A 112726-nucleotide genomic window follows, 5' to 3' on the forward strand; every position below is an offset into this window, starting at 1 on the left:
CGTCGACCGGGGCGGCACCCTCAAATTCCACGGTGGCCTTGTTGGTGGCCAGATTTACCTGGGCCGATTGCACACCGGGGACTTTGCCAATAATCTTTTCAACCCGACTGACGCAGGAAGCACATGTCATGCCTTCCACATCTAAAGTCAGGCGTGAGCCCTTGTTTGAAGCGCTGCTTGTCATCGAAATCACCCTTCAATGGATCGTCAATGAAGCCACTTTAGGGCTTGACCCGATGGGAAGGTCAACAGCTGATAAAAAAAACGCCTCCGAAGAGGCGTTTCAAGGGGGAACTACGACTAATTAGGGATCAATCAGCAGCTTAGTAAGCAACAAAGGTGCCGTTGTTGTTGTTCCAGTCTTTGGCTTCTGCTGCAACCTGATCACGGCTCAGCTTGGAGCTGGTATCGATACGTGGGTAGTCGCCCATGGAACCCGTGCTAATGTAGCCTTGCTCTTGAGCAGCAGCCAGTTCTTGAACGACTTGCTGACGGCTCAAAGGAGCGTCGGTCGATTCAATTGCTGGGTAGCCCAGGTTTTCGCCGGTAGCGACATTGTTGGTAGCTGCCATGGCAGTGCCGCTCAAAGCGGTGGCACCAAGAATCAGGCTGGCGATAGTTGCGCGTGCAATGTTTTTCATTCTTTACTCCAAATCTACGGTGTGTTTTTCAGTGGTTCGCTGTTGTGTTTAGCGAATCGTTAGATGGAGTATGAGCCTTTCTAAACTTGGTAAAAACCCTTAATATTGCAAACGTATTTCCATTCATGGAACAATTCAAATGAGTACCATTATTGCCGGTCCCCTGCTCAACGACATCGCGATCTTCGTGGAAGTGGCTCGTGCCCGCCACTTTAGCCGTGCTGCCCAAGCCCTGGGAATGCCGGTTTCCACCGTGTCACGCCGTATCCGTGAACTGGAAAAAGAAGTGGGTGTGGCCTTGCTCAAACGCAGCACGCGCAATGTAGATGTGACCGACGCGGGACAAGTGTATTTTGAGCGTTGCCTGGCTGTCGTCGAACAGGCTCGTCTGGCTCATGAGCAATTGCTGGATGTGGCTCAGACCCCCAAAGGACGTTTGCGGGTTTCCATGCCTGCCAGTTTCAGCATTGTGCTGATGCCCGCCATTATCCGGGGCTTTAATCAACAGTACCCGGATATTGAGCTGGAGTTTGACCTGACCATACGGCCTATTGATTTGCAGGCCGACAACTACGATTGCGTCATCCGTGTGGGTGCCCAGCCTGACTCCAGCGCAGTGGCCACCATGTTAGGACAGATTCGCCTGGGGCTGTATGCCACCCGCAACTATCTGGACCGCAAAGGGCGACCCAAGCATCCTTCTGAACTGGCAGGTCATACTTGTATTTGTGCCCGCCCCGCCAGCTCGGATCGAGTCTGGTCCTTGCGTGGTCCGAATCAGGAGCGCTATGACGCGATTGTGGAGGGTTCCATTACCGTCAATAACGCCATCATGATGCGCAAACTGGCCGTGCATGACTTGGGTATTACCTTCTCTTCCTTGCTGGAACGAAAATTGGATCCGGATTGCGCATACCTGGAGCGTGTCTTGCCGGATTGGGAGTTTGCCCCCTTTCCTATTCTGGCTTTGCTCCCCTCGCGTCTGATGCCGCAAAAGACGCGCGTGTTCCTTAATTATCTGCGTAGCGAGCTGGATAGATTGATGTCTCAGCCCGAACTGGATGTGGCCGCAGCCGGTCAAGCTTATCCGTAAGAAAATAAGCAGTATGCTTATGAATCGGTGTTGCCCAAAGCCTATCTATGCTATTTATAAACGTTTGGTCCTGTGGAGCCAATGCCATGACGGGGGGGGGAAGCGCATGAAAGCAGCACTGCAAAGCTTGCTGGCTGGAATGGTGATGAGTTTGGCCTTGGGGAGTGGCAGCGTGTGGTCACAAACAGTATTGCTGGAAGCGGTAGAGCAAGGCGATAGCGCCAAAGTGCGCGAGATTCTTTCAGAAAAGCGGGCGCGCGCCAGCGTCAGTGTCAGCGACGATCAAGGGCAAAGCCCCTTGTTACGTGCAACCTGGTTAAACCATATTGATATTGCCCGGCAGTTGATACGTGCCGGTGCGGATGTAAATCAGGCCGACTCCATTCACGACAGCCCTTACTTGGTCGCGGGTGCACAAGGTCGTCTGGAAATCCTGCGCATGACTCTGGAGAACGGAGCCGATCTGCGTAGCGTGAACCGTTATGGTGGTACGGCGCTGATTCCAGCGGCTGAGCACGGTTATGTCGATGTTGTGCGCCTTTTACTGGCGGCGGGGGTCGACCCTAACCATGTGAATTACTTGGGCTGGACTGCCTTGCATGAGGCGATTGTGCTCTCTGATGGCGGGCCGGACCACCAGGAAGTGCTGCGTTTGCTGATCAAGGCCGGAGCGGATGTGAACCTGCCGGATCGTCAGGGAGTGCGTCCCTTGAGCCTGGCTCGCCAGCGCAGCCAGACAGAGATGGCCGAGATTCTGGAACAGGCTGGCGCGAATCCTTAAACGTCGCCGACTCGGCGGCTGCATTTTTCTTCCAATCACAACAATAACGATTTTATGTCTTCTACTCAGACTGCCCCGTCGTCGACGGGGGTTCAAGCCAGCCCAGCTTTGTGGCTGGCTTTCGTCATTCTGGTCGGCTTGAACCTGCGCCCTTTTCTGACCTCCAGCGGCACCTTGGCACGACAGGTGGCCCAAGGGTTGAATATGCCCTTGAGCAGCCTGGCCTGGCTGACTTTGCTGCCCATGATGGTGATGGGACTGGGCGCTTTCTGCATGCCCTCCTTGCGGCGCGTCCTGGCACTGCGCCATGTCTTGACTACATCCTTGCTCTTGCTGTGCCTGGGCTGTGTGCTGCGCTGGTTTGTGCCTAATGGGGCCAGCCTGATTGCAACAGCGCTGATCTGTGGTTTGGGCGTGTCCTTGCTGCAAGCGGGGATGCCCGGTTTGATCAAGGAACAGTTTCCGCGCCATATCGCTCAGGTCACCGGGGTGTACTCCGCGACCTTGATGGGCGGGGGTGCTTTGGGTGCACAGATTACGCCGTGGGTCAGCTCCTTGACGGACAGCTGGCGTATCGCGCTGGCTTTCTGGGCCTTGCCGATCAGCGTGGCCTTGTGGATTGCCTGGAAAGTGGTGCCGCGTGAAGCTCCGGGCGCGAATTTGTCTCCCCCGTCCTTGTCCTTGCTGGCTCGCCCTCGCACCTGGACCTTGATTGTGTGTTTTGGCCTGATCAATGGCGGCTATGCCTCTTTGGTGACCTGGCTGGCGACGTTCTATCAAGACCGGGGCTGGACGGCTGAAGCCAGCGGTAGCCTGGTGGCGGTCCTGTCGGTGGCACAAGCCATTGCCGCCTTTGGCTTGCCTACCTTGGCGGCCAAGAATAAAGATCGCCGCATGTGGGTATGGCTGGCGCTGGCGTGTCAGTTCGTGGGCTTCCTGGCCTTTGCCTATATTCCCGATATGGCCCCCTATCTGTGGGCGATTATTATCGGCATCGGCTTGGGCGGCTGCTTTTCCTTGCTGCTGTTAGTGGCTCTGGATCACTTTCCGGATGCAGCCCGTGCCGGGACCTTGAGTGCCTTGATGCAAGGCGGTGGCTTTCCGATTGCCGCCCTCTTTCCCATGATCAGCGTGCAGTTGCGTGAAATGAGTAATGGCTTTCAGGCAGGCTGGATGTTGCATGCGGCAATGGCGGTATTGGTGGCCATCATGGCCTGGAGCTTTCAGCCTGCGCGATACGCCCAAAAGATGAGTGGGGACGACAGCCTTTAAGTCAATCCGATAATGGCGAAAAGCCTGGTTATGGATGCACCCAGTTTTTTATTGTTTTGAGATTTTGAAGTCTGGCCATTGACCGCAGCTGCTGCGCTTGTCTTTTTCCATCAATACGATGATCGCAGGATTGCGTGGACAACCGCAATCCTGTTCAGCCAATAAAAACGGCCATCCCTGGATGACCGTTTCCCACCGTGTAAACACCCTGCTTACTCTTTTGGCGCACCCGCCATGATCCAAGCCACCACCGCCTTGATGTCGGCATCAGAAATGGCTGCATTCGCAGGCATGGGCAGCGGTCCATAGACGCCCTTGCTGCCTTGACGGATATGTTGGGCGATGATTTCAGCGTTGGCTGGATCGTCCTTGCGCATGTTGGCTATGTCCTTATAGGCGGGGCCGACCACTTTTCTGTCTACGGTATGACAGGACAAACAAGCATTTCTGGTCAGCACATCCTTGACCGAGTCAAAGCTGGCCTCGGCCGCCTGGGCGCTGAAACCGGCACTGAACAAGGCCGTACAGACCAGTAGCTGCTTCAAGCTCATGAGGGATATCTCCTAAGAAAAACGGGCTCAAGGAATGGTGGGACGACCGGATGTGGCGCTTGTTTTTTTTCCACACATAAACGGGGTGATGTGGCATCCATACCGAGATCATACGGTTATGATAGAACAGTCTTTAGCAAATAGCGGTGGGTCTTGATACTGATCAAGCTGGTCTGCGCGCTTATTCTGTAATGTCCTAGTAGAAGTTATTGCTTCATACTTAAACAGTTCACACACTACAAGAGGTCTTCATGCTTAATGTTCTCGTTCCTGTCGATGGGTCTGATGCTTCCACTCGTGCTTTGAAAACCGCCGTGGACATCCTAACGGGCAAACCAGAAGCCACTTTGCACGTGCTGGCTGTTCCTACTCCGATCGTGTCGGGTAACGTCAAACGCTTTTTCTCGGAAGATGTGCTGCAGGCTTACTACCAGGACGAAGGCAGCAATGCGCTCCTGCCCGCTCGTTCCGTACTCGCCGGTTCTCCCCTGAAAATCAAGGAAAGCATTATTGCCGGTAATGCCGCCCAAACGATTAAAGAATATGTAGAGAAAAACCAGATCGATCACATTGTGATGGGTACGCGCGGCTTGAGCGCCCTGCCCGGCCTGGTGCTGGGTTCGGTCACGACCAAGGTGCTGAGCCTGGTGAATGTGCCAGTAACCTTGATCAAGTAATTGAGCTGACTGCTCAGTCTGTACAGGCCGTCCTTGTGACGGCCTTTTTTAAGGGCTCAAGGCTTGGGCTGAATGCGCAGTAGCTGGCCGTCGCTTTCGTCGGTCAGCACATAGACATCGCCATCCGGCCCGACACGCACATCCCGGATACGCTGCTTCAAGTCTTGCAGCAAGCGCTCTTCACCGACGATGTGGCCGTCCTCTTCATCAAATTCCAGACGAATCAAAGCTTGTTCTTTCAAGGCACCTACAAACAGGCTGTGCTGCCAGTCCGGGACGCGTTCGTTGTTATAGAAAGCCATGCCGCTGATGGCGGGCGAGACTGACCAGTAGTGGAAAGGCTCGGTCAGCCCCTCAAGCGGTGTGGGGCTGGCGTTGGGAATGGGTTTGCCGTCATAGCCTTGCCCTTCGGTACGCAAGGGCCAGCCATAGTTGGCGCCGGCTTGAATCCGGTTCAGTTCATCGCCGCCTTGCGGGCCATGTTCAGCCACCCACAACTCGTTTGTCCAAGGGTTCCAGGCCATGCCTTGCGGGTTGCGGTGGCCATAGCTCCAGATTTCTGCTCTGGCACCACGTTGACTGCGGAAAGGATTGTCGCGCGGCACAATGCCATCCGGGCGAATACGCACGACTTTACCTTGCAGGTGATCCAGCTGCTGAGCCGTGGCCGGCTGATTGTTCTCGCCCAGGGCGATATACAGGTCTCGTCCCCCGGGATCAAAAGCCATACGCACACCATAGTGCTGTCCGGTGGACAAGGCCGGTTCCTGACGGAAAATCGGGCGGAAGGCGTCGATGCGTTTCAAGTCCGACGACAGCACGCCATAACCGACGGTGGTGGCCGAGTTCTGTTTGTCGCGGCGCTCGGCATAAGCCAGATAAATACGACGGCTACGGAAAAAATCCGGGGCCAGAGCGACATCCAGCAAGCCCCCCTGGGACTGCGCATGGACTTTAGGTACACCGGCAATCGGTTCGGACAAGCCGTTTTCCTGAGTCCAAACACGCAGGCGGCCTGGGCGCTCGGTAATCAGAATGCCGGCATTATTTGGCAAAAAAGCCATGGCCCAAGGGTGTTCCAGCCCACTGACCAGGGGCTCAACCGAGACAGCCGGTCCGCTGATGGCAGGAACAGGTTCAGATTGTGCCTGGGCCGATACTGTGGCCGTGGCTACGGCCAGACCCAGCACGGTGGCTGCAAATGCAGAGGACAAACTGAAGGTTTTCTTTATACGCATAAGGCAGTGAAAGGCAGATAGGTGGGATGGAACACTCCCCTACTCTTTCATAGGGACAAATGGCTACGCTGTTTACGTAGTCGCCCCGTTGAAGGGGCGAATACGCTCAAGCACAAGCGAGGCTGAATTTAGCCTGGGTGGGTCATATCCAGTGGCACAATCCACTGATCGTACTGCTCGTTAGTCAGATAGCCGGATTTCAGGGCGGACTCACGCAGGGTCAGGCCTTCCTTGTGGGCTGTCTTGGCAATGTAGGCGGCCTTGTCGTAGCCGATGTGACGGTTCAGGGCGGTGACCAGCATCAGGTTCTGGTCCAGATTGTGCTGGATCTTTTCCATGACAGGCTCCAGACCTTGAGCACAATGCTCGTCAAAAGCCAGGCATGCGTCGCTGATCAGGGCAATGCTTTCCAGCACATTGTGCACCATCACAGGTTTGTAGACGTTCAACTGGAAATTGCCCTGGCTGCCGGCAAAGCCCACCGCCGCGTCGTTACCGTAGACTTGCACGGCCACCATGGTCAGCGCTTCGCACTGAGTAGGGTTGACCTTGCCGGGCATGATGGAGGAGCCGGGCTCGTTCTCGGGGATTTGCAGCTCGCCAATCCCGCAGCGGGGGCCGCTGGCCAGCCAGCGCACGTCGTTGGCCATTTTCATCAAGGCACCGGCCAAGGTGCGCAAGGAAGCAGACAGGTTCACCAGCGCGTCGTGAGCCGACAGTGCGAAGAACTTGTTTTCAGCCGCCTGGAATGGCAAGCCTGTGATCTTGGCAATATGGGCTGCTGTGCGTTCGCCAAACTGAGGGTGGGCGTTCAGACCCGTACCCACGGCGGTGCCGCCAATCGCCAGTTGGTAAATACCGTCCAGAGCCTTGTCCACGGTTTGCAGGCCGAAATCAATCTGCGCCACCCAGGCACCAATTTCCTGGCCCAGCGTGATGGGCGTGGCATCTTGCAAGTGGGTACGGCCGGTTTTTACAATGCTGTTGAATTGTCTGGCTTTGGCGGCCAGAGTGTCGCGCAGTTGGCCTACGTCTTTGCGCAGGCGGCGCTGACATTCCAGACCCACGGCAATGTACATGGCGGTAGGAAAGGTATCGTTGGAGGATTGGCCGCGGTTCACGTGGTCATTCGGGTGGACGGGCTTTTTGCTGCCCTTCTCGCCACCAGCCAGCTCAATGGCGCGGTTGGAGATCACCTCGTTCACGTTCATATTGCTTTGCGTACCAGAACCGGTCTGGAACACAACCAAGGGGAACTCGGTATCCCACTGGCCTGCAATCACTTCATCAGCCGCTTTGACAATCAGCTGGGCCAGTTCGTCGGGCAATTCGCCCAGTTCCTGGTTGGCCAAGGCTGTGGATTTTTTCAGGATGCCCAGCGACTCGATCATGCTGCGGCCCCACTGGAAGCGGTCTCGGCCAATCGGGAAGTTCTGGATCGAGCGCTGTGTCTGTGCGCCCCAATAGTGGTCAGCGGGAACCTCAATGGTTCCCATGGAATCCTGTTCAATACGTGTCGTACTCATCATGGCTCCTGTAAGAATTCGGAAGACAGTTCAGTTTGAAAATGGGGTGTTCACGGCTGGCGCATAAAGCGCGCAGCCCACACACAGGCAATATCAAGCATGCGGTTGGAAAACCCCCATTCGTTGTCAAACCAGACCAGCATATTGACCAGCCCATCCCCATTGGTTCGGGTTTGCGAGCCGTCCACGACTGCAGAGTGTGGATTGTGATTGAAGTCGATCGAGGCATGGGCCTGATCGGAATAGTCCAGAATACCAGGCCATTGCTGCGCCGCTTTCTGGAACAACTGGTTGATTTCATCCCGGCTGGTGTCGCGTTCCAGGTTGACCATCAGATCAATGGCCGACACGTTCAAGATAGGGACGCGTATGGATTTGGCCTGAACTTTGCCTTTTAATTGCGGTAACAGCCGCTCTACGCCAGTTGCCAGCCCAGTAGAGACTGGAATCATGGATTGCAAGGCGGAACGGGTGCGGGCCAGATCGCTGCTGTGGTAGCCATCGATCATGGGCTGGTCGTTCATCACCGAGTGCAGCGTGCTTAAAAAGGCGTGACGTATGCCGAAAGTCTTATCCAGTTCCGCCAGAACCGGGATGATGGCATTGGTGGTGCAGGAGGCGTTGGAGACAATCCGTTCGTCGCCTTGCAACTGTTCATGGTTAATACCCAGCACAGCGGTGAAATCCACGTCCTGGGCACTATTGCCGGGATTGGATAGCAGCACACGCGGGCAACCGGCGTCCAGAAATTGCTGCAGCTGGGCTCGACTGCCAAAGGCGCCACTGCATTCGATCAGCATGTCCAGATCCAGCGCCGCCCAGTCTATGGATTTGGGGTCGGTTTCATGCAGCACCCGGATGGCCTTATCCCCCACAATCAGCTCGTGTTCGTTGTGCTCTACCTGGGCCGGAAATACGCCATGGGTCGAATCAAAGCGCGTCAGATACGCCATGGTGGCTATGGTGGCGGGCTCGTTAATGACCACGACATCAAATTCCTGGCGTCGTGGGGATTCGTAAATGGCGCGCAGCAGGCAACGGCCTATGCGGCCATAGCCATTGATCGCGATGCGGATGGGACGAGGTAGCGGCATGGTCAGGGAACAATCAGAAAGTAATGGAGAAACCGCCGTCTACAACCACGATATGGCCATTGACATAGGAAGCAGCCGGAGAGGCCAGGAACACAGCGGCAGCGCGGATTTCGTCCGGCTTGGCCCAGCGTCCCAAGGGGTTGCGGCCAACCACTAAAGGACCTTTGACGGGGTCTTGAGCCAGGGCGGCATTGGTTTCCGTGGCAAAGGTACCGGGGGCGATGCCATTGCTGGTAATGCCCTGCCCGCCAAATTCTACGGCCAGTGCTCGTACCATGCCGGCCAGACCCTGCTTGGCAACCGGGTAAATAGCGTCGCCTGGGCGAGCCAGCGGGCCTGCAATGGAGGTCAAGGTCACAATACGGCCGTGCCGGGTCTGAGCCTTGAGCATGGCTTGGGCCGCGTACTTGGACAGTTTCAGCGTGGCCAGCAGGTCTACATTCAGCAAATGTTCCACATCGTCCCAATCGGCATCCTGCAAGCGGCTGCGTAGTCGCACGCCCACATTGTTCACCAGAATATCGGGAGTGCCGACGCGCTGGCACAGGGCTTGATAGGAGTCTGGCAAGGAGTCCAGATCGGCCAGATCATGTTCCCAGGTATCAACCTGGGCACCGCCAGCTGCAAGCTCGTTGGCAAGAGGCAGGAGTTTACTGGCCTTACGACCATGCAAAATCACATGGGCGCCATGGGCGGCGTAGGCACGGGCGATTTCCAGGCCCAGACCGGCGGACGAGCCGGTCACCAGCGCACAGCGACCAGCGAGGGAGAAATTGGCTTGGTAGGAGCTTAAATCAGTCATTATTTACAGCGTATGGCGTGCTTGGCCGCGGTGGAAAGCAACAATGTTTTCGATCAACTGGTTTGCCAGGGCCTGCATGGCCTCCTGACTGGCCCAGCCTATATGCGGCGTCAAAATGTAATTGGGTAAGTCTAACAAGCGCATCAGGATATGGTCAGCGGGTGGCGGCTCGGGCGTGCAAACATCAATGCCTGCACCACCCAGCCAGCCCTGCCGCAAGGCGTGCTCGAGTGCCTGATTGTCGATCAGCCCGCCACGGGCGGTATTGATCAGCAAGGGGCGGCGTGGGGCCATACGCTCGAACTCGGCCATGCCCAGCATGTTTTGTGTTTCAGCAGTCAGGGGGCAATGCAGGGAGAGGACGTCGGCTTGCTCCAGCACTTGCTCAAAGGGCAAGCGGTCATCCGCATTGCTGACGATGGTCTGGCCACGGCGTTGAGCAAAGATGACTTTCATGCCCAGGGCTCGCCCCATGGTGGCGACGGCCTGCCCCAGAGATCCAGAGCCAATCAGCCCTAAGGTGGAGCCTGCCAGATCACGGATGGGATAGTCGAAATAACAGAACTGCTGGGCTTCTTGCCAGCGGCCTTCCTTGACGGACTGGCGGTAGGCGCAGATATTGCGGCGCAAGGCAAAGATCAGGGCAAAAACGTGCTCCGGAACACTGCGCACGGCGTAGTCGCGGACATTGCTGACCACAATGCCGCGTTCACGGGCGGCATCCAGATCAATATTGTCGCTACCCGTGGCGGCCAATGCGATCATTTTCAAGTTGGGCGCGGCCTGCAAATGCTCGCGGCGGAGTGCCACTTTATTGCTGATGACAATGTCGGCATCGGCAATACGTTCGGCCACTTGATCGGGAGCGGTACGTCCGTAAACTTGCAGTTCATGCTTAAAGGGAACCTGCGGCAGCTCTACGCTGTCTGACAGTGTTTCCCTATCCAGAAAAACGATACGAGTCAAAGAAGTCATGCCTGTCCTTGTCCTTGAGCTGCCCCTGGCATTCTGGCCCTATTTTCAGAGGGTTCTTGCCTTTGCTTGGGACCATCATCCGATATAGTAATGGGATTGATACAGGCTTGTCCCTGGTCTCACCCTCATAACCCTGTTTTATAGGTTATTGCTTATGCTCTTGTCCCTCTTGCTCTCTTTGGGCGCCCACGCCCTGATACCGGATAACGTCGCGAGCACCACTCCCCCACTGTACGACATTCGGGACTTCTTTCAGAATCCCAAGCGTAGCGGTTTCCGGATTTCGGATCAGGGGCGCATGATCGGCTTTATGGAGCCCGTCAAGATCGACGGTCACCCCGCCCGTCAGAATATCTTTGTGCAAGAGTTAAAAGGCAGTGAGCCTGTGGGCGAGGCTCGCCGCGTCACCGCCGAACATCAGCGCGATATTGCCGAGTACTTCTGGAAAGGCGATGAAACCGTTATTTATGCCAAGGACGTCAATGGCGATGAGAACTATCACGTTCTGGCGGTGAACGTGCTGACTGGCAAAGTCACGGACCTGACGCCGCTGGAAGGCGTACGTGCCGGGGTGCAGGACGATTTGCCGGACGACCCGGAGCATATTCTGGTGTCGCACAACGGCCGTAATCCGGAAGTATTCGACGTCTACAAGGTCAATGTCCTGACCGGTGAAAGCACATTGGCGGCCGAGAACCCCGGTGATGTGCTGGGCTGGAGCACAGACCACCAAGGTCGGGTGCGCATGGCGATTTCGATCTCGGGCGTGGATTCCGAACTGCGTTATCGCGACAGCGATTCCGAGCCGTTCCGCAGCATTTTGCAAACGGACTTCCGCACGGAAGTCAGCCCTCTCTTTTTTCATGCCGACAATCAGCGCTTCTACGCCTTGAGCAACCGTGGTCGTGACACCTTGGCCTTGGTCTTGATTGACCCTGCCAAGCCGGATGAAGAAGAAAAAATCTACGAATTACCCGATCACGATCTGATGGGAGCTGGCTATTCTCGCCTGCGTCAGGTGCTGACTTCAGTGGATTATTACACCGACAAACCCGGTCAGCATTTCTTTGACGAGCACAGCGAGAAAATTCACGCCGCCATCGCCCGCCAATTGCCGGGCTACGAGATCAGCATTCAGTCCATCACACGCGATGAAAAGAAAATGATTGTGGCCAGCTACAGCGATCGCAATCCAGGCTCACGCTACCTTTACGATGTGGACAGCAATAGCTTGCACAAACTGGCTGTAATCAATAGTGCCTTGCCGGAAAGCGATATGGCGGTCATGCACCCTATCGAATTTACGGCACGTGACGGCATAAAGATTCACGGCTACCTGAGCCTGCCTTTGGGTGTCCCCAGCCGTAATCTGCCTGTGGTCATCAACCCGCACGGCGGCCCGTGGGCGCGCGATTACTGGGGCTTTAACCCCGAGGTGCAGTTCCTGGCCAACCGTGGCTACGCCGTCTTGCAAATCAACTTCCGTAGTTCGACCGGTTATGGACGCAAGTTCTGGGAAGCGGGTTTCAAGCAATGGGGCCTGAGCATGCAGGATGACATTACCGATGGCGTTCAGTGGCTGATCGATCAAAAAATTGCTGACCCCAAGCGCATCGCCATTTACGGCGCCAGCTACGGTGGATACGCGACCTTGGCCGGTATCGTGAAAACCCCGGACTTGTACGCTGCGGCGGTGGACTATGTGGGTGTATCCAACTTGTTGACCTTCATGAATACCATCCCGCCGTACTGGAAGCCTTTGCTGGTGAAAATGCACGCCATGGTAGGTGATCCGGAAAAGGATAAAGAGCTGCTGGAGGCCAACTCCCCCGTTTTGCACGCCGACAAGATCCGTACTCCCTTATTTATCGCCCAGGGCGCACACGACCCACGGGTGAACAAGGCAGAAAGTGATCAGATGGTTGCCGCTTTGAAAGCGCGTGGTGTGGATGTGGAGTACATGGTCAAGGATAACGAAGGCCACGGCTTCCATAACGACGAGAACAAGTTCGAGTTTTACGAACGTATGGAGCGTTTCCTGGCTCGCCACCTGCAGCCTCGATGATTTTGGAGTGGCGCGACAAGCTCGCGCCATTTGTTTATCGCACTTTTGGAAAGAGAGCTTATGAAACTGTATTACATGACTGGTGCTTGTCCTTTGGTGACCCGCATTGCATTGGAGTGGATAGGCAAGCCGTTTGAATCCCAGCGCGTCAGCCGTGACGAACTGCAGCAAGAAGAATTCCTGAAACTGAACCCCAACGGCGCTGTGCCTGTTCTGGTCGATGGTGATCTGGTTCTGACACAAAGCATCGCCATTCTGGAATACCTGAACGAGAAGAACCCGCAAGCCAATTTGATTGGCAGCACCATCGAACAACGCTTTGAAGCCCGCCGTTGGCTGGCCTTCCTCAACGCCGAAATCCACCGCAACGTGGGTGTGGTGTTCGGTACGCATCGCTACGCGGATCAGGAAGCAACTCAGGCCGAGGTCAAGGCCAAGACCGCTGCCTTGCTGACCAAGCAACTGGGCGTGATCGACAAGCACCTGGAAGGTAAAGAAACCTTGTCGGGCTCCTTGTCCGTGGCTGATGCTTACCTGTACGTGGTACTACGCTGGGCTGCTCTGATGAAGCTGGACCTGTCGGGCATGAAGAACCTGAACGCCTTCTTTGCTCGTATGGAGCAGAACGAAGGTGTGAAGGCGGCACTGCGCGGCGAAGGCTTGTTGAAGGATTAAGTCGTTTCGCAGCTAGCGATATCAGGTTTCAGGGGATGCTGTCGTGTTCTGCTCCCCTGAAGCGTACGGCAAGCATATCGATAGCTTTTAGTTCTGGTGCGGATGGCCTTGTGTTGACTTGTCACCCGAAAAAAAACCTGAATCCAGCAAAAGCTGCGATTCAGGTTTTTTTTCAAGCACGTAAATTAAAGCGGTGCTTTAAATCGATGACGCTCTACCGCTTTGAGGCTGCATTCGCTGGCTGTCTAAGCCCCCAGATAAGCCTTCCGAATATCCGGATTCGCCAGTAGATTGGCCCCGGTATCCTGCATCACCACCTTTCCGGTTTCCAGCACATATCCACGGTCTGCGACTTGCAGGGCCTTGTTGGCGTTCTGCTCTACCAGAAACACCGTCACGCCTTCATCTCGAATGGTACGGATGATGTCAAAGATCTGGGCGATGATCAGCGGGGCCAGGCCCAAGGTAGGTTCGTCCAGCAGCAGCAAGGACGGTTTGCTCATCAGTGCGCGACCGATGGCCAGCATTTGCTGCTCACCACCTGACATGGTTCCTGCTCGTTGTGCAGCGCGTTCTTTCAGGCGGGGGAACAGTTTGTAGACGTGTTCCTCTCCTTCGTCGATCTCGCTGCGGTTCAGAAAGAAACCGCCCATCTTCAGGTTTTCCGACACGGTCAGGTCTGGAAAGACGCGACGGCCTTCAGGAGAGATGGCGATGCCTTTGCGCATGATGCGGTGCGTATCGGCGTGGGTGATGTCCTCGCCCATGAAGCTGATGCTGCCCGAGCTGGCTCGGGGCGAGCCGCAAACGGTCATGAGCAAGGTGGTTTTGCCAGCGCCGTTCGCGCCAATCAGGGTGACGATCTCGCCCTGATTCACGTCCACGCTAACTTGATCCAGCGCCTGAATAGCGCCGTAATGGGTAGATACGGAGTCCAGCTTCAGCACTTATTCTTCCCCCAGATAGGCTTTGATGACGCGCGGATCATTGCGCACTTCTTCAGGCAGGCCAGTGGCAATGGGTTTGCCATATTCCATAACCAGGATCCGGTCTGATACGCCCATAACCAGGCTCATATCGTGCTCGATCAGCAGGACGGCCACGCCAAATTCGCGGCGCAGTTGGTCGATCAGGGCTTGCAGATCGCGTTTTTCTTGGGGGTTCAGGCCCGCCGCAGGTTCGTCCAGCATCAGCAAGCGCGGCTGGGTGATCATGCAACGTGCAATTTCCAGGCGGCGCTGGTGGCCGTAGGCCAGGTTGCCCGCTTCACGGTTGGCCATATCGGTCAGGCCCATGAAGTCCAGCCATGTCACCGCACGCTCTTTAGCTTCCTTTTCGGATTGCTTGTAGCGTGACAGGTTCAGCAGACCGGACAAAAAGCCGGCCTTGAGCTGGCTGTGCTGGGCAACCAGCAGGTTCTCCAGCACCGTCAGCTTCTTGAACAGACGTACGTTCTGGAAGGTACGTACCAGGCCTTTTTGTGCCACTTTGTGGCTGGACAGGCCGTGGATGGGTTGGTCTTCCAGGGTGACAGAACCGGAAGTGGGCTTGTAAAAGCCGCCTACGCAGTTAAATACCGTCGTTTTCCCGGCGCCGTTGGGGCCGATGATGGCAAACACTTCGTCTTTAGCCACATCGAAGCTGACGGAGTCCACCGCCAGCAAGCCACCAAAACGCATCGACAGATCGGATACTCGGAGTAATGGGCTCATGCACGCAACTCCACATGAGGACGTTGCACAGGCAGCAGGCCCTGTGGACGCCAAACCATCATGGCCACCATGACCAGACCAAAAATCAACATCCGATACTCCGCGAACTCTCGGGCCAATTCAGGGACCACTGTCAGCACAATAGCAGCCAGAATGACGCCGATTTGTGAACCCATACCACCCAGCACCACGATGGCCAGGATCAAGGCGGATTCAATAAAGGTGAAGGACTCCGGGTTGACCAGACCCTGACGGGCGGCAAAGAAAGCACCACCAAAACCGGCAAACATGGCGCCCATGGTAAAGGCGGACAGTTTAATGGAAGTGGGGTTCAGGCCCAGCGAACGGCAAGCAATCTCGTCTTCGCGCAGGGCTTCCCAGGCACGGCCAATAGGCATGCGCACCACACGGCTGGAAACCAGCAAGGTGATCAGGGCCAGCGCCAGGGCCATCAAGTACAGATACACCACCACGTCCTGGTTGCTGAAGGTCCAGCCCATCAGGTCGTGGAAGGTGGTCTGCCCTTCCGGTGCACGGCGTGCCATGGGGAAACCGAATACGGTTGGCTTGGGGATACCGGAGATGCCATCCGGGCCGCCGGTCAGGTCATACATATTGATGAGCAAGAGGCGAATGATTTCACCAAAACCCAGGGTGACGATAGCCAGATAGTCGCCGCGTAAGCGCAGCACGGGGAAACCTAGCAGGAAGCCGAACAGGGCTGCCATACCACCCGCTAATGGCAGTGCTTCCCAGAAGCCCCAGCCCGCATAGTGATAGAGCAAGGCGTAGGTGTAGGCACCCACGGCATAAAAGCCCACGAAACCCAGGTCCAGCAGGCCGGCAAAGCCCACCACGATATTCAGCCCCAGGCCCAGCATGATGTAGATCAGCACCAAGGTGGCAATATCCACCTGAGCACGACCACCAAAAAAGGGCCAGACCACGGCACAAGCGATCACGATGTACAGCAGGATCTTCTTGTGCTGCATGCTCAGTTTGGGCAGCGTCCAGCGGCTTTCACGTATCTTGGTGCGATTGACGTTAGGACGGATCAGCTGGACCACAAAGACCAGTGCCATACCGATCAGAATGATCTGCCAATCGCTTTCCAGATGGGTGTTCATCCCGGCGCGCACAATTTGCAGGCCAAAGACGGGAGCCACAATAATGCCTGCCAAGACAGCGGCGATAAATGCATTGCTAAAGCGGTTCATCATCAGACTTTCTCCACCTCGGGTTTACCCAGCAGGCCCGTTGGGCGGAACAGCAGGATAAAGACCAACAGTAAAAAGGCCACGATGTCCTTGTACTGCGACGAAATAAAGGCAGCGGCAAAGGTTTCTGCCAGACCCAGCAGGACACCGCCCAGCATGGCGCCCGGGATGCTGCCAATACCGCCCAGCACGGCTGCCGTAAAGGCCTTGATACCGGCAATAAAGCCGATGAAGGGGTTCAGCTTGCCAATGGCGGTGGCAATCAGCACGCCGCCCACGGCAGCCAGCATGGCGCCGATGACAAAGGTAAAGGAGATGATTTTATTGGTGTCGATACCCAGCAGGTTGGCCATGCGCAAGTCTTGTGAACATGCACGCGAGGCGCGACCCAGACGCGAGTACTTGATGTAGAGGCTGAGCATGATCATCAGCACCACGGTCACGACAATGATCATGACGCGTGAGTAAGGCGCCGTGACGGTAAAGCCGTCTGCGCCCAGGCTGAACTGAAAGGAGCCGGACAGCAATGTGGGCACTGCCATATCGCGTGCGCCCTGGCCCAGGGCAACCCAGTTCTGCAAGAAAATGGACATACCAATGGCCGAGATCAGCGGGACCAGCCGAGGGCTGCCACGCAGCGGCGCATAGGCAACTTTTTCAATCGCATAGCCGTAAACCGCGGTTACCAGGATGGCAACCAGCAACATGATAAGAATGATCAGCCAGATAGGCAGACCCGAGCCTACGCCAATCGCAGTCAGGGTTACCAGCCCGACATAGGCACCGATCATGTAGATCTCGCCGTGGGCAAAGTTAATCATTCCGATAATGCCATAGACCATTGTGTAGCCGATGGCGATCAGTGCATAAATAGCGCCCAAGGATAATCCATTGAACAGCTGCTGCACGATCTGAGGGAGTAAATCAGACATGCTTGTTTTTTTCCGTTGAGTCCGTCGTTTTGTTCTAAGGCTTTGTGGGCATCCAAAAGCAATGCCCCCGTTCTTCGTAAAGAGCGGGGGCACATAATCCAGTCTTATTTCTCAACTAGATCAAAGTTACCTTCTTTATCCCACTTGAAAACGGCAAATTCGAAATGCTTCAAATCACCCTTGGCGTCGTATTCTACCTTGCCAATGGCGGTATTGAACGCATTAGCGTGCATGTAGTCGGCTCCCTTGGCCGAATCTTCGCCTACCGCATTGATCGTGTCAGCAATAATTTGTACCGCCGCGTAGGCCGGGAAGGTAAAGGCCCCGTTAGGATTGCGCTTGTATTTGCTGAAGTTCTCCATCACGTCCTTGTTGGCCGGCATCTTGGTGAAGTCGGTTGGCAAGGTCACCAGCAAACCTTCCACTGCCGGACCGGCAATGGCGACCAGGTCGCGGTTGGCAACGCCTTCCGGACCCATGAAGGTGTTGGTCATGCCTTGTTCACGCGCCTGACGCAGCAGCAGGCCCAGCTCGGCATGGTAACCACCGAAATAAATCAGATCGGGGTTCACGCCCTTGAGCTTGGTGATTACGGCCGAGTAATCGCTGTCACCGACGTTAATGCCCTCGTACATGACAATGTTCATGTTCTTTTTCTTGAGCGCGTCACGCACTTGCGTGGCAACACCGGAGCCGTAAGTCTGCTTGTCGTGCAGGACGGCAATGCTCTTGGGCTTGAGGACGTCAGCAATGTAGTCGGCCGCAAAGGGGCCTTGCTGGTCGTCACGACCAATGGTGCGGAAAAAGTAATGGGGCTTGATAGTGTCGGTGACCAGAGGCGAGGTCGCACCGGGAGTAATCGCCACAATGCCTTCCTGCTCGTAAATGTTCACGGCAGGCACCGTGGTTCCCGAGCACGCGTGGGCCACGGCGAATTTCGCGCCGGAGTTGACCACACGGTTGGCTGCAGGCACCGCCTGTTTGGGTTCGCACGCATCGTCAATCAGGACGGCTTCCAGCTTTTTGCCTTTGACACCCCCTGCTGCGTTAATCGCGTCAATTGCGGTCAATGCACCGGCCTGGATTTGGTCACCATATTGGGTGGAGGGACCAGTCATGGGTTGAGGGATACCAATTTTGATGGTGTCCGCCGCATAGGCGGTGCCCATGGCCAGTACGGTGGCCAAGGCGGTCAGAGCGGGGGTAAAGCGTCGAGTAAGGGTCATAGCAGCTGTCTCCCGAGGCCGGGGGTTCCCGGCATTGCTTTTTAGAAAGTGCTTATTCTGGGGTCTGGATAGGCATTGTTATGCTCCAGGGGAACCCATTTTGGGGTAGCTGCCTAAAACTTGTCACTTCGTATAAGCCCTAGCGCCCTGCTTATTTATTTTGAAAATAACGAGGCATTGTTAACAGGGTGTTTCCAAAACACGCTCGCATACTAAAAGCCTTGTTTATAAAAGAAAAGAGGAGCTCTCTTGAGAACTCCCCTGCTTTTTGTTTTACTGCTTTTTTATTGCGCTATATCAATTTTTGACGATGCTATAGGGAGTAATCCGGGGATCAGGAAAACTCTTGGGCCAGCTCTCCGGCACGCACTTTGGCAGCATTGACTGCTTTTTGGACCAGTGGTGTAAAGCCGCCTTCGTTAAAGACATTCAGGGCGGCTGCCGTAGTCCCCCCTTTGGAGGTGACGCGCTCGCGCAAGACCGAAGGTTCTTCTGGCGACAAGGTGGCCAACTGGGTGGCGCCGTGCAGCGTTGCCAGGGACAGCTGGCGGGCCTGTTCTGGCGACAAACCTTGCTCGATACCGGCTTTGATCAAAGCTTCGATAAACAAAAACACGTAAGCTGGACCACTGCCTGAAACCGCCGTGACGGCATCAATGGCGGCATCATTTTCAACCCAGACCACTTCCCCCACGGATTTCAACAATTGCTGCGCAATGGCTTTATCGCTTTCATCTACCTGTTCCAGGGCCATCAGGCCGGTAATGCCACAACCAATAAAGGCCGGGGTATTGGGCATACAGCGGATTACACGCTGGTACGGCTGGCCGGGTTCGCCCAGCCATTGGGCCAGAGCGGTTGCCGGAATGCCAGCGGCCACGCTGATCACCAGGGTGTCCTCTTGCAGATAGGGTTTGCAGGCCAGTACGGTTTCTTTCATGACCTGGGGCTTGACGGCAAAAACCCAAATACGCTGCTTGGACAAGGCCGGGCCGGGTTCATACGCGGTTTGTACACCTTGCTGGGCCCACGACTCCAGGGCGGGCGGGTAAATATCAATCGCCAAAACGTCCGAGCCGCCGCAGCGTTTCCCAATTAAACCAGCCGCCAAGGCACTGGCCATATTGCCCGCGCCGATAAACGCCAGCTTAAAAGAGGTATCGTGTGGATTCATCATCGCTCCCATTAAAAATCTGTCCTCTGACACGTTTTCTTAGCGTTTGAGGGTAATTAGTCATTGCTTATATAACGCTGTCATGGATACATTCACGAGAGCGTCATAAACAAGTCATAAGCTTGAGTTTTAAAACCTGCTACACCTTAGCGGCACCTTTTATACAGGAGAAAGCCTGATGCGAACAAAACTATTTGCTCTGTCTCTAGCCGGTCTGATTGCTTCTATCGGCACTGCGCAAGCGGCCACAGAAATTCAGTTCTGGCATTCAATGGAAGGAGCCTTGGGCGAACGGGTTAATGCATTAGTCAAAGACTTTAACGCATCTCAGTCGGACTACCAGGTTAAAGCCTCGTATAAAGGCAACTATGGCGAGTCCATGAACGCCGGTGTCGCCGCTTTCCGTGCCGGTAATGCCCCTGATATTTTGCAAGTATTCGAGGTGGGTACTGCCACCATGATGGCCGCCAAGGGCGCCATTCAGCCAGTTCAGGAAATGTCGGAGAAAGCGGGCAAACCTATCAACCCGGATGACTTTCTGGGTGCGGTTGCCGGTTACTACTCCTCCAACGAAGGCAAGCTGATTTCCATGCCTTTTAACAGCTCCACCCCGGTGCTGTACTACAACAAGGACGCCTTCAAGAAAGCTGGCCTGGATGCCGAGAAGCCACCCAAGACCTGGCAGGAGCTGCACGAAGCCGCCAAGAAACTGCGTGAGTCCGGCCAAGAGTGTGGCTATACCTCTTCCTGGCCCTCCTGGATTCTGCTGGAGAACTTTGCCGCCTGGCACAACATCCCCTTTGCCAGCGAGAACAACGGTTTTGGCGGCCCCAGCGCTCGGCTGCAGCTGGATAACCCACTGTTCCTGAAGCACATGACTTTCCTGGCAAATATGTCCAAGGATGGTTCCTTCTCCTACGGCGGTCGTGGTGATACGGCCAACGCCCTGTTTACCAGCGGCAAGTGCGGCATGTTTACCGGCTCCAGCGGTAACCGCGCCAACATCATCAAAACCGGCGAATTTGAATTTGGCACCAGCAGCCTGCCCTATTACAGCGATGTACAGGGCGCGCCTCAGAACTCCATTATTGGTGGTGCTTCCCTGTGGGTCTTTGCCAAGAAATCGGATGATGTCTACAAGGGCGTGACCGAATTCTTCCACTTTATCTCCAGCCCTGAGCAAGCGGCGGCCTGGCACCAGGACACCGGCTATGTGCCTGTGACCAAAGCAGGCTTTGAAAAGACCAAGGACTCCGATTTCTACGCCAAGAACGTGGGCGCAGACGTTGCCGTCAAACAGCTGGACGCCAGCACCACCGAGAACTCGCGTGGTATTCGCCTGGGTTCCTTGCCGCAGATTCGTGACATCGAAGACGGTGTGATGGAACAGATTTTTGCTGGCAAAGTCACCCCTGAAGAAGGTTTGAAAGCCATGCAAAGTCGTGGCAACGAACTGCTGGAGCGCTTTGAAAAGAGCGTGAAGTAAGCCCTGCCCGCCTTGCGCGGGTGGTTTACAATCGAGCGTATGAGTGTGCGGACGGCGTCTTGTCTTGGCCTCAGGCCGGTAAACTGTCACCATCTTGTCCAAGCCGCTCATACGCTTTTCGTTTCATTAGAAGTCTGTCCACCCTGATGGTGGCGCTCCCTTCCCATTGCGCGCAAACCTATGGAAAAACGTGTCGTCTTTCGTCATAAGACACTGCCCTATTTGCTACTTGCTCCGCAGCTAGCCATTACTCTGATCTTCTTTTTTCTGCCTGCCGGTCAAGCGCTGTGGCAGGCTTTTCATTTGGAAGACCCCTTTGGCCTGTCTTCGCAGTTTGTAGGCCTGGATAACTTTGCCGAACTGTTCAGTAGTGCGGAATATATGGCCTCGTTCAAGACGACGGCGGTATTTTCGCTTGCCGTGTCGGTGTTGGGGCTGGTCGTAGCTTTGGTGCTGGCCGTGATGGCGAATAGAGTGATACGGGGCGCCCTGCTGTATCGCAGCTTGCTGATCTGGCCTTATGCCGTGGCAACGGCGGTGGCCGGGGTGTTGTGGTTGTTCCTGTTCTCCCCCTCTGTAGGGATTGTGGCCGTGTTCCTGCTGGAGCATGGCATTCAGTGGAATCCACGCTTGAATGGCAATGACGCCATGTTGCTGGTGGTAATTGCTTCGGTCTGGAAGCAGATCTCCTACAACTTTCTGTTTTTCCTGGCTGGCCTGCAAGCCATCCCGCGCTCCCTGATTGAAGCGGCCGCCATGGATGGTGCCGGTCCCATGCGCCGTTTCTGGGGCATTGTGTTTCCTTTGCTGGCCCCGACGACTTTCTTCCTGCTGGTCGTGAACATTATTTATGCCTTCTTTGACACCTTCGCCATTATTGACGTGGTCAGTCAGGGCGGGCCGGGTGAAGCCACCTCGATTCTGGTTTACCGGGTCTACAACACGGGTTTCCGTGGCCTGGATATTGGTTCTTCGGCAGCCCAGTCTGTGGTGCTGATGGTGGTGGTTGTGGCGCTGACGGTGATTCAGTTCCGCTATATTGATCGCAAAGTGACGTACAGCTGATGCGCAGCAAGGAACATAGTCATGGTTGAACGACGCCCTATTCTTGATTTTTTCACGCATCTGACCCTGATCCTGGGTGTGATCGTGATTGCTCTGCCCCTGTACATCACGTTTGTGGCTTCCACCCAGACCAGCGCGGAAGTGGCCCGTGCGCCCATGTCGCTCTGGCCGGGCTCGCACATGGTAGAGAACTACATCACCGCTTTGCAGGGGACGGCCACCAACTCCCCACCAGTGGGACGCATGTTGCTGGTCAGCATGGTGATGGCGCTGGGCATCGCGGTTGGCAAGATCATTATTTCCATGCTCTCGGCCTTTGCCGTGGTGTATTTCCGCTTCCCGTTCCGCATGCTGTGTTTCTGGATGATTTTCGTCACCCTGATGCTGCCGGTGGAAGTGCGCATTATGCCCACGTACAAGGTCGTGGCGGACCTGCAGTTGCTGGACAGCTATGGGGGCCTGATCCTGCCCTTGATCGCTTCAGCAACCGCGACCTTCCTGTTTCGCCAGTTCTTTCTGACGGTGCCCGATGAATTGATCGAGGCCGCCCGTATTGATGGTGCCGGCCCGATGCGGTTTTTTAAAGATGTTCTGCTGCCCTTGTCCAAGACCAGCATTGCCGCTTTGTTTGTGATTCAGTTTATCTACGGCTGGAACCAGTATTTGTGGCCGCTGATCATTACCACCAAAGAGGATATGTACCCGATCGTGGTTGGTATCCGGCGCATGATTTCCGGTGGTGATAGCGTGACCGAGTGGAACGTGGTGATGGCAACGGCCCTTTTGGCCATGATCCCGCCTGCCCTGGTGGTGATGCTGATGCAAAAGTGGTTCGTCAAAGGTCTCATCGACTCTGAAAAGTAATTCTCTACAGGCTTTATTGAATGGCTAGCTTACGATTTGAAGGCGTCAAGAAAACCTACCCGAACGGGACGGTCGTTATTCACGGCATTGATGTGGACGTGAAGGATGGCGAGTTCGTGGTAATTGTGGGCCCTTCTGGATGCGGTAAATCGACCCTGATGCGTATGGTGGCGGGGCTGGAGTCTGTCACGGCAGGTCAGGTACTGATTGATGGCAAGGTCGTCAATGATCTGGAACCGGCTGAACGTGACATTGCCATGGTGTTCCAGAACTACGCGCTCTACCCTCATATGTCGGTCTTTGACAATATGGCGTATGGCTTGAAAATCCGTAAGTTTTCCAAGGATGAAATCAAGCAAAGGGTCAATGCCGCCGCTGCGATCTTGGAATTGGGTGCCCTGCTGGAACGTCGTCCAGGGCAACTGTCAGGGGGCCAGCGTCAGCGTGTTGCGATGGGCCGTGCGATTGTGCGTGAACCCAAGGTGTTCCTGTTTGACGAGCCCCTGTCCAATCTGGATGCCAAGCTGCGAGTGCAGATGCGTCTGGAAATTCAGAAACTGCATCGTCGCCTGAAAACCACCAGCCTGTATGTGACTCACGATCAAATTGAAGCCATGACCTTGGCCGAGCGCATGATTGTGATGAATCAGGGCATGCCTGAGCAAATAGGGACACCTGCCGAGGTATTCGAAAAGCCTGCTTCCGTTTTTGTGGCCACTTTCATTGGCTCACCGCCCATGAACTTGTTGCCAGTAGAGGTGGATGCACAAGGTCAGATCACGCAAGACAATGGTCAGCCTGTGCAGTTTGGCCCGGAAATGGTGCCCGCTGCGGTGCGTGGCCGCAAGGTGTTCCTGGGCATACGACCAGAACACATCCAGCTGCATGTGCCCGGTGTGACTACGCAGGTGGAAATGGTGGAAATTCTGGGTTCCGAGCAGTTGCTGCATCTGGGTTGTGGCGACTATCGCATCATCGTGCGCTGCCCGATTGAGCAGACTCGCGAATATCCAATTCAAATTGGCGAGGCTATCCAGATTGGCTACATGCCACCCCACCCTTTGCATTGGTTCGACCGCGATACGGGTTTGCGTATCGAGGCCTGAGCAGCCTGCCTGAAGCAAGGTGCTCCAAGGCGATACATAATAAAAAACCGGCCCGAAGGCCGGTTTTTTTACGAGCAAGAATCAGGGATTACTTGCCGTAGACGGTCTTGGAACCGTCAGCGTGCCAGCTGAAGACGTCAAATTTGAAGTCGTTCAGGTCGCCCTGCTTGTTCCAGCTGATTTGACCGATAGGCGTTTTCACGCTGTTGGCGTGCAGGTAGTCGGCCACTTTGACTGGATCGTCCTCGCCAGCGCCCTTGATGCCTTCGGCAATCGCAATAGTTGCGGCGTAAGCGGACAGCTGGAACGCACCGCTAGGATCGCGCTTCTTGTCCTTGAAAGCCTGGACGATGGCCTGGTTGTCCGGATCTTGCGAGAAGTCCGCAGGCAAGGTCAGCAACATGCCTTCAACGGCTTTGCCGGCAATGGCGTTAATGTCGGGGTTACCCACGCCTTCCGGTCCCATGAAGTGGACTTTTACGCCTTGCTCGGCGGCTTGACGCAGCAGCAAGCCCATTTCAGGGTGGTAGCCACCAAAGTACACGAAGTCCACGCCGGTGGATTTCAGCTTGGTGATGACGGCGGAGTAATCGCTGTCCCCCGCGTTAATGCCTTCAAACAGGGCAACTTCGGTACCGGCTTTTTGCAGTTCGGAACGAACCGAAGCGGCAATACCTTGGCCGTAGGACTGTTTGTCGTGCAGGACGGCAACTTTAGTGGGCTTGATCTGTTCCAGGATGAACTTGGCAGCGGCTGGACCTTGCTGATCGTCGCGACCAATGGTGCGCAGGATCATTTCGTAGCCTTTGCCGTCGGTAACAGCAGGTGCTGTTGCCGATGGAGTCACCATCAACACGCCTTCGTTGTTGTAGATATCGGTGGCCGCGATGGTAGCGCCCGAACAAACGTGACCGACAACATAGTGGATCTTGTCATTCACGATACGGTTGGCTGCGACGGGACCTTGCTTGGGTTCGCAGGCATCGTCAACAGTGACCAGTTCGAGCTGTTTGCCCAGAACGCCACCGGCAGCGTTGATCTGTTCGATGGCCGTATCGACGCCTTGTTTGACCATGTCACCGTATTGGGTAACCGAGCCTGTGAAAGGACCGGCCAGTGCAATACGGATGTTGTCAGCGTGAGCAGCACCGGACAAGAGCAGACCCGTTGCCAGGCTCATGGCCGCTGCAACAGGAGTGAAACGAATTTTCATAGAAAACACCTCCGTGAATATGCAGGAAAGCATACACCGATAACAGGGCTTTATGCCTGCCTGACGCCTGAATTCAGGGTTTTCTATAGGGGGAATAGGAAAGGCCACCGTTTGGTGGCCTTTTTTTATCGCTATTTGAGGGCGATAAGATGGAAATTACTGCAGCAGGCTACGCAGCATCCATGCATTTTTCTCGTGCACGTCCAGACGCTGGGTCAACAAGTCAGCGGTAGGCTGGTCGTCGGCCGAGTCGGCACGGTCAAAAGCGGTGCGTGCCGTACGAGCCAGCGCTTCGTTACCTTTGACCAGCAGTTCGATCATGGTGGTAGCATCCGGCACGGAAGCGGGCTGGGTGATGGAGGACAGCTTCTGGAATTCGGCATAGGTACCAGGGGCGTAGTGACCCAGGGCGCGGATACGCTCGGCGATGTCATCCAGGGCTTGCCACAGTTCGGTGTACTGCGTCATGAACAGCTCATGCAGAGTCTTGAACATAGGGCCGGTGACGTTCCAGTGGAAGTTGTGCGTCATCAGGTACACGGTGTAGGAGTCGGCCAGTACCTTGGACAACTCTTTAACTACAGCAGCACGGTCTGCCGTCGAAATACCGATATCAATTTTCAGAGCGCTGCTGGCGGCGCTGGCAGGAGCAGCGGGTTTGGCGGCGGCAACCGGCTTGGCCGCGGCAGGCTTGCGAGCAGCGGCTGGTTTGGCAACTGGCTTGGCCGCAGGTTTAGCAGCCGCCTTGGCGGGAGCTTTGGCTGCGGTGGCAGGCTTTTTGGCGACGGCCTTTTTAGCGGTCACTTTTTTGGCGGGGGCCTTGGCGGCTGCCGGTTTTGGTTCAGCCTTTACATCGGCTGCAACTGCGACCTTGGTATCAGTGTTCGGGGCTTCTTCGGCCTTGCTGACCTTGGCGGTTTTACTGACTGCTTTCACGGCTTTTGCCATAGTGGACTCCTGTTGAACAGAGGGCTAAATAGGTACTGAAGCAGAATAACACGCAGTAGGTGTGCGATTTACGCTAGTTCAGGATACGGGAAATTGCTGTTGTATTCGACTTTTAAGTAGTTGACCCCAGCCAAGCCACTTTCCATGATCCCACGGGTCAAGGCGTCAATGGCCGACGTACGTGGAAAACTTTTGCGCCAGACCAAGGCAATGCGACGATCTGGAATGGGTTTTTTGAAGGGGACATAGGCCAGCAGTTCGTTGGCCTGGCCGGGGGCTGTCAGAGAGCTGGCAGGCAGGACAGTCAGACCGATGCCGGTGGCCACCATATGACGGATGGTTTCCAGTGAAGAGCCTTCAAAGGTGCGCTGTATGCCTTCACTGGACGCTGAAAAGCGCGATAGCTCCGGGCAAACATCCAGCACCTGGTCGCGGAAACAATGGCCGGCACCCAGCAGCAGCATGGTCTGATCTTTCAGCTGTTCGGGATCAATTTCCTTGCGCTTGGCCCAGGCGTGTTCATGGGGCATGGCCACCACAAAAGGCTCGTCGTACAGCTCGCGGATAACCAAGCCTGTTTCAGGCAAAGGCAGGGCCACAATGGCGCAATCAATCTCACCTTGGCGCAGCAATTCCAGCAGACGCACGGTAAAGTTTTCTTGCAATAAAAGTGGCATTTGCGGGGTCAGCTCAATCTGCTTGGGAACGAGCTTGGGCAGCAGGTACGGCGCCACGGTGTAAATAATGCCAACGCGCAAAGGGCCTGCCAAAGGATCGTGGCCCTGGCGGGCAATCTCGCGCAGGTTGGCACCCTCTTCCAGGACTTTCTGTGCCTGGGTGACAATGCGCAGCCCGATGGGAGTAATAGCCACTTCGGGCCCGCCACGCTCGAAGATGACCACGCCTAATTCGTCTTCCAACTTCTTGATGGCCACCGACAGCGTCGGTTGGCTCACAAAGCAGGCTTCGGCAGCACGTCCAAAATGACGCTCGCGTGCTACGGCAACGATGTATTTCAGCTCGGTCAATGTCATGACAATTCCTTGTGCAAAACAGCATTAAGACCTTGGGTTAACTACGGAGTAATTCTTCCCGGCCCTTCATCCAGCGCTGTAAATGGTGGTGAGCGTGGTCTGGATAATCACGGCGAAAGGTGCTGGCCAATGTTTGGGCCTGCTCGATCAAATCTTCATCGGACTCCAGGCTGGCAAAACGCAAGCCTGCCTGCCCGGATTGGCGCATGCCCATGAACTCGCCCGGGCCGCGTTGTTCCAGGTCGCGGCGGGCAATTTCAAAGCCATCGGTGGTTTCATACATGGCGCGCAAGCGCAGGCGGGCAATGGCCGACAGCGGTGCCTGATACAGCAAGACGCAGACGGACTGAATCTGCCCCCGCCCTACCCGGCCGCGCAACTGGTGCAGCTGGGCCAGGCCGAAGCGCTCGGCGTGTTCAATAATCATTAAAGAAGCGTTGGGCACGTCTACACCGACTTCAATGACAGTGGTCGCCACCAGCACGTCCAGATTGCCGCTACGGAACGCTTCCATGACCTCGGCTTTCTCCGAGGAAGACAAGCGGCCATGAATCAGCCCTACCCGCAAGGGGGCCAAGGCTTGCTCCAGAGCAGCATGGGTATCCACGGCGGTTTGCAATTGCAGGGCTTCACTTTCCTCGACCAAGGGGCAGACCCAATAGGCTTGTCTACCTTGGGCAACTTCAGCCCGGACGCGCGCCATGATTTCATCACGGCGATTATCGGCGGCCAGCTTTGTAATGATGGGACTGCGACCTGGGGGCAACTCGTCAATCGCGGAGACATCCAGATCCGCGAAAAAAGCCATGGCCAAGGTACGAGGGATAGGTGTGGCACTCATATTGAGCTGATGCGGCAAATAAGCCTGACCTTTCTTGTCTTGCGCATCCCCTTTACGGTTCAGCTCCAGACGCTGGCCAACACCAAAGCGGTGTTGCTCATCCAGAATCACCAAGCCCAATTGCTGGAACTGCACATTGTCCTGAATCAGGGCCTGGGTGCCGATGGCCAGTCTGGCCTGTCCGGAGCTGATGGCTTCATAAGCCAAACGTTTGGCCTTGACGCCCAAACTGCCGCTTAACCAGGCCAGCTCGACGCCCAACGGCTCCAGCCAGGCGCGCATCTTCAGATAGTGCTGCTCGGCCAGAATTTCGGTGGGTGCCATCAGAGCCACCTGAAAACCGCTGGCAATGGCTTGCACGGCAGCAATGGCCGACACAATGGTTTTACCGCTGCCTACATCTCCCTGCAACAGCCGGTGCATGGGATACGAGCGCTTCATGTCCGCGCTGATTTCCTTGACGCAGCGTTTCTGAGCGGCCGTTAACTTGAAGGGCAACGAAGCCAGCAAGGCTTTAGCCAGACCACTATTGCCTTCACGCATAGGCTTGGCACGTTGAGCCTGACGCGCAGCACGAGCCTGCGCCAGGGACAACTGCTGCGCCAGCAATTCATCAAACTTGATGCGGCTCCAGGCCGGATGGCCGTGTTCGAACAAATCGTCGTAGCTGAGCTCGGGCGGTGGGTAATGCAAAAGCCGGATAGCCTCGTTAAAGGGCATCAGGCCATATTCGCTACGAACTTCTTCAGGCAGGGTGTCGCGCAGGTCCGCATTATTGAGCGCATCGGCAATGGCTTTGCGCAGCTGTACCTGGCTCAAGCCATCTGTCGTGGGGTAAACAGGGGTCAAGGCGCGGGCCAGGGGTTGGCCGGCTTTGGTGACTTTGGGGTGCACCATTTCCAGGCCATGAAAGCCCTGGCGCACTTCGCCGCGTACTCGCAGTGGCAAATCCCCTTGCAGTTGCTTGAGCTGGCTGGGGTAAAAGTGCAGCCAGCGCAAGGCCAGCTCGCCACTTTCGTCGGCAATACGGGCATGGAGCTGCGCACGGGGACGAGCCTGAACATCCGTACTAAGAATACGACCTTCAATTTGCGCCATCTTGCCAGGGTAGAGATGGGCGATGGGCTCGACCTGAGTCTCGTCCTCGTAGCGCAAAGGAAGATGGACCACGAAGTCGGCAGGCTCTCGTAGGCCGAGCTTTTCAAACTTCTGGTCCAGACTGAGCGCCTTGCGTGGCGCAGCCCGTTTGGCCTGAGGCGCAGGCCGACCTGCGGTCATGGCAATACGTCTTTAGAAATTGAGGATAGCCTCGACCTCGAACTGAGCGCCTTTGGGCAAGCTGGCCACACCGATGGTGGAGCGTGCGGGGAAAGGCTGGGGAATCAGTTCGGCCATGATGGCGTTGGCGCTGGCAAATCGGGACAGATCTGTCAAAAACAAAGTCAGTTTGACGATGTCGCTCAGGCTAGCGCCAGCTTCTTTGACCACAGCTTCCAGGTTGGCAAATGCCTGACGTACCTGACCTTCAAAATTTTCAGATACCAGTTCGCCTGTGGCAGGCTCCAGACCGATTTGGCCAGACAGAAATACTGTCTTGCCACCCGAAGCAATAATGGCCTGAGAGTATGGGCCTACGGCAGCCGGAGCGGCATCGGTGAAGACAACTTGCTTAGTCATAAGAAACCTCTGATGAGTGTTGTACTATCAGAGTTTAAGCGCCTATAGCTAAAATTAACAGATCTTGGCGTGATTATTTTTCCACGAAGGCGCGTTCAATCACGTAGTCACCGGGTTGACCTACACCGGGCGACACTTCAAAACCGCGTTTATCGAGCATGGCGCCGATATCGGTCAGCATGGCGGGGCTGCCGCACAACATGGCGCGATCCTGAGCGGGATCCAGTTGAGGAATGCCCAGGTCTTCGCACAGCTTGCCGGTCTCGATCAGGTCGGTAATGCGGCCGGTATTGCGGAACTCTTCGCGGGTGACAGTGGGGTAATACAGCAGTTTTTCGCGTACCACTTCACCAAAGTATTCGTTCTGCGGCAATTCATTCTGGATGAAATCCGAGTACGCCAGTTCGCTGACAAAACGCACGCCGTGAACCAGTACCACCTTTTCAAAACGCTCGTAGGTGTCTGGGTCCTTGATGATGCTCATGAAAGGAGCCAGACCGGTGCCGGTGCCAAACAGGAACAGATTGCGGCCTGCGCGCAGGTCGTCAATTACCAGCGTACCAACGGGTTTGCGGCTGACCAGAATGGTGTCGCCTTCTTTCAGGTGTTGCAGGCGCGAGGTCAATGGACCGTCCTGTACCTTGATGCTGAGAAATTCCAGATTTTCTTCGTAGTTGGCGCTGGCGATACTGTAAGCGCGCATCAGCGGCTTGCCATCGACTTCCAGACCGATCATTACAAAGTGCCCATTATGAAAACGCAGGGCGGCGTCGCGGGTGGTGGTAAATGAGAACAGGGTATCGTTCCAGTGGTGGACGCTGAGCACTTGTTCGGTATTGAAAGCTGCCATGTTAGTTGTCGTATAGAGGGGCAACATTGCCCGGATCAGTAAGCAAATATTTGTCCATTGTACCGAGTTCCCCAGGTAAATCCATGCTGATTCACCAATACGATTTGATCGCAATCAGGACTTACCATTAAGTTCCATGAGTCGCCATTCTCCTGCTTTGGCACAGATAGTACGACGATTTCCAGCCTGGAAACGGGCCCACATTCAAATAGCTCTTGCCTAGTTCCTGCATACGTTTGATAATCATTCACATTTTCTGGCTTACAGCCGATTTTTACGCTATTTACGCCTGTTTTGGAGTGTTGATAATGCGCTTTACTCTTCGTAGCCGTGCCCTGACCCAAGCTTTGCTTCTGTCCGCTATGGGCACTATGTCGATGGCGGCTTTTGCCTCTGGCGAAGTCAACCTCTACACCACTCGCGAACCTGGCCTGATTACTCCCCTGCTGGAAACCTTCAGCAAAGACACAGGCGTGAAGGTCAATACCGTGTTTGTGAAAGATGGCCTGATCGAGCGCGTGAAAACCGAAGGCGACAAGTCCCCTGCCGACATTCTGATGACGGTGGACATCGGTAATCTGCTGGATCTGGTGGAAGCCGGAATTACTCAGCCCGTTGAGTCCGCCACTCTGGACGGCGCCATTCCCGCCAATTTGCGCGGTGCCGACAAACAGTGGTACTCCCTGTCCTTGCGCGATCGCGTGGCCTATGTGGCTAAAGACGTGGATGTAAAGAGCATTCACTACGAAGATTTCGCCGATCCTAAATGGAAAGGCAAGGTGTGTATTCGCTCCGGCCAGCACCCCTATAACACAGCCTTGGTGGCTGCCATGATTGCGCATAATGGTGCAGAAGCGACGGAACAATGGCTGCGTGGCGTGAAAGACAACCTGGGCCGCAAGGCTGCCGGTGGTGACCGTGACGTAGCGCGCGACATTCTGGGCGGCATTTGTGATGTGGGTATTGCCAACGCCTACTACGTGGGCCGCATGAAAAACGCCGAGCCTGGTAGCGATGCCTACAAATGGGGCGAAGCCATCAATGTGGTGCGTCCAACCTTTGCTGATACCAAGGGCGGTGGCACACATGTGAATATTTCCGGTGCCGCTGTGGCCAAGCACGCTCCTAATAAGGACAACGCTGTCAAACTGCTGGAGTACCTGGTTTCCGAGAAAGCCCAGAGCCTGTATGCCAAGGCCAACTACGAATACCCCGTGCGCGCCGGTGTTGAGCTGGACCCCGTGGTGGCCAGCTTCGGCCCCATGACGATTGATCCGTTGCCATTGACTGAAATCGCCAAACATCGCAAACAAGCCAGCGAGCTGGTAGATAAAGTTGGCTTCGACAACTAAAATCGCCCTACTCTTTTTCTACGACCGCCAGCTTTGAGAAATCAGAGCGGCGGTCGTCGCGCATTTAAGCGCCTGTAATACCTAGCCTTTCATAATGCCCTTTTTTCGTCGTCTGCCCTTTTGGTCCCTGGCTGCCGCTGTGATTGCCCTGATCGTGGCAGCGCCTGTGATTACCCTGCTGACCCACGCCTTAGGCGGCTCGACTGAGCACTGGTCGCATTTGTTCCAGTTCGTTCTGCCTCAAGCCATGAGCAATACCTTGCTGCTGCTCCTGGGGGTCGGCGTGGTGGTGAGCTGTCTGGGAGTGGGGTCAGCCTGGCTGATTACCGCCTACGAGTTTCCCGGACGACGGGTCTTGCAATGGGCTTTGTTGCTGCCGCTGGCAGTGCCGACCTATATCGTAGCCTTTGCGTATCTGGATTTGCTGCATCCGATTGGCCCGATTCAGTCTGCCATTCGCTACGTCTTGGGCTATAGCAGCCCGCGTGAATTCCGTTTGCCAGATCTGCGCTCCTTGGGTGGCGCAATTTTTCTGCTGGGTTCGGTGCTCTACCCCTATGTATACCTGAGCACGCGCGCCATGTTTGCTACACAATCGGCCAGCTTGCTGGAGGCTGCCCGCATTATGGGTGAATCGGGCCGCAGCGTATTTTTTCGGGTCGTGTTGCCCATGGCCCGCCCCGCGATTGCAGTGGGTGTCAGCCTGGCTTTGCTGGAAACGCTGAACGATATTGGTGCTTCCGAGTTTCTGGGCGTGCAGACCCTGACGGTGTCTATTTACACCACCTGGGTAACGCGCTCGGATTTGGCGGGTGCCGCGCAAATTGCTGTTTCCATGCTCTGTCTGGTGGCGGCGTTGATCAGCATCGAGCGTTATGGTCGCCGCCGCCAAGCCTATTCCAGTAATCAGCGTTCCGAACCCATTCGACCTACCCGGTTGAAAGGCTCCGCTGCCTGTATCGCCATTGCTTTGGGTGTAGCGCCCGTGCTGGTGGGCTTTGTGGCCCCCTCCCTGTATTTGTTGAATGAGACCATCAAGCATGTGAGCTTGGCGGGCGGTGTGTCGGCGCAATTGCTGAGCAGCGCCTGGAACACCTTGTATATCGCAGCGCTGGCCACTATCGCGACCCTATCTTGTGGCTTGGTCGTCGCCTGGGCTGCTCGGGCAGTACGTTCGGGACGCAAACCGCGTCTGGCCCGTTTTCTGGCAGGTGTCAGCAGTCTGGGATACGCCATTCCGGGAACCGTACTGGCGATTGGGCTGTTGACGCCCCTCGTCATGTTTGACTCTTTCTACAATCAAGTCATGTCCTGGTTTGGTGTTTCGGCGACGGGTTTGTTGTTGATGGGTTCAACGCTGGCTTTGGTTTTGGCTTATACCCTACGCTTTCTGGCGATCTCGGTTGGCGGTATTGAAGCCGGGCTGGCTCGAATCCCGGCATCGCTGGAGCAGGCTTCCCGTTTATTGGGTGAAACCCCGGCGGGGACGCTGAAACGTGTGCACTTGCCCTTGCTGCGCCCCGCCATGGGCGCGGCTGCTTTGCTGATTTTTGTTGATGCCATGAAGGAGCTGCCTGCGACCTTGTTGCTGCGTCCGATGAATTTCGAGACCTTGGCAACCTGGCTGTATGCGGAAGCGGCTCGTGGGACTTATGAGGAAGGCGCGGTTGCCGCCTTGGCCATTGTGCTGGCCGGTTTGATCCCCGTTATTTTATTGGCACGTACTCAATTGATGGCCTCTGGCCCACGCGCATCATGAACGATTTTCTGGATTTGCAGGCGATTACCCTGTCCTACGAAACGTCTGAAGGTTTTCGGCCGGTTGTTGACCAGCTCAGCCTGCATTTGCCCCAAGGGGAAATCGGCTGTCTGCTGGGGGCCTCGGGCTGTGGCAAGACCACGGTCTTGCGGGCCATTGCCGGTTTCGAGCCTTTGCGTGCCGGACATATTCTGTTGAATGGCCGTGTCTTGTCGGCTGTGTCTCAGCAAGTGCCGCCGGAAGACCGCCATGTGGGCATGATGTTCCAGGATTACGCCCTCTTTCCTCACCTGACGGTAGAAAAAAACGTGGCCTTTGGTCTGCGCAAATGGGATAAAGCCCAGCGTCAGGCCCGAGTACTGGAAATGCTGGAACTGGTCGATCTGGCCCGTTTGGCGCAGCGCTATCCGCATGAATTGTCGGGTGGCCAGCAGCAGCGCGTGGCTTTGGCACGCGCCTTGGCTCCCAAACCCTCTCTGCTGTTGCTGGATGAACCGTTTTCCAATCTGGATGTGGATACCCGCGAGCGCTTGGCGTTTGAGGTGCGCGACATTCTGAAAAGCGCAGGCATTACCGCGATTCTGGTCACCCACAATCAGGCTGAAGCCTTTGCGATTGCCGATCGTATTGGTGTGATGCAGGCTGGCAAGATCATCCAGTGGGATACGCCTTACAGCCTGCATCATCGTCCTGTGAATGACTTTGTGGCGGACTTCATCCGCCGCGAAGCCATCATGGCGCAACGGGCCCAGGCCTTTTTGCGTGGCGAGCCTGCGTAGTTGCAAGTACGGCAGATCTAGCGTGCGCCATGCTGTCCTCTACGCGCTGATCAAGGACGGCTTGATCAGCATCCAGACTGCCATCGCCACCATCATCAGGTTTTCAGTCAGAGAGACAAAGCCCAAGGGCACCTTGCTGTCACCACCTACGCAGGCACATTTCAGTTCGCGCTTGTCGATATAGACCGCCTTGAACACTGACCAGGCACCGATGCTGCCAATAAATAAGGCGATGGGCACAGACAGCCACATCAGGGCACCGGCCAGCATCAACACGCCGGCCACTGCTTCTCCAAAGGGGTACAGATAGGCGTAGCGCACCCATCGTTGGGCAAGCAAGTCGTAGTTCAGGAACATGGTGGTAAAGCCGTCCACATCTTTGAGCTTCTGCACGGCCAGCAAACACATGGCAATGGCAATAAACCATTCCAGCGCCTGGAGCAGGACAATCTGTCCGAATGCCGCCCAGGAAACGGCTAGCGCCATCAAGCCAGCCATCACAAACAAGGCGATCACGGGCGTGTAGCTGACGGCATCCTTGTCCTTGACCTTCCCACCGAAATACTCGACCAGTTCGTCATAGCCCCCTATCCGTTTTCCATTGATAAAGGTCTGGGGGGTTGTGCTGACTTGATGCTTGGCCTTGAAAGCGTCAATCTCTTCGCGATTCCTGAGCCAGTGATCGTCCAGCTCGTAGCCTTTGCGTTTGAGCAGTGCGCGTGCTTTAAGCCCGAAGGGACAGATATGTTCTGCCGTCACCATGCGGTAAAGCTCGGCGTGTTTGGCGGTGTGTGTAGCCATATGCGACTCCTTTGACGTGATGCTGTTTGTCGGAAGCCCTCCCCTGACGCTCATGCAAGCGTTTATCTGACACCCTAAACCAGGTGTCAGGAAGTGTGAGTAAGCAGGTGTAGTGATTTAGTAGTGTTAGTGATCGATTGTTTTTGCCTGATCGTAAGGTCTCAGGGGCTGGGGGGTAGCGCATCGCATGAAAATGGGCAGAACAAGGGCAACAAACGCTGTCAGGAGCAACAAGACATGAAGGTCTGGCACGGATACATCCAGAGAGCGGAGCAGTAGGGAGGGAATAGCCAGAGCAATAAAGCTGCCGATGTGGTTGCCTGTGGTTTGCAAAGCCATGAAGCGGCCCCGCTGAGCTTGAGTGGGGTAGCTTGTACTGCGGGCGCTGGCGCAGACTAGACGAGTGTAGCTGCCCGTCATGAACAGAATCATGAATACGTGAGCTGTTCCCCACCCCAGGGCCAGCATGATCAAGGACAAGAGCAAGATCAACGTACCCAGATCAGAGATACGGGTCTCGCCCCATTTTTTGATGCCCGTAGCGGATAGGCGGGAGGCGATCAAGGCGGCGACACCGCCCAACATGAAGATCACAGGCATTTGCTGTGCTTGAGTGTCGTAGCGTAGCGCCAAAACGGGGATCAGGACCGGGATCAGTAATAGTGAGCCTGCCTGCGCAATAGCCGGCAGGCTTAGCCAGCGCCAGGCCTCTTTACCTAGAGCCAGTGGTGAGGGTTGCGCTGCAACGCAAGGGTTGGAAGGCAGATAGCGATGAGCAATTGCGACGGCAAGCAGGCAGAGCACGGCCAGAGTCATCAAGGCGATACGCCAGCCCAGTTCTACGGCGATGAACAAGGTGACGGGCATTCCGGCGATACTGACCAAGGCAAAGGCGCTGACCACAATGGCAATCGCGTCGGTACGCTGCTCGGCATTCATGCCATGCAGCAGTAAAGTCGTTGCGGCGCTCATCAAAAAACCACCTAGCAAACCAGCTCCCAGACGCAGCAAGATAAATAGCCCGAATTCGGAGCTGATGGCCCCCAAAGCGTTTAATACGGCCAAGAGAATCAGTGCCAGAAGCAGTAAAGGCTTTAGCGCCGCGCAGTGCATCCAGCGTGCAGCCAGGACGCCCGATAAAGCGGCGCCGCCCATATAGGCGGAAGCGGCATAACCGGCGTAGGTGGCAGGAACATCAAAGTCCACTGCCATCCAGACAAACAAAGGTGTCAAGGCCATGAATTCCAGAGCATGAACAAACTGGATAAAAGACACGGCACGGGCACGCAGTCGGGGACGAAACACTTCAGAATCAGACATGATGATACGCATAAAGAAAGAGGCCTCTAGCCTAATTCTTCGCTGTTTTGATATGTAGTCTCTATAATTCGAATATTAAATTATCAAAACCGGGATAATTCCATGACTCCCCAGCTGAATTTGAATGCCTTGCGAGTTTTTATCCAGGTAGCCGAAAGTGGCAGTTTTACGGCTGCAGCTCAGGTGCTGGATTTGCCGACCTCCAATGTCAGCCGTTATGTGGCGCAACTGGAGCGGCAGATTGGTCAGCGCTTGCTGGAGCGCAGTTCCCGGCAGCTGCGTTTGACCAGTGTGGGCCAGGGCTTGTTTGATACCGTTCAGCCCTGGTGGGGAGCCTTAAAGCAGGCTGAACAGGATTTGCTGGATCAACGCACCCGTTTGTCGGGACGCTTGCGGATTTGTATTCCATCCGAGGTGGGGCCGTTTCTATTGGCGGGTGTCCTGGCAGATTTTGCGGCCCAGCATCCGGATCTGGAACTGCATTGTCAAACCAACCTGGAAGGCCCTGGTGTGCTGGCGCAGGATTTTGACCTGGCCTTATTGATGTGTCGGGGTGCTTTGCCAGACAGCAGCCTGGTGGTGCAGGAATTGTATTCTTTTGATTGCCAGGTCGTGGCGGCACCTGCCTTGATCGAGCAATGCGGTATGCCCAGCAGCCTGGAAGAGTTGGAACAGTTGCCCTGCATTACGACCGATACGGCTTTGGATGGCCAGGCCTGGCAGTTTGTCTTGCCCGATGGTCGCTTTCAAATTTTGAACGTCCCCAGCCGCTTTCGTGTGAATAGCGGTTTGCTGGCGGGAGCTGGCGCCGTCAAAGGGCTGGGTTTTGCGATTCTGGTGCGGCAGGGATGTGAGAAAGAGATCGCCCAAGGGCGTCTGATTGCCGTTCCCCTGCCCTTGCCGCCTGCCCCTTTGCGTCTGGTACTGGCGTATACGCATCGACGACACTTGTCGAACTCGGCACGTGCCTTGATTGAGTATCTGAAGGCCCAAGCTGATATCGGCACCTTGCCTGGATTAAACACCCATTAACTTGGGGGCCTTGTAGGGTTTGAGCTTGGGTCGTCGTTGCAGCAACCGACGCTATATCAAGCAATGACGGCTGCTTTGAGCATATCAATATGAGGAATGCCGTCCTCGTCGTAGATCTCGCCCACAGGCTCAAAACCTAAAGAGCCGTAGAACTTCTGCAAATGCGCCTGTGCGCCAATGCGTATGCCTGCGCCAGGATAGTGGGCTTCCGTAAAGCGGATCGCTTCAGCCACTAGCGCGTAGCCGATTTTCAGGCTACGGAACTTGGTCAGGGTCAGGACACGGCCAATGGAGGGCTCATCATATTTCAGGCCCGGTTCGACAACGCGAGCATAAGCAGCCAGCTCGCCGTCCTTGAGCACGGACAAATGCCAGGAATCCAGGTCCAGGCCGTCCACGTCCTGGTAGGCACACTCCTGCTCCACCACAAACACCGCCTCGCGAGCCTGGATGATTGAGTACATTTCCCGCGTGGACAGATCGTCCAACCGTTTCCATTGAAAAACCAGGTCCATCTTTACTTCCATGACGATAAGGTTTGGGTGACTGCGTATGGTAATCGTCCAAGGGCAGAATAAAAAGAGCGGCCCGAAAGCCGCTCTTTTTGATCGTACTGGCCAAAACCAGTGCCTTCGATCTTACAGGCTGTAGTACATGTCGAATTCGACCGGGTGCGGAACCATACGCAGACGGGTGATTTCGGCTTGTTTCAGCTCGATGAAGGCGTCCAGCATTTCATTGCTGAACACACCGCCACGGGTCAGGAATTCGCGATCTTTGTCCAGGGACTCGATCGCCTGTTCCAGCGACACGCAAACGGTTGGGATTTTTGCATCTTCTTCGGGTGGCAGATCGTACAAGTTCTTGTCGGCTGCATCGCCGGGGTGAATCTTGTTCTGCACACCGTCCAGACCGGCCATCATCAGGGCCGAGAAGGCCAGGTATGGGTTGGCCATTGGATCGGGGAAGCGGGCTTCCACACGACGCGCCTTGGGGTTGCTGACGTAAGGAATGCGGATCGAGGCCGAGCGGTTACGGGCGGAGTACGCCAGTTTCACTGGGGCTTCAAAGTGCGGAACCAGACGCTTGTAGGAGTTGGTCGTGGGGTTGGTGATGGCGTTCAGGGCACGGGCGTGCTTGATGATGCCGCCAATGTAGAACAGCGCGAACTCGGACAGACCGGCGTACTCGTTACCGGCAAACAGGTTCTGGCCGTCTTTCCAGATGGACTGGTGCACGTGCATGCCGGAACCGTTGTCGCCGACCACGGGCTTGGGCATGAAAGTTGCCGTTTTGCCATAAACGTGAGCCACGTTATGGATGGTGTACTTCATGATCTGGTTCCAGTCCGCACGCTCGACCAGAGTCGAGAAGCGCGTACCGATTTCCAGCTGGCCGGGAGCGGCCACTTCGTGGTGGTGGATTTCAACAGGAACGCCCTGCTGTTCCAGCAGCAAACACATTTCAGCGCGCAGATCGGCAAAGGAGTCTGTAGGCGAAACAGGAACGTAGCCGCCTTTGACGCCAGGACGGTGACCCAGGTTATTGCCATTGAGTTCCAGACCACGCGACCAGGGAGCTTCTTCAGAGCGAATCTTCACGAAGCTGCCCGACATGTCGTCGTTCCAGGTAATACCGTCGAACACGAAGAATTCCGGCTCGGGACCAAAGTATGCGGTATCGCCCAAACCGCTGGAGCGCAGGTAGGCTTCAGCACGCTTGGCCAGCGAACGTGGGTCGCGGTCGTAACCTTTCAGATCGGAAGGCTCGACCACATCGCAGGTCAGAATCAGGGTGGGCTCTTCACGGAACGGGTCCATACGGGCGGTTTTGGCGTCCGGGATGAGCAACATGTCCGAGGCTTCGATTCCTTTCCAGCCAGGCAAGGAAGAGCCGTCAAAGGCGACACCAGACTCAAAGCGATCCTCGTCCACCGCGTGTGCGGGGGTGGTCAAGTGGTGCTCACGGCCCAGGGTATCGGTAAAGCGGAAATCGACAAACGTGATTTCGCGTTCGGCGATGATCTTCAGAACATCTTCGGGGGAGGACATGGTTACTCCAGCGTCAATGACGTTAACAAAAAGTGAGGAGGAGTGGCGCGGATCATTGTGTAACCCACTACGGCAGGTCTTAATTACGTTTATCGGGATTGCCGCTGAATCTGATCCAAACAGCGCAATACCGATAAAGTAGTTATGGCATAGGACTTACCAGAAATTAATTGTAGAGCAATTGTGCAGATGCACAATAAAAAATGTCTTAAATAAACAATTAAATGTCAGGAACCTTCATCAGGAAGGAATGCTTCCTGTAAATCATTTAAGAATCGCCAGCCTAAATCGGTGGTTCGAATACGAACCGGATCGGAAGCCAGCAAACCTTTCTCGATATTGCGCTTGATCACGGGCAGGATGTGCGCAAGGGGCACACCCGTGCGTTCCTGGAAGTACTGGGCTGGTACGCCCTCTTTCAGGCGCAACACGTTCAGCATGAACTCAAAGGGCAAGTCTTTGGGTGTGACACGGGCATTGTGCGCATAGTGGCTGCCGTCGCGCTTGATGGCGTTCTGCATCCATTGCGCCGGGCTGCGGGTGGTAGCAGTACGGATAATGCGGTCGTGAAAGGACAGCTTGCCGTGGGCTCCCGGGCCTATTCCGATATAGTCGCCAAATTCCCAGTAATTCAGATTGTGGCGGCTATGGCCACCGCGCTTGCTGTACGCCGAGATCTCGTACTGGTTCCAGCCACGGCTGGCGGTCAGCTCGATCAGGCGGTCCTGCATGGCGGCGCTGTCGTCGTCATTGGGCAAGACCGGCGGGTATTTCGCGAAAACGGTATTGGGTTCCAAGGTCAAATGGTAGAGCGACAAGTGCTCGGTCTCATAAGACATGGCCTGCAAAATGTCCTGCTCGGATTGCGCTGGGGTCTGGCCCGGCAAGGCGTACATGACATCCAGATTCACGCGATCCACGGCTTTCATGGCAGCTTCAATGGCCTGTCGTGCTTGCTGGCTGTCGTGAATGCGGCCCAGCGCTTTCAGGGCCTCATCGTTAAAGCTCTGAATGCCCAACGAAATCCGGTTCACGCCACTGTGTGCAAAATCCATGAAGCGCGAGGCTTCGGAGGCTCCAGGATTGGCTTCCAGCGTAATTTCTGCGTCGGGCAGCAAGTTCAGGTGGGAGCGCAGCAAGGCCAGCATGCGGTCCAGCGCCTGGGCTGACAACAGACTGGGCGTGCCACCACCGATAAATACGGAAATTACCTGCCTGCCCCAGACCAGCGGCAGGGTTTGTTCCAGATCGGCCTGCAAAGCGTCCAGATACTCGTTTTCGGGCAGTTCAGCGGGTGCTTCGTGTGAGTTGAAGTCACAGTATGGACATTTGCGCACGCACCAGGGCACGTGCACGTAGACGGACAAGGGCGGCAGGCTGGGCAGCAAGGTGGCCGGGCCGGAGCCAGGCCGGATGCGTACCTCGGGAGAGAAAACAGTCATGGTGTTACTCGGCGGCCAGACGGGCCAACAAGGCTTGCATGGCTTGCGCCCGGTGGCTGTATTTGTTCTTCACTTCAGGAGAGAGCTGCGCCGCAGTTTGCTTGAGCTCTGGCAGATAAAAGTGAGGATCATAGCCAAAGCCGTGCTCGCCAGCGGGTTGATCCTGAATTTCCCCTTCCCAGACGCCTTCAATCACGATGGGCCGTGGGTCCTGGGCGTGGCGCACATACACCAGAACAGCCACATAACAGGCGCGACGGTCGCTTTGTCCTTGCAGACGCTGGACCAGCAAGGCGTTATTGGCTGCATCGGACTTTTCACCGCCCAGTTCGCGAGCGGCAAAACGGGCGGAATATACGCCGGGGGCTTCGTCCAGGGCGCGCACACAGAGGCCGGAGTCATCGGCCAAGGCGGGCAAGCCGCTTAATTGGCTGGCATGACGGGCCTTGGCCAGTGCATTCTCGATAAAAGTGGCAAAGGGTTCCTCGGCCTCGGGAATGTTCAATTGGCCTTGAGGAACCATGCTGATACCGGCCTGAGCCAGGATGGCGGAAAACTCCTTGAGCTTGCCGGCATTGTTGGAGGCCAGGACGACACGCTTGGATTCAGTGTTCATAAGTCGCAGCAGGCGGCAAAGCGCCCTGTTCAGTAAAAATGGCAAGGCGCCGTGCCAGGCAGTGTGTGCTGCATGGGACGGCGTCCCAATAGCGGTTTGTCCCGCTGCCTGGCGGTGTCGCGCAGGGAGCAGGACAGACCCGTTTCATCGCGATCAGCCCTGCAAGGCTTGTTTCTGGGCTTGCATCAGCTCGGCAATGCCCTGCTCGGCCAGATCCAGCAAGCGATTCAAGGTGGGGCGTGCAAAAGTCTGGCCTTCGGCGGTGCCCTGCACTTCCACCAGATTACCGCTGCCTGTCATGACGATATTCATGTCCACGCCGCAGGCGGAGTCTTCTAGGTAGTCCAGGTCCAGGACGGGGTTGGATTCGAACACGCCGACCGAGACGGCCGCCAGTTGATCCAGAATGGGCGAGGCTTGCAGCTTGCCCTGCTCTTGCAGGCTGCGTACGGCCAGGCTGGCTGCGACCCAGGCCCCAGTGATGCTGGCGCAGCGGGTGCCGCCGTCGGCTTGCAGAACGTCACAGTCAATGTGAATGGTGCGCTCGCCCAGGGCTTTCAGATCAAAGACAGCGCGCAGGCTGCGGCCGATCAGACGCTGGATTTCCTGGGTACGGCCATTTTGCTTGCCACGGGCCGCTTCACGGTCCGAGCGCGTGTGCGTGGAGCGAGGCAGCATGCCGTATTCCGCCGTTACCCAGCCCTGTTCCTTGCCTTTCAGAAAGGGAGGGACTTTGTCGAGCACGCTGGCATTGCACAGAACATGGGTTTCACCCAGACGGATCAGTACCGAGCCTTCGGCGTGACGGGTAAAGGCGGTCACCAGTTCGATAGGACGGCATTGTGCAGCAGATCGACCCGAGGGACGTGCAATCGTAGCGTTTTCAGACAAGGCTAGGCTCCGGACAAAATTCAAAACGCCTATTGTACGCCTTGCGGGACGGGCCGTAGCGCAACACCCATGTCCATCCACTTATCGGCCTGGCAGGTGAAAAGCAGGATCTGATGGCGCTGGGCGGCGTCGTGAATAATGCGCTTCATGGCCCCCAGGCGATCGTTGTCGCTGTGGACCAGCACGTCATCCAGAATCAGCAAGGTGGGACGGCCTGCCTGCTGCAGCAAATCTGCATAGGCCAGACGGGCAATCAGGCCGATTTGCTCGCGTGCACCAAAGCTCAAGCCGTCAATGTCGTCGGCCAGCCCTTGTCCGCTATCGCGTTGCAGCCAGCGTGGGGCCAGGTACTCGTCCAGTTCCACCCGGGCCTTGCCCAAAAGCAGACGCAGATAGTGGTTGATGTGCTTTTGCAAAGGCTCGTGCAATTGCTGGGTCAAGGCGTTGCGCTGCTCCCTTAGCACAGACAGCAACAGGCGCAAGGCCGCGACACGGCGCTCGTAGGTGGCGCAACGGCGCTGGCAATCGTGCAGACGTAGCGAGGTCTGGTCGATTTGCTCTTCCAGGCCTTGCGCTCCGTGGGTTTCCAGCTTGGTTTGCACCAACTGCGCGGCCAGTCGGGCCTCGTTATAGCTTTGCTCCTGTTGTTGAGCGCTGCGCTCCAGACGTTGCAGGTCCTGCTCCAGAACCGAGACGGGCAAGGCGGCCAGCTCGGCTTCCAGAGCTTTTTGATCGGCCAGTTGCTGCTCGCGTTGCAAGCGCAGTTGTCCCCACTGCTGCTCGCGTTCCTGCTGCGCTTGCTGGCGTTGCGGATCAGCCCATTGCTGTTCCAGGCTGTGAGCTTCAGCCTGGGCCTGCTCCAGACGAGCCTGGGTGCGGGCAAGGGCTTCGCGGGCATCATGCCAGTCGCTTTCCAGTGCGCGGTACTGCTGCTCGGCCATGGAGGCGGCTTGGGCGATACGGCCCAGTTCCGAGGCCTCGATGGCCTCGCCTTGCGGGCGTTGCGGGGCGATGCGTTGTTGAGCCGCCTGAACCAGACCTTGCAAGTGTGCTTTGCCTTGCGGGGCCAGCGCTTTCATGGAGCTGCGTAACAGCCGGTCCTGCTGCTCTTGTTCCCGATATTGCTCGCGGCGGCGTTCCAGCTCTTCCAGGCTTTTTCCGCCCAGTTGGCCAAGCGCCTGTGCGTACTCCTGCTGGGTTTGCGCCAATTGCTGCTGCACCTTGCCCAGATCGCGGCCGCCGGGAATGATGCGCAACTGGCCCATTCCGGGAAGCTCAATCAGGGTGCTGGCGCTAAGGTGGGCGCGGTGCTGGCCCTGAATGGATGCCCCATCCAGCAACAGGCTGGCGCCGTCTTGCAGTTCGATCTGCAATTCGGTGGAAATCGTCTCAAGTTGGTGTTGCAAACGCTGAATAAGCTGGTGCTGCTGGCGTAATTGGTCCAGGGCATCGTCGCTGATTTTCAGCTGCACCAAGGCGGCCCCGCATTGCGCCAGTTGGGTTTCCAACTTGCCCAGTTCTTCCAGTTGCCCTTGCACCTGCTGCAATTGCTGCTGCGTGCCTTCAAAGCTGGCTTGATCTTGAAACCATTGCTGCCAGGTACGGGCGCGTTCCTGCTCCTGCAGGCTGGCGTCTTTATGGCTGCGCGCCTGCTCCAGACGCTGGTTCAAGCTGTTGAGCGTGCCCTGCTCTTGCTCCAGCTTGGCACTCAAGGATTTGACCTGCTCGGCGCGCTGGCTGCGTTGGCGAGCCCACTCCAGGTCGCGTTCCCCAGCTTGTTGGTAGAGCTTTTCTCGCTCGGCCAACATGTTCAGCGCCTGTTGCAGTTCCTTGGCCCGTTCCTGCAATTGGCGGGCTTGAAGTAACTGAACCTGCACTTGTTTGGCTTGCTCACGTAGCTGTTCCCACGGGCGCTTAGCCTCGGCATGGGTGATTTGCTTGCGGGCCTGCGCCAGCTCGTCCACCCATTGCTGGTACTGCTGCAAGGCGGCTTGCTGGCTCTGTAACTGCTCTTCCAGCTCCTTGGCTTCTTTCTGCGCTGCCAGCCAGACGCCGCGTGGCTGTCCTTGAGCCTGGGTCACATATTGGTCCAGCTGTTGCTGGGCCTGTTCGATCAGATAATCCCCGTCTGCACTGGTCAAATCAGCGATTTCGCTACCCAAAGCCTGCTGCAAGGTGCCGCTGGCGTGCTCGACCGAGCTGCGCAAGTCCTGGCCCTGCCCTTGTTCAATCCACAAAAGGCCCGGCACGCCCCAGTTACGGGCCTGGCTGCTGCCTTTGGCGGCGTACTCAAAGCCCATTTGCTGGGCCAGGAATTGTTCGGCCTCGTCATTGTCCAGATGCTGATTGCCAATGTATAAATCGCAGCGTTTGCGCTTCAGGAAACGTTTGCTCAGTCGCATGTCCTGGCCGTTCAGGCTGAAATCCAGCTCGATTTCCGGTGCGGCTGAAGAATCACCCCAAGGCAGGATTTTTGCCAGACTACCTGTGCCATAACGTTCGAAAAACACCGTGCGCAAGGCTTCGGCCAAGGTGCTTTTACCGGCCTCGTTCGGGGCGCTGATGATGTTCAGGCCCGGTTCCAGCTGGTCCAGTGAGACGGGCTGACGAAAGCGCTTGAACTGCTCGACGCGCAGGGACTTAATGTGCATGACCACCTTCCTTATCGCGCAGCAAACCGGCCAGAATCAACAAGGCATCTTCAGCGGCTTGCTGCTGGCTGCCGTGACGCAGTTCCTGCAACTGTTTCAACGCGGCTTGCAAGTAGCCATCGGCTTGCAAGGCGTCCAGATCCTCTTCAGAAGGTGCCAGACGCAAGGCCTCGCGCTGGCAGTCCCAGGCGCGGCAACGGGCTTGGGACTGCCCCAAAATATTTTCCAGACGCTCAAAACCGCTCAGGCTTAACTGACCTGATAGCTCCAGTTCCACCACGCTCTGATCCGCTAAGGCATTCAGTTCCCGCTCCAGCAGGTCCAGATCCGTGTCGTCATTCAAATGGTGCTGGATACTGCGCCAAGGGTGTTGGGCAACCGGCAAGGCTTGAACCACAGGTGTTGCGCCCGGTTCGCTGATTTCCACCAGCAGAGCCTGGCCAGAGTCGTTATCCCGAAAGCGGTCCGGCTCGGGCGTGCCGCTGTAGTAGCAGCGCTCGTTAATTTTGACGGTGCCGTGCCAGTCCCCCAGTGCCAGATAGTCCAGTTTGGCGCGTTGTACGCGGTTTTGATCGATCAGGTTATGGCTGTCCAAATGCTCCAGCACCCCACTGACGCTGCCATGCGCCAAGCCCAGACGCCAGTAACCCGCCGGACTTTCGGCCTGATCGAACCAGTCGCTCAAGTCCTGATAAGTCTGGCGTTGTGTCAACGGCGCTGGCAGGACCGCAAGCTTGAGCTCGTCCAGCAGAAAAAGCTCCGGTGTATCAAGCACATGCACATAATCTGGAATGCAGTTCAAGCGGCGCGCGCGTGTCCAGACACTTTCGCTCAAGGCCGCGTCATGGTTGCCGGGCAGGAGCAGCCAGGGGCCGGTGAAACCCGCCATGGCATTGAAACTGCGGCGCAGATTGCGATCGCTCAGGGTTTGCGAATCAAAGACATCGCCCGCTACCACAAGCAGATCGGCGCGATGTTCGGTAGCCAGCGTTGCCAGCTTCTCAATGGCCTTGAAACGTGCCTCAGCCAGGGCGGCCGCGTCCTCCAGCTCGAAACGCGAATACTGGCGACCTATTTGCCAATCGGCTGTATGCAGGATTCGTAGCATGACTGCCCTTAGATTTGGTAAAAAAATCGGCCCTTACAGGCCTTGAATGCCTAAAGTATAAAGCTTTGTCGCGGCAAGAGGCGCGGCCAAAGCCGGGACCTGAGAGTACAATTGGCGGCTTTATTCCATTCTTAAAGTGACCCACCCATGATCCGTAGCATGACCGCGTTTGGCAGCGCCAAGGCCGAGTCCGAAGCAGGCACCATCAATATCGAGATGCGCAGCGTCAACAACCGCTTTCTGGACCTGAATCTGCGTTTGCCCGAGGAACTGCGTTTTGCGGAGAATCTGCTGCGCGAGCTGGCCGCCCAGGGTGTACAGCGTGGCAAGCTGGAATTGCGGGTCAACTTTGCCCGTAGCGGCACGGATCAGCAACGCAGCCTGGATATGGAGGCGGTGGAACGCACGGCACAGATGCTGCAAGTGGCACGCGTGGCCATTCCCGATCTGCCTGCGCCCGAGCTGCATACCTTGCTGAGCAATCAAAGCGGCAATAATTCAGGCATGGACCCCGAAATCTGGCTGCCCATGATCAGCCAGGCTTTCGAGGCGGCCCTGCAGGATTTTCAGGCGACCCGAGAGCGTGAAGGCCAGCGGCTGGCACAAGCCATGCTGGATATTCGCCAGGACATGAGCGCCATTGTGGACGAGGTTGAGCAGCACTTGCCTTCTATTCTGACGGAGCAGAAGAACAAGATTGCCACTCGCTTGCATGACGCCTTGTTGCAAGCCAGTCCGGACGGTTTCGCCCTGATTTCGGGCGAAGAACTGTCTGCCCGCGTCGCGCAGGAAGCGGCAGTTTTCTCCTTGCGTATCGATGTGGCCGAGGAAATCGCCCGCTTGCGTTCGCATTTGACCGAGCTGGAACTGATTCTGAACGGCGATACCAGCGTGGCGCCCAACAAGAAAAGCACACGCCAAGGCAGCACTGGCAAGCGTTTGGACTTCCTGTTCCAGGAGATGAACCGTGAGGCCAATACCTTGGGTTCCAAGGCAGGCAGCATGGACATGACGCGCGCTTCTATCGACTTGAAGCTGTGTATTGAGCAGTTGCGCGAACAGACCCAAAACATCGAGTAAACCAGCCAGTCCCTTATTTTCTGCCTGCCAGTATTTTTTTCAGCAGGTGCTGTCTGCTTAAACCGCGTGAAACCTCAGGTTTTATGCGGTTTTTTCAAGAAAACCGTCTTGCTCAGGCCAGGCGGTTTTTTTGTGGACTTTTCTGATCATCCTCAAACTCCCTAGGGCTATTTTTTCTGAAAGTGGTCTAGTGAAGCCAGGAATAAATACAGACGCTTTATAAGCTGCCTTAATATATAAAAATAAAATAGCGATTTTTAAAATAAAAAAAATAAAACAAAAATAAGAAATGGTTTTTATAAATAATTAATCCGGTTTTAAAAGTTTAAAAACGAATCACTGGTTTTAAATAAATTCATGCTTAATTATCTGTCTGCTAATTAGGTGGCTTGCCGGTTTTGTCCTGGGGTTTTCTCGACAAGGCCAGGTAACACGTCACCTTTTTGACAGTTGTGTTTCTGGTTTTAAAACGGCGGATTTTTCTGGCCGCTGTCTGAACGCCCTGCTCGGCCCCTTGGGTTTTTCTCCGCTTTTTTCTGCCTCCGTCCTTCCCGTACAATAGCCAGCGCTGTGCTGCTCTTAGCCGGCTTATTAAAGGACAGAAAACACATGAATTTCATTTTTCGTGGAAATGAAATATTGGTCAGCAGCCAGGAAGGACAAGCCTTGATTCCTGCCAAACCCGCACTGGATTTAGCGCCAGCGCAATGGCATGCTCTTTTTCCAGGTGACGATTGTCAGGATTTTGCCTGCCACGTAGCGGCCGAGGCCCCGGCTCCGGATGGCTTTACCTTCCGTCACTTGCGCGGCGTGCTGTCGCAGTTGGGAGATCAAGCCAGTATGGTGAATCGGGCTTTTCAAGTCTCGGAATGGGCGCGCAGCCATCGTTACTGTGGTGTGTGCGGTTCGGCCATGGAGCGTGTGAAGCATGAACTGTGCTTTCGCTGCACCTCTTGTGGTTTCTCGGCCTATCCCCGCATCTCCCCGGCCATGATGGTACTGATCCGCGACAAGGACCGTATCTTGTTGGCCAGTCATTCCACTTACGCGACGGCGCGCTACACGGCTCTGGCCGGGTTTGTGGAAGCCGGTGAAAACCTGGAAGAAGCCATTCACCGTGAGGTTATGGAGGAAGTGGGGCTGCGCGTGGACAATATTCAGTACTTCGGCAGTCAGTCCTGGCCTTTCCCACATTCTTTAATGGTGGCTTATACCGCCGAGTACGCCGGGGGTGATCTGCGCATTCAAGCTGACGAAATCAATGACGCGCGCTGGTTTGGCCCGGGTGACGCCCTGCCCGATCTGCCCCATACAGACTCCATTGCGGGCCGTTTGATTCGGGCCAATTTACCGGGCCTGGCCAAGACTTAAAGCGTGACTCAGGTCGCTAGATGGGCGGCGACATTGCGCAGCATACGGCCCAAATCCTCGCGCTCATTCGGATTGAGCACTGACAGAGCATCATCAATCATTTCTTTGGCGGCGGGCCAGACTTGCGCATAGCGCTCACGGCCCGTTTCGCTCAGATACACACGCATATAGCGGCTGTCGTTTTCGTCCGTGCGGCGCTGCACCAATTCGCGTTCTTCCATTTGGTCAATCACCCGGCTCAAGACCGGCTGATGCACCACGATGGCCTTGGCAATTTCCCCGATGCTGCGCCCGTCCTTATCCCACAGGTACTGCAAGACCCGAAAGTGCACATAGGTCATATTGTGTTCACGCAGGGTGGTCGATCTTAGCGTTTGGTCCAACTTGTAGATAATGTTGGCCATCTGGAAGGCCAGATTGGTTTCTACGCTGCTGTCAGGGATGGAGACGGGAGTTTTGCTCATAATGCCTTGGGAGAGTCAATCCTGCGCTTGTCGCTCCATGAAATCGGAGCGACAAGCGGACCGTCAGTATACTAGCAGAGCTCTGCCTGGACGGTTCCCGTAGGCGTGTGACTGGCAGCGCGGAAAATCTGCGCGTAGCTCCAGGGATTGGCCATGGCAGAACGCACGACCTGAGTACGCACGGCATCGGGCAAGGCGCTGATCTCACCATATAGACAGGACCACTTCTGGCAGTGCTCTACAATCTCGCGCTCGTTGTTTTCCCAGGCTTCCAGGGCTTCGGGGATATCGCGGGCATCCTGCACCTTTTCCAGGAACGTGGCCAAAGCCAGGCCATTTTGCATGGCCATGCCCCCACCCTGCCCCAGGTTCGGCGGTTGAGCGTGGGCGGCGTCGCCCAAAATCGCGGTACGGCCACTGGACCAGGTTTTGCAGCGCGTCACACTGTAACGACCCCAACTGACCGGGCCATCTGCGCGTTCAATCAAGTGTGCCCAGTGTGGGAACAAGGCAGACCAGTATTCCTTGTCGATCTGGACATTGCTGGCACGCACATCGTCGTACGGGCACGTTAAGGCCAGATAGGTTTGGGTCTCGCTGACGGGCGTAATCAGCAAGCGATGCAGACCGTTCCAGTTCTCGATGTATTTTTGAGCGTCTTGCTCCGGAGTGTCGTCTGGCTTGCGGGTGATCATGGTACGCAAGGCCCCTTCGCGGGTTTGCTCGTGCACCAGTTCCAGACCGAGAGATTGGCGGATACGGGACCAGATGCCATCAGCACCCACGACCAGATCGGCACGTAAACGCTCGCCCGAGGCCAGTTGAACTTCGCCGCGTGCGCTGGCGGCAATGACTTCCACATTCGTGCGTACCTTTACGCCGGCGCGTTTGCCCGCTTGCTCCAGGGATTTCAGCAGTTGCGAGCGCATCACGGTAATCAGACGGCGATCGGGCGGTGTGGGGCCGCAATCAATGACTTCATTATTCAGATCACGCTGCTCAAAGTGGCTACCGTAGAAAGCGCCTTCAATCGCTTGCTCGTACGCTCCCAAGGCTTTGAGAACGCGCAGGCCGTTTTCCCAGATATAAATACCGGAGCCATTGGCGCGCAATTCAGACTGGCGCTCCAGCACAGTGACATCCCAGCCGCGTTGAGCCAAAGCGGCGGCGGTTGCCAAACCACCCAGGCCACCGCCTGCGATCAAGGCACTTAGTTTTTTATCGGACATGCTGGTTTCCTTAAACTTGCGCCCACAAAGGCAAAGAGTGATTGCTATCCAGAACACGTTCGCCAGCCAGAGTTACGTACCACTCGCTGAGCAGACCATCCGGGTCACGCAAGAAGAAAGCGCGCTTCCAGGGCAGGTTCACGTTGTGAACGGGTGTGATGTTCCGGGCTTTCAGGCGCTCCAGTGTTTGTTCCAGATCCTGGACGCCGGCCAGCTCGAAACTGCCATGCGAGAAGGAGGCTTCTTCATCACGTACCAGGATCAGGCTGTAATCATAATTGGCCAGACCGGCACGCAAGTAGACAACCTGCTCGTTTTCATAAACCACTTCCAGACCACCGACCTCGGTATAGAAGCGGCGCATGGCGCCCAACTGAGCGGTACGCAGCACGGCATGGGTGACTCGACGTGGTTGTACCGGGGCGTCGGCGACTGTTTCCAGAATGGGGTTGGAGTCGTAGCGGCCTTCGGTAAAAGGCTCCTGGCCTTCAGGATCCCAGCGACTGGTCAGCAATTCCATGGGGCCGCCCAGCACGCTGCGCCAGTCTTTAATGGTGTCGCAGTAGAACTCGTTGTAGTTGCCATCGGGGTCAAACATATAGACGCTATGGGCAACCTGATGGTCCACTGTCATGTCAATGTCGCGCCCTTGCTCTTTTGCGCGCTTCCAGCCGGCAACCAGTTCAGCTTCGTTTTCCAGCTCCCAGGCCAGGTGATTCAGGCCGGGTTTCAGGCCGATTGTGCCGGGCAGTTGCAGCAGACCATCGCGGCCATAACGATTCACGCCTTTGGTCGTTTCCATCATGCCCAAGTCGTGGGGGGTGTGGCCGGTGCCTAAAAAAGTCGCCACCAGATCCGGTTCGGTAAATTCCACTTTCAGGCCGCAGACCTGGCTGTAAAAATCTTCACCGCGTTGCAGTTCGTCAACCCACAGGTTGACGTGGCCCAGACGGCGGGGCTCAAAGCACGCGGTTTGGATGGAGTGGGAAGTTGCTTGTGTCATAGTCTCTCCTCCTGGGTATGACGATTCATGGTCTGCAACACGGCTAGCGTCAATGCGCTGTCGCTCTGCTCCAGACCCATCAAGACGTTGAAATGATTACGGTTTGGCACGGCCATGCTTTGCACCAGGCAGCCCGCCAGCTCGCATTGCCGGGCGTAGTGACGGCTTTGTTCTTGCATGACGGCAGGCTCCAGTGCCCCCCAGGCCACCAGCACGGGCGTTCCCCTTGCTGGTGGGTGCAAGGCCGGGCTATAGCGTTGGGCTTGTTCTTCGTTAAGCTGCAGCCAGTCATTCACGGCGGTCTGCAAGAGGGGATGCAAATCCATGACGCCGCTGATAATGCTGGCGCTGTGGATCAGACGTTGTTCACGTCGGGTATCGGCCGCCAGCAACATGCCGCTTAAATGGCCCCCTGCCGAGCTGCCACTAATATGAATACGCTGCGGGTCGCCATTAAATTGCGTGGCGTGCGCGTGGACCCACTGCAAGGCGCGTTCGCATTGCGCCACGATCTGCGGCAGGCGGTAAGCCGGAGCCAAACCGTAGTCCAGGCAAATCACCGTGGCACCGGCGGCATGCAGGCTTTGCGCCATCATGGCCGAGTCATCCTTGGACAACATGCGCCAGTAGCCCCCATGAATGAACAGGTATACCGGCGCGCCAGCCTGGCTGGCGGCATAGATATCCAGTTTTTCTGTCGGGTCATCGCCATAGGCGTGGGTGCTGAAACAGGCTTCCAGGGCTACACGAGCCCGTTCACTGGCCTGCTTGTAGGTGGCCATCTCAGCGTCAAAATCAGCCACCGAGGCCTGGAGCCGGTATTGCTCCAGGTCTGCTGGATCGAAAACAAGTTTGTTCATTGCTTATTCCGCCTGCGCCGAAGGCAAGCGATTCAATAGGAGGAAACCGATGAAAACCAGCACTTCCACCACCAGGAAGCTGCCAAAGGCCCAGATGTAGGAACCAGTCAGGCTCAGCAAGAGGCCCAGCAGGGACGGCGCGACAAAGGTGGCAAACACACCGCCCATTTCGGCATAGCCAGCAGCACTAGGGCCCAGGTTCACGCCATAGCGCTCCCCCACGTAGCTGAAAATGGCGCCACCATGAAAGACCCCTACGCCGCAAAGAATGGCCACGATGAGCAGGCCGCTGTAGGGCAATGCCTGCCAGGCAACCAGAACACAGGCGCTGGCCGCCAGAATGGTCAACCACATGCCCACACGCATTACCCCAACACGGGTAAAGCGATCGCTGACATAACCGCCCAGAATCAGGAAGAAGACTTGGGACAAGCCCATGATGGTGCCGAACAAGGGAGCCTGTTCGGGGGCCATTTTCTGCACATCAATCAGCGCTGGAATCAGCCAGGTCGCGGTTGCCGCAACCGAGAACAAAGCCCCAAAAATGGCCAGAATGCCTACCCAGATCCAGGGGCGTGCGGCGATGGAGCGCAACACACCGGCATCGGTTTTGATCTTGTCGTGTGGATCTTGATAAGGACCGGCGCGTACCACCAGCTGCGTGATTAAACAGGCACTTAAGGTCAGCCCGCCCAGGACCAGGAAGAAAGCACGCCAGCCATGGGCCATGGCGTAAGGCAAACCCAAGGCAAAGTCCAGGGTAATGGCCAGCGAATAGGCGGCCAGAATAATGCCCAGCACCAGACCCTGGCGGCGTGGCGCAAACCACTGCATGACGATTTTCATGGACCCGACCCAGACTGCAGAGTCAAAAAAGCCCACAACCAGACGCAGTAAAAATAGCTGCGTGAAATCCTGTGCCTGAGTCTGCAGCAGCATCAGCAAGCCGCTGCCACCCAAGCCAATCAGGTACAAACGGGCCGAGCTCATGGAGCGACCACGTGGTGCCCAGAACAACATGCCCAGTGCAAACGAGACACCGAAAGCACCCTGCACCAGCCCGGCTTGCGCGGGGCTCAGTGACAGGTCTGCCGAGACAATTTTGATAACAGCTGCAAAGCCGTAAAAGTCGGCCGCCAGGCACATTTCGCCCATCACGGCCATCAACAGCATGAGCAAGGCCACTGTGCCGCGTGGCTTGACCTTGTCGAGCGGATTGCCCATAACCCCCTGTTCCACCATGTCATCCTCTCCTTTTGGATAAATGTTCAAGCTGAGTGTTTGTCAGGCACACTCTTCAATTGCTTTAAACATGAAGGATTATGGTGATTTGGCTTAACCTATGTCAATACATATGTATTAGTATATACCCTATGATGAGGCGGCTTACGAATGGCGTATCAGGGTTTTTCTCAAGCCTTTTTCAGGGGCAAGGCCAGACAAATAGCGGCCAGCACAGCACAAACAACAGTCACGTCAGCCAGACTCCCCCACCAGGCCGACAAGGCCAAACCGATGCCTAGCAACAGGCTGTACATCAGGCCAAAGACAGCACCTGCCTTCCCTGCCACCGAGCGATAGTCCTGCAAGGCAGCCGACAAAAGATTGGGGATGGCGATGGCGTAGGCCAATGCCAGCAACATGGCCGGCAGCAGGAAAATCAGATGTGTTCCCGCCAACTCCAGGCCGGTGGCCGCCACGGCCAAAATCAAAATCCCCCGCCACACCAAATGCCGGGCACGGTGTCCTGCCGCCAGCCAGCGGCGATTCAGAAAAGCGCCCATAAAGGTTCCGGCAGCCAGTAAAAGGCCGGCCACCATCATGGGACGGTTATCGGAGCCCAGGCCTTCCAGCAGGAAAGGTGCCCATTGGTAAAAGGAAAAAATCGTGACGTTGAACAGAGCCACCAGCATGGCGGACTGCCAAATTGCCGGGTCACGCAGCAAGCGGAGCAGCACATTCACCATGCTGGCCTGGCTGTGTTGAAGCGGGCGGGTTTCAGGAAGCTGAAACAGGCAAGCAGCCAACAAGATCAAGGCCAACACGAACAGCCCCAGAAAGACGGGCATGAGGCTTGCGCTTGTTGTCAGAGCGACGCCCATTGCCAGACCTAGCAAGGGACTTAATGCCAGAGCGGCGCCTATGGTGCCAAAGATCCTGGCTAGATCTTCTGCCTGGTAGCGATCGCGCAACATGGTTTGTACACCGATCGAGCCGACCGCTGCTCCAAATGCACTGATCATGCGGGCAGCCAGCAAAACACCGAAGCTGGGGCTGAACACAGCCAGCAGGCAGCCCAGGCCATAAACCGCCAAACCGGCCAGAACAGCGGGCCGACGCCCGGCCTTGTCGCATAGCCAGCCCCAGAACAGCACGCCTGCGGCAAAGGCTATGAAGTAGACCGATAAGGTCTGCCCGGCGCGGCTGGCCGACACGGAGTAACTGTCGGCGATCAGGGGTAAAGCCGGGCTATAGGCGGTTTCCACCACCTGCGGAAACATGATCAAGGCGATCATCAAGAATAGAAAACGAGACATGCAAACCACACTGAATTGGGAAAAAAGAATCAGCGTAAGTCTGGCTGGATTTTTCTATTACAAGTATTCTGATAAAAAACCAATGAAATCGGACAATCATGCCTTGGTTAGATGCTAGTGACCCCTTTCCCGACCTGACAGATCACCATGTATTGGGTATTGCTGCCCGTTTGGCGCAACATGATTCCGGCCTGCATCAGCACCCCTGGGGCCAGATCCTGTACACGCACAGCGGTTGCATTACTGTCACCCTGGATCAGCAATTGTGCTTGTTGCCACCGGGACGCTTGATCTGGATCCCTCCCTTGCTGCTCCATCAGGCACAGATGAGCGAGCAGGTGGATTACCGATCGGTGTATCTGGACCCGACTCATTACCCTGATTTGCCCTCTCAGGTTCAACTACTGGCGGCGAACGATTTGCTGACTGCCGCGCTGGACCGTATTGCCCAAGCTGATTTGGACGAGGACTGGGATCAGCCGCCGGGCCATCATGTGATGCTGGTCTTGCTTGATGAGCTGCAACGGGCGCCCGATCAGGCTTTGTTTCTGCCCTTGCCGCTTGATAGCCGCTTAAGACAAATTCCCTTGGACAGCCTGCCTCCCGCTCTGAATGAATTAGCCAGCTATCTGGGCGCCAGTGAAAAAACCATCAGCCGCCTTTTCAAGCGAGATACTGGTCTGAATTACCAGCAGTGGAGACAACAGTGGCGTTTGCTTAAGGCGATCGAGCAGCTTTCTATCGGGGGCCGTGTCACCCGGTTAGCTTCAGACTTGGGCTTTGCCAGCGACAGCGCTTTTATTGCCTTTTTCAAGGAACAGACGGGCCTGACTCCCGGCCAATATGGTCGCCAGAAGCGCTATTTTGATTAGACAGTAATGGGCGAGTGCACCCGGGGGTTCTAGTTAGTAGAAGTGTCAATAATTACTCCGTTCACTGTATATACCGGTGCTATGATCAGTCGCTATTACTACTAAAAAGAGAGGAGACTGTATGAAGCATTCATTGCGCCTGAGTTTGTTGGCAGCGACATGTTTAATGGCCGGTACCGCGTTGGCGCAAGCCAGCAATCCCATCATGGATACTGCATTAAGCAAGGCCGACGCCTTGGAGCAGCAGGTTATTGAGTGGCGTCGTCATATTCACCAGAATCCTGAGCTGTCTTATCAAGAGCACGATACGGCGGCGTATATCAAAGCCGCTCTGGAAACCATGCCCGGTTATCAGATCCAGACCGGCATTGCTCAAACCGGCGTCAAGGCAGTATTGAAAGGTGGCAAGCCTGGGCCAGTTGTGGCCTTGCGAGCCGATATGGATGCCCTGCCCGTGCAGGAACGTAATGATTTGCCCTTCAAGTCTGTCGCCAAGGGCACTTGGCAAGGCAAGGAAGTGTCGGTATCGCATGCTTGCGGCCACGACACCCACGTTGCCATGTTGTTAGGTGCGGCCAAGGTCTTTTCGGATATGCGCGACGAACTGCCTGGTACGATTGTGTTGCTGTTCCAACCAGCTGAAGAGCAAGGCCCTGGCAAACCGTTAAGTGGTGCTAACGCGATGATGGCTGAAGGCGTGCTGGATCAACCTAAAGTGGATGTAGTGATGGGCCAGCACATTGGTCCTTCCTACCCTGCCGGCAGTATTGGCTACCGTCAAGGCAGCTTGATGGCCAGTGGCGATGTGTTCTCCATCTCTTTGGCAGGTAAAGGTGGCCATGGCTCCTCTCCCTGGAGTGCTGCCTCTCCGGTTGTCGCTGCAGCTGAAACCGTTGTGGCCTTGAACAACATTATCGCCCAGCGTACCAATCCCCAGGACGGCACTACTGTCGTGACGGTAGGTTCGTTGCAAAGCGGTAATCGCCCCAATGTTCTGCCGGAAAGTGCCGATATCAGTGGTACGGTGCGCTCCCTGTCCAAGCAAAACCAGGCAACCGCACATGAGCTGATTCAGCGCTACGCGCAAAACATTGCTGCGAACCACGATTTGAAGGCCACTGTGCGTATCGATACTGGCTACGAAGTTTTGGTCAGCGATCCTAAGGCTACCCAAACTGTGATTCCTGCTCTGGAGCTGGCAACGGACGGGATTGGGGCCAAGGAAGTTGCCCCTGGTATGGGCTCCGAGGACTTCGGCGCCTTTGGCAAGAACGTGCCCGTGGTTTTCTGGCGTCTGAATGCCTCGACATATTCCGACAAGATGGGAGCACCTAACCATTCGCCTGAATTCATGATTGATGAAAAGGCTTTGCGCATAGGTACTCGTGCTTTAGTGGCCAGCTCTTTGACTTATATGATGGATCACAAAAAACCGTAGCCTCTTGATGGTTTCAGATGGAGAACAAAAAAACCGCGCCGTAAATGGCGCGGTTTTCAATTTAACAAGCTTATTTAGCGGATTTCCAGCTTCTTGGCCCCTGTTCCACTCTTTTTCTTGGGCAGAATCAGCTCCAGTACGCCGTTTTCGCATTTGGCGCTGGCCCGGGACTCGTCAATATCCTGCGCCAGGCTGAAGCGACGTGTCTGCACCCCGTAATAGCGCTCACTACGCAAGACCGTATCGCCGTCCTTTTCTTCCTGAGTCCGACGGCTTTCCACGCGGATAGAAACCACATTGCCTTCGACGCTGACATGCACGTCTTCCTTGTTGATACCTGGCACTTCCGCGCTGACTTGATAGGCCTCTTCGCTCTCGCTGACATCCAGACGAATGGCGGGCGGTGTATTTCCGGCCAGGGAGCCGACAACAGGAACGCGTCGGAAGATGTCTTCAATATCTCGCCACGTGTCCAGGCCCGCCAGATCACCAAACGGATTAAAACGTGTCAAATTATTTGCCATGCTTGATCTCCATTTTTCCTTTGCTGAGCCCTGCTGCAATGGAAGGCGTGGGCTCGATCGCCTACATAAAAAGAGATGAGGCTAGTTCCCGATATTTCAAGTGCTTAGCTAAAAAAAACCGCCTTGCTCCCTAAAGAGACAAGGCGGCCAAAGGTACGATCTTATGTTCTTTTAGCAATGTTTCTACTTGTTCAGGTACTGCTTAAACTCGGTTTCGTGTGCAGCACAGGGGCCTGTTCCGGTGCGGAGTGCTCATCAGCAATAATCGGGATCTCCTTGCCGTCCTTGTCCATGACCTTGCCGTTTTCAACATAGTCCCCTTCGTTCAGATTGGCCACGTCCGAGACCCGCAGATAGCGGCCTCCACCCGCAGCAAACACAGAGGGCTGATCCGGATTGCCCAAGGTGAAGTGGTTGAACAACAGGTTCAGCACAATCGCCACCAGGGCCGCCGAGCTGATGCCGGAGTGGAAAATCGTCGCAAACCAGGTTGGGAAGTGCTCGTAGAACTTGGGGGCCACGATAGGAATCATGCCGGCGCCGATAGCGGTGGCGACGATGATCAGGTTCATATTGTTTTCGTAGTTCACCTTGGCCAGCGTACGGATACCGCTGGCAGCGACGGTGCCAAACAGGACCATACCCGCGCCACCCAGTACCGCGGGTGGGACAGCGGCAACCAGACGGCCCATGATGGGCAGCAAGCCCAGTGCGATCAGAATCAGGCCACCAAAGGCTACGACGTAACGGCTTTTCACGCCGGTGACCGCCACCAGACCGACGTTCTGAGCAAAGGCACTTTGTGTGAAAGAGCCAAATACAGGGGCGATCAGGCTGGAGAGCATATCGGCACGCAGGCCATCACCCAGACGACGAGCATCCACTTTGGTTTCAATAATGTCGCCCACGGCCAGAATGTCGGCCGAAGTTTCCACCAGCGTCACGATGATCACAATGAACATGGAGATAATCGCGGCAGTCTGGAAAGTGGGCATGCCAAAGTGGAACAGGCTGGGCAAGGCAAAGACCTCGCCTTCGCTGACGGCAGAGAAATCTGCATGGCCCATGGCGACGGCAATGATGGTGCCGATAATAATGGCCAGCAAGATAGACAGGCGGGAGATCGTGGCGCTGCCCAGCTTGCTGAGCAAGAGCACGATCAGCAAGGTCATGGCGGCCAGGGAAATATTACCTACGCTACCAAAATCCGGTGCGGAAGGATTACCGCCCATGGCCCAGAATGCGGCCACTGGCATCAAGGTCAGACCAATAGTCGTAATCACGCAGCCCGTGACTAAAGGCGGGAAGAACCGGATCACCCGTGAAAAGACCGGCGTAATCAGCAGCCCTAGCAGGGACGCGACAATGACTGCGCCAAATACGGCTGGCAAACCGCCGCCCGTACCCAAAATGGCGATCATGGTGGCTACGCCAGAAAACGATACCCCTTGAACCAGCGGCAGACGGCAGCCGAAAAACGGCACGCCCAGCGTTTGCAGCAAGGTCGCCAGGCCGCCCATGAACAAGCAGGCGGTAATCAGCAAGCCGGTTTCATTGGCAGGCAGGCCAGCGGCCTCGCCAATGATCAGGGGTACGGCAATAATGCCGCCATACATGGTCAATACGTGTTGAAAACCGTAGGCAAGATTCGCGCCCAGGCCCAGATTCTCGTCTTCGGGGCGCTGCGCAGTCGCTGCACCCGTCGCCCTTGTAGGTGTTGTCATTGTTTGTCTCCGAAAATAAATAGGCAGGGCTCTAGAGGCCCTGTCACTACCGAACTCAAGCTGTCGCTACGGTATCCAGTACCTTGTCGCGCAAACGACGCGCAGCGGCTTGATGGCGTTGCATCAGGTCTTGCAAATCAATGCCGCAGGCTTGGCCGTCAATCACGCGCCACTGGCCGGCGACCATCACGCGGTCGGCCCGGTCTGCGCCGCAGAGCAGCAAGGCAGCCAAGGGGTTCTCAGCGCCGGAAAAGCGCAATTCATCCAGGGTGAACAAGGCCAGATCGGCCTGCTGCCCGACGTTCAGGCCACCAATATCCTCGCGACCCAAACAACGGGCCGAGCCTTGAGTCGCCCAACGGATAACGGCTTGATGGGTAACCTGGCCCGGCTCGTAGCGCAGCCGGCCCAGCAAGAGTGCCTGTCGCATCTCTTGAGCCAGATTGGAGTGATCATTGGAGGCCGAGCCATCTACGGCCAGCCCCACGGGTGCACCAGCGGCTTCCAGCTCGATGGTGCGGCACAGGCCGCTGCCCAAGACCATATTGGACGAGGGACAATGGGCAATACCTGTGCCTGCCCGGCCCAGACGCTGGATTTCTTCGTCGTTGAAGTGAATGCCGTGTGCCAGCCAGGTGCGATTGCTTAACCAGCCCTGCTGATCCAGATAGTCCAGTGGACGCATACCAAAGAGGCGCTCGCAGTAGGCAGTTTCGTCGTCTGTTTCAGCCAGATGCGTATGCAGGCGTACGTCCTCGCGTTCGGCCAGCTTGGCGCTTTCGCTCATCAACTCGCGGCTGACAGAGAAAGGCGAACACGGAGCCAGGGCCAGCGTGATCATCGCCCCATCCTCGCGTTGGTGATATTGGCGAATCAGGCGCAGGCTGTCGTCCAGAATGGTTTGTTCGTCCTGTACGACGTTTTGCGGGGGCAAGCCTCCCTGATCCCGACCCACACTCATGGAACCACGGGTCAATGCGGCGCGTACACCCAGGCGTTGAGCGGTTTCAGCCTGGCAATCAATGGCATGTTGCAAGGCGCCCGAAAACACATAGTGGTGATCGGCCACCGTCGTACAGCCCGACTGCAACAGTTCCACCATGGCCAGCTCGCTGGCCACCTGCATTTGCTCGTCGTCCAGCCCGGCCCACACGTCATACAAGGTGGTCAGCCAGGGGAACAAGGGTTTGTTCAGCGCTGGGGTATAGGCCCGTGTCAGGGTTTGGTAAAAGTGATGATGTGTATTCACCAAACCGGGCAGCAAAACGTGCCGGGAGGCATCCCAGCTTTGGTCGTAAGCCTGCTTGGGCTGCTGACCGGCGGCCACTTTTTCGATAATGCGGCTATCTTGCACCAGTACGCCACCGGCAGCTTGTGCATCTGAACAGGCCAGTGGATTGCGAATCCACAGGATCGGGGAACGGCTAGTCATTATTGTGTCTCCTGCGTTTTATTGCTTTTTATTGTTGTCAGTTCGACTAGCCGACCTATATACCTGCTGTGATAAGGGTTATTTGGAGCCTGGCCTTAGCTGTACCCTTTTTCGCTCCAAGCCTTGAGTCCTGCTAGGCCATTCAGGAACTCTTATGCCTTCTATAAGGTTTGTCGTATAGAGAGCAGCCCGTTTTTTTACGGTATTCCGGGACATAAAAAATTTGCTCAAAATCAGGATTTATCCTCTGGACAAAAACCTGGGACTATTGTCCTTTAATCACTTAAAGCCTAAATCATTGACTCGCTTAGGAATTTATTTATTGGCATAAAAAAACATATAAATCCGCATATCCACACATTTTGACCGTGCCTGTTCAGTCGTGTTAATTGTGTCGCCAAGCGCATTAAAAGCGCCGTTGTGCTGACCTCGCACACATTATTCGGAGAACACATGCAGCATATAAAAATCAAACCCGGCGCACCCCTGGCCGAACAAGCTGAAATCGGGCACAACCGATGGCACCCTGATATTCCAGACCTGACCAGCGTGAAGCCTGGCGAGGAAATGATTCTGGAGTGCATGGACTTTCTGGACGCCCAGATCAAGAACACGGACAGCGCCAACGACGTACGCGACGTTGACCTGACCCGCGCCCACCCATTGACTGGCCCCATCCACGTAGAGGGTGCTGAGCCAGGCGATATTCTGGTGGTGGATCTGCTGGATATTCGCGCCATTACGCCTGTCGGTTTCTCCGGCATTTTTGCCAAGGAAAATGGCGGTGGCTTTTTGGCCGAGCATTTCCCCGAAGCCGACAAGGCCATCTGGGACCTGCATGGTGTTTACGCCACCTCGCGTCACATCCCTGGCGTACGCATTGCGGCCATGATGCACCCTGGCTTGATCGGCACCCTGCCCTCGCACGAACTGCTGCGCGAGTGGAACCGCCGTGAAGCCCTGCTGGTGCCCAAGGGCCACGCCAATCCGCCTGATGCCAAAACCGCTGTATTGCGCGGCGTTAAAGGGGCCGAGTTTGACCGCATGGCGGCTGAAGCTGCTCGTACCGTGCCTCCACGTGAGCACGGCGGCAATCTGGATATCAAGAACCTGACCATTGGCTCGCGGATTTACTTCCCCGTCTATGTGAAGGGTGCTGGCCTGTCCATGGGCGACTTGCACTTCTCCCAGGGCGATGGCGAAATCTCCTTCTGTGGTGCCATTGAAATGGACGGCGCAGCCCACCTTGGCTTTGATCTGATCAAAGGTGGCATGGCCAAATACAATCTGACCGCGCCTATCTATGTTCCAGGCCGTCATGATCCCAAGTACGATCAGTGGATGCACTTCACGGGCATCAGCGTGGAAGAAGGCGTCAACTACTACCTGGATTCTACGGTTGCATACCGTCAGGCCTGTTTGGCTGCGATCGATTACATCAGCCGCACGACAGACCTGTCGCGTGCGCAAGCCTATATGTTGCTGACTGCTGCTCCCGTTGAGGGCCGTTACGGCGGCGTGGTGGATCTGCCTAACAGCTCCGCTTCTCTGGCCTTGCCTACCGGTATTTTTGATACCGATATCCTGCCTAAAGGTGCCTTGAATGACGCGGCCCGTTTTGGCCGTCCAGGCACACGCTGTAACTTGACCTGATCAGTCTCTGGCCCTGGCTTCGTCTTGGAGTCAGGGCTTGCTTTACTCGGATTTGCCATGCCTTTGTACGACTATCTTTGTAATCATTGCCTGCAACGCAGTAGCCATTTGCGCAGCATTGCCACCCGCAACGATCCCCAGACCTGCCCTGCTTGTGAAAAAGGCAGCCTCTTGCTGCAACTGAGCGCACCACGACGCCTGTTCAGCAAAGCCAGCCCCACGCGCGGTCTGACTCCTCAACAAGCTTTGGCGGGCAATAATGTGACCGGGCCCGGCACTCGTTCCAGCACCCGGAATTCTGTCATCCATACCTGTATGGGTCCTGGCTGCAGCGTTTGCGCCTAAATACAATCAGCCCCTTTGCAGCGCAAGCTGTCAGCCTTGACAGGCCGCAGCTTTAACGTTGGCGGGCGTAGTTCTGGCTGAATTTGCCCAGTCGGATCTGTTGGTTTTACGAGATTCACGCTCGGTAACATGAAACATTCTGTTTATAATCAAGAATCAATCTCATTATTACTGGGTGTTCATTATGTCGGTGTCCTCGTCTCTCGCCGCTAAGCGCCAGGTGCCTGGCGGCGTATCTTTTATGCCTTTAAGCAGTCTGGCAGTGGCTTTATTGTTGGCCTTTCCCTATCAGACGCAAGCGCAAGAGGTCGAGGAGCTGGACCGCATCGTGGTCAAGGCCGAGCAGGAGCTCAAGCAGACCTTGGGCTCTTCCATCATTACCGCCGAAGACATCCAGAAGTCCCCTCCCGCCAACGATATCTCCGAAGTTCTGCGCACCATGCCGGGCGTGAACCTGACAGGTAACTCGGCTAGCGGCCAGCGCGGTAATAATCGCCAGATCGACATTCGCGGCATGGGCCCGGAAAACACCATGATTCTGATTGACGGCAAACCCGTCAGTTCGCGTTCTGCTGTGCGTTTCGGCTGGCGTGGCGAGCGCGATTCGCGTGGGGATACCAACTGGGTACCTGCCGAGCAGATCGAACGCGTGGAAGTGCTGCGCGGCCCGGCAGCAGCACGTTACGGCAACGGGGCTGCGGGTGGTGTGGTCAACATCATCACCAAACCTACAACAGACAAATTCCAGGGCACCTACTCCTTGTATGGCAACTTGCCCGAACATAGCGATGAAGGCGCCACGCGACGCATGAGCTTTGGCTTGAGTGGCCCGATCAGCGAATCTTTGTCCTTCCGTTTGTATGGGAACCTGAACAAGACGGATTCGGACGATCCGGAGATCAATAAAGGACACCAGACCGAGCGTGGTGGTGCCAATGCGAACAGCTTGCCTGCTGGACGTGAAGGCGTACGTAACAAGGACATCAATGGTTTGCTGTCCTGGCGTCCTGATAGCCGTCAAACGGTGGATCTGGAGGCCTCCTATAGCCGCCAAGGCAATATTTATACGGGTGATACCCAGAACACGAATACCAATGACGAGGTGAAACGTCAGCTGGGCGACGAGACCAACAAGATGTATCGCCAAAGCTATTCGCTGACGCATCGTGGGGACTGGAACGATAAGACGAACTCCCTGGCCTACTTCCAGTACGAAAAGACGCGTAACTATCGTTTGCTGGAAGGCTTGGCCGGAGGGACTGAGGGTGCTTTTAATGATCCATCCCGAGTCAAGGATGGAGGTTTTGGCACAGCGGACCTGACCACCATGACGGCCCACGCTGAGGCCAGCCATCAATTCAAGACCGGTAGCGTCGAGCAATACGCCACTATCGGTATGGAGTGGGTTGGGCAGGAGCTGAACGACAAGTCCTCGGACTTGGCACAACGTAACCCGACCCGTATTCCTGGTGTCCCCAACAAATACAAACCCAAGTCGCGGGCGAATATTTACTCGGTTTTCGCTGAAAACAATATTTATGCCACCGACAAGACCACGGTTACCCCAGGTTTGCGTTTTGACTATCACGACAAGCATGGCAGCAACTGGAGCCCATCGCTTAACCTGACTCATGCCGTGACGGATAACTGGCTCTTGAAAGCCGGTATCGCCCGTGCTTACAAGGCACCTAACCTGTATCAAAGCAATGACGGCTATACCTTGTACAGCCTGGGTAACGGCTGCTGGGGCAATACCACGGGCAGTAGCACGGGTTGCTTCCTGCAAGGTAATTCGGACTTGAAGGCCGAAACCAGCATCAATAAAGAATTGGGTGTCGAGTACGTGGGTGACAACGGCCTGGGTGCCAGCCTGACCTACTTCCATAATGATTACCGCAACAAAGTAGAAGCGGGCCGTTTTGCAATCGATAGCTTCACGGCCTTGAACAATCAACAATTGATTCTGCAATGGGAAAACATTCCCAAAGCCGTAGTTTCGGGTTTGGAAGGTAACTTGACGCTGCCTTTGGCCGAAAACTGGCTGTGGTCCACCAACTTCACCTACATGATCGAGTCCAAGAACAAGACTACGGGTGAAGCGCTGTCCACTATCCCTAAATACACGATCAATACGACTCTGGACTGGGATGTAAATGCCGATTGGTCCTTGCGCGCCAAGGCAACCTTTTACGGCGAGCAAAAGCCACCGAAGTACGACTACTACGGTCAGCCTTTGACGGGTTCTGCAACCGACAAGGTGTCCCCTTACGCCTTGTTTGGTCTGAGCACGCAGTACAAGATCAACAAGCACTTCCGCATCAATGCAGGGGTTGATAACCTCTTTGATAAGCGTCTGTTCCGTCGCGGCAATGCCATCGGCGTGAACCTGGGTACCCCCAATTACATCTACGGTGCTGGGGCCTACACATTCAACCAACCCGGCCGCACTTTCTTCCTGGGCTTAAGCGGAACGTTCTAAGCGGTTTTATCCACAACTCAGGTATATAGCGCCCCTCCCTTTCCTGGAGGGGCTTTTTTTTGTGCCTGAAAAATACAGCCGAGCGTCAACATTTCAACCTTTAAATGTTCTGTTTGACCTTCATCAAGACCGGAACTTTGTATTCTTCATATGCTTATAACTATAAATAATGTCAATGGGTTCAACCCAAGCATAGGAAAGGAAAACACATGATCCCAAGCGCCGAGCCCAAAAAGGGCAAGCGACGTTTTCTTAAGGAATTGCTGGGCCTTAGTGCCGGGGCCACGATTATTCCTATTCAGCCTGTTCATGCTGCCATGAACAGCCAGCCTCCACGACGTAGCGGTGGGAAAGATGGGGCCCGCTACGGCATGGTGGTTGATCTAAGAAAATGTATCGGTTGCCAGGCCTGTACGGTCAGCTGTTCTATCGAAAATGCACCCCCTATCGGGCAGTTCCGCACCACGGTTCTGCAATATGAGGTGCTCGATGAACAGCAGCAGGCGGCCATGCTGAGCCTGCCACGCCTCTGTAACCACTGCGACAACCCGCCCTGTGTGCCGGTCTGTCCTGTGCAGGCGACGTTCCAGCGCGAAGACGGGGTGGTGCTGGTCGACAACGAACGATGTGTTGGCTGTGCCTACTGTGTTCAAGCCTGTCCTTACGATGCCCGTTTCATTAACCATGAAACCCAGACCGCCGATAAATGCACCTTCTGCGAGCACCGCCTGGAAGTGGGTCTGCTGCCCGCCTGCGTGGAAAGCTGCGTGGGTGGCGCACGCGTCATTGGCGATATGAACGATGAAACCAGCACGATTTCCCAGCTGCTTAAAGAGCACAAAGAGGAAATCCGTGTACTCAAGCCCGGCATGAACACCAACCCGCATGTGTTCTACATCGGTTTGCCCGATGAGTTCGTCGATGGTGTGGATGGGCAGGCCAGTGTGCGTCTGACCAATCAGTTCTAAGGGGCCGTTATGTCTATTATCGAAATTCTGACCCCCGCCTACGAAGTTGCCTGGTTACCTTGGGCGGTTCAATACTTTTTCCTGGTCGGTATGGCTGCCACCAGCACCGTCTGGGTGTGGCGTTGCGCCTGGTCCAGCGACAGCGCTTTGCGTCGTCTGGAGCCTGCGCTGATGATTGTGCTTCTGTGCAGCAGCATTGCCGCTCCTGTGTCCTTGCTGGCTGACTTGCACCAACCTGGCCGTTTCTGGCATTTTTATGCCCACTTCACTCCTTGGTCCTGGATGTCGCTGGGTGCTGTGCTGCTGCCCCTGTTCGTTGGCCTGTCCATGGCCAACGTGCTGGCCTGGTGGCTGAATAAACGTGCTCTGTGGCGCTGGTTGAGCCTGGCTTTACTGGTTTCGGCCTTGTCGATTCTGGTTTACAGCGGTTTTGAAGTCATGGTGCTGCGTTCACGCCCCTTGTGGAATACCGCGTTCTTACCCATCAACTTCGCGTTGACAGCTGCTTTGGCCAGTCTGGGCGCTATTTTGCTGGTTGCTCGCTTCTTGCCTGGCGGCGTGGCCAATCTGCCGCTGGAGTACGTACGCCGTTGGTCTTTGGGCGTGGTATTGACCTTGATCCTCGTGGCCCTGTTCTGGGTGGGCTCCGGTCTGATGGGTTACAGCCACTCCTTTGGTTCGGCCTGGGAACTGTTTCAGACCTATCCCGTATGGCGTTTGGGCTTCCTGGGTTCCTCGGCGTTCGGTCTGCTGCTTCTGTACATGCTCAGCCGTCCTGTCCATACCTTGCAAGGCAATCTTTATAGCTTGTTCTGTGCTGCTTTCATGCTCGGCTCTGCCTGGATGTTTCGCTGGATTATTTTCATGGCGGTACAAGGAGTGCCTAAATACGGTGCCGGTTTGTACCTCTACACCATGCCCTTAGGCAGCGATGGTCTGCTGGGGATGCTGGGTGTGCTGGGCTTGTGTATTGCCTTGCTCGCCGCCAGCACCACCCTGCTCTCTCTGTTCCCGGCCCGCCGTTCGTCTTTGACGGCCTAGGCCCTACAGACTCACTAGCTTTCAGGTACTTATCGTCATGAGCAAGAAAAAAGAAACCCCTAACCTGTCGCGTCGACAGGTATTGACCCGCGGCGGTGCTGCTGTGGGTGGTCTGGCTGCCTTTGCGGCTGGTTATAGCGACACGGTAGTCAAGGCGGTCCAAGGTCTGGGCCAAGGTACAGCCGGTGTACCCACCGCACACGCAACCCGTGGCAACTCCTTGCAGGCTGAATTCCGTATTGATCCGATCACGGGTCTGCTGGATACGCAGCCCGGTCAGATTGTGAGCCCTTCCAGTTGCCTGGGCTGCTGGACGCAGTGTGGTGTGCGCGTACGTATTGATACGGAGAACAACAAGATTCTGCGTATCGCCGGTAATCCTTACCATCCTTTGGCAACCACGCAGTCTGCTCCCATGGAGCAGCCCGTACGCGAGGTTTACGCCATGCTGGGTGGTGAGAATGGCTTGGAAGGCCGTGCCAGCGCCTGTGCCCGCGGCGCTTCCATGCTGGAACAGCACAGCAGCCCTTATCGTGTTCTGTCGCCTTTGAAGCGCGTCGGCCCTCGTGGTTCAGGCCAATGGGAGCGCATCAGTTTTGAGCAATTGATTGAAGAGGTCTGCGAAGGCGGCGATCTGTTCAAAGAAGGTCATGTCGATGGTTTGCGTGCGATTTGGGATCACGAAACCCTGATTGACCCGCAAAACCCCGAATTCGGTCCATTGGCCAACCAGTTGTTGTTCACGGATGCCGCGAACGAAGGCCGTACGCCACTGGTCAAACGCTTTGCCGAGCAGGCTTTTGGCACGATCAACGTCAGCAACCACGGTTCTTACTGTGGTCAAAGCTTCCGTGTCGGTACAGGGGCTGCCATGGGTGACATCAAAGGTATGCCTCATGGCAAACCTGACTGGAAAAACGCCCGTTTTGGCCTGTTTATTGGTGCAGCACCGGCTCAGTCCGGTAATCCCTTCCAGCGTCAAGGCCGTGAGCTGGCAGAAGCCCGTTCGCGTCCTGAAAACACCTTCAAGTACGTGGTTGTTTCCCCGATCTTGCCAACGTCCTCCAGCCTGGCTTCGGGCAGTGGCAACCGCTGGCAACCTGTTCTGCCCGGCACTGACTTGTCCCTGGTCATGGGCATGTTGCGCTGGATTCTGGAACAAGAGCGTTTTGATGCAGAACACTTGTCCCTGCCCCATGCGCCTGCGGAGCAGGACGAAAATACCGCTTCCTGGACGAACGCCAGCCATTTGTTGATTGCGGATCCTGAGCATCCTGGTTTTGGCCGCTATTTGCGCGGTACAGACCTGGGTTGGGAAGTAGCTGAAGACACTGAATCGCCCTTTATTGTTCAGGACGAACAAGGCGAACTGCGCGCCCATACCGATCTGGATCGCGCGACGCTATTTGTCGACCGTACCGTTGAGCTGGAAGGCAAGGATGTACGCGTCTGTACTGCGCTGAACATGCTGCGTGAGCGCAGTCAGGAAAAATCCATTGCCGAATACGCCAAAGGCTGCGGCATGGACGAAGAAACCCTGATCGAACTGGCCCGTGAATTTACCAGCTACGGTCGCCAAGCCGTGGCTGACGCACACGGCGGCACCATGAACGGTTCCGGTTTCTACACGGCTTATGCCATTGCCATGTTGAATACCTTGGTGGGTAACCTGAACCTGAAAGGCGGTTTGGTGCTGGATGCCGGCCCATTTGGTCCTTTTGGCCCCGGCCCACGCTACAACTTTGCTCAATTCCCCGGAAAAGTGACGGCCAAAGGCGTGTCTTTGTCGCGCCATCGCTTCGCTTACGAAAAATCCAGCGAATTCAAGCGCCGCCAAGCAAATGGTGAAGCGTTGTACCCCGCTCCTGCTCCTTGGTACCCCGCTGTAGGTGCCTTGAGCAGTGAAATGATTGCATCGGGCCTGAATGGCTATCCATACACCAGCAAAGTGTGGATCAACCACATGAGCAACCCGGTCTATGCGATTGCTGGCTTTAAAAATGCCTTGCTGCACAAACTGAAAGACCCTGCGGTTCTGCCCTTGTCGATTTCGGTTAATCCCTTTATCAACGAAACCAATGCCTACGCAGACTACATCGTGCCAGATACGGTGACTTACGAAAGCTGGGGTGTTTCGGCACCTTGGGCTGACGTGATCGCAAAGTCCTCGACCCTGCGCTGGCCTGTGGTCGAGCCACGAGTGGATCGCACGGCTGACGGTCAACCTATCAACCTGGAAAGTTTCCTCTTTGCAGTAGCTTTGCGTTTGGGATTGCCAGGTTTTGGTAAAGGCGTTCTGAAAGACAAGGCAGGCAATGCCCACGACTTGCTGCGCGCCGAGGACTTCTATCTGCGGGGCATGGCCAATATTGCCTTTGGTGCTGGCCGCCCGGTTGGCGACGCATCCGACGACGATATGCGCATCACCGGTGTGGATCGTCTCTTCCCTGATCTTCAAGCGCGTTTGCATCCTGAAGAGCAGCGCAAAGTAGCGATGTTGTTGACACGCGGTGGCCGATTCGACCGAATCGAAAACGCCTGGAAAGGAAATCAGCTGAAAAATCGCTACAGCAATGCTTTGCAGATCTGGAATGAAGACCTGGCCAAGATGCGTCACACAATGACGGGTGAACGTCTTAGCGGTTGCCCTACTTGGTACCCCACTCGTTTGGCTGACGGCAGCCCAATGCGCGAGCATTTCTCTGAGCAGGAATGGCCATTGCTGATGAGCTCCTACAAATCCAATCTGATGAGTTCCATGTCCATCGGGATGTCCCGCCTGCGCCAGGTCCACCCGCACAATCCGATTTCCTTGAATCTGGATGATGCGAAGAACCTGGGTATTCGGAATGGCGATCGTATTCGTGTCAGCACACCAGGTGGTGCGGTTGAAGGTGTTGCTTTGGTTCGTGGCGGTATTATGCGCGGAGCCATTGCAATCGAACACGGTTTTGGGCATACCGAACTGGGTGCGCGTTCGCACCAGATTGATGGTCAGGCTACGCCTCACCTGAACGATCTGGCTGCAGGAGTGAACCTGAACGAATTGGGTTTTGCTGATCCAACCCGTGGCGATGGTCAGGACAACGTCTGGATTGACTGGGTTTCTGGCGCGGCCGTGCGCCAAGGCCTGCCAGCCAAGGTAGAAAAGTTGTCGGCTTAAAAGCGCCCCCTCTTTCAAGAGGTTTTTGAAAGATAAGAACGCCGATTGTCCTTTGGATGATCGGCGTTTTTCTTTGCTTGCTTATGGATGTATGGAGGCTTGTTTGTTCAAAGCTCCGATTTGGTTTTGAAGCAAGCCCTTGGTGTGAATGCGTGGGTACAAGAGTATGAGAACAGAAATGCTCCCTATCGCAGTACTTCCCTCTGATGTCGCATCAATAAGCGAGCCGATGGTAAGTAAATTCGCTCTCTTCTTGTTGAAGACCATCTTTTCAATGAGAAAAACTCTTTTCCGTTAATTGCATTTTATTATTTTCAAGTCGGCTGGTCACTAGCTGGCTGGGTGTGGGAGTATGGAAATGCAGAAATACGCTAAACTTGCACAATCTTCGCGGGTATCTGGTCCAGACTTCCCCACCCTACATCCCTACATCCCTACATCCCTACATCCCTACATCCCTACATCCCTACATCCCTACATCCCTACATCCCTACATCCCTACATCCCTACATCCCTACATCCCTACATCCCTACATCCCTACATCCGGCTTCAGTTTCGGGGCGTGAACACGCCTGTACAAGTCTTCATCTTCTACTGACCTACTCTTATGAACCCTTTTGTTCTTATCTCCGGCTGCTCTGGTGGCGGCAAATCTACTTTGTTATCGGAGCTGCAAAATCGTGGCTATACGGTTATCCAGGAACCTGGGCGACGTATTGTTCAGGAGCAGCTGGCCAGCGGTGGCTCTGCCCTTCCCTGGCTGGATATGGAGGCCTTCCTGAATGAAGCGATAAAGACCGCGCAAGATGACTATTCCAGCGCCCCGAGAGATGGTGGATGGGTATTTTTTGATCGAGGCTTGATTGATGCGGCTGCGGCTTTGCAGGAATTAAAGGGAACGCCACTGCTGGATGAACTCAACAAGACCTGCCCTTATCATTCACAGGTGTTTTTAACGCCTCCCTGGCCTGAAATATACGAGGCTGACCCAGAACGTCGTCACGATATGGACGCTGCTTTGCGTGAGTATGAGCGCCTGGAGCGTGTTTATCCCCTCTTGGGATACCAAGTGAGCCTGCTGCCCAAAACAAGCGTAGAAAAGCGTGCTGATTTTGTCTTGAAGGCGCTAACTCAAGTGTGAGTGCAGCTTTATTATGGAAGGTGCCGATCGCTAGAAGGGGCAGGCTCACACGGCTCCACACTCTGCTTTCGGGCTGCGTTTCACTCCAGACTTTGCCCACAAGCCCCAAAGCATCAGTACCGCAACAGGCACAGTAAAAGCCCCTCATAAAAAAGAGCCGCCAGTCTTGAAACTGACAGCTCTTTTTACTTCATTTAGGCGTCAATCAGCCTTTCAAACCAGGCATCACACGTGTCAACGTGCCTGCAACCGTACGCTCCAGCACATCGACCAGCACAACCGTCTGCTGATCCACTTCGATATTGAGCTTATCGCCCACCTTGTAGCGTGAGAACGTCGTCTGGCGCAAGGTTTCGGGAATCAGGTTGATGGTCACAACACCGTCTTCCACATCCGCCACAGTCAAGCTGCAGCCATTCACGCCCAGAAAACCACGTGGAAACACGTATTTCGCCCAATCTTCCGGCATCTGAAAACGTAGGCGATTACCGGCCTCGGTAATGCTCAGTTCCAGCACTTCAGCCGTCGTTGCGATATGGCCAGCCATCACATGGCCGCCAATTTCCTCGTTCAGCTTGGCCGACCGTTCGATATTGACCAGATCACCCATTTTGAGTGTGCCCAGATTTGTGCGCTCCAGCGTGACGGGAATCGCATCAAAGGTGACTTTAGGGCCAGAGATGCTGGTCACGCTCAGGCACGTGCCTTCCACGCTGACACTGGCACCCAGTTGCAGATCCACCAGCAGCTCGTCGGTGAAGTCGATTTCAAACTCGGTACGGCCCAGCTCGGCCTTGACCGCTGTAAGAGGACGAACCGCTTTAACAATTCCGGTATACATCAGCACGCTCCTTCGCAGAATTCATGCAAAAGACCAACGGCTAATGCAGGGGAGATTTTCAGATTTTTCATTTGAACGCATCCTTGATTAAACAATGCGTCCTCCGGGCAGCAATAAAACACGCCGCTGCCTTGATCACAAGGCAGCGATGCTTCATCTTCTTTCATCCGGACTCTGACCGTCGGCCCAGGTTTCTCACCTGATCTGCTGACCTTTCCCTGGCGGAAAGCGCTCGCGGGCTGGGGAATGGCTCCCTTACCGCCGGTGGGGAATTTCACCCCGCCCTGAAGACGTTTGCAGTGTAAGACCGGAGCCCAAGTCTAATCAAGCCAGACCCGCGTCCGGTCGCCACGTTTAAGCCTTGCGATGCACGCTCAAGCCTGCAAAGCTTTGCGCCACTGGCATCAACTCGATGTAGTTGACGTTCATATGGGCAGGCGCGTTCATGATCCAGGCAATGGTATTGGCGATATCGTCAGGCGTGAGCGCATCCACGTTCTGGTACAACGCAGCGGCTTTGTCTTTATCGCCCAGACGCACAGTCGAGAAGTCCGTACCGGAACACAGGCCAGGAGCCACGGTAGAAACACGAACTGCGGTACCCGACAGGTCGGCGCGCAGGTTCAGGCCCAGTTGATGCACAAAAGCCTTGGTAGCACCGTACACATTGCCGCCTGCATAAGCGTATTCGCCCGCAGTCGACCCCAGATTGATGATGTGGCCCTGATTGCGCTTGACCATACCCGGCAGCAAAGCGTGCGTAATGTGCAGCAGCGCGCTGATATTGGTGGCCACCATGGTGTCCCACTGATCCATCTTGGCGTCTTGCGCCTTATCCACGCCCAGTGCCAGACCGGCATTATTGATCAGCACATCAATATTGGGAAAACGAGCTGTCAGATCAGCCAGCACCGCTTCTGCTCGCGCACGATCGGTCAAATCCACGCTGACCGGTACAAAACGCTCGCCCAGTTCGGCGGCCAGGGCATCGAGCTTGTCCTGACGACGCGCCAGACCCAGCACGGTGTGTCCTTCAGATACCAATTTACGGGCAAGCGCAGCCCCAAACCCTGAGGAGGCCCCGGTGACAACGGCGGTTTTCATAGTGCGATCCCTATACAGCTCGCTGCTCGTTAAGCAGGCGACAATTAAAGCATTAAGGATAGCAAACTTCAGGAGCTTCGTAGCCTCTTCACCCTAGGGAAAAAGCGGACAAATCCGTCTATGGAAATGCCCGCTTTTTTCTTGCCCTGGCATCAGGCGGCAGGCCGCTCCAGGCCCAGGTGGCCGCGCAGGGTCGCATGCTCGTATTCCTGACGGAACAGCCCGCGTTTTTGCAGAACCGGAATCACCTGCTCAACAAAGTCACGAATGCCATTGGGCAAGGAAGGCGGCATCAGGTTAAAACCATCCGCTCCTTCGTTGCGCCACCATTGCTCAATCTGATCCGCAATGGACTCCGGCGTACCGACCATGGTGCAGTGACCGCCGCCAGCAGCGATTCGGCCCAGCAACTGGCGCACTGTCGGTTTTTCCATTTCCACAATGCGCAGCATGGTGGCATAGCGCCCTTTGGGGCCTTTGAAGCTTTCCAGTGGCGGCAGTGGTGGCACTGGCGCATCCAGCTCCCAATTCATGCAGTCCTGGCCGACAAACATGCCCAGCTGACGCAAGGATGTCTCGGCGGGTAGCAATTCGTCCAGCTCTTGCTGCTTGCGGCGCGCCTCTTCCATGGTGGAGCCCACATAGGTCACCAAACCCGGCATCACAGGCACATCCACGCCACGGCCCGCTTCACGCACGCGTCGTTTGATATCGCGGTAATAGGATTGGGCCGAGGGCAAATCATAAGCCACAGCGTAAATAGCCTCCGCTTTGCGGGCGGCCAAATCACGGCCTTGCTCAGAAGCACCTGCCTGAAACAGCACCGGCTGGCCTTGCGGCGAACGTGGCAAGGTCAAGGGCCCATCCACCAGGAAGTGATCGCCCTTATGCAGGATCTGGCGAACCTGATCCACTTTGGCGTAATCGCCCTTTCTGTCCATGACCAAAGCACTGTCGCTCCAGGAGTCGAACAGTTGCAATGCGGTATCGACAAACTCCTCAGCCCGCGCATAGCGCCAGGCATGATCGGGCATGGCTTCGTAGCCGTGGTTACGCGCTTCCGAGTCAAACATGGATGTCACCACATTCCAGCCCATCCGCCCATTGGATACATGATCCAAAGAGCACAACATGCGTGCCGCCACAAACGGCGTGTAAAAGGTACTGGAAACGGTACTGATCAAGCCGATACGTTCGGTGGCTCGCGCCAGCGCAGCCATCATGGTCAAGGGTTCCAGAAACCAGCGCGGACCATCGGACACGTTATCGCTGGACTGACCATCGGCAAAGAAAATAGCGTCCAGCTTGCCGCGCTCGGCAATTTGGGTCAGCTCTTCGTAAAACCGGACATCGCCCAAACGTTCGACCTGCGAATCAGGATGGCGCCAGGCTGCTTTGTGGTGCCCGCAGCCCATAATGAACAAATTGAAATGCAGCTGTCTCATCCGTTTTTCACCAATCCACCGTCAACAACCAGATTCTGTCCTGTTACGGCACGCGCCCACGGACCGGCGAAGAACAAGGCCGCATCGGCAAACTCCTCGGGCGTGGTCACGCGGCGCAAGGGGGTGCTGGCCGCAATCAAGTCAAACACCGCTTCGGGTGTGGCCGCGGACGCGTCGGTTGTACGCAGCAAACCACCGGAAATCATGTTCACGGTGATCTGATCCGGCCCCAGATCGTGCGACAAGGTGCGTGTCATGGACAACAAGGCCGCCTTGGCCGCGGTGTAATCGTGGTAAGGCACCACGGGGTTCTGAAACAGGTTCGTGCCGATATTGATAATGCGGCCAAAACCAGCTTGTTTCATGCCAGGCAGGGCGGCCTGTGTAGTGTTCAAGGCACCGCCCACAATGCCTTCCAGTTGCTGGTTCAGTTGAGCCCACGTCAAGGTATCGGCATGGGAACGGGCATCGCCGTTGAAGGAAAACTCGGGCAAGGCGTTATTGACGACGGTGGTGATGGGCTGGCCAAAGTGCGCCTGCGCCTTGGCAAACAAGGCTTGTACCGAAGCCGCATCCGTCACGTCCGCCTGCACGGCCAGACATTGCTGCGGAAATTCGTCCGCCAGCGCCTGAGCGGCTGCTTCACTTTTCAGGTAATTGATCACAACTTTTGCGCCCTGGCCCGCAAAGGCGCGTACCAGACAAGCCCCCAGGCCGCGTGCGCCGCCGGTGACCAGAACAAGTTGTTGAGAGAGTTCCGAGACGTGTTCCACAGACATGACATTCCTTGCAAAAATTCGGCGAGGATGTCGGCCCAGTTCGGACGCAGGGCCATGGATTCGGACATCCCTTCGCCAGTATGAGCTGGATCAGGTTCGACGGGTTTTATCTCAGCCCTTTCCAAGAAGGACACCCCGTGCCGCAGGCAGACCATAGCATAAATCGGACTAAACCGTATTATTGACATTTGAAAGAAGCTCTCCTACTCTTCTAGCCTGTTCCTGGGGGAGTCCTTAACGGGCTGAGACTCCGCATTCAAGCGGTAACCCTTAGAACCTGATCCGGATCATGCCGGCGAAGGGAAAGGAAACGCGGCCTGGCAGCCTGCCCGCTCTTGTCTATGCGGCGCATTCACAAGCTCACACGCCCCATTTCAATCCCTCCATTTTTCTGCGCCCTGTTCTGGCATCCTGCCAGCCTGGCCGGTTTGTGCCTGTTCAAGCAGGCTTTTGGGGAGATCTCATGCTGGACCAAAGTGCCACCCTCCTGTGGCTAATCGTTTTTTCCGCTGCTTTTGCCTTGGCCGGGGTGCTGTACGCCCGCCACTACAACAGCTCCCTGGAAGACTTTGTGGTGGCTCGCAACAGCCAAAGCTCGGTCGCTACCATTCTGACTTTATTGGCCTCCTCGCTGGGTGCCTGGATTCTGTTCTCGCCCGCACAAGCAGCCAGCTGGGGCGGTTTAAGCGCTGTCATCGGCTATGCCATTGGCTCCATGTCGCCCCGTCTGGCCATGATTCCACTCGGCAAGCGCATGCGCGAATTGCTGCCTCGCGGCCACAGCCTGAGCGAGTTTGTCATCGCCCGCTACGGTCGCCCCATGTATGCGCTGACTCTGGTCATCATGCTGTTTTACATGTTCATCTCCATGACGGCAGAAATCACCGCCATGTCCAAGATGATTACCCTGATTGCCCCGATTCCTTTGTGGGTCACGGCCAGCATTGTGTTGCTGGCCACGCTGATCTACACCTCTTACGGCGGTTTGCGTGCTTCCATCTTTACCGACAAGGTGCAGATGTTTGTGATTCTGCCCATGCTGTTCCTGATCGTGATGTTCGGCTGGCAAGCGGTGGGCGGCCCGGTACAGTTGTTTGACAACGTGAAACTGGAAGCTCCTCGACTGATCGAGCTTAGCGATCCCGTAGGCGTGAAGGCTGGCCTGACGTTCTTTGTCGCCATCTTGCTGACCGGCCTGTTTCACCAAGGTAACTGGCAACGTATCTATGCCGCCAAAGACACCAAGTCCATGCGTCGCGGCTTTTTGTTGGGTGGTTTGTTTGTAGCGCCCTTCATTTTCCTGATGGGCTTGTTTGGCCTGGCCTTTGTTGGTCTGGGCTCGCCCGGTGACAGCTCCGTGGCCCTGTTCAATGTAATTTTGCCGCACGTACCTGTCTGGTTCCTGGTGCTGCTGATTCCGTTAGGCCTGTCCCTGGTCATGAGCAGTGCCGATACCGCAATCAGCGCTGTCTCCAGCCTGATTGCCGTGGACTTGAGCCGCATCATGCCGCATCGCAACACCGCCCAAATGATGAGTCTGGCGCGTTCCCTGATCTGGATTTGCTCCATCCCTGTGCTCTACGCCTCCTCACAAGGCTTTAGCGTACTGTACTTGTTCCTGTTGGCAGACTTGCTGTGCTCGGCAGCGGCCTTCCCGGTTTTCTTTGGCCTGTACAGCCGCCGCTACGATGGCTTTACGGCCACCATCAGCACCATCGGTGGTCTGGTCGCCGGTCTGGCCGTATTCCCGCGCCCCAATGGTCCTATGGATTACTTGCTGGAGTCCTTCCTGCTGGCCGCGATTGTGCCGGTAGTGATCAGTGTTCTGATCATGCCCTTGCGTCGTCACCTGCCCAAGTTCGATCTAGGCTCTCTGGCTTCCTCCACGCGCGTACTGGACTAAGTCAGACGCGTTGAATTTCGGCTCAAAACAAAAACCCCGGTTTGCAACATACAAACCGGGGTTTTGTGTTAAAGGCTCATGGGACGGGGCTTTCAGGCTGTGCTTGGGGAGTCTGCACAATAATTTCAACCCGTCGATTCGTCGCACGGCCTTGCGAGGTGCCGTTATCCCCCAAAGGCCGGGTATCGGCATAACCGACAGCGCTCAGTCGCTGGCTGCCAATTCCGTTGGCTTCCATATAACGCACTACGCTACCGGCACGCGCACCTGATAGTTCCCAGTTGGATGGGTAGCGATAACTACGAATCGGCACCGAGTCCGTATGACCTTCAATCACAATAGGATGGGTGGATTTCTGCAGTACGGCAGCCAGTTGGCGTAATACCGTCAAACCTTCCAGCCCCAGATCCGCACCGCCCGAGTTAAACAGAATTTCGCTATTGATACGAAAGCTCACGGATTGGTCGTTCATGACCACATCGATATTGTCGCCCAAGCCGTCCAGATCCAGACCGTGATTGCCTTTGCCTTGTCCCTCACCCTGACCAGCGTCCGGGAAAAGGCCCGCCCCAGCAGGCAACAAACCGGCTCCGTCCTTGCCTGCTTGGGCCACGACTGTAGCCCCTCCCTGCCCTTGTCCCTGCGCCGCCGTTTGCGCCCGCTTACCCGCAAAGGACAGCATCACAATCATCAAGACCAGCAACAAGGTCATCATGTCCAGATACGTGGTCAACCAGGCTTCTTCTTCCTCGGGCACCGCCAGCCCTGGATCATTCCAGGGGCGGCTACGACGACGACTGCCCAGATTGCTGGCCAGTTGTTGTTCGATTTTGGCGCCGCGAGCTTGCTCCAGTTCCTTTTGCAAGGCTTTCTGGCGGTCAGCAAGTTCACCCAAAGTCAGGTCCTGCTCCATGTTTCCCATGGGATCAGCCCCGTTCCGGAGCCGGGTCCGCATCATCATCGCGGCCGCCCCGGTCATTGATCTCGTCCTGATACTGAGCCATGAAGGAGTTCAGCGTCTCACGCATCAAGGCCGGGCCACGGCGCTGGCTCATCATGGACACACCTTGCATGATCATGTTCATCAGAACCACACGCTGTTCGGTACGACGCTCCAGCTTCACCGCCACGGGCTTGAAGACCAGATTGGACAGCAGCACGCCGTAGAACGTCGTCATCAAGGCCAGAGCCATTTGCTGACCAATAGACGTAATGTCACCATCGCCCAGCAAAAACATCAGGTTGACCAAGCCAATCAGCGTGCCGACCATACCGAAGGCCGGTGCAAAGCTGGCCATCAAACGGAACAATTGCGCTTCTGCATGTTCACGAGCACGCAAACGGCTGATACGCCATTGCAAAAGGTCTTCAATATCTTCCTGGGGTGCCCGATCAATCACCAGCTGAACGCCGGTTTTCAGAAAAGGGTTGGCCACTTTTTCCAGCGCCTCTTCCACCGCGCGAATATCCCCCATCATCCACAGGCGGGAGATATTGATCAGCTCGTCCATATCCTGCTGGGTATACAGGCGTTCATTGCGCAGCACGGTGCCGATCAGACCAAAAATACGGACAACTTCGCTTAAGGGATAACTGATGAACGTCGCGGCCAAGGTACCTACCAGCACCACGGCCAGACTGGGCAGGTCCACAAACAAGGCGGGGTTTTCTGCCGTAAAAAACAAGATCACGGCAAACAGCAGCACGCTGGCTACGATGCCGATCAGAGTAGAGGGGTTCATGCACAAGTCCTGGTTATGGCCCGATGGGCATCAGGACTACATATCGGCAGTACGGCAGGTTTCTTTAGGTCTGGACTTTGAGGTGGATCAAGTACAAGAGCAATTAAATCGTTTATTAGGAAACCGCCTTATTTCAGGCTAGCGCTGGTAATTCACCCGTATCGAGGCCTGCACACGCACAGGCTCTGTGCTACCCGCCCAGCTCCACACCTCATGCACCAGCACAAAGCCAAGACGCGCATCCTGACCGGCAAAGGCCCTGGTACTTAATACCGAACCATTCATGTCCACACAGGAGCCGCCTTGCAAGCACAAACGGCTTTTCAGAATGGCGCGCCCATTGTGGTGATAACTGACTTCCACCTTGCCTATGCTTGAAGCCTGTGCTCGCACCGCCTCTGCAGGCAGGAAGCTTTGCTGGGTGCTGGGCGAGCTGGTGGTGATGGCATTGCTAAGCTGTTCCCCGTCCCAAGCCAAGGAGGCAGCATGACTGGCCAGCGGTAATGAAACCAGGACCATAGAAAGCAGGAATCGATTTAAAAAACTGTTTATAAAAACAGGTTTTTTATTATTTTGGACTTTCAGAAAAAACATAAGCTGTGTTTTTATACAGATAAAAATAAGTTTCTTAATGATACCGCGCAGATATCTTAATTTTTTTTTAACTTTGAGCCGTAAGATACTAATATAAAGAGGATTTTTTCTGGTAGCATAAGCGCATAAATTCTCTCCGCCCTTCTGTTTCTCGCCTACCGGGAACTGAAAAATGCCTCAGACCAGAACAAATAAATTCATTCGACGTGCGCTATGTGTTTTATTTCTAGCGCCTTTTTCGATTTCGTCCTTTGCGCAGACACTGGCGCTGGCCGAGCCATCCACACTGGATGAAGCCACAGCCGCCATCAGCTACAACGTGCCGCATCTGGTTTTCGAGAAAAACCTGCAGCCTATCAGCTATAGCGAGAACGATAGCCGCCGCGCGCTTAATGCCCTTAAACACGACGCCCTGATTCAGCACGCAGCCCTGCGGTCAGAAATTGCCTTTGTGCAGGATCTGGAATCGTCTACTGTGCTGTACCAGAAAAACAGCGACGCCGTTCGCCCCATTGCCTCCATCTCCAAGCTGATGACAGCCCTGGTCGTGGCTGAATCCGGCCTGCCCATGGATGAAATGCTGGAGATCATCGACGAAGATGTGGACCGCGTCAAATACTCCAGCTCGCGTCTTAGCGTTGGCTCCAAACTGAGCCGTGCCGACATGATGCACCTGGCGCTGATGTCGTCGGAAAACCGGGCTGCCCACGCGTTGGGGCGCAGCTATCCTGGTGGCTTGTCTGCTTTTGTGCGCGCCATGAATGACAAGGCACGTGCCTTGGGTATGCGCAATACGCGTTTTGTAGAGCCTACCGGCTTGTCCAGCGACAACGTATCCAGCCCGCGTGATCTGGTCAAGTTGCTGACGGCCACCAGCCAGCATGCCCGTATCCAGCAATACACCACGAATGATCAATACTCCGTGCAGCCTATACGTGGTCGCCAACTGGTGTTCAACAATACCAATCGTTTGGTGAAAAACGCCAATTGGGATATTCAGGTCTCCAAAACCGGCTTCATCAACGAAGCGGGCGAATGCCTGGTAATGCTGACCAAGATCGAAGATCGTGAAGTGGCTATTGTGCTGCTGAACTCCTCGGGTCGTTACTCGCGTATTGGTGACGCCGTACGTATTCGCGATCTGGTTGAAAAATCCAACGGCCTGGCCATGCTGTAAGACGCCCTTCGTGCCCCAGCTAAAACTGCTTGAAGACTTTGTAACCCTGGCTCGTGCGGGCAGTTTTGTTCGGGCAGCAGAGCAACGCCACGTCACACACCCAGCATTTGGACGTCGCATTCGGGCCTTGGAAGCATGGGTGGGAACACCCTTGGTGGAACGCAGCAGCCTGCCCATCACGCTAACGCCGGAAGGACAGGTGTTTTACAACACGGCTAATCAAGTGCTGGAACAACTGAACCGCGTTCGTCGGCAATTGCAGGCCTCGGATCAAGCCGGACAAGGCAGCTTGCGCATTGCTACCGGCCGTAGCCTGGCACGCACCTTGGTCACGGACTGGGTCAGCCGTCTGCAAAAAGGCAGCCACGCCCCTTTGTCGGCCCATATACCTATCGACATCAGCACCGGCATGATGGCCGATATGGCCAAGCTGTTGGCCCAAGGCAAAACCGACTTTCTGTGCTGTTATGAACACCCGGCCTTGTCAATTGAACTGCTGGCCGAGCAAGTGACGTATATGACCATCGCCACTGACAAATTGGTGCCTACCTGTCAGCGCCGCAAGAACGGCACACCTTTATATGAACTCAATGCCGATAGCGGACGCAGCATTCCTTTGATTTCATATTCAGGCGGCTTGGCCATGGCCCGCATTCTGGGTGACAAGCTGCACCACTTTCCCTATCCCCTGGTCAGCACGGTGCGTTGCGATTCTCTGGATACGGCAATGGGCTCGGTATTGAAAGGCATGGGCGTAGCCTGGTTACCCCTGTCCATGATTGCCAATGAATGTCGTCGCGGCACGCTGGTGCAATTGGGCGGCAAAGGCGACGAGATTGCCTTTGAAGTTCGTCTGTATCGCTCCCGAGCCCCGCTCTCGGATCTGGCAGAGTCCGTCTGGGCCTTCACCCAGCAGGGGCGATAAACGCACAAGCAACCGAAAAAGCACGTCCATGTGCCGCAACAGCACATCGCAAGTAGCCGCAACAGACACAATACCCTTTCATAACTAAGGATAAACAGGCCCGCAGCGCGCACACCGGCCGCTGCTTGGAAACCTATCTATTGAACGGGGAGCACATCATGTCTTTTTCTTTTCCCAAGCGCAGCTTGGTCCTTGGCATTCTGGGCGCCTGTAGCCTCTTGCAAGCCTCAATCAGCCACGCCGACACCTACCCCTCACGCAGCCTGACTCTGGTCGTGGGTTATCCCGCCGGAGGCAGCGTGGATCTGACTGCCCGCCTGTTAGCTGAAGAGCTGAGCAGCCGTTTGGGCCAAAGCGTCGTCGTGGAAAACGCAGGCGGTGCCGGTGGCACCATTGGTGCTCAACGCGTACAACGTGCAGCCGCCGACGGCTATACCCTGCTGCTGGGTTCTACCAACGAGATGATCATCGCCGGCATGATCAACAAAGCCGTGCGCTACGACGGGCAAAAAGACTTCACGCCTATTGGCATGATTGCCTCCCAGCCCTTGTTGCTGGCAGCCTCCAAAGAGTCCGGTATTCGCTCCGCGGCAGACTATGCGCAAAAGCTGCGGGCGGCCAAACCGGAAGCCTTCAGCTTTGGTTCCTCCGGCGTAGGTACTACCTTGCACCTGGCCGGTGAAATGGTGAACGCCTCGACCGGTACCACCGCCATGCACGTGCCCTACCGTGGCGTCCCACCCCTGGTTTCGGATTTGATGAGTGGTCAACTGGATACGGCTTACCTTGTGCTGTCCTCGGGCCTGTCGCAAGCTCGCGCAGGCGCCATCGTGCCTTTGGGCATTACCGAAACCCATGCCTCTCCTGCTGCCCCGGAGATCCCGCCGCTGGCCGATACACCCGGCTTTGAAAAGGTCGACATCAACGTCTGGTTTGGTTTGTATGGCCCCAAGGATTTGCCTGAATCCGTCACCAGCACCTTGCGTCAGGCTCTGGACAGCAGCCTGCAATCGGCCAACTTGCAAGAGAAAATGCAATCCAATGGAGCCACGCTTTACGCACCCGGCATGAACGCGGCAGAGTTCCAGGCCAAAGAGGTCGACAAATATGCTCGTCTGGTCGAACTGGCCAAGCTGCAAGCCGAATAAAACACATGCGCCCCGGCTAGCTGCTGGGGCGCTGGAGTCTTTCCATGCAATTTTCTCTTTCCTTGCCTGACATTCAAGAAGAGCGTCAGGGCAATACCGGTGTCCCTGGAATCTGGTGCCTGGACTCGGGCGAAGCGGGCCGTACCGTAATGATCAGCGCCCTGATTCATGGCAACGAACTTTGTGGGGCCTGGGCCTTGAAAGCCGTGTTGGCCAGTGGCCTGAAGCCCCGTCGTGGCAAGCTGATTCTGGCCTTTTGCAATCTGGACGCCTTTGATCGCTTTGATCCTGAGCAGCACGATGCCAGCCGCTACGTGGACGAAGACATGAACCGCGTCTGGAGCGATCAGAAGCTGGCTCAAACACAGACACAAGAGCAGCGCCGTGCACGAGCGATTTTGCCTTGGCTGGAACAAGCCGACTGGTTGCTGGACCTGCACTCCATGCATGAACCCAGCGCCCCCTTGTTATTGACTGGCACCTTGGCACGCAATATCGAGCTGGCCCGTACTCTGGGCGCTCCCGAGCATGTGATTGTGGATAGCGGCCATCAGGACGGCGTACGCATGCGCGATTACGGTCGATTCTCGGACCCTGAAGCCCATGAAGCGCGCTCCTTACTATTGGAATGCGGCTTTCATGGCGATCCTGATACACCGGCAATCGCACTGGACCTGATTGCCCGCTTTCTGCTCGCCTCCGAGATTGTGGAAAAAGAGGATTTGCCCTCGGACTGGCGTCGAGCGTCTCCCGATACGCAACGCGTTCTGCAAGTCACCCATGCGATTGTCGCCCCTTCCATGCAAGTCAGTTTCGATCAGAACTGGCAAGGCCTGGAAACCTTGGCCGATGCCGGCACAGCGATTGGACAAGCTGATGGCCAAGCCTGGCTGACGCCCTACGATAACTGCACCTTGGTCATGCCTTCGCTGCGCCAGCTACGTCCGGGTGTCACCGTCGTGCGTCTGGCACAAAACTACGACGCCCTTTCATAGATCGCTTAAATCTGACGTTCAAGCCCTGAATGCCAAGCCTAAAGAGGCATTCTCAATACCGAGAAAAAAAGCGGAACTTGGCGGTACTTTGGCTACCAAAGCCTGCATAGCCATCCTACAATCGGCACATGTGCATCGCTTATATCGCCGTCGGAGTTAATGCAGATTGGCCGCTGATTATTGCCGCCAATCGCGACGAATATCATGCTCGCCCCAGCCAAGCGGCTCAACCTTGGCGGGACGAGCCCGATATTCTGGCGGGTCGGGACCTGCAAGCCGGGGGCACCTGGCTGGGCCTGACACAAAGCCGTGGACGGCTAGCCTTGCTGACCAATTACCGCGAAGCCCCCAGTAACAAACACAGCAAGCAACGCTCACGCGGCGAGCTGATCCCCCAGTTTCTAAGAGACGAGCGCAGTCCCGCCGACTATCTGGAACAACTCGCCCAGGAAGGAGCCGATTACGCAGGCTTCAATCTTTTTGTGCTGGAATGGCCGGACAAGCAACAGCCTTTACGCATGGGCTATTACAGCAACCGTCATCCCAGTGGCAGCCCGCACATGCTGGAACCAGGCGTACATGTTCTGAGCAATGCCTGGCTTAATACACCTTGGCCCAAAAGCCTGTTCCTGAAAGAAACCCTGCAGGCACAACATTTTGATGGCTCGCCACCAGCGGTAGAAGGCTTGTTTCAGGGTTTACGCAATCAGGAAGTCGCAGCCGATGCCGACTTGCCCCAAACCGGCTTGAGTCTTGAGCACGAACGCTTGTTAAGCAGCCCGTTTATTGTCAGCCCCAATTACGGCACCCGCTGCACCACCGTCATCACTATTAATCAGCGCGGACATGGAATGCTGCGTGAACGCAGTTTCAATCCGCAGGCAGAACCGACCCGTCAGCATGACTGGCCGTTGTTGTGGCCCAGCTTTCATCCTGACAGCCAGCCCCACCCCTCTCATAACAGCAACAGGGCCCCTGAGGGCCCGCTTAGCCACCTTACTTCAAGCAAGGAAACCTCATGAGTCCTCGTCTTTCATTGATCGGCATTGCCATGTCGCTGGCCTTATTGAGCAGCCCCATCGTGCACGCCCAGGAACTGCCCCCCAGCCAGTATTACGGTTCAACCGAATACATCAGCGGCGGCATAGGTAGTGATGAAGCCCAACTGTTTCGCATGGTGCGCAACACCTTTCCCTTGTCCGTGAACTTTTCAGCCAACCAGGGTGAGCGCGTCGGCTATATTTCCGATGTGCAGCTGGTTATCCGTAACAGCAACGACCAAACCGTGCTGAACAGCCTGATCGACGGCCCCTACTGCCTGATCCGTCTTGGCCCCGGCAATTACAAGGTATTTGCCACTTACCAGGGCCAGACCCAGGAGCGCCAGGCCACTATTGTTGAAGGCCAGCCCCGCGAACTGAACTTCACCTGGAAGTAGGATAGTTACGCTGATACGTATCCAGGCCCATAGCCTGGATTTGTTCTTCAATCAACTGCTCGAAGGGCCGGAGCAAAGGGCTGAAATCCCGCTCCGGCTCCATAATCTGCATCAGCCGGACAATTGCTTCCAGGGTCGACACAGCCTGCGGGTCGGGCGCTTTACGCAGTCTGTAGCGCGACGCCTGTCCTTCAGGCAATACCCAATACGGCAGGGCTTGCAAAACCGGATTGCTGTGCAAGATCAGGCGTGCCTTGCGCCAGGTGCCATCTGGCACCACGATCAGATCCGGCTTCTCCCCTGGGCCTGTTGAGCCCGCCACCTTGGCTTCTGGTCCCGGAAACAGCAAAACAGGACGATGCGCCTGTGCCAGCCGGGCCTCCAGCTCAGCAAACTGCTCTCCCACCCATAGCTCTGCCCCCTTCAAACCCAAATACGCCAAGCGCGCAGTATTAAGCGCATGCCGGGCTTCGGAATGGTGCTGCAAAATCAGCACAGGACACGCTGCTTCTATCGAAGGGATCAAGGGACACAAGCAACGAGCCAAGGGCCGCTGACACTGTGCACAGCGGCCGGGACGGGTAGAAGGGGAAGAATTCATGCGAGAGCGCCAAACAGAAGGCCACAGTATATAAAAGTTCTGCTTTGAAACAGATGCCTGGTTTGCTGGCAAACAGATTTACTGTATATTTATACAGCAATCAGGAGCATACCTATGGCAAGCGCACTTCGTTCCCTTTTAGATCTTCACCCTTCCCTTTGGACAGGCAAGCATTATGCGCATGCCGCAGGCACTTGCCTGCCCAGCGGGTTTGCCGCCCTGGATGACGAACTGCCAGGAGGCGGCTGGCCTGTGGGCAGTCTGATCGAACTGCATGCACAGCAAGACAGCAGTGCCTTGTCCTTGTTGTTGCCAGCCTTGAATACGCTGCAGGCAGAGCGCTTGCGTGTTTTAGTCGCCCCGCCCTATCAACCCATGCAACAACTGTGGCGTGGTACTCCTGTTACGAACGAGCAAAACAGCTCATCAGAAAACGCCTTGCCCGCCCGCATGCTCTGGATACGCAGCCAGCACCTGAACGATACCTTGTGGGCCAGTGCCCAGGCCTTGCGTCACGGCCACTGTGCGGCTGTGCTGAGCTGGCTGCCTGCCCATGTGCCTTTAGCGGCCTTGCGTCAACTACAGCTATTAGCCAGCCATAGCGACAGCCTGTTTTTTTGTTTACGTCCGGCGCACAGTCAGACCAACAGCCCCGCCCTTTTGCGTCTTGAACTTCAGACTCGCCAAGACCAGCAGGGGCAGCCCTGGCTGGATGTTCATATCCGCAAACGACGGGGGCCTCCGTGCAAGGACAGCATTGCTTTGGCCCCTCACCACACCCTGATGCCGCCAGCGGCCATTCCGTCTCATGTACCTGTGCCTGCGACTGCCCCAGAGCCTGCTTACGCCTGAGGCCAGCCCAAAACAGCAGAACGGTATTCAAGCCGTTCTGCTGCGCTACAGCCCCCAGCTGGCACAGGTTCAAGCCGATTTATGGGTACTGAATATCAGTGCCAGCATCCGGCTGTTTGGTGGTTTGCGCCGTCTGTACCAACAGGTCCGGGCTGACTTGCAAGCCCTTATTCCCGAGCCCTGCCTGGCTCTGGCACCCACTGCCCGTGCGGCCTGCTTGCTGGCTTTATCCGGACGCAAGCAGCGTCGTTGTGCACGACGTTTGCAGGCCTGTCTGAACTCGCTTCCCATCCACTTATTGGCTCCGCCTGCCGACCAGCTGCAATGGTTGCATAGTCTGGGCTGCCATACCCTGGGCCAGTTGCACCAACTCCCCCGCGATGGCCTATCCCAGCGCGGGCTGCGTGCCCTGCTGTTGCAGTTGGACCAAGCCTACGGCACACAAAGCTGGGCGCTGGAATGGGTGCATGCCGCCCCGCAATTTACAGACAAGCTGGAAATGGATACACCATCCAATAACAAACCCACCGTCTTGCGGGCCGTAAATCGCCTATTGATCAAGCTGGAGGCCTGGTTGAATCAGTACCAGCTGGCTTGTGGACGTCTGGAGCTGGTACTACGCACAGAAAGATACAAGGACTACCCCACGACCACCCGCCTGGAGTTGCAAATGGCCCGGTCCTGCTGGCGTAGCCAGGACTTTTTGCCCGTATGGCAAGAACAGTTCCAGCAACTGCAATTACAGGCGGCCGTACAGAGCATGGTGCTGCAGGCACAGCAACTACACCCGCGCCAAACTCATGCCAGCAGCCTGTTTCCCGATGCGCGTCATTGGCAAGAGCAGGATCAACAACTGTTGGAGCGCTTGCAGGCCAGGCTGGGGGCTGAACAGATTTTGACACCTGCCGCCCAAGCCAGCTATTTGCCTGAACAGGCGAATCAATGGCTCCCCTTGTCCCGCAGCCAGCCCCCCGATGCGGACCGTCCGGCTTTGCAACGTCCATGCTGGATGCTGGACCCGGCTCAGCCTTTACAACACGATCAGCAATCCCCGCTTCTGGATCAGCAGCGCTTGCGCTTGGTCCAGGGTCCAGAACGGGTACAGACAGGCTGGTGGAGCGGCACCGGGCATCAGCAGCGAGACTACTTTATTGCCCTGTGTCCGCAGGGACGCTTGTATTGGGTTTATCGGGACTTGAGCCAGGAGCATGCCTGGTATCTGCACGGAGTCTTTGGATGAAACCCCATATAGACCTGCTGTATTCCGAACTGGACTGCCTGTCCAATTACAGCTTCTTGAATGGCGCGTCCCACCCCGAAGAGCTGATCAGCCGCGCTGCCGAATTGGGCTACAAGGCGCTGGCCTTATGCGATTACGCCTCCATGGCCGGTGTGGTGCGCGCTTATGCGCAGGCCAAGTTGCATCCGGAAATCCGCCTGTTGGTTGGAAGTCGGTTCCGCTTTACGGGGGTTTGGGACAATCAGCGCCCACAAGTCGCCAAGGCTGAGACAAGAACCTGCAACGGCACTCAAACCCATGAGCTGCTGATTCTGCCGCGCAACAAGGAAGGCTACGGCAATCTCTGTCAATTCATCTCGCACCTGCACCAATCACTGGACTTGAAGCAGGAAGCCTCGATTGACTGGTCTTTTTTGCAACAAGCCCGCCAAGGTTCCCAACAACAGGTTCTGCCAGACTGTCTTGTCATCTACAAGCCGGCCTATGGCTTGGATAGCGAGCACATCCGTCTTCAAACACAGCATTTGCTGGACCTGTTTGCAGGCCGACTGTTTTTAGGCATCAGTCTGCATAGGCGCGATCAGGACATGCAGCATTTGCGCGCCGTCAGGCTGGCAGCGCAGGCATGTGGCTTGCGCTGTGCCGCGTTAGGCGGCGTCCATATGCACGTGCGCTCTCGCCAGCCTTTGCACGATACTTTGGCAGCCATACGCCTGAAAACACCTGTGCAAGAATGCGGCTGGTCCCTGGCCAGCAATGCAGAACATCACTTACGCAGTCGTTTCCAACTGGCCAATCTTTACCCGGCCGAACTGCGTGAGACCACCGATCACATCCAGGAGCTATGCCAGTTTTGTTTAAGTGAAATCAAGTACGAGTACCCGGTCGAGATTGTCCCGCCCGGTCTCAGTGGCATTGAGTATCTGCGACAGGAAACCGAGCGTGGCGCGCAAAAGCGCTACCCCAAAGGGATTAGCGACAGCTTGCGCACGCGCCTGGAAGAGGAACTCAGCCTGATTGCAGACCTTCAATACGAGTCCTACTTTCTGACTTTGCATGACATCGTCAGTTACGCGCGCAGTCAGGGGATTTTGTGCCAGGGCCGAGGCTCTGCCGCCAACTCGGCCGTGTGCTACTGCCTGGGCATTACTGAAGTTGATCCTGCCAGCAGCCATACCTTGTTTGCGCGCTTCATCAGCCGCGCACGGGCTGAACCGCCCGATATTGATGTGGACTTCGAGCACCAGCGTCGCGAAGAGGTTATTCAATACATTTACCGCAAATATGGCCGGCAACGAGCAGCCTTAACAGCGGTGATCACCACCTATAGACGCCGCAGCGCCTTGCGGGACACCGGCAAGGCGCTAAGCATTCCTTCCGCCTTGATCGAGGACTTGATTCAATGCGACCGTGCCTGGCTTAAAGACAGCCACATTCAGGATGAAGTCCTGGCACGCTTTCCCGAATGCCCGCCAGAGCAAGCGCATCAATGGTTGTCCTTGACCCGCCAGCTGATGGGCTTTCCTCGTCACCTGTCCCAGCACCCTGGCGGGTTTGTAATTTCACAAACACCCTTGCACAGGCTGGTGCCAATTCAAAACGCCGCCATGCCAGGGCGCAGCGTTGTGCAATGGGACAAGGATGATCTGGATGTGCTGGGTTTGCTGAAAGTCGATATTCTGGCCTTAGGTATGTTGAGCGCCTTGCGTCGCTGCCTGGACAGTATCAGCCAGCAAAAAGGCAAACCATTCCGCTTGCAGGACATCCCTTTGCACAGCGCCAAAACCTTTCGGATGATACGGCGCGCTGACACCATAGGCGTGTTCCAGATCGAGTCCCGCGCCCAGATGAGCATGTTGCCGCGGTTGCGTCCCCAATGCTTTTACGACTTGGTGGTGCAAGTGGCCATTGTGCGCCCCGGCCCCATTCAAGGGGGCATGGTGCATCCTTATCTGGAACGCCGTCGCGACCACAGCAAAGTCGACTACCCCGCTCCCGAAATCCGCCATGTGCTGGAACGCACCCTGGGCGTGCCTATTTTTCAGGAACAAGCCATGGAACTGGCTATGGAGGCGGCGGGTTTTTCGGCTGACAAAGCGGACGCCTTGCGACGGGCTATGGCTGCCTGGCGTCGTCGTGGTGGTTTGGGCTCTTTTGAACAGGAGTTGCTGGATGGTATGGCTGCCAAAAAATATTCTCCAGAATTTGCCAAGCGCCTGTTCGATCAGATCAGCGGTTTTGGGGAATACGGTTTTCCGGAAAGTCACTCGGCCAGCTTCGCCAAACTGGCCTGGTTCAGCGCCTATCTGAAAGCACGTTACCCGGAGCACTTTCTGGCGGCCTTGCTGAACTCTCAACCCATGGGTTTTTACGGCCCCAGCCAATTGGTCCAGGATGCACGCCGTCACGGCGTTCAGGTCTTGCCTGTTGATGTGCAATACAGCCTGTATGACAGCCACGTGTGTTCCGAGCTTGGCGGCCCGCCTCAGGTACGTCTGGGCCTGCACATGGTCAAAGGCTTGAGCGAACAAGGCGCACAAGCCATCGTAAGTTACCGGCAAAGCCACCCGGAACGTACGCTGAATCTGGCCTGCTTGCGCCAGGAGCTGGCTCTGTCAGCCCACGATCAGCAAGCGCTGGCCCAGGCCCATGCTTTACGCAGTGCTTATAGCCAACGCCGCCACAGTGTTTGGGACGCCCGACGCCCCAGTCAGGCAGGATTGCTTAGTCATGCTGAAACGCCGGAGCACACCCCGAATTTGCCACGAGCCAGTGTGGGACTGGAAGTGTTAAGTGATTATCAGGCCGTGGGCTTGAGCCTGAATCGTCACCCCCTGTCCTTGCTACGCACACAGTTGTCCCCCTTGCGATTCTCCACCGCAGAACAACTCAACCAAGCTTGCCCGGATAGGCGGCTGGCACGAGCCTGCGGGCTGGTGACCACCCGCCAACGCCCCGGCACCGCCAAAGGCACCGTATTTGTAACGCTGGAAGATGAAACCGGCAGTGTCAATGTCATCGTGCGTGAAGAGTTGGCGCAGGCGCAATCTCAGGCCTTGCTTCAATCTCGCCTGCTGGGTGTCTATGGTGTCTGGCAACGGGATGGAAGCGTTTGCCATTTAATTGCCCGCCGTCTGGTATCCATGAATCACCTGATTGGTGATCTGGTCGCACGCAGCCGGGATTTTCAATAATCGGATTTTTCCCTACCCCCGCCCTGCGTTAAACTAGGGCTTTGCCCGTTCAACCAGGAACCACCATGAGTCAAACACTCAAAACCCGTTTAGCTGAAGATATCAAAACGGCGATGCGCGCTCGCGATAGCGGACGCCTGGAGACCTTGCGTTTTCTGCAAGCCGCGATCAAACAACGCGAAGTGGACGAACGTACCGAGCTGGGCGATGCTGAAGTAAGCAGCATCATTGAAAAACAAGTCAAGCAACGCCGCGAATCCATCCAGGCTTTTGAATCTGCTGGCCGTACCGAAAGCGCCGAGAAAGAAAAATCCGAATTGCTGATTCTGCAGGAATACCTGCCACAGCAAGCCGATAGCGCCGAAATTGACGCGACCATTGCCGATGCGATTACCCAGGCTCAGGCTGACGGCGCTCAAGGCCCCGCATTGATGGGCAAAGTCATGGGGCTGGTGAAAGCCAAACTGGCTGGCCGTGCCGATATGTCCCAGGTTTCCGCTCAAGTGAAGCAAAAGCTGAACCCATGAAGCATTTGCAGGCCGAACTGGCGCAGCCCAAACAGGACTTTTTCGGCACACATATCCCCCTGATGCAGCACCTGGGCCTGCAAACCGTGAGCAGCACCGAGCAGGAAGTGATTACTTTTCTGCCCTGGCAAGCCTGTAATGCCAACTCCCGTGCCGATGTGCACGGGGGCACCTTGATGGCGATTCTGGATTTCACCCTTAGCGCCGCCGCACGGGCACAACGTCCTGGCTCAGGGATGGCCACCATAGACATGAACTCGCAGTTTCTACTGCCTGCTCGTGGCGATGTCTGGTTCAAGGCCCAATGCCTGTATCTGGAAGGCGATACCGCTTACTGCGAAGGTGGCGGGTATGACGAGAAGGAACGCTTGCTGGTTAAAGCGGCAGCCACTTTTCGAGTGGTGCGCGGTAGCTGAACACCAGGTGCAATACACCTTGGAAAGTGGCACGCTGCCCCAAACTGCTACCGATCTACAATAAAGCCCATTAAAAAAGCCCGTATCAAACGGGCTTTTTTATTTCCACCTACTTAATCACAGGCAAGCTTAATGCGCCTGCAAATCCTCACCCACAGGCTGATCCCATTCCGGGTTAGATTTCAAAAATGGATAATCCGTATAGCCTTTAGGCCCCTGGGTGTAAAACGAATCCCGATCCCAGCCATTCAAGGGCGCACGCAACTGCAAACGCAAGGGCAAGTCCGGATTGGACAAAAAAGCCTTACCGAACGACACGGCGTCTGCCATGCCTTTGGATAAAGTGGTCTGTGCTGTCGGCAAATCGAAATGTTCGTTAGCGATAATCGCGCCACCAAACTGGCATTTGATCATGGGCAACAAGCTGTCCGAAGCCGGGCTTTCGCGCAGGAACAAAAAGGCAATATCACGGCGATCCAGTTCGCAAGCCACGTAAGAGAACAAACGGGCCGGATCGGAATCCTTCATGCCATGCAAGCCACCACGGGGGGACAAATGCACACCGACTCGGCCAGCGCCCCAAATGGCGACACAGGCGTCCACAATCTCCAACAGGAAACGAGCCCGGTTTTCAATCGAGCCACCGTAAGCATCCGTGCGGGTATTGGAGCCATCATGCAGGAACTGGTCGATCAGGTAGCCATTGGCACCGTGTATCTCCACCCCATCAAAGCCGGCGCTCAGCGCGTTTTGAGCGGCAACGGCAAAGTCGTCCACAATATCGGCAATTTCTTCACTGCGCAGGGCACGCGGCACCACAAAAGGACGCTCGGGGCTTAAATGGCTGACCATGCCCTCACAGGCAATTGCGCTGGGTGCAACCGGCATTTGGCCATTCAGAAATTCCGGATCAGACACACGCCCCACATGCCACAATTGCAAGACAATACGGCCACCCTTGGCATGGACGGCTTCGGTAATCGTGCGCCACGCATCTACCTGTGCACTACTCCAGATGCCCGGCGTGTGGGCATAGCCCACACCTTGCGGCGATACCGAAGTGGCTTCGGCTACAATCAGCCCCGCGCTGGCCCGCTGGCAATAGTACATACGCATCAAATCATTGGGCATACGGCCCTCCGAGGCGCGTGCGCGTGTCATGGGCGCCATGATGATGCGGTTCATGAGTTCAATATCACCCAGTTTGATTGGATCAAACAAACTAACCATTGTTTTACACTGTCCACTATTGATGTTTCCGCCAGGGCTTGAACGACACGCGCCCAAGGGAATACCCGATAAGGGTTTTTACCAGATATGTCTTTATACCATCAACGCTTAATTTGGCTTGAAATTGTTTCAAGCATCAAACGGATCAAATAAGCTATGGCACAGTTCGCCGTCATAGGATTAGGCCGCTTCGGTTCGGCCTGCGCCCTGGAACTCATGAAAATGGGCCACTCCGTACTGGGAGTGGATACCAATCCGAAACTGGTCAACAAATATGCGGACCAATTAAACCGTGCCGTCATTGCCGATGTCACTGACCGCCAGGCTCTGGAAGAGCTGGGGCTGGACAATTATGACGTAGTTCTGGTTGCGATTGGAGCTGATATTGAATCCTGCCTCGTTTGCGTGGTTCACCTGAAAAGTTTTGGTGTCCCGACAATCTGGGCCAAAGCCATTTCCCATACCCAGCATTTGATTCTGGCCAAGATTGGTGTGAACCGGATTATTCACCCCGAAGAAGAAATGGGCATACGAGTCGCCCAAATGCTCAGCTACCCCATGGTCAACGATTACATTTCCCTGGGTAACGGCGATTATGTTGTGGAAGTCACCGCCAGCGACAATATGAACGGCCAGACCATCAAGGACATATTGCGCGAGCAAATGGCCGACGTGCAGGTCCTGCTGGTCAAACGTCGTGGCCAAACCACCATCCAGCCCGATGCTGATTTTGCCCTGCATGCCAAGGATCTGCTGATCCTGCTTGGACAACTGCAAGCACTTCGTACCGCCGCCCCCAAATTGGTCTGATGTATGCGCAATTGGCTGCCTAATAGTCTGACTCGCCGTCTTGAGGTCAATCCTCATACCCGCACCCTGAGCGCCAGCCCGCCACTGGTGCTGGCGCTGGGTTTTATGGCCCTGATTATTCTGGGCGCGATTTTGCTGAGCCTGCCACAAGCAGCTACGCCCCGGCTGGGGATTTTTCAGGCGCTGTTCATGGCTACCTCGGCCGTCACTGTCACGGGCCTGGCGGTCATTGATCCGGCAACAGACTTGACGCACTTTGGGCAAATTGTGCTGGCGCTGCTCGTGCAAATTGGCGGTATGGGCTTTGTGACCTTTGCCGTGATTGCGGCCATCACCATGCACAAACGCATCAGTGTCAGCCAGCAGGCACTGGCACTGGAGGCTTTTAATCAAACCAGCGTGTCCCGCATCCGCAGTACAGCCTTTCAAGTGTTCAAGATTGCTGCCCTGATTGAGCTGATCGCCGCCGCCATTCTGTTTCTGCGATGGACCATTGATTTACCGTGGACCACAGCCCTTTATCGCGCCTTGTTCCATGCGGTCACGGCTTTCAATAATGCGGGCTTCTCGCTATTTCATGACTCCTTGATCCCCATTTCCGGGGATTTCGTGTCAGTCATGACCTTGTCCGGCCTGATTATTTTGGGCGGGATTGGCTTTACCGTACTGGCCGACGTAGGCCAGAAAAAACGCTGGCAAACACTTTTGCCGTACACAAAGCTGATCCTGATCGGAACACTCATCCTGAACCTGATTGGTTTTTTCAGTCTCTGGGCGCTGGAATTCACGAATCCAAATACGTTGGGCATGCTGGGCCTGGGCGATCAGGCGCTGGCCGCCTGGATGCAGAATGCGGCCACCCGTACCGCGGGTTTTACCACCATGGACATTGCCAGCCTGCGCGACAGCACTCAGTTGACCCTGATTGTGCTGATGCTGATTGGTGGCGGCTCGCTCAGTACGGCCAGCGGTATCAAAATCGGCACCTTGATTGTCTTGCTGGCGGCGGTACGCTCCTACATCCGTCAACGCGAAGAAGTGGTCTTGATGGAACGCAGCGTGGCTCCAGAAACCGTACAGAAAGCCCTGGCCCTTTTCCTGATTACCGGCGCACTGTACTTCATCAGCGTCTTGCTGCTGACCTTGTTTGAGGACATGCCCATTACCAGCCTGCTGTTTGAAGCCGCGTCGGCCTTGAGTACCACCGGCATGAGTCACGGCATTACCCACAAGCTGTCCACGCCTAGCCAGATCCTGATCATGGTGCTGATGTTTGCAGGCCGACTCGGGCCTCTAACCTTGATTTACTCGCTGGCCACACGCAAACGCAGCCGTATTCGCTACCCGGAAGGCAACTTCCAAGTGGGCTAGACCTGTCGCTAAACCACAGATATACAAGAAGTTTTAAGAAAAACGACTATTGTCACCGAATTTTGGTATGGTTAATGGATGTAAACATCGAACAACTACTGATCAGGATGCAGGCTTATGGATCACAGGAAGATGGCTACTTTAACCAAGCGCGCTGGCACCGGGCTTAGCGCGCTTTGCCGGGAACTGACCAGCCGTGGGATTAGCTACCACCCGCTGGTCGAAATGTATCAAAGTCAAATGGCCGTTATTGGTTTGCTCAGTGACGAAGTTGTCGCCCTGCGCAAAGAGCTGGACGATCTAAAAAAAGTAGTTAAGAAAAACGGCTCATGAGCCGTTTATTTTTTTGCCTGCGATTAAGGCCCCCATTCCCCTGCCTACACCTCTTGAAGCGGCCCTGTTCACATCCATGACTGTCACCCTGCCCCGTTTTTGGCTGTGCGCCGCTTTAGCCTTGTGTTCTGCCACTGCCTACAGTCAAAACGATCGGGTTCTATCTACACAAAAGCAGCCAGGCTCCCTTCCCGGCATTGCGCCTATCCCGCCTGCGGCCCCCGTTCTGAACTACGGGACGACCTTGTTCACGCCCGACTATCAGGGTGTGCGCCTGCATACTTACCTGGATGAATGGCAGCGTCAGACTCAGCTGGACTCCGGGGAACTGGCAACTCCGGCGCGTCAGGACAATCTGTTTATCGTCTTGCACTACCGCTACACCAACACCAGCCCACGCCCACTGAGCCCGCAGATCCATCGGCCACGCCTGTTTCTGGTTGACCCTTCAGGCCAGAAAGTAGCGCCCAATCAGCGAGCGACACAGGACTATCGCTACGCTCATGATCTGGACACGGTTGGCCCTGACAAAATCAACCCCTTGGTGAGCGTTTCGGATGTCGCAGTCTTTGAGATCAGCCCAGCCTTGTTTGATGCCACTCGCTGGCACTTTATGATCCAGGAAGGCCAGGCTATCCGCATTCCTTTGACGGTTGTCCCTGAAAAACCGTCTAAAAACGCCGAATAAACATAATAGACGCCCCCTCCATACCAATAAATCATTAAACTCTGCGCTCAGACAGACCCGTCTTATAAACAGGCATGGAATAATACGGGGCCATATAAGCGAAATTAATCGACAAAGCTCTCAGCTCACATGCGGTGAGAGCAAGGAAACAAGATTGCGTCATACCCCCTTTCGGATCAGCGCCACCCTCATCGTTGCCAGCGTCCTGCTCCTGCTGGTGCTGAGATCACTACCCACGCGCCCCGAACCCGGTCCTGAACTGATCCAGGTAGAAGGCGGCTCTTTTATGGCCGGCAATTTTCAGGTTCCCATGCGTAACTCCGACGGTGAGTTGTCCGTGCAATGGGTGGCACAGCCGGATCAGGGGGCTCTGGAGCCCTACCCGGTAGAGGTCAACGCCTTTTCCATCATGAAAAAAGAGGCAACTAACGCCTTGTACGATCGTTTCTTGAAGCAAACCAAGCGCCCTGCGCGCTGGCAGCCGGTAAAAGGCGATGGCGAACAGGTCGCCAATATGCCCTACGACGAAGCCGAAGCCTTTTGCGCCTGGTTAGGAAAAAACAACGGCCTGGACATGCGCCTGCCTACAGAGGCTGAATGGGAATACGCGGCCCGCAGCCGTGGCCAGCCCTTTCCCTGGGCAACCGACAACGGCCAGTGGCAGGCAGGCCGCAACGTGCCTGAGCAAGGCAATGAAGCAGACAAAAACAAGACGGGCGCCTTCCCACCCAATCCGCTGGGCATTCAGGATATGGCCAATGGCCTGCATGAATGGGTGATCTCAGACCCGACCCGTGATCCAGCCCACGTACGGATTTTCAAAGGTGGCAGCAATGAGGGAGCCAGCTCACGCCACACCATCCCCACACGCGGCATTGTCTTTCCCTTGTCGGAAGCGGCTATTGACGCCAAGCCCGAACTGGCTCGTCTGAAAGGCCGCCCAGTAGGCACGGTGTATTTCCAGCACGCCACCGCGCGTTGTGTGGCTCCCTTGAAAACCAACGGCACGCCACCCACATCGGTTACGCAAAACACCATCCTGCCAACGATTTTTGATGATGTAACGGACAAGCGCAAACCAAGCGACGAACCTTAAACAATCCCCGGCGGCAAGCCGCTGGTACAGACAGCCACAACCTTGGCGTCGTCTTCGCTGGTGGATAAATAGATATGTCCGATACCGCTGTCAAAATACGCTGACTCGTGGACTTCCAGAAACAGGGTTTCGCCAGTTTCAAACTGAATGGCAATAGAGCCGGACAGCACAATCACAAACTCCTGCCCAGCGTGACGGATATAGTCGTCAAACTCGCTGGCATCGCGTGAATCAATCACGGCCAGAATCGGATTCATGTGCTTGCCGCTGAGCTCGCCAAACAACAGGCCGTATTCATAGTTGCGGGTGGCATAGCCAGGGGTGGCCGTAGATTTATGGCTGGAAATGCCCACTTCGGTGGTGGGCAATGGCTGCGCGTTTTCCTGATCGGGAACGGCAAACAAAGAGCCAACTTCAATATTCAGGGCACGGGCCAGGACCACAAACTTTTCATAGCTTAAAGTGACCTGCCCCAATTCTGCTTTGGAAATAGTGGACAGCGCCAAGCCGGTTTTTTCAGACAACTGCTTGAGTGTCTGTTTTTGATTATGTCGGGCTTGGCGCAGGCGGGTTCCTACCTGTTCCTTGCTGAGCAGTTCATTACGTAGCATTCCTGGATTGTAAGCGGCGCAAACGGAACCAGGCAATCAGAATCCAGGCCATCAAAACAAAGCCCAGGTAACCGAAAAACGGATATACCGTACCCACCAGATTGATGAAACCAATCTTGGCGCCCACCAGTCCCAGCACCCCGGCAATAGCCGTACCGATATTGAATTTACGGGTATTGGGCGTAAAAATCCGGGCCGAGAAGGAATACAGCACACCCACCGAGGTTGTCAGAATCATGGCGAAAATCACCACGGACATAATGGTTCCCAGCAGTTTGGACTGTTCAGTAGCCAGCATCAGCATGGGCAAGGCCGCCGAGCCAATCGTATCGATACGGCCAAACACACCGGCGCTGATCAGCACGATCAAAAAGCCCAGCAACAAACCACCTACCAGTCCACCGAGCAAGGCATTGCGCCGAGAAGTCGCTTGCGCACCGGCAATCATCAGGAACGGTGCCCCCACCACCATGTTGTAGGACACGTACAGCAAAGAGCCAACCAGCCAATGCCCCGCACCTTGTGGTTTAGTCTGCGCAATCACATCCAGTTCTTCTAATGGCAAATCCCGCGTATTCCAGCTGTAAATACACAGGAAAATCATCATCAGAACCAGGATAGGCGTGACGCTGCCAATAAAGGCCATCACCCGATCCACGCGCAAGAACACAATCAGCACGGTAATCAGCATGACGGCGATACTGCCGTATTGCGCCGGCACGCCCCATTGCTGCTCCATCAGCGAGCCGCCACCAGCAAACATCACCACGGCAATCGCATACATGAAGAAGGTAATCATGATGTCGACCACCACACCCAGACGCGGCCCACAAATCAGATACAAGCCCTCTTTGAAGGAATGCGATACCGAAACCTGGCTAAGCTCCCCCACCGCCATGCCCAGTATCGTGAAGCACAGACCACTGACCACCCCTCCCAGCAGCCCCCAATACCCAAAGCTGCTGAAAAACTGCAATATCTCTTGTCCTGATGCAAAGCCGGCCCCCACCACCACACCGACAAAGGCCATCGCAATGCCCAGGATATTTTTTATATTCGACATGCTTTCTCCTCCGGGAGATCAAAGTGCTGCTGTTTTTATGTTCTGAAACGAGCGGGTGATACCACAGCCGGATCAATATTCAGGGCCTTCAAAGAATCGGGCAGATCCTGCTTTTGCAACAAACTGGCCGCCAGCAAGGACGCGCCTGCGGCGGTCTGAATCCCATAGCCACCTTGACCGGCCAGCCAGAAAAAGCCGGGGCAGTGTGCATCCTGACCAATCACCAGCTCGCCATCAGGAGCAAAACTGCGCAGCCCCGCCCAAGTGTGGCTGGGACGACGGATACGGAGCTGAGTGCGCTCTTCAATACGGTAAATACCGGTGGCCACATCCAGCTCTTCAGCCACGACATCATGGGCATCCACGTCGTCGGCATTGGCAGGCGAACCCAGCAACATGCCAGCATCGGGCTTGAAGTAAAACTCTTCGCCAATATCAATGACGGCGGGCCAGTCACGATGATCCACACCTTCGGGCGGCGAAAACAGGAAGGCGGAACGGCGTTTGGGTTGAATGCCCAAGGCCTGCACGCCACAGCGTTCTGCCAAGGTATCAGCCCAGGCACCCGCCGCATTGACCAGCACACGAGTGCGCAAACTTGCAGGCTCGGCGTTGAGCTGAACTTCCCAACATTCGCCATCCCACTTGGCCGACACCACTTCCGTATCCAGACGCAGTTTCACACCCTTGGCTTGTGCACCTTTCAGAAACCCTTGGTGCAAGGCATGTACATCCATGTCCTGACCCTGACCGTCATACAAGGCACCGGCCAATTGCGCAGGGTCCAGACAGGGCACCATGGCCAAGGCTTCTTCGGCACTCAAGCGGCTAACATCCAGACCTTGTTCATGCCAATCCTGATACTGGCTGTCCAGCAAATCCTGCTGATCGGCGGTCCCCACATACAGCACACCGCGCGGCAGCAAAATTGGCTGATCGCTAAAGCCCGCGGGTGGATGGCTGAAAAAATCATTGCCCGCAACAGTCAAGGCACGAATCGTTTCCGTACCGTAGGTTTCAACAAACATCGCGGCCGAGCGTCCCGTGGAGTGATACGCAGCATGGGACTCTCTTTCCAGAACCAGCACTTGGGCACTTTCGGGCAAACGGTAGGCCAAAGACACGCCTGCCATCCCGGCTCCAACAATTACGTAGTCGTACACCATAAAATTCTCATATCCGATAATTGAGGGCTAATAGTAGGTCTTTCCAAGAAAAACATCCAAGAGGGTTTTTACTAGGCGGACACTTCGGGCTTCGTGGGCAAAGCCATGCAGCGTCTGTTCGACGGCTATTACACCGTCACGGACGAAGAGTTATACCGTTTGATGGCCATTGCCTATGAGCAGGACAAGGTCAAACTGGAACCCTCCGCCCTGGCTGGCGTGCCCGGCATGGCGCGGGTATTGAACTCGCCTGAATATCTGCAGCGTATGGGTTTTACGCATGTTCAGCTGGAGAACGCTACCCACCTGGTTTGGGGAACGGGCGGTAGCATGGTGCCGGAGGCGGAGTTTCAAACCTATCTGGATAAGGGGCGCAGCCTGTAAGCGGAAACTGACAGAACAGGCTCTCAGGCAAGGCTGCGCCTGTTCAATCTTCTGACGTAGGGCCGGACATCAAACTCCGGCTCTTTGCCTCTGCCGCCACACACCGGGCGAGACTCCTTCCAAACGGCTAAAAGCACGGCTCAGGCTGGACTCATTGTCATACCCCACCTGCGCGGCAATTTGCCCTATCGTCTGCGAACCGGCTGCCAACAAAAGCTTGGCTTTATAGATACGCCAAGCCGTCAGATACGCCAAGGGAGCTTGCCCGACAGCCGCCTTGAACAAAGCAGAAAAGGTGGACCGGGACAGCCCGATCAGTGCGCCCATTTCCTCCACCGACCACGGATGCGCAATCTGCTGATGCACAGCTTGCAAGACCGGGGCCATCCTGGGGTCTCGAATACCCGCCAACAGCCCTGCCCCCAAGGAGGCGCAGTGCGATAAAGCCCGCAGCACCTGAATGAACATCACATCAACCAGACGGGCGTTAATCAGCTGAGTTCCGTAATCCCGGCTTTGCGCTTCGGTTTGCAGCACATGCAGGATGCTTTTTATGGCGACAGCATCTTCCGCCCTCAAGCGAGTGTGTACCAAGGGGCCAAGCGCACTGAACAGGGGTTCGGCAGCCAACTTGTTGAAAGCAAAGCGGGCCGTCACGATTTCAGTCAAGGCTCCATCGCCCCCATGGACGATCGGCTCAGCATGCGGATACCGAGCCAAAGTCTCACAGGAAACTAGCGGACTTTCCTTGCCGTCACACAGCGAGAATTGCACCCCTGGTTGAACAAGCATGCAGGTGTCCGCATCCAGCAGCACGGGATCGGCCCGCTGCTCTCCCTTCAAATAACAAGCCCCTTTTCTGACAATCAACAGCCGCGCATACTCGCCGGTGTCAAAGCTGACGCCCCAAGGCGCACGCAGTTGGAAGCACGCATACAAAGCATGCTGCAAACGCATGCCATCCAGAATTTCATCAAAGGGGTTCATGACTATCAGACGATAAGACAGGAAAATCGGATTTTTAACTATAGATCGTCTGAAGTCTCAGGCCTAGCATGCTCCATGCAAGTATCAACAGGAGCATGCATGGACACCTACCGTTTTACACAATATGGCAGTTTGGACTACCTGACACGAGGTCAGGAACCGCTTCCCGAACCCAGCCCCGGACAAGTGCGGGTTCAAGTCATGGCCTCGTCTTTGAACTTCAGAGACCTGTTGGTCATGAAAGATACATTGCGCTATCCCACTACGCCAGGGGCTGTACCACTGTCAGATGCAGCAGGAATCATTGATGCCCTTGGCCCCGGCGTGCAGCGCTTCAAGTTGGGCGACCGTGTCATCAACAGCTTTTTCCCGAACTGGTTCGGTGGCCCAGCCTACGCAGGCCGGGAACAATATGGTGTTGAGCATGACGGCTGGCTGACTCAATACAAAGTCGTGTCGGCAGAGGCCTTGTCGCCTATGCCCTCCCATCTGAGTTTTGAAGAGGCAGCAACCCTGCCTTGCGCAGCCTTGACGGCCTGGTCCGCACTGGCCGGTATTAATGCAGGCGATACAGTGCTGACACAAGGAGCAGGTGGCGTGTCCATTTTTGCCATTCAATTGGCCAAGGCAATGGGAGCCTGCGTCATCTCCAGCACTTCTTCAGACAATAAGTTCGACAAGCTGCTGCAGTTAGGGGCTGACAAGGTTTTCAACTACAAAGACACGCCAGAATGGTCCGAGTTTGTACGAGACTACACACATGGCGAAGGCGCAAATCGTATTGTCGATGTCGGTGGTCCGGTGACAATTGCGCAATCCATCAAAGCGATTGCTGTAGGTGGGCAAGTGTCCTTGATCGGCTCCTTGGGAAAATCCGTGCAATCGCTGGATGTCATGGATCTGGTCTTTAGTCAGGCCAACTACAAAGCCATTGGTGTAGGTAGTCGCAGTGATCTGGAAGCCATGAATCGAGTCATTAGCCAGCACCGGATCCATCCGGTGATCGACCGGGTCTTCGATTTCAAAAACGCTCATGAAGCCTACCGCTATCTGCAACAGCGCGATCGCTTTGGAAAAATCGTGATCCATCACTAATAACGGAGTCCGGGCATCAGATAAATCAAAGCTAATTGAGAAGCAGTTGTAATACAATCGCGCCATGTCTGTCCAACGGCACTGCTCTCTCGTTAAAGATGGCATAGCCTGGCAAGTTCTTTTTTGCCTGGCGATCCTGTCATTTCTGAGCCGTTCGCTGGTCCCGGCAGGCTACATGCCCGGTAGCTTGGGTGAACAGAATGGCTTCTTTTCCGTCACGCTTTGTGTCCCCGGAGGAACGCCCAGCACGATCTGGATGAGCCTGACAGGACAGGCCGATCCGCCGCAATCCAATGAACACGCGGATATGCAGAAGTGCCCTTACGCACTGGTTCTGTCCCAAGTAGCCCTGCCCAGCGCTGATATGGCAAGCCTGGATGCCCCGGTGACTCGCCAGCCTTTGTTGCTAGTACACCGTAATCAGAGCTTGCCACCCCTGCCTGCCTTGGGGCCACCGCTAGGGTCACGCGCTCCACCTGTCAACCTTGCTTGATCTCTCGTCGTCGACTGCCGTATGTGCAGTCGCTTTTCAGCGAAGTCATTCAAGGTTTTTTTATGTCCATTTTTTGTGTTTCTGCACAGGCATGCGCCGTGCAGGCCGCCCCTTTTTCGCCCTCTCTTCACTCGGCACAAAAATCACCACGCACACGAAGCAGCGTCCTGGCTCTGACCCTGCTGTTTTCCAGCTCCTGGACCAGCCTTGCTCATGCACAGACGCCAACACTGGCTCCCGTCATCGTCACTCCAGAGCGTGGTAAAAGTCTGACCGTTCCAGACCTGCAAAGCGCTCAAAAAACCATTGAACAAACCGCGGGCGGCGTGGCTTTGGTGTCCGAGAGCGCCTGGCGTGATACCAAAGCCGCCTCCATCAAAGACATCCTGGACTACACACCGGGGGTGTTTGCACAGCCCAAATGGGGAGATGATGCACGTCTGTCCATACGTGGCTCGGGCCTGTCGCGGTATTACCATCTGCGCGGCATCAGCTTATACCAGGATGGCATTCCATTAAATGACCCGGACGGCAGCAGCAATTTTCATCGCATCGACCCTACAGCCTACCGCTATACCGAGGTCTATAAAGGCGCCAATGCCTTGCAGTACGGAGCCGCTACTTTAGGTGGAGCCATCAACTTCGTCACCCCCACCGGCCATGATGCCGACGCCTTTCAAGGGCGTCTGGATACCGGTAGCTTTGGCTGGCGGCGCGTGCAACTTGGCAGCGGTTTTGCGGGCGAGAAACTGGATGGCGTGATTTCCGGCTCCTGGCAAACCCAGGATGGGTATAGGGAACAAAGTGCTGGCCATTCCTCGCGGGCCAGCGCAAACCTGGCTTGGCGGCTTTCAGACCGGGCAGAAACCCGTTTTTACTTGAGCGGCTATCAAATTCACCAGGATATTCCCGGCTCGGTCAGCCGCGATCAGGCTCTGAATAATCCACGGCAAGCTGCCAAAGCCAATAAAGAGCACGACTGGCAGCTCAACCTGGACGGAGGCCGCATCGCCAACCGCACAGTGCTGCTGATGGGAGAGACCCAATATGAACTGGGTGGCTGGTTCGAGCAAAGCACGCTACGGCACCCCATTTATCAATTTATTGATAGGGACACAAACAGCTACGGCGCTTACGGCAGGCTGGTCAACACCAGCCCGCTGGCAGGCAGAGACAACCGCTTCACGCTAGGCTTGACTTGGTCGGCAGGCAAGATTGATGCTCAAAACTCTGTAAACGTAGGAGGCAAACGGCAGGAGAAGCTGTCTGCCAGCAAAGACAGGGCCAGCAATCTGAGCGCCTATGCCGAAAACGCCTGGAGTCTTGGTTCGGACTTATCCCTGGTTACCGGCCTGCAGTACATGCACGCCCAACGCAAGCGTCAGGACTTGTATAACGGCGGCCTGCCCGCCACCCGGTCCGGGGACAAGAGCTACAACTTCTTCAATCCCAAATTAGGCCTGTTATGGGATGCAGGTCCGCAGTGGCAAATCTACGGCAATATTTCCCGCAGCGCCGAGCCGCCAACTTTTGACGACATGACGTTCTCGACCCGCAATGATCTGGATCGTCTGCAAGCTCAACGTGCCACCACCTTCGAAATAGGCACCCGGGGGGAAAACGGAAACGTGGCCTGGGATGTCTCCCTGTACCATGCCCGCGTCAAAAACGAGCTGCAATGCATCAGCGCGCCCTGGAACATTTGCGACAAAACCATCAACGCAGACCGCACAACCCATCAAGGCATAGAGCTAGGTGTGCAATGGACGGCCGCTCGTGGTTTGTTGGTACAAGGTCTGCAAAGTGACAGCCTGGACATCAAAGGCGCCTACACCTATAGCGACTTCAAATTCAACAATGATCGGGCCTGGAACAACAATCAAATGCCCGGCGTACCCAAGCATTATCTGCGGGCCGAGATTATCTACAAACACCCGTCGGGCTTTCACATTGGCCCCAATGTGGAATGGGTGCCCCAGGCCTATTACGTCGACAACGCCAATACCATCAAGACCAGCTCCTATGCCTTGCTTGGCTTGCGAGCCGGATGGGAACTCGGCCCCTACTCCTTCTATATAGATGGCCGCAATCTGACAGATCGTCGATACATCGCCAGCGCCAGCATTACCGACTATGCCACAGCCTCCTCGCCCTTGTTCGAGCCGGGCACAGGGAGATCGGTCTTTGCCGGTGTGCAGATCCAGTATTAATTCCACTTTTTTTATCTTGCTAAGGGGTTTGTCATGCCCGTCAAATCGCCACTATCACGCTTTATATGCCAGATCACTGCCTCTTGGCTGCCAACAAGTCAGCTGAGCACTCTGCTTGGGGCGACAGCCCCACCCTGTCTTTTATTAGCTTGAGAAACAAGGAGTTTTTATGAAAACCGCTTCACAACATCGCCAGACCTTCAAAGTGGCACTCCATGGGCTTTTCTTCGCCATGGCTTTATTCATCTTGTTCGCTATGTTCACGGGCATGGCTCACGCTGCACCATCAGAGGCCGATCGCATCTCCCAAGCCATGAAGGCGATTTGGGACAGCCCCGAAGCCCCTCTTGTGGTGGAGCCTATCGTAATCGAGGGTGACTACGCCCTGGCGGGTTGGACGCAACTGACACGTGGTGGTCGTGCGCTATTAAAGAGTCATCATGGGGAATGGAATGTTCATATGTGTGGTGGCGATGGCTTGAACGATGTCGAGACTCTAACCATGGCAGGCATGAGCGCTGAAGCGGCAGAACGCCTGGTCAAGAACACTAGCGCAGCAGAAGCCAAACTGCCCGCCGAAGTGACCGCCAAATTCTCCACCTTTGGAGACAATATGGTGGTGGATCACAACCATCAACCCGACTAATCCAGGAAGGAGAACCCGCTGCGCAAGGACTGAGTCAACAAGGAATCAGTGCACCGGGCCGGGCCGCCGGGCCGCCGGATCGCAACTTGCCCTACTCAGTCTGAGTGTGGTCATGCCCGCACTGTCCACACTTCTTGCGCGGAAAGGGCGAATAACTGGTGAACAAGCTCTGGCTACCCATGAACGGCGACAAACCGCACTTTGGGCAAGTAAAAACGGTCATGGCTACCAAGCCCTGGCCCAGAATATAAAAGCCAAAGACTAAAAACCCGAAGGTCCCCAACACACGGTCGAACACAGGCAGCCCAAAATACAAGGCGACCAGGAGCAAGATATTGAACAAGGTGAACAGCCAGGCTTTTTTGTAGAGCGACATTAATGACCTTTTAAAACCAGCTCCCACAGCCAGGAAGTGATTTAGCGATTTAATTCAAGCGTGGACAGTTTACGGGATTCAGTCCGCATGGGAGAGGACTGAGCAAGCTGGTCACAATTTCGCCCCGGCCGTGACAAGCGGGCAGCTATCCCGCACAAGCGATGAATGTTTCTGAATGCAATGTTCCGGCAATACCCATCCCTCATGATCTAGGATCTTCCAACAAAATCCCCAACGGACCATGAACCTCGCTTCTTTGCACTCTCTTGTCCCCGCCCGACAACAGCTTCTGCGTGCCCTGGGTATCGCCCTGTTGCCCTTGGCCTTGGCAGCCTGCGACAGCGGCTCCAGCACAGGCGGCAGCCACTCCCCCGAAGCCCCCGTCGTGACGCCACCCGTCACTGAAGACCCGGAACCACCTCGCAACACCGCCTATCTGGACAGCAAGGCAGGCGATGTCATCAAGGTCCGCATCGAAGAACTGCATCCCACCCAAGCGGCCATTGGCTACGATCAGGTTTACTACAAGCTGGGACGCTGGCAAGGCGATCTGGATCGGCCCACCTGGGCTAAGGACCCCAAACAGCAACTGGACTACCTGAATCGCACCATCGGCAAGAAGTTTGACGACTACTGCGAGGATATGGGCGGAACCGAACGTGCTCAAAAATTTCTGACCATCGCTGAGGTTCAAGCTGCCCGCCTGGACCAGCCCACCACCTATCTGTGCAAAGACCCTCTGGGCTCGCAAACAGAAAACCTGAAAACCGTGGTCGTAGGCTGGGACGGCAATCTCTATCTGACCGATGGCCACCACACCTTCTCATCCCTGCGCGAAATCCCGGACGGCGGCCCCAAACTGCCCGTCTGGGTAAAAGTCAGCGCCAACTACAGCGACATCCGCGAAGCGTCCGCCTTCTGGGAGCGCATGAGCAAAGAGAAACTGGTCTGGCTGCGTGATGGTGAAAACCAGGCTATTACTGTCGAGCAACTGCCTACCCGCGTTGGGCTGGCCAGCGAAAAAGAAGCCGGTGGCATGCAGGAAGATCGCTATCGCTCCCTGGTGTATTTCACCCGCGACCTTGCCTATAAAAACGGCAAGCTGCCTGAATACGCAGAGTTTCTGTGGGGCGACTGGCTGCGCCGCCAAGCTTCCGGGGGCCAACTGCCCAAGCTGGACGAATACCAGATGGCCCCACCCGCCACACCGACCCAGATTCTGGCGGTGAGCACCTTGAACAAGACCTTGAAACCCGGTGGTTCAAACGACAGCTACGCGGCTGCCGTGCGCGATGCAGCCTTGAAAATGACGGCTCTGAAAGACACGGATCTGGTCTTTGAAGACCGTGATGCAGCAGCTTTAGGCCGTATCGTCCTGGAACCGGACGCTGCCAGTGACTCCGACACTAAAACAGCGCGCGACACCTTGGAAGAACTGCCACGCAACGACGTCAAATCTGACGGTAGCCCACGGGGTGCAGGAAAGCTGTGGTTTGCAGTGAACTACCGCAATTGCGGCAAGCCTGCGGCGGGGACTTGCTGGGGGTGGTAACAGAAGCAGCACATTCTCATCAGGCAGCTCGGTAAGCCCGCTAAATCCTGCCAAATCGGCACACTAAGCTCGGCCGTAATCACATAGCGTGACTACGGCCAGCTATGGCACGAGCACTCTCAAAAGAGGAAGATAACGCTCCGGGTCTATGCTTGAAGGCGTCTTACCGATAGTATAGGCCCCCATCTTTAGATAAAAACCCTCTGCATTTGGATCGGCATCCAGAGTGAATTGAACAAGACCGAGGTCTCTCGCCTTTTTCAGTAAATCAGCCCATAACAACCGTCCTAAGCCTTGACCAATGCTGTCCGGGTCTATAAACAAAGCATCCAGCTTTTCCTCACCAAGATTGAAAGCATAGAAAGCAAGCAGTTGCCCTTCATGCTCCAGCACATAGACGGGATTGCGCTCAATAAATTGCGCACTGACCGTTAAATCCGCTTTGCAAGCTTGCAAAAAACTTTCTGTATAAGCCCAGTAAGCTTTGGAGCGATACGCCAAACAACTCACAGCCTGATGATCTTGCGGTATTGCCTTTCTAATTAACATTCTTAAGAACCAAACATCTGACAAAACACGCCTGTTGTAACCCACCTCTTGTACAACGACATCACTAACACTGGCCTTGCCATGACACGAGTCCCCCCGCAGACAACGCATAAAAAGGCCTACAGCAAAAATGCTGTAGGCCTTTTAAAATTTGGTCGGAACGGAAGGATTTGAACCTTCGACCCCTTGCACCCCATGCAAGTGCGCTACCAGGCTGCGCTACGCCCCGAAAGAATTAAACTATAACCCTGTTCTTCCTTTCTTGCAAGTGTTTTTTAGATTTTTTCTTTCGATTCGAGATTATTGATAGTTAATCCCGGTGCCGATTGAAATCCACACTTGTCTGAACAGGCGGTCTGATTTTCGAAGCTCATTTTACCGAGCTAATCCGCATCAAAACCGTGAAGGCAGGAGTATACCTACTTAGGTAAAAAATGCAAAGCTATTGTGAACAGGCCTGCCCTTCTGATTGCATGATTCGCCATTGAGACAGGCTGGGGCCACCGGGATACAGCAGGCGCTCTGCCGGCAAGCGCTCCCATGGCAGGTCTGTCGTGCGCATGGAAACGCCTCCCGGGGCGGCTCCGACAATGATACGGTCACTGATACAGCCAAAGTCCGCCCTGAAATGTACAGCGCTTTTCAAGACCAGTATCTTCATTTGCTCCGGCTCTATCCCCACAAAACGGAACATGCTTTGATCTGCCATTTGCGACTTGTAGGAGGCCAGAACGATACGCACGCCCTCTATGCGCAAACAGGCACTAGGCCCCAGGTTCATGGCACAGCCTGCGTAATACGGACCGGTGGCGGAGAACTGACCATCGGATACGGACTCGATATAGAAGCGTGCATGCAAGGGCATATCACCGGGAACACCGGATTTACCGCCCAGGGACAGCTCGATGCTTTTACCAACCCCTGCCTGGTGAACCAGAGCAGCGCTTTCCGGATCCACGATCAAGCCTAAAGCCGCATCGGATACCTTGGCTTTCAGCAAGGCACGCAAGAGCCCACAGGTATCGGAGCTGGCACCGCCTCCGGGGTTATCGTGCGCATCGGCAATAATCACCGGGCCTTTGCCGGGATGACTCAGCGCCCATTGCACAGCTTCGTCCGGTTCGTACAGCTTGCCTTGGAAGCCTTGGGCTTTATCAAGCACCTCGTCCAGAAAGCCTGCTAAACGGCTATCGGCTTCTTCCTGCGTCTGCGCATAGGCCCACAAAACCGCTCCGCATTCGGGCACGTCAGCAGCAGGAAAGCCCATGGCGAAGGACACGCTCCCCTCGCCTTCTATTTCTTCCAGCGATGACAAGTGACGGTACAGGCTGGCAGCCGGTTCCATCTCGGTGCTTTGCCAGATCGCCGGGATCAGGAAGGGCAGTCGATGCCAGGCCAATTCCGGGCGACGACCGCTTTGCAGACATCGCATCAGCGCCTGAAAAGTACGCTCACCCGTTTGCGCCATATCCACATGCGGGTAAGTTTTGTACGCCACCAGCATATCGGCCTGCGCCAGCATGGTGTCGCTGACATTGGCGTGCAAGTCCAGACTGGCGACCACCGGCACGTCCGGCCCCACCATCTCGCGCACCAGAACCAGCAAATGCCCTTCCCCATCGTCCCGATGCTCGGCCACCATGGCGCCGTGCAAGTCCAGATACACCGCATCCACGGGCAGAACTTGCTCCAGGCGGTACAGAATCTCCGCCACGATCGCCTCATACGTCATGGCTTCGACGGGAGCGGAAGGACTGGCCGCGGCCCACAATAGCGGGACGCACTCGACCCCGGCTTGTGCGGCGGCGGCCATAAACCCGGCTGCCGGGATATTAGCCCCACGCAAGGCAGGTTCAATCGCCTCTGCGCGGCACATTCCCGGCCAGCCGCCCCCATGCTCAAAGTCCGCCATCGTTGCCATGGCCGGGCCAAAGGTATTGGTCTCGTGCTGAAAACCCGCTACTGCAATACGCATCACTTGTCTCCGATTGCTCTTACGCTTGTCCCGCCAGTTGAAGGCAAAGCTGTTCGTAAATGTCCTTGGCCCCCAGAACATCATCGATCGCTACCGACTCATCCGCCGTATGCGCCTGTGCTTCCTCGCCCGGCCCCAAACCGATGGTGGGAATGCCACGTCGCCCGGCGGACTCGGAGCCATTGGTGCAAAACCACCAGGTATCCATTTCCACCACACGCCCAGCTTGCTGGACCGCTTGCACCATGGCCTGCGCCAAAGGAGCCGACTCATCCAATCGCCAGGCGGGCAAGTCCCGCCCCGGACTGGCCTGCTGACCTGTATAGGTTTGTACCTGACTGTCCACCAGTTCCAGCGAAAAGCCCTCCACCCCTGCGGCTTGCAAGCATTGCTCCATTTGCTTGAGCACCGATTCACTGCTTTCTCCCACCAGGGTGCGACGATCAAAACGGACGGTAACGGAAGAAGGAATCAGCGAAATGGACGGATGCGGGTCAGAAATAATGTCGGTCGGCACCAGCAAAGCCTGCCCCACCTGCGCATCCTGCGGCAATTCCAGCGTCTGTAGGGCCGAAATCGCCCTGGCTGCGGCCTGAATCGGATTAACTCCCAGGTGCGGCAAGGCTGCATGGGCAGGACGGCCTTGCAGGCGCAGCAAGATCTCCTGCCGCCCTTTCTGACCCACCATGATGCGCAAACGCGAAGGCTCACAAATCACTACGGCGGCTGGCGTGCATAGTTCCAGAGCGTGCGACAAGGCATAGCCTTCGATCACTTCCTCCATCACGCTGGCAGACACGGCAATACGCTGTTTCAATGCGCCGCTACGAGCCGCTGCCGCCGCGCCACACAGAGCAGCGGCCAAGCCTGCCTTCATGTCACTGGTGCCGCGCCCATACATGCGGCCGTCCTTGATTTCGGCTCCAAAAGGCTCCACCGTCCAGGTTCCGGCGATCGGCACCACATCCATATGGGCATCGAACAACAGCGCCAGCGGAGCCTGGGCCGGGCCGACAAAACCCAGCACCGAACCTTTTTCATCAACACTGATTTGATCAAAGCCCAAGTCCCGCATGACTTGCTGTACAAAGTCCGCCATGGCCTGCTCTTGTCCGGACAGGCTGGGGATGCGCACAAAAGCCTGTGTCAGGCTGACCGCGTCCCAGGCCAGATCCATTTGCTTGTGTTCGCTCACGCCCATGGCACTACCGCTCCACGTTGCGAGCTGATCAAACCATAAGCCTCTGGTCGACGATGACGCTCAAAGTTGAAGGTCGTGCTTTTGTAGGAATGGCACAGATCCAGATC

General features: G+C 55.9%; 106 protein-coding genes, 1 tRNA gene and 3 riboswitches (2 of these 110 running past the window's edge). Of the genes, 49 read left to right on the forward strand and 58 right to left on the reverse strand.

The window, feature by feature from the left end:
- Positions 1-184, reverse strand: the 5' portion of a protein-coding gene (locus MID00_RS17950) for a heavy metal translocating P-type ATPase (RefSeq protein ID WP_083053514.1). The gene continues 2279 nt to the left of window position 1, outside the view; the window shows 184 of its 2463 coding nt (coding positions 1-184); the start codon lies at positions 182-184; its stop codon lies beyond the left edge, outside the window.
- On the opposite strand from MID00_RS17950, the gene MID00_RS17955 reads away from it, so the two are divergent.
- Positions 129-308 (forward strand): hypothetical protein, encoded by a 180-nt coding sequence (locus MID00_RS17955; RefSeq protein ID WP_021446589.1) that lies wholly within the window; start codon positions 129-131, stop codon positions 306-308. The genes MID00_RS17950 and MID00_RS17955 overlap by 56 nt on opposite strands.
- Before the next feature lie 15 nt (positions 309-323).
- On the opposite strand, the gene MID00_RS17960 is transcribed toward MID00_RS17955, so the two are convergent.
- The gene (locus tag MID00_RS17960; protein ID WP_254499249.1) at positions 324-641 is read right to left on the reverse strand and encodes a DUF4148 domain-containing protein; all 318 of its coding nucleotides are present in this window, start codon (positions 639-641) and stop codon (positions 324-326) included.
- Positions 642-780: 139 nt separating this feature from the next.
- On the opposite strand from MID00_RS17960, the gene MID00_RS17965 reads away from it, so the two are divergent.
- The 3 genes from MID00_RS17965 (at position 781) to MID00_RS17975 (ending at position 3787) form a co-directional block, all read left to right on the forward strand.
- On the forward strand, positions 781-1734 hold the full coding sequence (locus MID00_RS17965) for a LysR family transcriptional regulator (protein ID WP_254499250.1): 954 nt from the start codon (positions 781-783) through the stop codon (positions 1732-1734).
- A gap of 106 nt (positions 1735-1840) precedes the next feature.
- Positions 1841-2515 (forward strand): ankyrin repeat domain-containing protein, encoded by a 675-nt coding sequence (locus tag MID00_RS17970; protein WP_009453986.1) that lies wholly within the window; start codon positions 1841-1843, stop codon positions 2513-2515.
- Between the two features lie 54 nt (positions 2516-2569).
- On the forward strand, positions 2570-3787 hold the full coding sequence (locus MID00_RS17975) for a cyanate transporter (RefSeq protein WP_254499251.1): 1218 nt from the start codon (positions 2570-2572) through the stop codon (positions 3785-3787).
- 212 nt (positions 3788-3999) lie between these two features.
- Here MID00_RS17975 and MID00_RS17980 read toward each other — a convergent pair whose 3' ends face one another.
- Complete coding sequence (locus MID00_RS17980; RefSeq protein ID WP_009453982.1) at positions 4000-4338, reverse strand: c-type cytochrome; 339 nt, start codon at positions 4336-4338, stop codon at positions 4000-4002.
- A gap of 251 nt (positions 4339-4589) precedes the next feature.
- Between MID00_RS17980 and MID00_RS17985 the strand changes: the two genes are divergently transcribed.
- Positions 4590-5015, forward strand: coding sequence for a universal stress protein (locus tag MID00_RS17985; RefSeq protein WP_009453980.1), 426 nt, complete (start codon positions 4590-4592; stop codon positions 5013-5015).
- A gap of 56 nt (positions 5016-5071) precedes the next feature.
- Here MID00_RS17985 and MID00_RS17990 read toward each other — a convergent pair whose 3' ends face one another.
- The 5 genes from MID00_RS17990 to MID00_RS18010 form a co-directional block, all read right to left on the reverse strand.
- Complete coding sequence (locus tag MID00_RS17990; RefSeq protein WP_302329845.1) at positions 5072-6229, reverse strand: PQQ-dependent sugar dehydrogenase; 1158 nt, start codon at positions 6227-6229, stop codon at positions 5072-5074.
- Positions 6230-6381: 152 nt separating this feature from the next.
- Complete coding sequence (gene fumC / locus MID00_RS17995) at positions 6382-7779, reverse strand: class II fumarate hydratase (protein WP_254499252.1); 1398 nt, start codon at positions 7777-7779, stop codon at positions 6382-6384.
- A 50-nt stretch (positions 7780-7829) separates the two neighbouring features.
- Positions 7830-8873 carry a type I glyceraldehyde-3-phosphate dehydrogenase gene (locus MID00_RS18000; protein ID WP_009453973.1) on the reverse strand — a complete coding sequence of 348 codons (1044 nt, stop codon included), beginning with the start codon at positions 8871-8873 and terminating at the stop codon, positions 7830-7832.
- 13 nt (positions 8874-8886) lie between these two features.
- Positions 8887-9675, reverse strand: a complete 789-nt coding sequence (locus MID00_RS18005) for an SDR family oxidoreductase (RefSeq protein WP_021446592.1) — start codon at positions 9673-9675, stop codon at positions 8887-8889.
- A gap of 3 nt (positions 9676-9678) precedes the next feature.
- Positions 9679-10650, reverse strand: a complete 972-nt coding sequence (locus tag MID00_RS18010; protein ID WP_254499253.1) for a D-2-hydroxyacid dehydrogenase — start codon at positions 10648-10650, stop codon at positions 9679-9681.
- A 154-nt stretch (positions 10651-10804) separates the two neighbouring features.
- On the opposite strand from MID00_RS18010, the gene MID00_RS18015 reads away from it, so the two are divergent.
- Entirely contained in the window at positions 10805-12715 is a 1911-nt protein-coding gene (locus MID00_RS18015) for a S9 family peptidase (protein ID WP_254499254.1), read from the forward strand.
- Between the two features lie 60 nt (positions 12716-12775).
- Positions 12776-13390, forward strand: a complete 615-nt coding sequence (locus MID00_RS18020) for a glutathione S-transferase family protein (RefSeq protein WP_060185070.1) — start codon at positions 12776-12778, stop codon at positions 13388-13390.
- A gap of 245 nt (positions 13391-13635) precedes the next feature.
- Here the strand turns inward: MID00_RS18020 and MID00_RS18025 are convergent, their stop codons facing one another.
- The 6 genes from MID00_RS18025 to proC form a co-directional block, all read right to left on the reverse strand.
- Positions 13636-14337 (reverse strand): ABC transporter ATP-binding protein, encoded by a 702-nt coding sequence (locus MID00_RS18025; protein WP_009453966.1) that lies wholly within the window; start codon positions 14335-14337, stop codon positions 13636-13638.
- Positions 14338-15102, reverse strand: coding sequence for a high-affinity branched-chain amino acid ABC transporter ATP-binding protein LivG (gene livG, locus MID00_RS18030; RefSeq protein ID WP_035271558.1), 765 nt, complete (start codon positions 15100-15102; stop codon positions 14338-14340).
- A complete protein-coding gene (gene livM, locus MID00_RS18035; RefSeq protein ID WP_115633651.1) occupies positions 15099-16322 on the reverse strand; it encodes a high-affinity branched-chain amino acid ABC transporter permease LivM in 1224 nt (407 codons plus the stop codon). Before livM ends, livG begins: the two co-directional genes overlap by 4 nt.
- Positions 16322-17251 carry a high-affinity branched-chain amino acid ABC transporter permease LivH gene (gene livH, locus MID00_RS18040; RefSeq protein ID WP_009453959.1) on the reverse strand — a complete coding sequence of 310 codons (930 nt, stop codon included), beginning with the start codon at positions 17249-17251 and terminating at the stop codon, positions 16322-16324. The genes livM and livH overlap by 1 nt, the downstream gene beginning before the upstream one ends.
- A 104-nt stretch (positions 17252-17355) precedes the next feature.
- Positions 17356-18477: a high-affinity branched-chain amino acid ABC transporter substrate-binding protein gene (locus MID00_RS18045; protein WP_035271556.1), complete on the reverse strand. Its 1122-nt coding sequence runs from the start codon at positions 18475-18477 to the stop codon at positions 17356-17358.
- Between the two features lie 334 nt (positions 18478-18811).
- A complete protein-coding gene (gene proC / locus MID00_RS18050) occupies positions 18812-19651 on the reverse strand; it encodes a pyrroline-5-carboxylate reductase (protein ID WP_254499256.1) in 840 nt (279 codons plus the stop codon).
- Positions 19652-19829: 178 nt separating this feature from the next.
- Here proC and ugpB point away from each other — a divergent pair, with 178 nt between their 5' ends.
- The 4 genes from ugpB to MID00_RS18070 all read left to right on the forward strand — a co-directional run bounded on the left by ugpB (position 19830) and on the right by MID00_RS18070 (position 24172).
- Positions 19830-21137 (forward strand): sn-glycerol-3-phosphate ABC transporter substrate-binding protein UgpB, encoded by a 1308-nt coding sequence (gene ugpB, locus MID00_RS18055; RefSeq protein WP_009453953.1) that lies wholly within the window; start codon positions 19830-19832, stop codon positions 21135-21137.
- Positions 21138-21317: 180 nt separating this feature from the next.
- On the forward strand, positions 21318-22202 hold the full coding sequence (ugpA, locus tag MID00_RS18060; RefSeq protein ID WP_060185066.1) for a sn-glycerol-3-phosphate ABC transporter permease UgpA: 885 nt from the start codon (positions 21318-21320) through the stop codon (positions 22200-22202).
- A gap of 21 nt (positions 22203-22223) precedes the next feature.
- Positions 22224-23066, forward strand: a complete 843-nt coding sequence (ugpE, locus tag MID00_RS18065; RefSeq protein WP_254499257.1) for a sn-glycerol-3-phosphate ABC transporter permease UgpE — start codon at positions 22224-22226, stop codon at positions 23064-23066.
- Positions 23067-23086: 20 nt separating this feature from the next.
- Entirely contained in the window at positions 23087-24172 is a 1086-nt protein-coding gene (locus MID00_RS18070) for a sn-glycerol-3-phosphate import ATP-binding protein UgpC (protein WP_021446598.1), read from the forward strand.
- A gap of 88 nt (positions 24173-24260) precedes the next feature.
- Here the strand turns inward: MID00_RS18070 and MID00_RS18075 are convergent, their stop codons facing one another.
- The 6 genes from MID00_RS18075 to MID00_RS18100 all read right to left on the reverse strand — a co-directional run bounded on the left by MID00_RS18075 (position 24261) and on the right by MID00_RS18100 (position 30735).
- The gene (locus tag MID00_RS18075) at positions 24261-25385 is read right to left on the reverse strand and encodes a branched-chain amino acid ABC transporter substrate-binding protein (protein ID WP_026482583.1); all 1125 of its coding nucleotides are present in this window, start codon (positions 25383-25385) and stop codon (positions 24261-24263) included.
- 156 nt (positions 25386-25541) lie between these two features.
- Entirely contained in the window at positions 25542-26009 is a 468-nt protein-coding gene (locus MID00_RS18080) for a Dps family protein (RefSeq protein WP_026482584.1), read from the reverse strand.
- A 392-nt stretch (positions 26010-26401) separates the two neighbouring features.
- A complete protein-coding gene (locus tag MID00_RS18085; RefSeq protein ID WP_009453943.1) occupies positions 26402-27367 on the reverse strand; it encodes a LysR substrate-binding domain-containing protein in 966 nt (321 codons plus the stop codon).
- A gap of 37 nt (positions 27368-27404) precedes the next feature.
- Positions 27405-29486 carry an ATP-dependent DNA helicase RecG gene (gene recG, locus MID00_RS18090; protein ID WP_254499258.1) on the reverse strand — a complete coding sequence of 694 codons (2082 nt, stop codon included), beginning with the start codon at positions 29484-29486 and terminating at the stop codon, positions 27405-27407.
- Between the two features lie 12 nt (positions 29487-29498).
- Positions 29499-29885, reverse strand: coding sequence for a Rid family detoxifying hydrolase (locus MID00_RS18095; protein WP_009453941.1), 387 nt, complete (start codon positions 29883-29885; stop codon positions 29499-29501).
- Between the two features lie 73 nt (positions 29886-29958).
- The gene (locus MID00_RS18100) at positions 29959-30735 is read right to left on the reverse strand and encodes a ferredoxin--NADP reductase (RefSeq protein WP_254499259.1); all 777 of its coding nucleotides are present in this window, start codon (positions 30733-30735) and stop codon (positions 29959-29961) included.
- 308 nt (positions 30736-31043) lie between these two features.
- Between MID00_RS18100 and MID00_RS18105 the strand changes: the two genes are divergently transcribed.
- The 3 genes from MID00_RS18105 (at position 31044) to MID00_RS18115 (ending at position 34625) form a co-directional block, all read left to right on the forward strand.
- A complete protein-coding gene (locus MID00_RS18105) occupies positions 31044-32087 on the forward strand; it encodes a Fe(3+) ABC transporter substrate-binding protein (RefSeq protein ID WP_009453937.1) in 1044 nt (347 codons plus the stop codon).
- A gap of 94 nt (positions 32088-32181) precedes the next feature.
- The gene (locus MID00_RS18110) at positions 32182-33846 is read left to right on the forward strand and encodes an iron ABC transporter permease (protein ID WP_009453931.1); all 1665 of its coding nucleotides are present in this window, start codon (positions 32182-32184) and stop codon (positions 33844-33846) included.
- Positions 33843-34625 carry an ABC transporter ATP-binding protein gene (locus MID00_RS18115; protein WP_035271544.1) on the forward strand — a complete coding sequence of 261 codons (783 nt, stop codon included), beginning with the start codon at positions 33843-33845 and terminating at the stop codon, positions 34623-34625. The genes MID00_RS18110 and MID00_RS18115 overlap by 4 nt, the downstream gene beginning before the upstream one ends.
- 39 nt (positions 34626-34664) lie before the next feature.
- Here the strand turns inward: MID00_RS18115 and MID00_RS18120 are convergent, their stop codons facing one another.
- Together MID00_RS18120 and MID00_RS18125 are read right to left on the reverse strand one after the other, a co-directional pair.
- Positions 34665-35426: a MauE/DoxX family redox-associated membrane protein gene (locus tag MID00_RS18120; RefSeq protein ID WP_254499260.1), complete on the reverse strand. Its 762-nt coding sequence runs from the start codon at positions 35424-35426 to the stop codon at positions 34665-34667.
- A gap of 126 nt (positions 35427-35552) precedes the next feature.
- On the reverse strand, positions 35553-36746 hold the full coding sequence (locus tag MID00_RS18125; RefSeq protein WP_254499262.1) for an MFS transporter: 1194 nt from the start codon (positions 36744-36746) through the stop codon (positions 35553-35555).
- A 102-nt stretch (positions 36747-36848) separates the two neighbouring features.
- Between MID00_RS18125 and MID00_RS18130 the strand changes: the two genes are divergently transcribed.
- On the forward strand, positions 36849-37778 hold the full coding sequence (locus MID00_RS18130; protein WP_021446601.1) for a LysR family transcriptional regulator: 930 nt from the start codon (positions 36849-36851) through the stop codon (positions 37776-37778).
- A 56-nt stretch (positions 37779-37834) separates the two neighbouring features.
- Here the strand turns inward: MID00_RS18130 and MID00_RS18135 are convergent, their stop codons facing one another.
- The 7 genes from MID00_RS18135 to MID00_RS18165 form a co-directional block, all read right to left on the reverse strand.
- On the reverse strand, positions 37835-38293 hold the full coding sequence (locus tag MID00_RS18135; RefSeq protein WP_254499263.1) for a GNAT family N-acetyltransferase: 459 nt from the start codon (positions 38291-38293) through the stop codon (positions 37835-37837).
- Positions 38294-38416: 123 nt separating this feature from the next.
- Positions 38417-39829 (reverse strand): type I glutamate--ammonia ligase, encoded by a 1413-nt coding sequence (glnA, locus tag MID00_RS18140; protein WP_021446603.1) that lies wholly within the window; start codon positions 39827-39829, stop codon positions 38417-38419.
- Positions 39830-40056: 227 nt separating this feature from the next.
- Positions 40057-41271, reverse strand: a complete 1215-nt coding sequence (hemW, locus tag MID00_RS18145) for a radical SAM family heme chaperone HemW (RefSeq protein WP_254499264.1) — start codon at positions 41269-41271, stop codon at positions 40057-40059.
- A 4-nt stretch (positions 41272-41275) separates the two neighbouring features.
- Entirely contained in the window at positions 41276-41887 is a 612-nt protein-coding gene (gene rdgB / locus MID00_RS18150) for an RdgB/HAM1 family non-canonical purine NTP pyrophosphatase (protein ID WP_009453909.1), read from the reverse strand.
- A gap of 153 nt (positions 41888-42040) precedes the next feature.
- Complete coding sequence (gene rph, locus MID00_RS18155; RefSeq protein ID WP_009453908.1) at positions 42041-42778, reverse strand: ribonuclease PH; 738 nt, start codon at positions 42776-42778, stop codon at positions 42041-42043.
- 29 nt (positions 42779-42807) lie between these two features.
- Positions 42808-45429, reverse strand: a complete 2622-nt coding sequence (locus MID00_RS18160; RefSeq protein ID WP_009453906.1) for an AAA family ATPase — start codon at positions 45427-45429, stop codon at positions 42808-42810.
- Entirely contained in the window at positions 45419-46537 is a 1119-nt protein-coding gene (locus MID00_RS18165) for a DNA repair exonuclease (RefSeq protein WP_035271529.1), read from the reverse strand. Before MID00_RS18165 ends, MID00_RS18160 begins: the two co-directional genes overlap by 11 nt.
- 147 nt (positions 46538-46684) lie before the next feature.
- Here MID00_RS18165 and MID00_RS18170 point away from each other — a divergent pair, with 147 nt between their 5' ends.
- Together MID00_RS18170 and nudC are read left to right on the forward strand one after the other, a co-directional pair.
- Entirely contained in the window at positions 46685-47617 is a 933-nt protein-coding gene (locus tag MID00_RS18170) for a YicC/YloC family endoribonuclease (RefSeq protein ID WP_254499265.1), read from the forward strand.
- A 609-nt stretch (positions 47618-48226) separates the two neighbouring features.
- Positions 48227-48988: an NAD(+) diphosphatase gene (gene nudC, locus MID00_RS18175; protein WP_254499266.1), complete on the forward strand. Its 762-nt coding sequence runs from the start codon at positions 48227-48229 to the stop codon at positions 48986-48988.
- A gap of 8 nt (positions 48989-48996) precedes the next feature.
- Here the strand turns inward: nudC and MID00_RS18180 are convergent, their stop codons facing one another.
- The 6 genes from MID00_RS18180 to MID00_RS18205 form a co-directional block, all read right to left on the reverse strand.
- Positions 48997-49452: a MarR family winged helix-turn-helix transcriptional regulator gene (locus tag MID00_RS18180; RefSeq protein ID WP_009453901.1), complete on the reverse strand. Its 456-nt coding sequence runs from the start codon at positions 49450-49452 to the stop codon at positions 48997-48999.
- A gap of 71 nt (positions 49453-49523) precedes the next feature.
- Positions 49524-50681, reverse strand: a complete 1158-nt coding sequence (locus MID00_RS18185) for an NAD(P)/FAD-dependent oxidoreductase (RefSeq protein WP_009453900.1) — start codon at positions 50679-50681, stop codon at positions 49524-49526.
- Between the two features lie 10 nt (positions 50682-50691).
- Positions 50692-51684: a VOC family protein gene (locus tag MID00_RS18190; protein ID WP_254499267.1), complete on the reverse strand. Its 993-nt coding sequence runs from the start codon at positions 51682-51684 to the stop codon at positions 50692-50694.
- On the reverse strand, positions 51681-52544 hold the full coding sequence (locus MID00_RS18195) for an alpha/beta hydrolase (RefSeq protein WP_254499268.1): 864 nt from the start codon (positions 52542-52544) through the stop codon (positions 51681-51683). Before MID00_RS18195 ends, MID00_RS18190 begins: the two co-directional genes overlap by 4 nt.
- A gap of 3 nt (positions 52545-52547) precedes the next feature.
- Positions 52548-53786, reverse strand: a complete 1239-nt coding sequence (locus MID00_RS18200; RefSeq protein WP_254499269.1) for a nitrate/nitrite transporter — start codon at positions 53784-53786, stop codon at positions 52548-52550.
- Between the two features lie 170 nt (positions 53787-53956).
- A complete protein-coding gene (locus tag MID00_RS18205) occupies positions 53957-55081 on the reverse strand; it encodes an MFS transporter (protein WP_254499270.1) in 1125 nt (374 codons plus the stop codon).
- Positions 55082-55179: 98 nt separating this feature from the next.
- Between MID00_RS18205 and MID00_RS18210 the strand changes: the two genes are divergently transcribed.
- On the forward strand, positions 55180-55953 hold the full coding sequence (locus MID00_RS18210) for a helix-turn-helix domain-containing protein (RefSeq protein WP_060185049.1): 774 nt from the start codon (positions 55180-55182) through the stop codon (positions 55951-55953).
- Between the two features lie 121 nt (positions 55954-56074).
- Complete coding sequence (locus MID00_RS18215) at positions 56075-57391, forward strand: M20 family metallopeptidase (RefSeq protein ID WP_060185048.1); 1317 nt, start codon at positions 56075-56077, stop codon at positions 57389-57391.
- A 74-nt stretch (positions 57392-57465) separates the two neighbouring features.
- Here MID00_RS18215 and MID00_RS18220 read toward each other — a convergent pair whose 3' ends face one another.
- The 3 genes from MID00_RS18220 to MID00_RS18230 form a co-directional block, all read right to left on the reverse strand.
- Complete coding sequence (locus tag MID00_RS18220; protein ID WP_009453888.1) at positions 57466-57915, reverse strand: Hsp20/alpha crystallin family protein; 450 nt, start codon at positions 57913-57915, stop codon at positions 57466-57468.
- Positions 57916-58106: 191 nt separating this feature from the next.
- Entirely contained in the window at positions 58107-59639 is a 1533-nt protein-coding gene (locus tag MID00_RS18225) for a nucleobase:cation symporter-2 family protein (protein WP_021446606.1), read from the reverse strand.
- 55 nt (positions 59640-59694) lie between these two features.
- Positions 59695-61071 carry an 8-oxoguanine deaminase gene (locus tag MID00_RS18230; RefSeq protein ID WP_009453885.1) on the reverse strand — a complete coding sequence of 459 codons (1377 nt, stop codon included), beginning with the start codon at positions 61069-61071 and terminating at the stop codon, positions 59695-59697.
- Positions 61072-61524: 453 nt separating this feature from the next.
- On the opposite strand from MID00_RS18230, the gene fmdA reads away from it, so the two are divergent.
- The 7 genes from fmdA to MID00_RS18265 all read left to right on the forward strand — a co-directional run bounded on the left by fmdA (position 61525) and on the right by MID00_RS18265 (position 71862).
- Complete coding sequence (fmdA, locus tag MID00_RS18235; RefSeq protein WP_021446607.1) at positions 61525-62724, forward strand: formamidase; 1200 nt, start codon at positions 61525-61527, stop codon at positions 62722-62724.
- A 57-nt stretch (positions 62725-62781) separates the two neighbouring features.
- The gene (locus MID00_RS18240) at positions 62782-63069 is read left to right on the forward strand and encodes an FmdB family zinc ribbon protein (RefSeq protein WP_009453884.1); all 288 of its coding nucleotides are present in this window, start codon (positions 62782-62784) and stop codon (positions 63067-63069) included.
- A gap of 241 nt (positions 63070-63310) precedes the next feature.
- Positions 63311-65548 carry a TonB-dependent siderophore receptor gene (locus tag MID00_RS18245; RefSeq protein WP_302329846.1) on the forward strand — a complete coding sequence of 746 codons (2238 nt, stop codon included), beginning with the start codon at positions 63311-63313 and terminating at the stop codon, positions 65546-65548.
- Between the two features lie 209 nt (positions 65549-65757).
- Complete coding sequence (dsrO, locus tag MID00_RS18250) at positions 65758-66516, forward strand: sulfate reduction electron transfer complex DsrMKJOP subunit DsrO (RefSeq protein ID WP_009453878.1); 759 nt, start codon at positions 65758-65760, stop codon at positions 66514-66516.
- 9 nt (positions 66517-66525) lie between these two features.
- Positions 66526-67557 carry an NrfD/PsrC family molybdoenzyme membrane anchor subunit gene (nrfD, locus tag MID00_RS18255; RefSeq protein WP_250755655.1) on the forward strand — a complete coding sequence of 344 codons (1032 nt, stop codon included), beginning with the start codon at positions 66526-66528 and terminating at the stop codon, positions 67555-67557.
- A gap of 37 nt (positions 67558-67594) precedes the next feature.
- The gene (locus MID00_RS18260) at positions 67595-70720 is read left to right on the forward strand and encodes a tetrathionate reductase subunit A (protein WP_254499272.1); all 3126 of its coding nucleotides are present in this window, start codon (positions 67595-67597) and stop codon (positions 70718-70720) included.
- 608 nt (positions 70721-71328) lie between these two features.
- A complete protein-coding gene (locus tag MID00_RS18265; protein WP_254499273.1) occupies positions 71329-71862 on the forward strand; it encodes an AAA family ATPase in 534 nt (177 codons plus the stop codon).
- Positions 71863-72067: 205 nt separating this feature from the next.
- Here the strand turns inward: MID00_RS18265 and MID00_RS18270 are convergent, their stop codons facing one another.
- The 5 genes from MID00_RS18270 to MID00_RS18290 form a co-directional block, all read right to left on the reverse strand.
- The gene (locus tag MID00_RS18270) at positions 72068-72703 is read right to left on the reverse strand and encodes a riboflavin synthase subunit alpha (protein ID WP_250755651.1); all 636 of its coding nucleotides are present in this window, start codon (positions 72701-72703) and stop codon (positions 72068-72070) included.
- Complete coding sequence (locus tag MID00_RS18275; RefSeq protein ID WP_181900152.1) at positions 72703-72870, reverse strand: hypothetical protein; 168 nt, start codon at positions 72868-72870, stop codon at positions 72703-72705. Before MID00_RS18275 ends, MID00_RS18270 begins: the two co-directional genes overlap by 1 nt.
- Positions 72855-72999: riboswitch (FMN riboswitch) on the reverse strand. It overlaps the preceding gene by 16 nt.
- 58 nt (positions 73000-73057) lie before the next feature.
- Positions 73058-73807 (reverse strand): SDR family NAD(P)-dependent oxidoreductase, encoded by a 750-nt coding sequence (locus tag MID00_RS18280; RefSeq protein ID WP_009458283.1) that lies wholly within the window; start codon positions 73805-73807, stop codon positions 73058-73060.
- A 152-nt stretch (positions 73808-73959) separates the two neighbouring features.
- The gene (locus tag MID00_RS18285; RefSeq protein WP_035273191.1) at positions 73960-75252 is read right to left on the reverse strand and encodes an LLM class flavin-dependent oxidoreductase; all 1293 of its coding nucleotides are present in this window, start codon (positions 75250-75252) and stop codon (positions 73960-73962) included.
- Complete coding sequence (locus tag MID00_RS18290; protein ID WP_250755647.1) at positions 75249-76031, reverse strand: 3-oxoacyl-ACP reductase; 783 nt, start codon at positions 76029-76031, stop codon at positions 75249-75251. The genes MID00_RS18285 and MID00_RS18290 overlap by 4 nt, the downstream gene beginning before the upstream one ends.
- Positions 76032-76081: 50 nt before the next feature.
- Positions 76082-76179: riboswitch (TPP riboswitch) on the reverse strand.
- A gap of 66 nt (positions 76180-76245) precedes the next feature.
- A riboswitch (TPP riboswitch) is annotated at positions 76246-76353 on the forward strand.
- A gap of 141 nt (positions 76354-76494) precedes the next feature.
- Here MID00_RS18290 and MID00_RS18295 point away from each other — a divergent pair.
- The gene (locus MID00_RS18295) at positions 76495-77934 is read left to right on the forward strand and encodes a sodium:solute symporter family protein (RefSeq protein ID WP_026482622.1); all 1440 of its coding nucleotides are present in this window, start codon (positions 76495-76497) and stop codon (positions 77932-77934) included.
- Positions 77935-78010: 76 nt separating this feature from the next.
- Here the strand turns inward: MID00_RS18295 and MID00_RS18300 are convergent, their stop codons facing one another.
- The 3 genes from MID00_RS18300 to MID00_RS18310 form a co-directional block, all read right to left on the reverse strand.
- The gene (locus MID00_RS18300; protein WP_240688304.1) at positions 78011-78856 is read right to left on the reverse strand and encodes an OmpA family protein; all 846 of its coding nucleotides are present in this window, start codon (positions 78854-78856) and stop codon (positions 78011-78013) included.
- Positions 78857-78860: 4 nt separating this feature from the next.
- Positions 78861-79676: a motility protein A gene (locus MID00_RS18305; RefSeq protein ID WP_009454185.1), complete on the reverse strand. Its 816-nt coding sequence runs from the start codon at positions 79674-79676 to the stop codon at positions 78861-78863.
- Between the two features lie 138 nt (positions 79677-79814).
- On the reverse strand, positions 79815-80195 hold the full coding sequence (locus tag MID00_RS18310; protein WP_009454187.1) for a flagellar protein FlhE: 381 nt from the start codon (positions 80193-80195) through the stop codon (positions 79815-79817).
- A gap of 247 nt (positions 80196-80442) precedes the next feature.
- Between MID00_RS18310 and pbpG the strand changes: the two genes are divergently transcribed.
- From pbpG to MID00_RS18340, 6 genes are all read left to right on the forward strand, one after another.
- On the forward strand, positions 80443-81447 hold the full coding sequence (pbpG, locus tag MID00_RS18315) for a D-alanyl-D-alanine endopeptidase (RefSeq protein WP_009454188.1): 1005 nt from the start codon (positions 80443-80445) through the stop codon (positions 81445-81447).
- A gap of 10 nt (positions 81448-81457) precedes the next feature.
- Positions 81458-82372 (forward strand): LysR family transcriptional regulator, encoded by a 915-nt coding sequence (locus tag MID00_RS18320; protein WP_254499274.1) that lies wholly within the window; start codon positions 81458-81460, stop codon positions 82370-82372.
- Between the two features lie 158 nt (positions 82373-82530).
- Complete coding sequence (locus tag MID00_RS18325) at positions 82531-83520, forward strand: tripartite tricarboxylate transporter substrate binding protein (RefSeq protein ID WP_021446611.1); 990 nt, start codon at positions 82531-82533, stop codon at positions 83518-83520.
- Positions 83521-83564: 44 nt separating this feature from the next.
- Positions 83565-84515, forward strand: coding sequence for a succinylglutamate desuccinylase/aspartoacylase family protein (locus MID00_RS18330; protein WP_254499275.1), 951 nt, complete (start codon positions 83565-83567; stop codon positions 84513-84515).
- Positions 84516-84643: 128 nt separating this feature from the next.
- Positions 84644-85537, forward strand: a complete 894-nt coding sequence (locus MID00_RS18335; protein WP_254499276.1) for an NRDE family protein — start codon at positions 84644-84646, stop codon at positions 85535-85537.
- The gene (locus MID00_RS18340; RefSeq protein ID WP_009454198.1) at positions 85534-85953 is read left to right on the forward strand and encodes a carboxypeptidase-like regulatory domain-containing protein; all 420 of its coding nucleotides are present in this window, start codon (positions 85534-85536) and stop codon (positions 85951-85953) included. The genes MID00_RS18335 and MID00_RS18340 overlap by 4 nt, the downstream gene beginning before the upstream one ends.
- Here MID00_RS18340 and MID00_RS18345 read toward each other — a convergent pair.
- Positions 85940-86554 carry a tRNA-uridine aminocarboxypropyltransferase gene (locus MID00_RS18345; protein WP_254499277.1) on the reverse strand — a complete coding sequence of 205 codons (615 nt, stop codon included), beginning with the start codon at positions 86552-86554 and terminating at the stop codon, positions 85940-85942. The two genes, MID00_RS18340 and MID00_RS18345, sit on opposite strands and share 14 nt — an antisense overlap.
- 114 nt (positions 86555-86668) lie before the next feature.
- On the opposite strand from MID00_RS18345, the gene imuA reads away from it, so the two are divergent.
- The 5 genes from imuA to MID00_RS18370 all read left to right on the forward strand — a co-directional run bounded on the left by imuA (position 86669) and on the right by MID00_RS18370 (position 92783).
- On the forward strand, positions 86669-87406 hold the full coding sequence (gene imuA / locus MID00_RS18350) for a translesion DNA synthesis-associated protein ImuA (protein WP_254499278.1): 738 nt from the start codon (positions 86669-86671) through the stop codon (positions 87404-87406).
- Positions 87363-88646, forward strand: a complete 1284-nt coding sequence (locus tag MID00_RS18355) for a DNA polymerase Y family protein (protein ID WP_009454204.1) — start codon at positions 87363-87365, stop codon at positions 88644-88646. Before imuA ends, MID00_RS18355 begins: the two co-directional genes overlap by 44 nt.
- On the forward strand, positions 88643-91840 hold the full coding sequence (locus MID00_RS18360; RefSeq protein WP_254499280.1) for an error-prone DNA polymerase: 3198 nt from the start codon (positions 88643-88645) through the stop codon (positions 91838-91840). Before MID00_RS18355 ends, MID00_RS18360 begins: the two co-directional genes overlap by 4 nt.
- A gap of 65 nt (positions 91841-91905) precedes the next feature.
- Entirely contained in the window at positions 91906-92367 is a 462-nt protein-coding gene (locus MID00_RS18365; RefSeq protein WP_009454206.1) for a GatB/YqeY domain-containing protein, read from the forward strand.
- Entirely contained in the window at positions 92364-92783 is a 420-nt protein-coding gene (locus MID00_RS18370; protein ID WP_009454207.1) for a PaaI family thioesterase, read from the forward strand. The genes MID00_RS18365 and MID00_RS18370 overlap by 4 nt, the downstream gene beginning before the upstream one ends.
- 129 nt (positions 92784-92912) lie before the next feature.
- On the opposite strand, the gene MID00_RS18375 is transcribed toward MID00_RS18370, so the two are convergent.
- On the reverse strand, positions 92913-94013 hold the full coding sequence (locus MID00_RS18375; protein ID WP_009454209.1) for an alkene reductase: 1101 nt from the start codon (positions 94011-94013) through the stop codon (positions 92913-92915).
- A 156-nt stretch (positions 94014-94169) separates the two neighbouring features.
- Here MID00_RS18375 and MID00_RS18380 point away from each other — a divergent pair, with 156 nt between their 5' ends.
- The 5 genes from MID00_RS18380 to MID00_RS18400 all read left to right on the forward strand — a co-directional run bounded on the left by MID00_RS18380 (position 94170) and on the right by MID00_RS18400 (position 98311).
- Positions 94170-94823, forward strand: a complete 654-nt coding sequence (locus tag MID00_RS18380) for a TrkA family potassium uptake protein (protein WP_009454211.1) — start codon at positions 94170-94172, stop codon at positions 94821-94823.
- Positions 94824-94826: 3 nt separating this feature from the next.
- Entirely contained in the window at positions 94827-96194 is a 1368-nt protein-coding gene (locus MID00_RS18385; protein WP_009454213.1) for a TrkH family potassium uptake protein, read from the forward strand.
- Between the two features lie 132 nt (positions 96195-96326).
- Positions 96327-96527, forward strand: a complete 201-nt coding sequence (locus tag MID00_RS18390) for a hypothetical protein (protein ID WP_223254031.1) — start codon at positions 96327-96329, stop codon at positions 96525-96527.
- Positions 96528-96603: 76 nt separating this feature from the next.
- On the forward strand, positions 96604-97215 hold the full coding sequence (locus tag MID00_RS18395; protein WP_128831586.1) for a hypothetical protein: 612 nt from the start codon (positions 96604-96606) through the stop codon (positions 97213-97215).
- A 154-nt stretch (positions 97216-97369) separates the two neighbouring features.
- On the forward strand, positions 97370-98311 hold the full coding sequence (locus MID00_RS18400; RefSeq protein WP_254499281.1) for an SUMF1/EgtB/PvdO family nonheme iron enzyme: 942 nt from the start codon (positions 97370-97372) through the stop codon (positions 98309-98311).
- Here MID00_RS18400 and MID00_RS18405 read toward each other — a convergent pair.
- From MID00_RS18405 to MID00_RS18415, 3 genes are read right to left on the reverse strand one after another with little or no spacing between them, the layout of a single operon-like run.
- Positions 98308-98922, reverse strand: coding sequence for a helix-turn-helix domain-containing protein (locus MID00_RS18405; protein ID WP_254499282.1), 615 nt, complete (start codon positions 98920-98922; stop codon positions 98308-98310). The genes MID00_RS18400 and MID00_RS18405 overlap by 4 nt on opposite strands.
- Positions 98912-99985, reverse strand: coding sequence for a membrane protein (locus tag MID00_RS18410; RefSeq protein ID WP_035273217.1), 1074 nt, complete (start codon positions 99983-99985; stop codon positions 98912-98914). The genes MID00_RS18405 and MID00_RS18410 overlap by 11 nt, the downstream gene beginning before the upstream one ends.
- 35 nt (positions 99986-100020) lie before the next feature.
- Entirely contained in the window at positions 100021-101151 is a 1131-nt protein-coding gene (locus MID00_RS18415; RefSeq protein ID WP_009454225.1) for an FAD-binding oxidoreductase, read from the reverse strand.
- Between the two features lie 105 nt (positions 101152-101256).
- Between MID00_RS18415 and MID00_RS18420 the strand changes: the two genes are divergently transcribed.
- Entirely contained in the window at positions 101257-101535 is a 279-nt protein-coding gene (locus MID00_RS18420; protein WP_254499283.1) for a D-serine dehydratase, read from the forward strand.
- A 69-nt stretch (positions 101536-101604) separates the two neighbouring features.
- Here the strand turns inward: MID00_RS18420 and MID00_RS18425 are convergent, their stop codons facing one another.
- Entirely contained in the window at positions 101605-102522 is a 918-nt protein-coding gene (locus tag MID00_RS18425; RefSeq protein ID WP_009454229.1) for an AraC family transcriptional regulator, read from the reverse strand.
- A 99-nt stretch (positions 102523-102621) separates the two neighbouring features.
- Here MID00_RS18425 and MID00_RS18430 point away from each other — a divergent pair, with 99 nt between their 5' ends.
- The 4 genes from MID00_RS18430 to MID00_RS18445 all read left to right on the forward strand — a co-directional run bounded on the left by MID00_RS18430 (position 102622) and on the right by MID00_RS18445 (position 106966).
- Positions 102622-103617: an NAD(P)-dependent alcohol dehydrogenase gene (locus tag MID00_RS18430; RefSeq protein ID WP_254499284.1), complete on the forward strand. Its 996-nt coding sequence runs from the start codon at positions 102622-102624 to the stop codon at positions 103615-103617.
- A gap of 175 nt (positions 103618-103792) precedes the next feature.
- Positions 103793-104110, forward strand: a complete 318-nt coding sequence (locus MID00_RS18435) for a DUF2946 family protein (RefSeq protein ID WP_254499285.1) — start codon at positions 103793-103795, stop codon at positions 104108-104110.
- A gap of 62 nt (positions 104111-104172) precedes the next feature.
- Positions 104173-106320 (forward strand): TonB-dependent receptor, encoded by a 2148-nt coding sequence (locus MID00_RS18440; RefSeq protein ID WP_254499286.1) that lies wholly within the window; start codon positions 104173-104175, stop codon positions 106318-106320.
- Positions 106321-106489: 169 nt separating this feature from the next.
- Positions 106490-106966 carry a copper uptake system-associated protein gene (locus MID00_RS18445; RefSeq protein WP_254499287.1) on the forward strand — a complete coding sequence of 159 codons (477 nt, stop codon included), beginning with the start codon at positions 106490-106492 and terminating at the stop codon, positions 106964-106966.
- 91 nt (positions 106967-107057) lie between these two features.
- Here the strand turns inward: MID00_RS18445 and MID00_RS18450 are convergent, their stop codons facing one another.
- Entirely contained in the window at positions 107058-107342 is a 285-nt protein-coding gene (locus tag MID00_RS18450; protein WP_009454242.1) for a hypothetical protein, read from the reverse strand.
- Between the two features lie 241 nt (positions 107343-107583).
- Between MID00_RS18450 and MID00_RS18455 the strand changes: the two genes are divergently transcribed.
- Entirely contained in the window at positions 107584-108894 is a 1311-nt protein-coding gene (locus MID00_RS18455; protein WP_254499288.1) for a ParB/Srx family N-terminal domain-containing protein, read from the forward strand.
- Positions 108895-108996: 102 nt separating this feature from the next.
- On the opposite strand, the gene MID00_RS18460 is transcribed toward MID00_RS18455, so the two are convergent.
- The 5 genes from MID00_RS18460 to MID00_RS18480 form a co-directional block, all read right to left on the reverse strand.
- On the reverse strand, positions 108997-109443 hold the full coding sequence (locus tag MID00_RS18460; protein WP_060185012.1) for a GNAT family N-acetyltransferase: 447 nt from the start codon (positions 109441-109443) through the stop codon (positions 108997-108999).
- Between the two features lie 152 nt (positions 109444-109595).
- A tRNA-Pro gene (locus tag MID00_RS18465) sits at positions 109596-109672 on the reverse strand.
- Between the two features lie 213 nt (positions 109673-109885).
- A complete protein-coding gene (locus MID00_RS18470; protein WP_254499289.1) occupies positions 109886-111418 on the reverse strand; it encodes a M81 family metallopeptidase in 1533 nt (510 codons plus the stop codon).
- Between the two features lie 19 nt (positions 111419-111437).
- Positions 111438-112619: a YgeY family selenium metabolism-linked hydrolase gene (locus MID00_RS18475; RefSeq protein ID WP_254499291.1), complete on the reverse strand. Its 1182-nt coding sequence runs from the start codon at positions 112617-112619 to the stop codon at positions 111438-111440.
- Positions 112610-112726: the 3' portion of an N-carbamoyl-D-amino-acid hydrolase gene (locus MID00_RS18480; protein WP_060185009.1), read on the reverse strand. Its footprint extends 819 nt past the window's final position; 117 of the gene's 936 nt are visible here — the last part of the coding sequence; its start codon lies off the right edge, out of view — the gene reads right to left on this strand; it ends in the stop codon at positions 112610-112612. Before MID00_RS18480 ends, MID00_RS18475 begins: the two co-directional genes overlap by 10 nt.

It is taken from the genome of Alcaligenes sp. NLF5-7 (genome assembly GCF_024266725.1).
In the GTDB taxonomy this organism is placed as follows: Bacteria; Pseudomonadota; Gammaproteobacteria; order Burkholderiales; family Burkholderiaceae_B; genus Alcaligenes; species Alcaligenes phenolicus.

What these genes read in the sequence shown, in the direction of transcription:
- MID00_RS17955 (WP_021446589.1), top strand. Translation starts at nt 129, where the DNA reads ATGCCTTCCACATCTAAAGTCAGGCGTGAGCCCTTGTTTGAAGCGCTG.
- MID00_RS17960 (WP_254499249.1), bottom strand. Translation starts at nt 641, where the DNA reads ATGAAAAACATTGCACGCGCAACTATCGCCAGCCTGATTCTTGGTGCC.
- MID00_RS17965 (WP_254499250.1), top strand. Translation starts at nt 781, where the DNA reads ATGAGTACCATTATTGCCGGTCCCCTGCTCAACGACATCGCGATCTTC.
- MID00_RS17970 (WP_009453986.1), top strand. Translation starts at nt 1,841, where the DNA reads ATGAAAGCAGCACTGCAAAGCTTGCTGGCTGGAATGGTGATGAGTTTG.
- MID00_RS17975 (WP_254499251.1), top strand. Translation starts at nt 2,570, where the DNA reads ATGTCTTCTACTCAGACTGCCCCGTCGTCGACGGGGGTTCAAGCCAGC.
- MID00_RS17980 (WP_009453982.1), bottom strand. Translation starts at nt 4,338, where the DNA reads ATGAGCTTGAAGCAGCTACTGGTCTGTACGGCCTTGTTCAGTGCCGGT.
- MID00_RS17985 (WP_009453980.1), top strand. Translation starts at nt 4,590, where the DNA reads ATGCTTAATGTTCTCGTTCCTGTCGATGGGTCTGATGCTTCCACTCGT.
- fumC (WP_254499252.1), bottom strand. Translation starts at nt 7,779, where the DNA reads ATGAGTACGACACGTATTGAACAGGATTCCATGGGAACCATTGAGGTT.
- MID00_RS18000 (WP_009453973.1), bottom strand. Translation starts at nt 8,873, where the DNA reads ATGCCGCTACCTCGTCCCATCCGCATCGCGATCAATGGCTATGGCCGC.
- MID00_RS18005 (WP_021446592.1), bottom strand. Translation starts at nt 9,675, where the DNA reads ATGACTGATTTAAGCTCCTACCAAGCCAATTTCTCCCTCGCTGGTCGC.
- MID00_RS18010 (WP_254499253.1), bottom strand. Translation starts at nt 10,650, where the DNA reads ATGACTTCTTTGACTCGTATCGTTTTTCTGGATAGGGAAACACTGTCA.
- MID00_RS18015 (WP_254499254.1), top strand. Translation starts at nt 10,805, where the DNA reads ATGCTCTTGTCCCTCTTGCTCTCTTTGGGCGCCCACGCCCTGATACCG.
- MID00_RS18020 (WP_060185070.1), top strand. Translation starts at nt 12,776, where the DNA reads ATGAAACTGTATTACATGACTGGTGCTTGTCCTTTGGTGACCCGCATT.
- livG (WP_035271558.1), bottom strand. Translation starts at nt 15,102, where the DNA reads ATGAGCCCATTACTCCGAGTATCCGATCTGTCGATGCGTTTTGGTGGC.
- livM (WP_115633651.1), bottom strand. Translation starts at nt 16,322, where the DNA reads ATGATGAACCGCTTTAGCAATGCATTTATCGCCGCTGTCTTGGCAGGC.
- livH (WP_009453959.1), bottom strand. Translation starts at nt 17,251, where the DNA reads ATGTCTGATTTACTCCCTCAGATCGTGCAGCAGCTGTTCAATGGATTA.
- MID00_RS18045 (WP_035271556.1), bottom strand. Translation starts at nt 18,477, where the DNA reads ATGACCCTTACTCGACGCTTTACCCCCGCTCTGACCGCCTTGGCCACC.
- proC (WP_254499256.1), bottom strand. Translation starts at nt 19,651, where the DNA reads ATGAATCCACACGATACCTCTTTTAAGCTGGCGTTTATCGGCGCGGGC.
- ugpB (WP_009453953.1), top strand. Translation starts at nt 19,830, where the DNA reads ATGCGAACAAAACTATTTGCTCTGTCTCTAGCCGGTCTGATTGCTTCT.
- ugpA (WP_060185066.1), top strand. Translation starts at nt 21,318, where the DNA reads ATGGAAAAACGTGTCGTCTTTCGTCATAAGACACTGCCCTATTTGCTA.
- ugpE (WP_254499257.1), top strand. Translation starts at nt 22,224, where the DNA reads ATGGTTGAACGACGCCCTATTCTTGATTTTTTCACGCATCTGACCCTG.
- MID00_RS18070 (WP_021446598.1), top strand. Translation starts at nt 23,087, where the DNA reads ATGGCTAGCTTACGATTTGAAGGCGTCAAGAAAACCTACCCGAACGGG.
- MID00_RS18075 (WP_026482583.1), bottom strand. Translation starts at nt 25,385, where the DNA reads ATGAAAATTCGTTTCACTCCTGTTGCAGCGGCCATGAGCCTGGCAACG.
- MID00_RS18085 (WP_009453943.1), bottom strand. Translation starts at nt 27,367, where the DNA reads ATGACATTGACCGAGCTGAAATACATCGTTGCCGTAGCACGCGAGCGT.
- recG (WP_254499258.1), bottom strand. Translation starts at nt 29,486, where the DNA reads ATGACCGCAGGTCGGCCTGCGCCTCAGGCCAAACGGGCTGCGCCACGC.
- MID00_RS18095 (WP_009453941.1), bottom strand. Translation starts at nt 29,885, where the DNA reads ATGACTAAGCAAGTTGTCTTCACCGATGCCGCTCCGGCTGCCGTAGGC.
- MID00_RS18100 (WP_254499259.1), bottom strand. Translation starts at nt 30,735, where the DNA reads ATGGCAGCTTTCAATACCGAACAAGTGCTCAGCGTCCACCACTGGAAC.
- MID00_RS18105 (WP_009453937.1), top strand. Translation starts at nt 31,044, where the DNA reads ATGCGCTTTACTCTTCGTAGCCGTGCCCTGACCCAAGCTTTGCTTCTG.
- MID00_RS18110 (WP_009453931.1), top strand. Translation starts at nt 32,182, where the DNA reads ATGCCCTTTTTTCGTCGTCTGCCCTTTTGGTCCCTGGCTGCCGCTGTG.
- MID00_RS18115 (WP_035271544.1), top strand. Translation starts at nt 33,843, where the DNA reads ATGAACGATTTTCTGGATTTGCAGGCGATTACCCTGTCCTACGAAACG.
- MID00_RS18120 (WP_254499260.1), bottom strand. Translation starts at nt 35,426, where the DNA reads ATGGCTACACACACCGCCAAACACGCCGAGCTTTACCGCATGGTGACG.
- MID00_RS18125 (WP_254499262.1), bottom strand. Translation starts at nt 36,746, where the DNA reads ATGTCTGATTCTGAAGTGTTTCGTCCCCGACTGCGTGCCCGTGCCGTG.
- MID00_RS18130 (WP_021446601.1), top strand. Translation starts at nt 36,849, where the DNA reads ATGACTCCCCAGCTGAATTTGAATGCCTTGCGAGTTTTTATCCAGGTA.
- MID00_RS18135 (WP_254499263.1), bottom strand. Translation starts at nt 38,293, where the DNA reads ATGGACCTGGTTTTTCAATGGAAACGGTTGGACGATCTGTCCACGCGG.
- glnA (WP_021446603.1), bottom strand. Translation starts at nt 39,829, where the DNA reads ATGTCCTCCCCCGAAGATGTTCTGAAGATCATCGCCGAACGCGAAATC.
- hemW (WP_254499264.1), bottom strand. Translation starts at nt 41,271, where the DNA reads ATGACTGTTTTCTCTCCCGAGGTACGCATCCGGCCTGGCTCCGGCCCG.
- rdgB (WP_009453909.1), bottom strand. Translation starts at nt 41,887, where the DNA reads ATGAACACTGAATCCAAGCGTGTCGTCCTGGCCTCCAACAATGCCGGC.
- MID00_RS18160 (WP_009453906.1), bottom strand. Translation starts at nt 45,429, where the DNA reads ATGCACATTAAGTCCCTGCGCGTCGAGCAGTTCAAGCGCTTTCGTCAG.
- MID00_RS18165 (WP_035271529.1), bottom strand. Translation starts at nt 46,537, where the DNA reads ATGCTACGAATCCTGCATACAGCCGATTGGCAAATAGGTCGCCAGTAT.
- MID00_RS18170 (WP_254499265.1), top strand. Translation starts at nt 46,685, where the DNA reads ATGATCCGTAGCATGACCGCGTTTGGCAGCGCCAAGGCCGAGTCCGAA.
- nudC (WP_254499266.1), top strand. Translation starts at nt 48,227, where the DNA reads ATGAATTTCATTTTTCGTGGAAATGAAATATTGGTCAGCAGCCAGGAA.
- MID00_RS18180 (WP_009453901.1), bottom strand. Translation starts at nt 49,452, where the DNA reads ATGAGCAAAACTCCCGTCTCCATCCCTGACAGCAGCGTAGAAACCAAT.
- MID00_RS18185 (WP_009453900.1), bottom strand. Translation starts at nt 50,681, where the DNA reads ATGTCCGATAAAAAACTAAGTGCCTTGATCGCAGGCGGTGGCCTGGGT.
- MID00_RS18190 (WP_254499267.1), bottom strand. Translation starts at nt 51,684, where the DNA reads ATGACACAAGCAACTTCCCACTCCATCCAAACCGCGTGCTTTGAGCCC.
- MID00_RS18195 (WP_254499268.1), bottom strand. Translation starts at nt 52,544, where the DNA reads ATGAACAAACTTGTTTTCGATCCAGCAGACCTGGAGCAATACCGGCTC.
- MID00_RS18200 (WP_254499269.1), bottom strand. Translation starts at nt 53,786, where the DNA reads ATGGTGGAACAGGGGGTTATGGGCAATCCGCTCGACAAGGTCAAGCCA.
- MID00_RS18205 (WP_254499270.1), bottom strand. Translation starts at nt 55,081, where the DNA reads ATGTCTCGTTTTCTATTCTTGATGATCGCCTTGATCATGTTTCCGCAG.
- MID00_RS18210 (WP_060185049.1), top strand. Translation starts at nt 55,180, where the DNA reads ATGCCTTGGTTAGATGCTAGTGACCCCTTTCCCGACCTGACAGATCAC.
- MID00_RS18215 (WP_060185048.1), top strand. Translation starts at nt 56,075, where the DNA reads ATGAAGCATTCATTGCGCCTGAGTTTGTTGGCAGCGACATGTTTAATG.
- MID00_RS18220 (WP_009453888.1), bottom strand. Translation starts at nt 57,915, where the DNA reads ATGGCAAATAATTTGACACGTTTTAATCCGTTTGGTGATCTGGCGGGC.
- MID00_RS18225 (WP_021446606.1), bottom strand. Translation starts at nt 59,639, where the DNA reads ATGACAACACCTACAAGGGCGACGGGTGCAGCGACTGCGCAGCGCCCC.
- MID00_RS18230 (WP_009453885.1), bottom strand. Translation starts at nt 61,071, where the DNA reads ATGACTAGCCGTTCCCCGATCCTGTGGATTCGCAATCCACTGGCCTGT.
- fmdA (WP_021446607.1), top strand. Translation starts at nt 61,525, where the DNA reads ATGCAGCATATAAAAATCAAACCCGGCGCACCCCTGGCCGAACAAGCT.
- MID00_RS18240 (WP_009453884.1), top strand. Translation starts at nt 62,782, where the DNA reads ATGCCTTTGTACGACTATCTTTGTAATCATTGCCTGCAACGCAGTAGC.
- MID00_RS18245 (WP_302329846.1), top strand. Translation starts at nt 63,311, where the DNA reads ATGCCTTTAAGCAGTCTGGCAGTGGCTTTATTGTTGGCCTTTCCCTAT.
- dsrO (WP_009453878.1), top strand. Translation starts at nt 65,758, where the DNA reads ATGATCCCAAGCGCCGAGCCCAAAAAGGGCAAGCGACGTTTTCTTAAG.
- nrfD (WP_250755655.1), top strand. Translation starts at nt 66,526, where the DNA reads ATGTCTATTATCGAAATTCTGACCCCCGCCTACGAAGTTGCCTGGTTA.
- MID00_RS18260 (WP_254499272.1), top strand. Translation starts at nt 67,595, where the DNA reads ATGAGCAAGAAAAAAGAAACCCCTAACCTGTCGCGTCGACAGGTATTG.
- MID00_RS18265 (WP_254499273.1), top strand. Translation starts at nt 71,329, where the DNA reads ATGAACCCTTTTGTTCTTATCTCCGGCTGCTCTGGTGGCGGCAAATCT.
- MID00_RS18270 (WP_250755651.1), bottom strand. Translation starts at nt 72,703, where the DNA reads ATGTATACCGGAATTGTTAAAGCGGTTCGTCCTCTTACAGCGGTCAAG.
- MID00_RS18275 (WP_181900152.1), bottom strand. Translation starts at nt 72,870, where the DNA reads ATGAAAGAAGATGAAGCATCGCTGCCTTGTGATCAAGGCAGCGGCGTG.
- MID00_RS18280 (WP_009458283.1), bottom strand. Translation starts at nt 73,807, where the DNA reads ATGAAAACCGCCGTTGTCACCGGGGCCTCCTCAGGGTTTGGGGCTGCG.
- MID00_RS18285 (WP_035273191.1), bottom strand. Translation starts at nt 75,252, where the DNA reads ATGAGACAGCTGCATTTCAATTTGTTCATTATGGGCTGCGGGCACCAC.
- MID00_RS18290 (WP_250755647.1), bottom strand. Translation starts at nt 76,031, where the DNA reads ATGTCTGTGGAACACGTCTCGGAACTCTCTCAACAACTTGTTCTGGTC.
- MID00_RS18295 (WP_026482622.1), top strand. Translation starts at nt 76,495, where the DNA reads ATGCTGGACCAAAGTGCCACCCTCCTGTGGCTAATCGTTTTTTCCGCT.
- MID00_RS18300 (WP_240688304.1), bottom strand. Translation starts at nt 78,856, where the DNA reads ATGGGAAACATGGAGCAGGACCTGACTTTGGGTGAACTTGCTGACCGC.
- MID00_RS18305 (WP_009454185.1), bottom strand. Translation starts at nt 79,676, where the DNA reads ATGAACCCCTCTACTCTGATCGGCATCGTAGCCAGCGTGCTGCTGTTT.
- MID00_RS18310 (WP_009454187.1), bottom strand. Translation starts at nt 80,195, where the DNA reads ATGGTCCTGGTTTCATTACCGCTGGCCAGTCATGCTGCCTCCTTGGCT.
- pbpG (WP_009454188.1), top strand. Translation starts at nt 80,443, where the DNA reads ATGCCTCAGACCAGAACAAATAAATTCATTCGACGTGCGCTATGTGTT.
- MID00_RS18325 (WP_021446611.1), top strand. Translation starts at nt 82,531, where the DNA reads ATGTCTTTTTCTTTTCCCAAGCGCAGCTTGGTCCTTGGCATTCTGGGC.
- MID00_RS18330 (WP_254499275.1), top strand. Translation starts at nt 83,565, where the DNA reads ATGCAATTTTCTCTTTCCTTGCCTGACATTCAAGAAGAGCGTCAGGGC.
- MID00_RS18335 (WP_254499276.1), top strand. Translation starts at nt 84,644, where the DNA reads ATGTGCATCGCTTATATCGCCGTCGGAGTTAATGCAGATTGGCCGCTG.
- MID00_RS18340 (WP_009454198.1), top strand. Translation starts at nt 85,534, where the DNA reads ATGAGTCCTCGTCTTTCATTGATCGGCATTGCCATGTCGCTGGCCTTA.
- MID00_RS18345 (WP_254499277.1), bottom strand. Translation starts at nt 86,554, where the DNA reads ATGAATTCTTCCCCTTCTACCCGTCCCGGCCGCTGTGCACAGTGTCAG.
- imuA (WP_254499278.1), top strand. Translation starts at nt 86,669, where the DNA reads ATGGCAAGCGCACTTCGTTCCCTTTTAGATCTTCACCCTTCCCTTTGG.
- MID00_RS18355 (WP_009454204.1), top strand. Translation starts at nt 87,363, where the DNA reads ATGTACCTGTGCCTGCGACTGCCCCAGAGCCTGCTTACGCCTGAGGCC.
- MID00_RS18360 (WP_254499280.1), top strand. Translation starts at nt 88,643, where the DNA reads ATGAAACCCCATATAGACCTGCTGTATTCCGAACTGGACTGCCTGTCC.
- MID00_RS18365 (WP_009454206.1), top strand. Translation starts at nt 91,906, where the DNA reads ATGAGTCAAACACTCAAAACCCGTTTAGCTGAAGATATCAAAACGGCG.
- MID00_RS18370 (WP_009454207.1), top strand. Translation starts at nt 92,364, where the DNA reads ATGAAGCATTTGCAGGCCGAACTGGCGCAGCCCAAACAGGACTTTTTC.
- MID00_RS18375 (WP_009454209.1), bottom strand. Translation starts at nt 94,013, where the DNA reads ATGGTTAGTTTGTTTGATCCAATCAAACTGGGTGATATTGAACTCATG.
- MID00_RS18380 (WP_009454211.1), top strand. Translation starts at nt 94,170, where the DNA reads ATGGCACAGTTCGCCGTCATAGGATTAGGCCGCTTCGGTTCGGCCTGC.
- MID00_RS18385 (WP_009454213.1), top strand. Translation starts at nt 94,827, where the DNA reads ATGCGCAATTGGCTGCCTAATAGTCTGACTCGCCGTCTTGAGGTCAAT.
- MID00_RS18390 (WP_223254031.1), top strand. Translation starts at nt 96,327, where the DNA reads ATGGCTACTTTAACCAAGCGCGCTGGCACCGGGCTTAGCGCGCTTTGC.
- MID00_RS18395 (WP_128831586.1), top strand. Translation starts at nt 96,604, where the DNA reads ATGACTGTCACCCTGCCCCGTTTTTGGCTGTGCGCCGCTTTAGCCTTG.
- MID00_RS18405 (WP_254499282.1), bottom strand. Translation starts at nt 98,922, where the DNA reads ATGCTACGTAATGAACTGCTCAGCAAGGAACAGGTAGGAACCCGCCTG.
- MID00_RS18410 (WP_035273217.1), bottom strand. Translation starts at nt 99,985, where the DNA reads ATGTCGAATATAAAAAATATCCTGGGCATTGCGATGGCCTTTGTCGGT.
- MID00_RS18415 (WP_009454225.1), bottom strand. Translation starts at nt 101,151, where the DNA reads ATGGTGTACGACTACGTAATTGTTGGAGCCGGGATGGCAGGCGTGTCT.
- MID00_RS18420 (WP_254499283.1), top strand. Translation starts at nt 101,257, where the DNA reads ATGCAGCGTCTGTTCGACGGCTATTACACCGTCACGGACGAAGAGTTA.
- MID00_RS18425 (WP_009454229.1), bottom strand. Translation starts at nt 102,522, where the DNA reads ATGAACCCCTTTGATGAAATTCTGGATGGCATGCGTTTGCAGCATGCT.
- MID00_RS18430 (WP_254499284.1), top strand. Translation starts at nt 102,622, where the DNA reads ATGGACACCTACCGTTTTACACAATATGGCAGTTTGGACTACCTGACA.
- MID00_RS18435 (WP_254499285.1), top strand. Translation starts at nt 103,793, where the DNA reads ATGCCCGGTAGCTTGGGTGAACAGAATGGCTTCTTTTCCGTCACGCTT.
- MID00_RS18440 (WP_254499286.1), top strand. Translation starts at nt 104,173, where the DNA reads ATGTCCATTTTTTGTGTTTCTGCACAGGCATGCGCCGTGCAGGCCGCC.
- MID00_RS18445 (WP_254499287.1), top strand. Translation starts at nt 106,490, where the DNA reads ATGAAAACCGCTTCACAACATCGCCAGACCTTCAAAGTGGCACTCCAT.
- MID00_RS18450 (WP_009454242.1), bottom strand. Translation starts at nt 107,342, where the DNA reads ATGTCGCTCTACAAAAAAGCCTGGCTGTTCACCTTGTTCAATATCTTG.
- MID00_RS18455 (WP_254499288.1), top strand. Translation starts at nt 107,584, where the DNA reads ATGAACCTCGCTTCTTTGCACTCTCTTGTCCCCGCCCGACAACAGCTT.
- MID00_RS18460 (WP_060185012.1), bottom strand. Translation starts at nt 109,443, where the DNA reads ATGTTAATTAGAAAGGCAATACCGCAAGATCATCAGGCTGTGAGTTGT.
- MID00_RS18470 (WP_254499289.1), bottom strand. Translation starts at nt 111,418, where the DNA reads ATGCGTATTGCAGTAGCGGGTTTTCAGCACGAGACCAATACCTTTGGC.
- MID00_RS18475 (WP_254499291.1), bottom strand. Translation starts at nt 112,619, where the DNA reads ATGGGCGTGAGCGAACACAAGCAAATGGATCTGGCCTGGGACGCGGTC.